This is a genomic window from Actinomadura sp. ATCC 39365 (genome assembly GCF_054392275.1).
In genome coordinates this window covers 2645226-2757411 of sequence record NZ_CP184335.1, presented here as the reverse complement: position 1 = coordinate 2757411, position 112186 = coordinate 2645226, and the positions used below count along the sequence as shown (strand labels likewise).

110 protein-coding genes, 1 tRNA gene and 1 pseudogene (2 of these 112 only partly in view) are annotated in these 112186 nt (G+C 71.4%); 57 read left to right on the top strand and 55 right to left on the bottom strand.

Features of this window, described 5'->3' with window-relative positions:
• Positions 1–1088: the 3' portion of an MFS transporter gene (locus ACNF49_RS13860; protein ID WP_482943892.1), read on the top strand. The gene continues 16 nt to the left of window position 1, outside the view; only the last 1088 of its 1104 coding nucleotides appear in the window; its start codon lies beyond the left edge, outside the window; its stop codon occupies positions 1086–1088.
• On the opposite strand, the gene ACNF49_RS13855 is transcribed toward ACNF49_RS13860, so the two are convergent.
• The gene (locus tag ACNF49_RS13855) at positions 1057–1680 is read right to left on the bottom strand and encodes a hypothetical protein (protein WP_357978671.1); all 624 of its coding nucleotides are present in this window, start codon (positions 1678–1680) and stop codon (positions 1057–1059) included. The genes ACNF49_RS13860 and ACNF49_RS13855 overlap by 32 nt on opposite strands.
• A 20-nt stretch (positions 1681–1700) precedes the next feature.
• On the opposite strand from ACNF49_RS13855, the gene ACNF49_RS13850 reads away from it, so the two are divergent.
• Positions 1701–1880, top strand: coding sequence for a hypothetical protein (locus ACNF49_RS13850; protein ID WP_482943891.1), 180 nt, complete (start codon positions 1701–1703; stop codon positions 1878–1880).
• Here ACNF49_RS13850 and ACNF49_RS13845 read toward each other — a convergent pair.
• Positions 1856–3415 (bottom strand): ABC transporter substrate-binding protein, encoded by a 1560-nt coding sequence (locus ACNF49_RS13845; protein WP_482943890.1) that lies wholly within the window; start codon positions 3413–3415, stop codon positions 1856–1858. The genes ACNF49_RS13850 and ACNF49_RS13845 overlap by 25 nt on opposite strands.
• Before the next feature lie 208 nt (positions 3416–3623).
• Here ACNF49_RS13845 and ACNF49_RS13840 point away from each other — a divergent pair, with 208 nt between their 5' ends.
• Both ACNF49_RS13840 and ACNF49_RS13835 read left to right on the top strand, forming a co-directional pair.
• Positions 3624–5468, top strand: a complete 1845-nt coding sequence (locus tag ACNF49_RS13840; protein WP_482943889.1) for a sensor histidine kinase — start codon at positions 3624–3626, stop codon at positions 5466–5468.
• Positions 5461–5817 (top strand): DUF742 domain-containing protein, encoded by a 357-nt coding sequence (locus ACNF49_RS13835; protein WP_352328721.1) that lies wholly within the window; start codon positions 5461–5463, stop codon positions 5815–5817. Before ACNF49_RS13840 ends, ACNF49_RS13835 begins: the two co-directional genes overlap by 8 nt.
• Here ACNF49_RS13835 and ACNF49_RS13830 read toward each other — a convergent pair.
• Positions 5795–7201, bottom strand: a complete 1407-nt coding sequence (locus tag ACNF49_RS13830) for an MFS transporter (RefSeq protein ID WP_357978218.1) — start codon at positions 7199–7201, stop codon at positions 5795–5797. The genes ACNF49_RS13835 and ACNF49_RS13830 overlap by 23 nt on opposite strands.
• 73 nt (positions 7202–7274) lie before the next feature.
• Here ACNF49_RS13830 and ACNF49_RS13825 point away from each other — a divergent pair, with 73 nt between their 5' ends.
• The 6 genes and pseudogenes from ACNF49_RS13825 (at position 7275) to ACNF49_RS13800 (ending at position 13557) form a co-directional block, all read left to right on the top strand.
• Positions 7275–7736 (top strand): MarR family winged helix-turn-helix transcriptional regulator, encoded by a 462-nt coding sequence (locus ACNF49_RS13825; protein WP_357978221.1) that lies wholly within the window; start codon positions 7275–7277, stop codon positions 7734–7736.
• Positions 7737–7856: 120 nt separating this feature from the next.
• Positions 7857–8286 (top strand): annotated as a pseudogene (locus ACNF49_RS13820) (RpiB/LacA/LacB family sugar-phosphate isomerase).
• Between the two features lie 10 nt (positions 8287–8296).
• Complete coding sequence (locus tag ACNF49_RS13815) at positions 8297–8521, top strand: hypothetical protein (RefSeq protein ID WP_352328727.1); 225 nt, start codon at positions 8297–8299, stop codon at positions 8519–8521.
• Positions 8522–8605: 84 nt separating this feature from the next.
• Positions 8606–9769: an amidohydrolase gene (locus ACNF49_RS13810; protein ID WP_482943888.1), complete on the top strand. Its 1164-nt coding sequence runs from the start codon at positions 8606–8608 to the stop codon at positions 9767–9769.
• 27 nt (positions 9770–9796) lie between these two features.
• The gene (locus ACNF49_RS13805) at positions 9797–12310 is read left to right on the top strand and encodes a Tex family protein (protein WP_482943887.1); all 2514 of its coding nucleotides are present in this window, start codon (positions 9797–9799) and stop codon (positions 12308–12310) included.
• A 158-nt stretch (positions 12311–12468) separates the two neighbouring features.
• Positions 12469–13557: a hypothetical protein gene (locus tag ACNF49_RS13800; protein WP_482943886.1), complete on the top strand. Its 1089-nt coding sequence runs from the start codon at positions 12469–12471 to the stop codon at positions 13555–13557.
• A gap of 995 nt (positions 13558–14552) precedes the next feature.
• On the opposite strand, the gene ACNF49_RS13795 is transcribed toward ACNF49_RS13800, so the two are convergent.
• From ACNF49_RS13795 to ACNF49_RS13760, 8 genes are all read right to left on the bottom strand, one after another.
• Positions 14553–15446 carry a sigma-70 family RNA polymerase sigma factor gene (locus tag ACNF49_RS13795; RefSeq protein WP_357978239.1) on the bottom strand — a complete coding sequence of 298 codons (894 nt, stop codon included), beginning with the start codon at positions 15444–15446 and terminating at the stop codon, positions 14553–14555.
• Between the two features lie 10 nt (positions 15447–15456).
• Complete coding sequence (locus ACNF49_RS13790) at positions 15457–15843, bottom strand: STAS domain-containing protein (RefSeq protein WP_352327166.1); 387 nt, start codon at positions 15841–15843, stop codon at positions 15457–15459.
• A gap of 52 nt (positions 15844–15895) precedes the next feature.
• Positions 15896–16873 carry a phosphotriesterase family protein gene (locus ACNF49_RS13785; protein WP_482943885.1) on the bottom strand — a complete coding sequence of 326 codons (978 nt, stop codon included), beginning with the start codon at positions 16871–16873 and terminating at the stop codon, positions 15896–15898.
• Between the two features lie 60 nt (positions 16874–16933).
• Positions 16934–18379, bottom strand: coding sequence for a methionine--tRNA ligase (metG, locus tag ACNF49_RS13780; protein ID WP_482943884.1), 1446 nt, complete (start codon positions 18377–18379; stop codon positions 16934–16936).
• A 135-nt stretch (positions 18380–18514) separates the two neighbouring features.
• Positions 18515–18916, bottom strand: coding sequence for a TrmH family RNA methyltransferase (locus ACNF49_RS13775; RefSeq protein ID WP_357978673.1), 402 nt, complete (start codon positions 18914–18916; stop codon positions 18515–18517).
• Positions 18917–19110: 194 nt separating this feature from the next.
• Positions 19111–20358: an APC family permease gene (locus tag ACNF49_RS13770; RefSeq protein ID WP_482943883.1), complete on the bottom strand. Its 1248-nt coding sequence runs from the start codon at positions 20356–20358 to the stop codon at positions 19111–19113.
• 103 nt (positions 20359–20461) lie between these two features.
• Positions 20462–20920, bottom strand: a complete 459-nt coding sequence (locus ACNF49_RS13765) for a universal stress protein (RefSeq protein WP_357699338.1) — start codon at positions 20918–20920, stop codon at positions 20462–20464.
• 110 nt (positions 20921–21030) lie between these two features.
• Positions 21031–21648 (bottom strand): DUF998 domain-containing protein, encoded by a 618-nt coding sequence (locus tag ACNF49_RS13760; protein ID WP_357978250.1) that lies wholly within the window; start codon positions 21646–21648, stop codon positions 21031–21033.
• Positions 21649–21864: 216 nt separating this feature from the next.
• Between ACNF49_RS13760 and ACNF49_RS13755 the strand changes: the two genes are divergently transcribed.
• Positions 21865–22215 carry a MerR family transcriptional regulator gene (locus ACNF49_RS13755; RefSeq protein WP_357978253.1) on the top strand — a complete coding sequence of 117 codons (351 nt, stop codon included), beginning with the start codon at positions 21865–21867 and terminating at the stop codon, positions 22213–22215.
• Positions 22212–23186: an aldo/keto reductase gene (locus ACNF49_RS13750; protein ID WP_482943882.1), complete on the top strand. Its 975-nt coding sequence runs from the start codon at positions 22212–22214 to the stop codon at positions 23184–23186. Before ACNF49_RS13755 ends, ACNF49_RS13750 begins: the two co-directional genes overlap by 4 nt.
• Here ACNF49_RS13750 and ACNF49_RS13745 read toward each other — a convergent pair.
• Together ACNF49_RS13745 and ACNF49_RS13740 are read right to left on the bottom strand one after the other, a co-directional pair.
• The gene (locus ACNF49_RS13745; RefSeq protein ID WP_482943881.1) at positions 23183–24322 is read right to left on the bottom strand and encodes a low temperature requirement protein A; all 1140 of its coding nucleotides are present in this window, start codon (positions 24320–24322) and stop codon (positions 23183–23185) included. The two genes, ACNF49_RS13750 and ACNF49_RS13745, sit on opposite strands and share 4 nt — an antisense overlap.
• A gap of 10 nt (positions 24323–24332) precedes the next feature.
• Positions 24333–25265: an anti-sigma factor RsbA family regulatory protein gene (locus ACNF49_RS13740; RefSeq protein WP_482943880.1), complete on the bottom strand. Its 933-nt coding sequence runs from the start codon at positions 25263–25265 to the stop codon at positions 24333–24335.
• Between the two features lie 179 nt (positions 25266–25444).
• On the opposite strand from ACNF49_RS13740, the gene ACNF49_RS13735 reads away from it, so the two are divergent.
• Positions 25445–25999 (top strand): DUF1707 SHOCT-like domain-containing protein, encoded by a 555-nt coding sequence (locus tag ACNF49_RS13735; RefSeq protein ID WP_482943879.1) that lies wholly within the window; start codon positions 25445–25447, stop codon positions 25997–25999.
• Here the strand turns inward: ACNF49_RS13735 and ACNF49_RS13730 are convergent.
• Complete coding sequence (locus tag ACNF49_RS13730; protein ID WP_482943878.1) at positions 25969–27081, bottom strand: aromatic ring-hydroxylating oxygenase subunit alpha; 1113 nt, start codon at positions 27079–27081, stop codon at positions 25969–25971. The genes ACNF49_RS13735 and ACNF49_RS13730 overlap by 31 nt on opposite strands.
• Before the next feature lie 63 nt (positions 27082–27144).
• Entirely contained in the window at positions 27145–28239 is a 1095-nt protein-coding gene (locus ACNF49_RS13725; protein WP_482943877.1) for an FAD-dependent oxidoreductase, read from the bottom strand.
• Between the two features lie 50 nt (positions 28240–28289).
• On the opposite strand from ACNF49_RS13725, the gene ACNF49_RS13720 reads away from it, so the two are divergent.
• From ACNF49_RS13720 to ACNF49_RS13705, 4 genes are all read left to right on the top strand, one after another.
• Positions 28290–28853, top strand: a complete 564-nt coding sequence (locus ACNF49_RS13720) for a TetR/AcrR family transcriptional regulator (RefSeq protein WP_482943876.1) — start codon at positions 28290–28292, stop codon at positions 28851–28853.
• An 89-nt stretch (positions 28854–28942) separates the two neighbouring features.
• Positions 28943–29314: a DUF8711 family protein gene (locus ACNF49_RS13715; RefSeq protein ID WP_357978278.1), complete on the top strand. Its 372-nt coding sequence runs from the start codon at positions 28943–28945 to the stop codon at positions 29312–29314.
• A gap of 114 nt (positions 29315–29428) precedes the next feature.
• Complete coding sequence (locus ACNF49_RS13710) at positions 29429–30892, top strand: DUF2079 domain-containing protein (RefSeq protein WP_482943875.1); 1464 nt, start codon at positions 29429–29431, stop codon at positions 30890–30892.
• 31 nt (positions 30893–30923) lie between these two features.
• Positions 30924–31715, top strand: coding sequence for an NAD-dependent epimerase/dehydratase family protein (locus tag ACNF49_RS13705; RefSeq protein ID WP_482943874.1), 792 nt, complete (start codon positions 30924–30926; stop codon positions 31713–31715).
• Here ACNF49_RS13705 and ACNF49_RS13700 read toward each other — a convergent pair.
• Entirely contained in the window at positions 31712–32794 is a 1083-nt protein-coding gene (locus tag ACNF49_RS13700) for a glycosyltransferase (protein WP_482943873.1), read from the bottom strand. The genes ACNF49_RS13705 and ACNF49_RS13700 overlap by 4 nt on opposite strands.
• Positions 32795–32832: 38 nt before the next feature.
• Between ACNF49_RS13700 and ACNF49_RS13695 the strand changes: the two genes are divergently transcribed.
• From ACNF49_RS13695 to ACNF49_RS13680, 4 genes are all read left to right on the top strand, one after another.
• Positions 32833–33651: a PIG-L deacetylase family protein gene (locus tag ACNF49_RS13695; protein WP_357998908.1), complete on the top strand. Its 819-nt coding sequence runs from the start codon at positions 32833–32835 to the stop codon at positions 33649–33651.
• 49 nt (positions 33652–33700) lie between these two features.
• Positions 33701–34756 (top strand): lysylphosphatidylglycerol synthase domain-containing protein, encoded by a 1056-nt coding sequence (locus ACNF49_RS13690; protein ID WP_357978292.1) that lies wholly within the window; start codon positions 33701–33703, stop codon positions 34754–34756.
• 66 nt (positions 34757–34822) lie between these two features.
• Positions 34823–36082, top strand: a complete 1260-nt coding sequence (locus ACNF49_RS13685; RefSeq protein ID WP_482943872.1) for an AfsR/SARP family transcriptional regulator — start codon at positions 34823–34825, stop codon at positions 36080–36082.
• Positions 36055–38226, top strand: coding sequence for an ATP-binding protein (locus tag ACNF49_RS13680; protein ID WP_482943871.1), 2172 nt, complete (start codon positions 36055–36057; stop codon positions 38224–38226). Before ACNF49_RS13685 ends, ACNF49_RS13680 begins: the two co-directional genes overlap by 28 nt.
• On the opposite strand, the gene ACNF49_RS13675 is transcribed toward ACNF49_RS13680, so the two are convergent.
• Entirely contained in the window at positions 38195–38710 is a 516-nt protein-coding gene (locus tag ACNF49_RS13675) for a hypothetical protein (protein WP_357978298.1), read from the bottom strand. The genes ACNF49_RS13680 and ACNF49_RS13675 overlap by 32 nt on opposite strands.
• Positions 38711–38865: 155 nt before the next feature.
• On the opposite strand from ACNF49_RS13675, the gene ACNF49_RS13670 reads away from it, so the two are divergent.
• On the top strand, positions 38866–39387 hold the full coding sequence (locus ACNF49_RS13670; protein ID WP_357978301.1) for a DedA family protein: 522 nt from the start codon (positions 38866–38868) through the stop codon (positions 39385–39387).
• Here ACNF49_RS13670 and ACNF49_RS13665 read toward each other — a convergent pair.
• Positions 39384–39575 (bottom strand): YegP family protein, encoded by a 192-nt coding sequence (locus ACNF49_RS13665; protein WP_357978304.1) that lies wholly within the window; start codon positions 39573–39575, stop codon positions 39384–39386. The two genes, ACNF49_RS13670 and ACNF49_RS13665, sit on opposite strands and share 4 nt — an antisense overlap.
• A gap of 102 nt (positions 39576–39677) precedes the next feature.
• On the opposite strand from ACNF49_RS13665, the gene ACNF49_RS13660 reads away from it, so the two are divergent.
• Entirely contained in the window at positions 39678–40532 is an 855-nt protein-coding gene (locus ACNF49_RS13660) for a D-alanyl-D-alanine carboxypeptidase family protein (protein WP_498702397.1), read from the top strand.
• A 10-nt stretch (positions 40533–40542) separates the two neighbouring features.
• Here ACNF49_RS13660 and ACNF49_RS13655 read toward each other — a convergent pair whose 3' ends face one another.
• A complete protein-coding gene (locus ACNF49_RS13655; RefSeq protein ID WP_482943869.1) occupies positions 40543–41145 on the bottom strand; it encodes a hypothetical protein in 603 nt (200 codons plus the stop codon).
• A 196-nt stretch (positions 41146–41341) separates the two neighbouring features.
• Between ACNF49_RS13655 and ACNF49_RS13650 the strand changes: the two genes are divergently transcribed.
• Positions 41342–41635: a hypothetical protein gene (locus ACNF49_RS13650; RefSeq protein ID WP_482943868.1), complete on the top strand. Its 294-nt coding sequence runs from the start codon at positions 41342–41344 to the stop codon at positions 41633–41635.
• A gap of 4 nt (positions 41636–41639) precedes the next feature.
• Here the strand turns inward: ACNF49_RS13650 and ACNF49_RS13645 are convergent, their stop codons facing one another.
• From ACNF49_RS13645 to ACNF49_RS13630, 4 genes are all read right to left on the bottom strand, one after another.
• Positions 41640–42089: a group II truncated hemoglobin gene (locus tag ACNF49_RS13645; RefSeq protein ID WP_482943867.1), complete on the bottom strand. Its 450-nt coding sequence runs from the start codon at positions 42087–42089 to the stop codon at positions 41640–41642.
• 61 nt (positions 42090–42150) lie between these two features.
• The gene (locus tag ACNF49_RS13640; RefSeq protein WP_482943866.1) at positions 42151–42966 is read right to left on the bottom strand and encodes a TrmH family RNA methyltransferase; all 816 of its coding nucleotides are present in this window, start codon (positions 42964–42966) and stop codon (positions 42151–42153) included.
• Complete coding sequence (locus ACNF49_RS13635; protein ID WP_482943865.1) at positions 42959–43417, bottom strand: DUF4184 family protein; 459 nt, start codon at positions 43415–43417, stop codon at positions 42959–42961. The genes ACNF49_RS13640 and ACNF49_RS13635 overlap by 8 nt, the downstream gene beginning before the upstream one ends.
• Complete coding sequence (locus ACNF49_RS13630; RefSeq protein WP_482943864.1) at positions 43399–43731, bottom strand: DUF4184 family protein; 333 nt, start codon at positions 43729–43731, stop codon at positions 43399–43401. Before ACNF49_RS13630 ends, ACNF49_RS13635 begins: the two co-directional genes overlap by 19 nt.
• Positions 43732–43872: 141 nt before the next feature.
• Here ACNF49_RS13630 and ACNF49_RS13625 point away from each other — a divergent pair, with 141 nt between their 5' ends.
• The 9 genes from ACNF49_RS13625 (at position 43873) to ACNF49_RS13585 (ending at position 53919) form a co-directional block, all read left to right on the top strand.
• Positions 43873–44511, top strand: a complete 639-nt coding sequence (locus ACNF49_RS13625) for a cation diffusion facilitator family transporter (RefSeq protein WP_482943863.1) — start codon at positions 43873–43875, stop codon at positions 44509–44511.
• A 224-nt stretch (positions 44512–44735) separates the two neighbouring features.
• Positions 44736–46418 carry a substrate-binding domain-containing protein gene (locus ACNF49_RS13620; RefSeq protein ID WP_357978328.1) on the top strand — a complete coding sequence of 561 codons (1683 nt, stop codon included), beginning with the start codon at positions 44736–44738 and terminating at the stop codon, positions 46416–46418.
• Positions 46419–46557: 139 nt separating this feature from the next.
• Entirely contained in the window at positions 46558–48168 is a 1611-nt protein-coding gene (locus ACNF49_RS13615; RefSeq protein WP_482943862.1) for an RNA polymerase sigma factor, read from the top strand.
• Positions 48169–48378: 210 nt separating this feature from the next.
• A complete protein-coding gene (locus ACNF49_RS13610; RefSeq protein ID WP_352327059.1) occupies positions 48379–48747 on the top strand; it encodes a hypothetical protein in 369 nt (122 codons plus the stop codon).
• A gap of 11 nt (positions 48748–48758) precedes the next feature.
• Positions 48759–49874, top strand: coding sequence for a GNAT family N-acetyltransferase (locus tag ACNF49_RS13605; protein ID WP_482943861.1), 1116 nt, complete (start codon positions 48759–48761; stop codon positions 49872–49874).
• A gap of 149 nt (positions 49875–50023) precedes the next feature.
• Positions 50024–50857 carry a glycosyltransferase family 2 protein gene (locus ACNF49_RS13600; RefSeq protein WP_357978338.1) on the top strand — a complete coding sequence of 278 codons (834 nt, stop codon included), beginning with the start codon at positions 50024–50026 and terminating at the stop codon, positions 50855–50857.
• A gap of 11 nt (positions 50858–50868) precedes the next feature.
• On the top strand, positions 50869–51810 hold the full coding sequence (locus ACNF49_RS13595; RefSeq protein WP_357978341.1) for a glycosyltransferase family 2 protein: 942 nt from the start codon (positions 50869–50871) through the stop codon (positions 51808–51810).
• The gene (locus tag ACNF49_RS13590; RefSeq protein ID WP_357978344.1) at positions 51807–52610 is read left to right on the top strand and encodes a polysaccharide deacetylase family protein; all 804 of its coding nucleotides are present in this window, start codon (positions 51807–51809) and stop codon (positions 52608–52610) included. Before ACNF49_RS13595 ends, ACNF49_RS13590 begins: the two co-directional genes overlap by 4 nt.
• The gene (locus ACNF49_RS13585) at positions 52603–53919 is read left to right on the top strand and encodes a lipopolysaccharide biosynthesis protein (RefSeq protein ID WP_482943860.1); all 1317 of its coding nucleotides are present in this window, start codon (positions 52603–52605) and stop codon (positions 53917–53919) included. Before ACNF49_RS13590 ends, ACNF49_RS13585 begins: the two co-directional genes overlap by 8 nt.
• A 148-nt stretch (positions 53920–54067) precedes the next feature.
• Here ACNF49_RS13585 and ACNF49_RS13580 read toward each other — a convergent pair whose 3' ends face one another.
• The gene (locus ACNF49_RS13580) at positions 54068–54541 is read right to left on the bottom strand and encodes a hypothetical protein (RefSeq protein WP_482943859.1); all 474 of its coding nucleotides are present in this window, start codon (positions 54539–54541) and stop codon (positions 54068–54070) included.
• Positions 54542–55064: 523 nt separating this feature from the next.
• Between ACNF49_RS13580 and ACNF49_RS13575 the strand changes: the two genes are divergently transcribed.
• The 5 genes from ACNF49_RS13575 (at position 55065) to ACNF49_RS13555 (ending at position 60179) form a co-directional block, all read left to right on the top strand.
• Complete coding sequence (locus ACNF49_RS13575; RefSeq protein ID WP_482943858.1) at positions 55065–57239, top strand: hypothetical protein; 2175 nt, start codon at positions 55065–55067, stop codon at positions 57237–57239.
• Positions 57240–57348: 109 nt separating this feature from the next.
• Positions 57349–58515 carry a DUF418 domain-containing protein gene (locus ACNF49_RS13570; RefSeq protein ID WP_482943857.1) on the top strand — a complete coding sequence of 389 codons (1167 nt, stop codon included), beginning with the start codon at positions 57349–57351 and terminating at the stop codon, positions 58513–58515.
• Positions 58516–58590: 75 nt separating this feature from the next.
• Entirely contained in the window at positions 58591–58929 is a 339-nt protein-coding gene (locus ACNF49_RS13565; RefSeq protein ID WP_482943856.1) for an ArsR/SmtB family transcription factor, read from the top strand.
• Positions 58929–59195 (top strand): hypothetical protein, encoded by a 267-nt coding sequence (locus tag ACNF49_RS13560; RefSeq protein WP_352351958.1) that lies wholly within the window; start codon positions 58929–58931, stop codon positions 59193–59195. The genes ACNF49_RS13565 and ACNF49_RS13560 overlap by 1 nt, the downstream gene beginning before the upstream one ends.
• A 9-nt stretch (positions 59196–59204) precedes the next feature.
• On the top strand, positions 59205–60179 hold the full coding sequence (locus ACNF49_RS13555; RefSeq protein WP_482943855.1) for an NAD(P)-dependent alcohol dehydrogenase: 975 nt from the start codon (positions 59205–59207) through the stop codon (positions 60177–60179).
• On the opposite strand, the gene ACNF49_RS13550 is transcribed toward ACNF49_RS13555, so the two are convergent.
• Positions 60176–60634, bottom strand: a complete 459-nt coding sequence (locus ACNF49_RS13550) for a DUF2867 domain-containing protein (RefSeq protein WP_482943854.1) — start codon at positions 60632–60634, stop codon at positions 60176–60178. The genes ACNF49_RS13555 and ACNF49_RS13550 overlap by 4 nt on opposite strands.
• 52 nt (positions 60635–60686) lie before the next feature.
• Here ACNF49_RS13550 and ACNF49_RS13545 point away from each other — a divergent pair, with 52 nt between their 5' ends.
• On the top strand, positions 60687–61262 hold the full coding sequence (locus ACNF49_RS13545; protein ID WP_482943853.1) for a TetR/AcrR family transcriptional regulator: 576 nt from the start codon (positions 60687–60689) through the stop codon (positions 61260–61262).
• A gap of 147 nt (positions 61263–61409) precedes the next feature.
• Here ACNF49_RS13545 and ACNF49_RS13540 read toward each other — a convergent pair whose 3' ends face one another.
• From ACNF49_RS13540 to ACNF49_RS13525, 4 genes are all read right to left on the bottom strand, one after another.
• A complete protein-coding gene (locus ACNF49_RS13540) occupies positions 61410–62189 on the bottom strand; it encodes a class I SAM-dependent methyltransferase (protein WP_482943852.1) in 780 nt (259 codons plus the stop codon).
• 537 nt (positions 62190–62726) lie between these two features.
• Positions 62727–64118 carry a GH39 family glycosyl hydrolase gene (locus ACNF49_RS13535; protein ID WP_482943851.1) on the bottom strand — a complete coding sequence of 464 codons (1392 nt, stop codon included), beginning with the start codon at positions 64116–64118 and terminating at the stop codon, positions 62727–62729.
• Positions 64119–64208: 90 nt separating this feature from the next.
• Positions 64209–64961 (bottom strand): SDR family oxidoreductase, encoded by a 753-nt coding sequence (locus tag ACNF49_RS13530; RefSeq protein ID WP_482943850.1) that lies wholly within the window; start codon positions 64959–64961, stop codon positions 64209–64211.
• 16 nt (positions 64962–64977) lie between these two features.
• Positions 64978–66015: a phosphotransferase family protein gene (locus tag ACNF49_RS13525; RefSeq protein ID WP_482943849.1), complete on the bottom strand. Its 1038-nt coding sequence runs from the start codon at positions 66013–66015 to the stop codon at positions 64978–64980.
• A 157-nt stretch (positions 66016–66172) separates the two neighbouring features.
• Between ACNF49_RS13525 and ACNF49_RS13520 the strand changes: the two genes are divergently transcribed.
• Together ACNF49_RS13520 and ACNF49_RS13515 are read left to right on the top strand one after the other, a co-directional pair.
• On the top strand, positions 66173–67255 hold the full coding sequence (locus tag ACNF49_RS13520; RefSeq protein WP_482943848.1) for a GNAT family N-acetyltransferase: 1083 nt from the start codon (positions 66173–66175) through the stop codon (positions 67253–67255).
• On the top strand, positions 67252–68382 hold the full coding sequence (locus tag ACNF49_RS13515; RefSeq protein ID WP_482943847.1) for a DegT/DnrJ/EryC1/StrS family aminotransferase: 1131 nt from the start codon (positions 67252–67254) through the stop codon (positions 68380–68382). Before ACNF49_RS13520 ends, ACNF49_RS13515 begins: the two co-directional genes overlap by 4 nt.
• Here ACNF49_RS13515 and ACNF49_RS13510 read toward each other — a convergent pair.
• Together ACNF49_RS13510 and pdxR are read right to left on the bottom strand one after the other, a co-directional pair.
• Positions 68354–69073, bottom strand: a complete 720-nt coding sequence (locus ACNF49_RS13510; RefSeq protein WP_357978389.1) for a hypothetical protein — start codon at positions 69071–69073, stop codon at positions 68354–68356. The genes ACNF49_RS13515 and ACNF49_RS13510 overlap by 29 nt on opposite strands.
• Positions 69074–69114: 41 nt before the next feature.
• On the bottom strand, positions 69115–70509 hold the full coding sequence (pdxR, locus tag ACNF49_RS13505) for a MocR-like pyridoxine biosynthesis transcription factor PdxR (RefSeq protein ID WP_482943846.1): 1395 nt from the start codon (positions 70507–70509) through the stop codon (positions 69115–69117).
• Between the two features lie 71 nt (positions 70510–70580).
• Here pdxR and ACNF49_RS13500 point away from each other — a divergent pair, with 71 nt between their 5' ends.
• The 8 genes from ACNF49_RS13500 (at position 70581) to ACNF49_RS13465 (ending at position 79312) form a co-directional block, all read left to right on the top strand.
• Complete coding sequence (locus tag ACNF49_RS13500; RefSeq protein ID WP_482943845.1) at positions 70581–71219, top strand: pyridoxamine 5'-phosphate oxidase family protein; 639 nt, start codon at positions 70581–70583, stop codon at positions 71217–71219.
• 85 nt (positions 71220–71304) lie between these two features.
• Entirely contained in the window at positions 71305–73677 is a 2373-nt protein-coding gene (locus ACNF49_RS13495) for a serine/threonine-protein kinase (RefSeq protein ID WP_482943844.1), read from the top strand.
• A 113-nt stretch (positions 73678–73790) separates the two neighbouring features.
• Positions 73791–75455 (top strand): serine/threonine-protein kinase, encoded by a 1665-nt coding sequence (locus ACNF49_RS13490; RefSeq protein ID WP_482943843.1) that lies wholly within the window; start codon positions 73791–73793, stop codon positions 75453–75455.
• Positions 75456–75476: 21 nt separating this feature from the next.
• Entirely contained in the window at positions 75477–76886 is a 1410-nt protein-coding gene (locus tag ACNF49_RS13485) for a protein kinase family protein (RefSeq protein ID WP_482943842.1), read from the top strand.
• 46 nt (positions 76887–76932) lie between these two features.
• Positions 76933–78117, top strand: coding sequence for a DUF2510 domain-containing protein (locus tag ACNF49_RS13480; RefSeq protein ID WP_357978407.1), 1185 nt, complete (start codon positions 76933–76935; stop codon positions 78115–78117).
• Between the two features lie 68 nt (positions 78118–78185).
• Positions 78186–78779 (top strand): oligoribonuclease, encoded by a 594-nt coding sequence (gene orn, locus ACNF49_RS13475; RefSeq protein ID WP_357978410.1) that lies wholly within the window; start codon positions 78186–78188, stop codon positions 78777–78779.
• 68 nt (positions 78780–78847) lie between these two features.
• A tRNA-His gene (locus ACNF49_RS13470) sits at positions 78848–78923 on the top strand.
• A gap of 155 nt (positions 78924–79078) precedes the next feature.
• A complete protein-coding gene (locus ACNF49_RS13465) occupies positions 79079–79312 on the top strand; it encodes a helix-turn-helix domain-containing protein (RefSeq protein ID WP_482943841.1) in 234 nt (77 codons plus the stop codon).
• Between the two features lie 12 nt (positions 79313–79324).
• Here ACNF49_RS13465 and ACNF49_RS13460 read toward each other — a convergent pair whose 3' ends face one another.
• Positions 79325–79993, bottom strand: a complete 669-nt coding sequence (locus ACNF49_RS13460; protein ID WP_482943840.1) for a pyridoxamine 5'-phosphate oxidase family protein — start codon at positions 79991–79993, stop codon at positions 79325–79327.
• A 117-nt stretch (positions 79994–80110) separates the two neighbouring features.
• On the opposite strand from ACNF49_RS13460, the gene ACNF49_RS13455 reads away from it, so the two are divergent.
• Positions 80111–81337, top strand: a complete 1227-nt coding sequence (locus ACNF49_RS13455; RefSeq protein ID WP_357978419.1) for an NAD(P)/FAD-dependent oxidoreductase — start codon at positions 80111–80113, stop codon at positions 81335–81337.
• Between the two features lie 7 nt (positions 81338–81344).
• Here ACNF49_RS13455 and lat read toward each other — a convergent pair whose 3' ends face one another.
• The 4 genes from lat to ACNF49_RS13435 all read right to left on the bottom strand — a co-directional run bounded on the left by lat (position 81345) and on the right by ACNF49_RS13435 (position 85536).
• Positions 81345–82613 carry an L-lysine 6-transaminase gene (gene lat / locus ACNF49_RS13450; protein ID WP_482943839.1) on the bottom strand — a complete coding sequence of 423 codons (1269 nt, stop codon included), beginning with the start codon at positions 82611–82613 and terminating at the stop codon, positions 81345–81347.
• 66 nt (positions 82614–82679) lie between these two features.
• Entirely contained in the window at positions 82680–83222 is a 543-nt protein-coding gene (locus tag ACNF49_RS13445) for an HdeD family acid-resistance protein (protein WP_482943838.1), read from the bottom strand.
• Between the two features lie 58 nt (positions 83223–83280).
• A complete protein-coding gene (gene trhA, locus ACNF49_RS13440) occupies positions 83281–83928 on the bottom strand; it encodes a PAQR family membrane homeostasis protein TrhA (RefSeq protein WP_357978428.1) in 648 nt (215 codons plus the stop codon).
• Positions 83929–84003: 75 nt separating this feature from the next.
• Positions 84004–85536 (bottom strand): penicillin-binding transpeptidase domain-containing protein, encoded by a 1533-nt coding sequence (locus tag ACNF49_RS13435; RefSeq protein ID WP_482943837.1) that lies wholly within the window; start codon positions 85534–85536, stop codon positions 84004–84006.
• A 49-nt stretch (positions 85537–85585) separates the two neighbouring features.
• Between ACNF49_RS13435 and ACNF49_RS13430 the strand changes: the two genes are divergently transcribed.
• Positions 85586–86407 carry a spermidine synthase gene (locus tag ACNF49_RS13430; protein ID WP_498702384.1) on the top strand — a complete coding sequence of 274 codons (822 nt, stop codon included), beginning with the start codon at positions 85586–85588 and terminating at the stop codon, positions 86405–86407.
• Positions 86408–86422: 15 nt separating this feature from the next.
• Here the strand turns inward: ACNF49_RS13430 and ACNF49_RS13425 are convergent, their stop codons facing one another.
• Both ACNF49_RS13425 and ACNF49_RS13420 read right to left on the bottom strand, forming a co-directional pair.
• Positions 86423–87100 (bottom strand): response regulator transcription factor, encoded by a 678-nt coding sequence (locus tag ACNF49_RS13425; RefSeq protein WP_357978436.1) that lies wholly within the window; start codon positions 87098–87100, stop codon positions 86423–86425.
• Positions 87093–88835: a sensor histidine kinase gene (locus ACNF49_RS13420; RefSeq protein ID WP_482943835.1), complete on the bottom strand. Its 1743-nt coding sequence runs from the start codon at positions 88833–88835 to the stop codon at positions 87093–87095. Before ACNF49_RS13420 ends, ACNF49_RS13425 begins: the two co-directional genes overlap by 8 nt.
• A gap of 133 nt (positions 88836–88968) precedes the next feature.
• Between ACNF49_RS13420 and ACNF49_RS13415 the strand changes: the two genes are divergently transcribed.
• On the top strand, positions 88969–90345 hold the full coding sequence (locus tag ACNF49_RS13415; RefSeq protein ID WP_482943834.1) for a serine hydrolase: 1377 nt from the start codon (positions 88969–88971) through the stop codon (positions 90343–90345).
• On the opposite strand, the gene ACNF49_RS13410 is transcribed toward ACNF49_RS13415, so the two are convergent.
• From ACNF49_RS13410 to ACNF49_RS13370, 9 genes are read right to left on the bottom strand one after another with little or no spacing between them, the layout of a single operon-like run.
• Entirely contained in the window at positions 90340–91878 is a 1539-nt protein-coding gene (locus ACNF49_RS13410) for an amylo-alpha-1,6-glucosidase (RefSeq protein WP_357978445.1), read from the bottom strand. The genes ACNF49_RS13415 and ACNF49_RS13410 overlap by 6 nt on opposite strands.
• Entirely contained in the window at positions 91879–92700 is an 822-nt protein-coding gene (locus ACNF49_RS13405; RefSeq protein WP_482943833.1) for a carbohydrate ABC transporter permease, read from the bottom strand.
• A gap of 10 nt (positions 92701–92710) precedes the next feature.
• On the bottom strand, positions 92711–93640 hold the full coding sequence (locus tag ACNF49_RS13400) for a carbohydrate ABC transporter permease (RefSeq protein ID WP_357978451.1): 930 nt from the start codon (positions 93638–93640) through the stop codon (positions 92711–92713).
• A gap of 3 nt (positions 93641–93643) precedes the next feature.
• A complete protein-coding gene (locus ACNF49_RS13395; RefSeq protein WP_357978454.1) occupies positions 93644–94933 on the bottom strand; it encodes an ABC transporter substrate-binding protein in 1290 nt (429 codons plus the stop codon).
• 36 nt (positions 94934–94969) lie between these two features.
• The gene (locus tag ACNF49_RS13390) at positions 94970–95725 is read right to left on the bottom strand and encodes an SDR family NAD(P)-dependent oxidoreductase (RefSeq protein ID WP_357978457.1); all 756 of its coding nucleotides are present in this window, start codon (positions 95723–95725) and stop codon (positions 94970–94972) included.
• On the bottom strand, positions 95722–96903 hold the full coding sequence (locus ACNF49_RS13385) for an ATP-NAD kinase family protein (protein ID WP_482943832.1): 1182 nt from the start codon (positions 96901–96903) through the stop codon (positions 95722–95724). The genes ACNF49_RS13390 and ACNF49_RS13385 overlap by 4 nt, the downstream gene beginning before the upstream one ends.
• Positions 96904–96927: 24 nt before the next feature.
• Positions 96928–98484, bottom strand: coding sequence for an aminomethyl-transferring glycine dehydrogenase subunit GcvPB (gcvPB, locus tag ACNF49_RS13380; RefSeq protein ID WP_482943831.1), 1557 nt, complete (start codon positions 98482–98484; stop codon positions 96928–96930).
• Entirely contained in the window at positions 98481–99812 is a 1332-nt protein-coding gene (gene gcvPA / locus ACNF49_RS13375) for an aminomethyl-transferring glycine dehydrogenase subunit GcvPA (protein WP_482943830.1), read from the bottom strand. Before gcvPA ends, gcvPB begins: the two co-directional genes overlap by 4 nt.
• Complete coding sequence (locus ACNF49_RS13370; protein WP_482943829.1) at positions 99809–101755, bottom strand: beta-galactosidase; 1947 nt, start codon at positions 101753–101755, stop codon at positions 99809–99811. Before ACNF49_RS13370 ends, gcvPA begins: the two co-directional genes overlap by 4 nt.
• Positions 101756–101867: 112 nt before the next feature.
• Between ACNF49_RS13370 and ACNF49_RS13365 the strand changes: the two genes are divergently transcribed.
• The 4 genes from ACNF49_RS13365 to ACNF49_RS13350 all read left to right on the top strand — a co-directional run bounded on the left by ACNF49_RS13365 (position 101868) and on the right by ACNF49_RS13350 (position 104518).
• On the top strand, positions 101868–102506 hold the full coding sequence (locus ACNF49_RS13365) for a GntR family transcriptional regulator (protein ID WP_357978472.1): 639 nt from the start codon (positions 101868–101870) through the stop codon (positions 102504–102506).
• A 65-nt stretch (positions 102507–102571) separates the two neighbouring features.
• Positions 102572–103543, top strand: a complete 972-nt coding sequence (locus ACNF49_RS13360; protein ID WP_482943828.1) for a pirin family protein — start codon at positions 102572–102574, stop codon at positions 103541–103543.
• 64 nt (positions 103544–103607) lie between these two features.
• Positions 103608–104156 (top strand): MarR family winged helix-turn-helix transcriptional regulator, encoded by a 549-nt coding sequence (locus ACNF49_RS13355; protein WP_357998746.1) that lies wholly within the window; start codon positions 103608–103610, stop codon positions 104154–104156.
• Positions 104153–104518 carry a nuclear transport factor 2-like protein gene (locus tag ACNF49_RS13350; protein ID WP_357978481.1) on the top strand — a complete coding sequence of 122 codons (366 nt, stop codon included), beginning with the start codon at positions 104153–104155 and terminating at the stop codon, positions 104516–104518. Before ACNF49_RS13355 ends, ACNF49_RS13350 begins: the two co-directional genes overlap by 4 nt.
• Here the strand turns inward: ACNF49_RS13350 and ACNF49_RS13345 are convergent.
• The 6 genes from ACNF49_RS13345 to ngcE form a co-directional block, all read right to left on the bottom strand.
• Positions 104511–104837 (bottom strand): nuclear transport factor 2 family protein, encoded by a 327-nt coding sequence (locus ACNF49_RS13345; RefSeq protein WP_357978484.1) that lies wholly within the window; start codon positions 104835–104837, stop codon positions 104511–104513. The two genes, ACNF49_RS13350 and ACNF49_RS13345, sit on opposite strands and share 8 nt — an antisense overlap.
• Positions 104834–105940 carry a low temperature requirement protein A gene (locus tag ACNF49_RS13340; protein ID WP_482943827.1) on the bottom strand — a complete coding sequence of 369 codons (1107 nt, stop codon included), beginning with the start codon at positions 105938–105940 and terminating at the stop codon, positions 104834–104836. The genes ACNF49_RS13345 and ACNF49_RS13340 overlap by 4 nt, the downstream gene beginning before the upstream one ends.
• 48 nt (positions 105941–105988) lie before the next feature.
• A complete protein-coding gene (locus ACNF49_RS13335) occupies positions 105989–106534 on the bottom strand; it encodes a superoxide dismutase family protein (protein WP_357978490.1) in 546 nt (181 codons plus the stop codon).
• Between the two features lie 81 nt (positions 106535–106615).
• Positions 106616–107470 carry a carbohydrate ABC transporter permease gene (locus ACNF49_RS13330; RefSeq protein ID WP_482943826.1) on the bottom strand — a complete coding sequence of 285 codons (855 nt, stop codon included), beginning with the start codon at positions 107468–107470 and terminating at the stop codon, positions 106616–106618.
• Complete coding sequence (locus ACNF49_RS13325; protein ID WP_352326100.1) at positions 107470–108387, bottom strand: carbohydrate ABC transporter permease; 918 nt, start codon at positions 108385–108387, stop codon at positions 107470–107472. The genes ACNF49_RS13330 and ACNF49_RS13325 overlap by 1 nt, the downstream gene beginning before the upstream one ends.
• 4 nt (positions 108388–108391) lie before the next feature.
• Positions 108392–109837: an N-acetylglucosamine/diacetylchitobiose ABC transporter substrate-binding protein gene (ngcE, locus tag ACNF49_RS13320; protein ID WP_482943825.1), complete on the bottom strand. Its 1446-nt coding sequence runs from the start codon at positions 109835–109837 to the stop codon at positions 108392–108394.
• A gap of 155 nt (positions 109838–109992) precedes the next feature.
• On the opposite strand from ngcE, the gene ACNF49_RS13315 reads away from it, so the two are divergent.
• Entirely contained in the window at positions 109993–111258 is a 1266-nt protein-coding gene (locus tag ACNF49_RS13315; protein WP_482943824.1) for an alkyl sulfatase dimerization domain-containing protein, read from the top strand.
• Positions 111259–111493: 235 nt separating this feature from the next.
• On the opposite strand, the gene ACNF49_RS13310 is transcribed toward ACNF49_RS13315, so the two are convergent.
• Both ACNF49_RS13310 and ACNF49_RS13305 read right to left on the bottom strand, forming a co-directional pair.
• Complete coding sequence (locus tag ACNF49_RS13310; RefSeq protein ID WP_482943823.1) at positions 111494–111952, bottom strand: hypothetical protein; 459 nt, start codon at positions 111950–111952, stop codon at positions 111494–111496.
• A gap of 198 nt (positions 111953–112150) precedes the next feature.
• On the bottom strand, positions 112151–112186 hold the final stretch of the coding sequence (locus ACNF49_RS13305) for a hypothetical protein (protein ID WP_482943822.1). It continues 870 nt past the right edge of the window; 36 of the gene's 906 nt are visible here — the last part of the coding sequence; its start codon lies beyond the right edge, outside the window; its stop codon occupies positions 112151–112153.

The window sequence follows — 112186 nt, the reverse complement described above, 5'->3', positions numbered from 1 at the left end:
TGAGCCTGATGATGGCCGCCTCGGTGACCGGGATGCTCGGTTTCTTCCTGCTGTTCTCCACCGTCCCCCTGTACGCGGCGACCGGCGGCTCCGGCGCGTCCGGCGCGGGCCTGGCGACCGGCGCGATGATGGCGTCCACCGTCCTCGCCGAGCTGGCCGTCCCCTGGCTGCTGTCGCGGCACGGCTACCGCGCGGCGATGGCGCTCGGACTGGTCCTGCTCGGCCTGCCCGCCCTGCTGCTCCCGCTGTCGGCGGAGCTGCCCGTGGTGCTGGCCGTGTCGCTGCTGCGCGGCGCGGGCCTCGGCGTGCTCGTGGTCGCCGGCACCGCGCTCACCGCCGACCTGGTGCCCGCCGAGCGCCGCGGCGAGGGGCTCGGACTGTACGGCCTGGCCGTCGGCGTGCCCTCGGTCGCCGGGCTGCCGCTGGGCCTGTGGGCGGCCGACGTGCTCGGGTTCGCGCCCGTCCTCGTGGTCGCCGGGCTGCTGCCCCTGGCCGGGCTCGTGGCGGTGACGGGCCTGCCCGCGGGCAGGCCCGTCACGGCCGGCGCGGGCGGCCGGACGGGCGGGCTGGCCGCGCCGATGCTGGTCTTCGCCTCGGTCACGGTCTCCGTCGGCGTCCTGGTGACGTTCCTGCCGCTGGCGGGCTCGCCAGGACTGGCCTCGGCGGCCCTGCTCGCCCAGTCGCTCGCCACGCCGGCGGCCCGCTGGTGGGCGGGCCGGTTCGGCGACCGGCACGGCCCGGCCGGACTGCTCGTGCCGGGCCTGCTCGCCGCCGCCGCGGGCACCGCGCTGCAGGCGTGGACGACCGCTCCCGTAGCGGTCGTGGCCGGGATGGCGCTGTTCGGGGCGGGGTTCGGGGTGCTGCAGAACGCGACGCTGACGATGATGCTCCAGCGCGGCGAGCCGGCCCGCGTCAGTGCCCTGTGGAACCTGGCCTACGACGCGGGGATGGGCGTGGGCGCGACGGGGTTCGGGCTGGTGCTCGGGCACACCGGCTACCGGCTGGGGTTCGTGCTGGTGGCCGTGCTCGTCGTGGTGACGATCCCGCTGGCCAGGGTCAGGCCCGCGTACGCGGCACTCCCACGGTGATCTCGTGGCCGAGGCGGCGGCCGGCCAGCAGCTCCAGGTCGTCGCCGCTCCAGAACCTGCCCGGGTCGTACCAGTTGGGACGCCGGCCGCCGGGCAGCAGGCCCATCTCCTCGTAGGTGACGGCCACGACCTCCGCGCAGTACGCGCTCTCCAGCGTGGCCTCCTTCCTGGCCCGCCGCGGGACCCGGCCCCTGGCCCAGCGGGCGGCCAGCCGGGCGGTGGACGGGAACGGGGTGCCGTCGAGCCGGGCGACCACCCGCAGCGCGGCGTCCTCCATCTCGGGGGTGGCCTGCGGTTCGAGCTGGCGCAGCCAGGGACGCTGGCCGTAGCGGTCGGCCCAGACGGTGACCGCGTCGCGCAGGTCGTGCAGCTGGACCCCGCGCTGGTGGGTGCCCGCCCACAGGTCGAGCAGCGACTTGCCCAGCTCGGCGTGCCACATCATGGGCGGCAGGTCCTCGATCACGATCGCCATGCCCACGTGGTTGACCGGGCTGTTGGTCATCGTCTGGATGGCCCGGTCGGGCACGGACCTCCCGCGGAAGATCCACAGATCGCCGGTTCTGGTCACCTTGACGGCCTCGTCGAGAGTCAGCACATCGCTAGCCTAGGCACATGCGCTGGTGGAAGATGCTCGGTCTGGCGGGAATCGCGGGGGTCGCGGCCACAGGGGTGGTGGTGGCGCGCGCCGAACGCCGCCGGCGGGCGTACACGCCCGAGGAGATCAGGACGCGGCTGCGTGAGCGGGTCGAGGCGGCCTCGGAGGCGGCTCAGCCGGACGGGCGCAGCTCGTAGGCGAAGACCACGTCGGGGTAGGCCGGGTTGTCGTCGTAGCCCTGGACGCCGCCCAGGTAGGCCCGCTGGTACCGCACCACCCAGGGCAGCGCCGCGGCGGCCCGCACGTCGAGCACGCGTCCGGTGGCCTGCTCGTACGCCGCCTGCGCGGCCTCCTTGTCGGTCACGCTGAGCTCGGGCAGCCCTTCGAGCAGCTCGTCCAGGGTCCTGTCACGCAGGTAGGCCAGGTTGAACACCGGCGGGTTGCCGCTGCGGAAGACGTTGCCGAACCACGAGTAGCCGTCGGGGTAGTCGGGCCACCAGTACATGACGAAGATGTCCTGGCCGCGTTTCCTGCCCTGCTGCCACTGGGCGTTCCAGGGCATGGCGCGGGCGTCGAGCGTGACGTTCAGCGGCTTCAGCTCCGCCGCCAGGCTGGTGGCCAGCAGCCGCTGGTCGTGGTCTCCCTGCGCGTAGGTGAGCCGCAGCCGCAGCGGCCGGCCCGCGGGCCCGTACCCGGCGCGGCCCAGCAGGGCCGCCGCGCCCGCCAGGTCCTGCCGGGGCGCGCGGCCGGCGACGTGGCCGGTCAGCCCCTCCGGGACGATGCCGGCGGCCGGCGCGACCGCGCCCCGCAGCGCCCTGACCAGGCCGCGGTAGTCGATGGCCTTCTGCACCGCGCGGCGCACCCGCACGTCCTTCATCGGGCCGCTCGCGGTGTTGAACAGCAGCATGGCCGTCTGGTACGAGTCCCGCTCGCTGGTGCGCACCCCGGGCGTGACCGCGGCCCTGGCGAACAGCCGGGGGCTGAGCCGGTCCACGAAGCTCACCTCGCCGCGGGCCAGCATCCGCCACGCGCGGTCGGGGTCGGGCACGACGCGGTACTTGACCGTGCTGTAGTGCGGCTTGTCCCATCCGCCCCAGTATTTGGGGTACGCCTTGAGCGTCAGCTCCTCCTCCTGGCCCGGATGCCAGGCCGCCACCGTGTACGGCCCCGACCCGGCATCCCTGCCCGCGCCGAGCCATGAACGCAGGTCGGGCGCCGCCTGCGTGTCGTAGATGTAGGCCGCGTACCCGGAGGAGGCCACCAGGTCGAGCGGCACGGCGTACTTCAGGGCGAACGTGACCGTGCTCGCGTCCTCGGCCTTGACGGAGGAGACGGCGTCCCAGATGTAGGACGCGCCCGCGCCGGTCTTCATCGTGCGCTCGATCGACGCCTTGACCGCCGCGGCGTCCACCGGCCGGCCGGTGTGGAAGGTCGCGCCCTGGCGCAGCGTGAACGTCCAGGTGCGGCCGTCGGACGTCGAGCGCCAGGAGGTGGCCAGGCGGGGGGCCGACTTCTTGGTGAAGGGGTTCCAGAGGGTCAGGGTCTCATAGACGTTCTGGAAGGCGATGAGCTCGTTGGAGTAGGAGCTCGCGGGGTCCCAGTCGGAGATGACGTCCAGGTTCTGCGCGTACACGAAGACCGACTCGGCGGCGGGGGGCCGGGGGACCTCCGTGGGCCCGGAACAGGCCGACAGAAGCGCCAGCGCGGCGGCCGCTGTGAGACGACGGCGCAACGCAGCTCCCTCTGTAACCGATTTGGGGGAAACCTACTGCAAGATCACGGACACATGTCCAAAAGTCCCGAAAAATTGGGCAATTGGGTGATCGAATTGCTATCCTCTGGGCTTGTCCCGTCCGGGGTTGCCAGCAGGGGACCGACCGGAGTGAGGTGCCATGGGTCGTAGCCGGACGATCCGCATGAAGATCATCGGACTACTACTCGTGCCTCTGACCTCCATGGTCGTGTTGTGGGGTGTGATCACCGCCGTCACCGCCGGCGAGAGCCTGGAGCTGCGTCAGTACAAGACACTCTGGACGAACCTCCGCCATCCGGCGTACAAGTTGATCAGCGAGCTCCAGCACGAGCGTCTCTCCTCGGCCAAGCTGCTGCGCCAGGCCGCCTCCCGGAAGGACGTGGCCGACCAGCGCACCCGCACCGACGCCGCCAGGGACGAGTTCAAAAGGCTCTCCAGCAACTCCAAGGACCGATCGGAAGAGATCCGTACGCAGGTGGACGCGGTGTACACGCAGCTCGGCAGGCTCGACGCGATCAGGGGTGAGATCGACGACGGCCTGTCCGACCGTCTGCTCGCCGGCGAGGCGTACAACACCGTGATCGACTCCCTCTACGGCCTGCACCGGCGCGTCGCGCTCATCGACGACATCCCGATCTACGAGCAGTCCCGCGTGATCATCGAGCTGGGCTACGCCAAGGAGCTGCTGACCAGGGAGCAGGCCATCGCGCTCGGGCCGGTCACGCCGTCCGAACGCCGGCAGTTCACCCAGATCGTCGGCAACCGGCGCTTCCTCATCGACCAGGGGCTCGGCGAGCTGGACGCGAGCCTGCGCGACACCCAGGTCTCCCTCGTCACCTCCCCCGTCTACCAGCGCATGCGGCTGATGGAGGACCGGATCATCGCCGGGGCCGTGCCGCCGCGCGGCTGGCTGAGCACCACCGAGTCGATCTCCAAGACGTACGGGGAGTCGCTCATGCGGGCCAGCAAGCTGCTCAACGCGCGCGCCGACCCCGTGGCCGACCAGGTGCTGTCGCGGGCGTTCATCCTGGCCGGCACGTGTTTCCTGCTGGTCATCGTGTCGATCGTGTTCTCCCTGCGGATGGGCAACCGGCTGTCGAAGGAGCTGGGCGCGCTCAGGCTCGCCGCGCTGGAGGTGGCCCAGGAGCGGCTGCCGCACGTGGTGGCCAAGCTGCGCAAGGGTGAGAGGGTGGAGATGCCGGAGTTGTCGGTGGCCACCAGCACGGTCGAGATCGGCGATGTCGGCCAGGCCTTCTCCACCGTCCAGCAGACCGCCGTCGAGGCCGCGATCGGCCAGGCGCAGCTCAGTGAGGGCGTCGGGCACGTCTTCCGCAACCTCGCCAGGCGTTCCCAGGCTCTGCTGCACCGCCAGCGCATCCAGCTGGAGGACATGCAGCACCGCGCCACCGACCCCGAGGCCCTGGACGACCTGTTCCGCCTGGACCACCTGACCACCCGCATGCGCCGCCACGCCGAGGGCCTGATCATCCTGTCGGGCGCCACCCCGGGCCGTGGCTGGAGCAAGCCGGTGCCGCTGCTCGACGTGGCCCGCGGCGCGACGGCCGAGGTGGAGGACTACCGCCGGGTCACCGTCGAGCCGATGTCCGGCCAGCGCCTGGCCGGGCCGGTGGTCGGCGACATGATCCACCTGGTCGCCGAGCTCATCGAGAACGCGACCGTCTACTCGCCGCCGCATACGCAGGTCATCGTGCGCGGCGAGGAGACCGCCCGCGGCTTCGCCTTCGAGGTCGAGGACCGTGGGCTCGGGCTGAGCGCCCAGGAGCTGGCCGAACTCAACGAGCGGCTGGCCAGCCCACCCGAGTTCGACCTGGCCGACAGCGACAAGCTGGGGCTTTTCGTCGTCTCCCGCCTGGCCGCCAGGCACGACATCCGCGTGACGCTACGCGGTTCACCATATGGAGGGACCACCGCGATCGTGTTGATCCCGGCTGAGCACGTCGCCGATCCGGAACCGGAGGCCGACGTGAAGGAGCCCGCCCGTCCTGTGATGCGGGTGGTGCCAAGTGAGTGACGAGCGCTGGCTGGACGAGGACGCCGGTCCGATCGTCCCGGCCTATCTGCTGACCAGGGGCCGTACGGTGCCCGCGAGCGAGGCCATCGACCTCATCGCGGTCATCGTCACCGCCGGTGGGCTGACGCCCCCGGTCGGGCTCGGGCCCGAGCACCTGATCATCATGCAGAAGTGCACCAAGCCGACCCGGCTGGTGGACGTGGCCGCCGAGCTGAACCTGCCCATCGGCGTGGTCCGGGTGCTGGTCGGCGACCTGCACGCGCGGCAGCTCGTCCAGGTCGAGCTGCCGCCCCCCGCGCCGGACGCCAAGGTGCTGCTGGAAGTGATCAGTGGGCTGAAGGCGCTGTGACGGCCCGGCTGTTCAACCTTCCGTAGACGGTGGCGAACACCGCCGCGACCAGCCCGGCCGCCGCGGCGGTGCCGAACACCCACTGGAAGCCCACGACGCCGGGGCGCGCGGCCAGGATCGCGGCGATGGCCGCGCCCGCCACGCTGCCGCCGACGATGCGCACCAGCGCGTTGACGCCCGCCGCCAGCGCGGTCCTGGACGGCTCGACGTGCTCGACGGCCATCGTGCCCAGCGCGGCGTAGCCGATGCCGAGGCCGATGCCCATGAGGGAGGAGGCCACGTACAGGGTGGCCGGGCTGCCGTGCTCGAACGCCAGCCACGCCCCCGCGAGCCCGGTCACGCCCGCGCCCGTCGCCACCATGAACGAGGCGGCGAACCGGCGCATGATCCGCCCCGCGAACAACGAGATGACCAGCATGAACAGGGTGCTCGGCAGCAGGAACAGCCCGACCTGGAGGGTGGAGGCGCCGAAGCCGAAGCCGGTCGCCTTCGGGACCTGGGCGAACTGCGACATGCCGGTCAGCATCGTGAAGAACGAGAACCCGAGCAGCATCGAGGAGACCGTCGCGCCGATCGTGCCCCTGTGCACCAGCATCGACATCTCGACCAGCGGCTCGGCCACCCTGCGCTCGACCAGCACCCACACCACGGCCAGCACGGCGGCCCCGGCGAACAGGCCGAGCACGCCGGGCGACGTCCAGCCCCACGAGCCGCCCTCGCTGATCGCCAGCAGCAGCGCGACCAGCCAGGCGGTCAGCAGCGCGGCCCCGGCGAGGTCGGGACGGCCCTTGCCGGCCGGCGCCACGTCCCGCACGAGGAAGGCCAGGATCACGACGGCCACCAGCGAGATCCCGCCGGTGATCCAGAACACCAGGTGGTAGTCACCGGCGGCCAGCCCGGCCAGGATCATGCCGCCGCCGCTGCCGAACCCCATCGTCGCGCTCAGCACGCCGATGCCGGTCGCGAGCTGCTGCCTGGGCAGCAGGTCGCGGACCACGCCGATCGACAACGGGACCAGCGCGGACACCGCCCCCTGGAGGATCCGGGCCACGATCAGCCAGGTCAGCGACGTGGCCATCGCCGCCATGACCGAGCCCACCACCAGCAGGCCCAGCGCGCCGAGGATCATCGGGCGCCGGCCGTACATGTCGCCGAAGCGTGACAGCAGCGGCGTGGAGACCGCGGCGACCAAGAGGCTGATGGTGAGCGTCCAGCTCACGGCCGAGAGGGAGGCGTGCAGCTCCCGCTGCAGCACGGGAAGCAACGGGACCACCGCGGTGTTCTGGAGGGCGGCGATGGAGGCCGCGAACGCCAGGGAGACCACCGTGGGCCAGGGGTTGCGCATCGACGTCTCACGCGCCGCGGATACGACGGCTGTCGCCATGTCGGCTCCTTTAGATAACTTAGGTAAGTAACCGAGCAACGATGATACATACGTAAGTTAGGTAAGCAAACAGATGGGCGAAGATCTCAACAGGACGGTGTCGGCCTTCCGGCGGCTGGTCGTCACGCTCAACCGCGCCAAGACCCACGAATGGCTCACCGAGGCGGCCGGCATCCGGCTCGACCGGCCCGACGTGCAGATCATCGTCTATCTGCTCGACGCGGGCGAGCCCCGCAGGATCGGCATGATCGCCGAGGGGCTGCAGGTCGAGAGCCCGCACGTGACCAGGCACGTCGCGGCCCTTGAGCAGCGCGGGCTGGTCGAGCGCGTACGCGACCCCGACGACCGGCGGGCCTGGCGCATCGCGCTCACCGAGGAGGGGGCCGAGGTGGCGAGCAGGTGCCGCCGGGTCACCACCGAGTGGTTCGAGGAGGTGCTGTCCGACTGGCCGGAGCCGGAGCGGGCCGAGCTGTCCCGGCTGATGACCAAGCTGTCGGACGACTTCTGCGAGCGCATGCGCGCCCGGTACATGTGAGGAAAACGCGTTGCGGGGCCGGGGGCGCGGGCGGCATGCTCGTGCCCATGGTCATCCAGCTGGTCATCCGGCGAATGCGCATGCCGCACCCGCCACCACAATGCTGGTAGAGATGGGCCCATGCGGATTTCGGTGGCGGCGGACAGCAACGACGGGGTGGCCGGGCGCATTGTGGCCGAGCTGCGCGGGCGTGGTCACGAGGTGCTGACCCACGGCGCACTCGACGACGGCGAGCGCGACGACTGGGCGTGGGCCTGCGAGCTGGCCGCCAGAGACGTCGCGGAGGGCCGGGCCGACCAGGCGGTGGTCTGCTGCTGGACGGGCACGGGCGCCTCCATCGCGGCCAACGCCCGGGGTGCGGGCCGCGCTGTGCGCCGACGCCTACACCGCCGACGGGGCGCGCAGGTGGAACGACGCCAACGTGTTGGCCCTCAGCCTCCGCCTGACCTCCGACGTCGTGCTCGGCGAGATCCTCGACGCCTGGTTCGGCGGGCGGCCCAGCACCGATCCGGCCGACGTGGCCAACGTGGCGCACCTCGCGGAGATCTAGGCTCTGCGGCATGGACAACTTACGGTGCACGCATTGCGGCGCGGAGGGGCTCGAACCCGGGTTCGTCGCGGACCAGGGTGAGCACTCCCGGGGGTACGCCCGCTGGGTCGAAGGGGCGCTGTCGCGCGGGATCTTCGGCGGCGCCCGGCTGATGGGCCGTCCAAAGTGGGAGATCGACGCCTACCGCTGCCGCTCCTGCCACCACCTCGAACTGTTCGCCACCCGCCCCGACTAGCCTCCTGCTGCCGTCGCGGGCGGCTCACGACCCTCACGTCCTGGGGCACGGAAATCGTCGGTGCCGCCCTTTAGGGTGCTGGGCATGACCGACGTGCTGATCCGCGGCGGGCGGCCCTGGGGGCTCGCGTTCCCGGCCGACCTGCTCGTCCGCGACGGCCGCATCCACCGCGTGGGCCCGTCCCTCGACGCGCCCGGCGCCCTCGTCCTCGACGTCTCGGGTCAGCTCGTCCTGCCCGGTCTCGTCGACGCCCACTGCCACCTCGACAAGACGCTCTACGGAGGTCCCTGGGTCCCCCACTCCGCCGACGACTCGCTGGCCGGCCGCATCGCCAACGACCTGGGCCGTCGCGCCGAGCTGGGGGTGCCGAGCGCCGAGCGCGCCGCCGCGCTGCTGGCCCGGATGAGCGAGGCCGGCACCACACATGTGCGCACCCACACCGACATCGACCCGTCCGTGGGCCTGCGGGGCGTGGAGGCCGTGCGCGAGGCCGCCGCCCGCTCCCCCGTCGACGTGCAGCAGGTCGCCTTCCCCCAACACGGCGTGCTCACCAACCCCGGCACCGCCGACCTGCTGGCCGAGGCGCTCAGAGGCGGCGTCGAGGCGATCGGCGGCCTCGACCCGGCCGGAGGCGACCGCGATCCCGTGCGCCACCTCGACCTGATCTTCGGCCTGGCCGACCGGTTCGGCGCGCGCATCGACATCCACCTCCACGACGGCGGCTCGCTGGGCGGCTGGGAGCTGGAGCTGATCACCGAGCGCACCAAGGCGCTGGGGCTCGGCGGCCGGGTGACGGTCAGCCACGCGTACGCGCTGGGCGAGCTCGGCGACGCCGCCCAGGATCGCCTGATCCAGGGCTTCGTCGACGCGGGCGTGGCCATCGCCACCGCCGCCGTCTACAGCTACCCGGTGCCGCCGGTCAAGAAGCTGCGCGCCGCGGGCGTCACCGTCGCCTGCGGCCACGACGGCATCCGCGACCTGTGGGGCCCCTACGGCTCGGGCGACATGCTGGAGCGCGCGATGCACCTGGCCTACCGCAGCACGTTCCGCCGCGACGAGGACATCGAGCTCGCCCTGGAGGCCGCGACCGTGGGCGGCGCGCTGGCCCTCGGGCTGCCCGACTACGGCCTGGCTCCGGGCGACCGGGCCGACCTCGTCGTGGTGCCCGCGAGCGGCCCCGGAGAGGCCGTGGTCGTTCACCCTCGGCGCACTCTGGTCATGAAAGACGGCGTAGTCCTGCACAATTGACCGGCGGGACCATCGAAAGGCAGGCAAGTGCTCTCTATTCACCAGCGGATCGCGGCAGAGCTCGACGTGCGCGACGGGCAGGTGCAGGCGGCGGTCGATCTGCTCGACGGCGGCGCCACCGTGCCGTTCATCGCGCGCTACCGCAAGGAGGTCACCGGCGCCCTCGACGACGCGCAGCTCCGCACGCTCGAGGAACGGCTGCGCTACCTCCGCGAGCTCGACGAGCGCAGGGCGGCGATCCTGGAGTCGATCGAGTCTCAGGGCAAGCTCGACGACGAGCTGCGCGCGCAGATCATGGCGGCCGAGACCAAGGCCAGGCTCGAAGACATCTACCTGCCCTACAAGCCCAAGCGGCGCACCAAGGCGCAGATCGCCCGCGAGCTCGGCCTGGAGCCGCTGGCCGACAAGCTGCTCGGCGACCCGACGCTCCACCCGGCCACGGTCGCCGCGGAGTTCGTCACCGAGGGCGTGGCCGACGCCGCCGCGGCCCTCGAAGGGGCCAGGGCGATCCTGATCGAGCGGTTCGCCGAAGACGCCGACCTCATCGGCGACCTGCGCGAGCGGCTGTGGAGCCGCGGCCGGCTCGTGTCGAAGGTGCGCGAGGGCAAGCAGGAGGCGGGGGCGAAGTTCTCCGACTACTTCGAGTTCACCGAGCCGTTCACCAAGCTGCCCTCCCACCGCATCCTGGCGATGTTCAGGGGCGAGAAGGAGGAGGTGCTCAACGTCGCGCTCGAGCCCGACGAGACCGCCGACTACGAGCTGCGCATCGGCGCCCGGTTCGACATCTCCGACAAGGGGCGTCCGGCCGACCAGTGGCTGACCGAGACCGTGCGCTGGGCCTGGCGCACCCGCATCCTCGTGCATCTCGGCATCGACCTGCGCATGCGCCTGTGGCAGGCCGCCGAGGACGAAGCGGTGCGCGTCTTCGCCGCCAACCTGCGCGACCTGCTGCTGGCCGCCCCGGCCGGCACCCGCGCGACCATGGGCCTCGACCCCGGCCTGCGCACCGGCGTGAAGGTGGCCGTGGTCGACGCCACGGGCAAGGTCGTCGAGACCGCCACCATCTACCCCCACGAGCCCAAGCGCCAGTGGGACCAGTCGCTGGCCGTGCTCGGCGCGCTGGCCCAGAAGCACGGCGTCGAGCTCATCGCCATCGGCAACGGCACCGCCTCGCGCGAGACCGACAAGCTGGCCGGCGACCTGGTCAAGCTCATGCCGTCGATCACCAAGATCGTGGTGTCGGAGGCGGGCGCCTCGGTCTACTCGGCCTCGGCCTACGCCTCCCAGGAGCTGCCCGACCTCGACGTGTCGCTGCGCGGCGCGGTCTCCATCGCGCGCCGGTTGCAGGACCCGCTCGCCGAGCTGGTCAAGATCGACCCCAAGTCGATCGGCGTCGGCCAGTACCAGCACGACCTGGCCGAGTCCAAGCTCTCCCGCTCGCTCGACGCCGTCGTCGAAGACTGCGTCAACGCGGTCGGGGTCGACGTCAACACGGCGTCCGCGCCCCTGCTCACGCGGGTGTCGGGCATCGGCGCGACGCTGGCCGAGGGCATCGTGCGCCACCGCGACGCCAACGGGCCGTTCCGCACCCGTACGGCGCTGAAGGAGGTCTCGCGGCTCGGGCCCAAGGCGTTCGAGCAGTGCGCCGGCTTCCTGCGCATCCCGGGCGGCGACGACCCGCTCGACGCCTCCAGCGTGCACCCTGAGGCCTACCCGGTGGTCCGGCGCATCCTGAGCTCGGTCCAGACCGACCTCAAGTCGCTGATCGGCAACACCTCGGCCCTGCACACGATCCGGGCACAAGACTTCACCGACGACACCTTCGGCCTGCCGACCGTCACCGACATCCTGCGCGAGCTGGAGAAGCCGGGGCGCGACCCGCGTCCGGCGTTCAAGACGGCGGCCTTCAAGGAGGGCGTGGAGAAGATCTCCGACCTGGTGGCGGGGATGATCCTGGAGGGCGTGGTCACCAACGTGGCCGCCTTCGGCGCGTTCGTCGACATCGGCGTCCACCAGGACGGTCTGGTCCACGTGTCGGCCATGTCCCGCACCTTCGTCAAGGACCCGCGCGACGTGGTCAAGCCGGGTGACATCGTCCGCGTCAAGGTGCTCGAGGTGGACATCCCGCGCAAGCGCATCTCCCTGACCCTCCGCCTGGAGGACGAGGTCACCCAGCCGTCCACCGAGGGCCGCCCGCCCCGCAAGTCGGGCGCCCGTTCGGACGGCTCCCGCAACGAGCCCCGCCGCGAAGGCTCCGCTCGCGACGGCAGCGCCCGCGACGGCTCCGCTCCCCGTGGCGAGGGCGGCCGCGACGGCGGCTCTCGCGGTGACGGCCGCGACGGTGGCCGGGGTGACGGTGGCCGGGGTGACGGTGCTCGTGGTGGTGGCGGTCGCGGCCAGGGCGGTCGTGGCGACGGCGGTCGTGGCCAGGGGCGCGGCGACGGACAGCGCGGCGGACAGCGCCGCCAGGACCGTCCGGCTCCCATGGGCGCGATGGCCGAAGCCCTCCGCAAGGCGGGCCTCGGCGGCGACAACCGCTGACCTCAACCCCTGACGGCGGGCCGGCCTCCACAACCGGCCCACCGTCAGGGCTGCCCCCTGCCACCAGCCCACCGTTCAGGCTGGCCCAGTTACCGGCTGGGCGGGGGGTTCTTGGTGGGGGGCGATACGGTCGGAGGGTGAGGACAACTGTGTTTTCCATGGCTGTCGGCCAAGCCCGCGACCTGCTTCGCTGGCGCTCGCCGCTGCGGACCGAGCTCTGGGCGGCCCGGCTCACCGCTGCTCTGGAGCCCGATGAGGTGAGGCCGTTCCTGCGCGAGCTGGCCGAGGACGGGAGCGCTGAGTCTCGTCTCACCCTCGCTGCCCTGGCCGCGGTCGACAGGACCGGATGGCCTGGGGCGGAATCCCATCCGGACGTTGATCAGGAGTCGGCCGAGCCAGTCGAGGCGGAACTGGGGCCGGAATCCGAGTCGGGCGCGGGGGCGGAATCCGCGGCCGCGTCGGAGGCAGGGCCAGGGGCGGGTGTGCTGCGGGTTCTGGGAGTGGAGGTTCCCGGGACGACGGAGGCCGATCTCGGGCTGCCCGGTTGGGTGCGCCGCATGGGTCAGGTGACCTGCGAAGGAGCCTGGTACGGCAAGGCCGACCCGTTCGGCGAGCAGACCCTGGCCGTCCTGTCCTTCAGGTACGCGAACGGCAAGGAGCCGCACATCCTCGTCGTCGGCATCGACCAGCCCAACGGCGGCCTCGCGGTGGACGCCGTCGTCGAGGAGGTCAAGTTCCTCGACGACCTGGGCCTGAGCCCGGCCGAGCCGGGGGTGGTGGCCGGGCGGGTGCTGGACGCGTTCGAGCTGGGCGACCGGATCATGGGGGCTCAGGTGGCCGACACGCTGGCCGCCGTCCGTCCGCTGGCCATCGCGCGGGCCCTCGCGGTGCCCGGGCTCGTACGGCAGGCGCCCGACGGCACGATGGCCGACTTCCATGATCTGCCCGATGTGCCGGGGGCGCGGGAGGCGTTCGAGAAGTTGGCGGAGTTCGTGGGTGAGCGTCCGCTTTGGTGGAGTCCGGCGCGGGTGAGCCAGTTCCTGACGTCGTGGTTGCCGAGGGAGGCCATCCTGTCGGACCCGGCGGTGGCGGCGATGCCGGAGGTCGTCCGGGCGTGGAGCCGTTTCAACGGTGCCCATCCCGCCGTACTGCACCAGATCGACGTGGACGCGCCGCGCCTGCCCGCGCTGATGGCCGACGAGTCCCTGGCGGGGCTCGGCAAACGCATCGCCCGCCAGCACCTGTGACCTGGCTGGTCCCCATCGCCCGGCGACGCCTCCTGACCGTGACGAACCCGGCCACCGACTGTGCCACTGACCGCGACGTCTCACCGGGTAAGCCCGGCCGCGCGGTGGCCATCCGCCGGATTCGGCAACAGGGTCGGTGACGTGGGGTGCACCCAGGCGACGGCTGAGCACTGACGGCGCCTGGACCGCTTGGCGACGGCGGGCGACACCGAGCCGGCACGCGACCACCGGTGCGAGGCCGACTGGCGGCTGCGTGTTGAGCGAAGTCCGTGGATGTCGCCCCTCGCCACGAACGACCAACGGGCGACTGGTGCTTGAGGCAGGCCATGGACGGCCGCGAACGACCGATGGTCGAGCTGGGGCTTGAGCGAAGGCCGTGCTGGCAGCCGTCGCAGCGAGCAATCGGCAGACGGTTGCGCCTTGAGGCGGGCCATAGACGGCAGCCGCCACCACGAACGGCCGACGAGACGACTGCGCCTTGAGGAAAATCCATGGATGGGAGCCGCCGCCGTGAACGGTGGACAGACGGTCGGGCCTTGGGGAGGGGTATCGGGGGCGTCGGCTGGGATGTGGGTGGATCGAGTCGGGGGTGGGGGCGGCTATGCTGCGCAGTGACGTATAGCGGTGCCCCACTTGGGCGTTTCGAGGGAGACTTGCGCGATGTACAAGGAGTTCGCTGTCGAGGCCGTCATGTGGCTCGTCCCGGTTGCGGTGCTGATCGGGGTCGCGCTCCTCGTCACCGCCTGACCCGAAGACCCGAGGAGAACGGGGGCCGAGCACGCGCTCGGCCCCCGTCCGCTGTCCGGGACCGACCAGGTGACTGCGCTACGACGCCCACCGTCCAAGGCCGATGGGCGACCGGGCAACGACGCCCGCCGTCCGGGGCGGCGGGTGAAAAGGCGGGGTAAGGGGCCACGGGTGACAGGGGCCCGCCGGTCGGTGACCGGAAGGTCATGAAGCCTAGGGAACAGGGGCGGCGGGCGGTGGCTGGGGGGTCAGGAGGCCCAGGCCAGGAGGGGGCTGTACTGGCGGAGGCGTTTCAGTGCCTGCTTCTCCAGCTGCCTGATGCGTTCCCTGGTGAGCCCGAGCCGGTCCGCGATCTCGCTGTAGCTCTCCGCCTTCTGCCCGGTGAGTCCGTACCGGAGCTTGATGACGAACGCCTCGCGCGGCGGCAGCGACGTGACCACGTCCCGGACGTCGGCGCTCATGGCGCGGCGTTCGGCGACCTCCTGCACCCCCACCCCGTCCTCGTCGGCGATCATGTCGGCGATGCGGCTCTCGCCGGACTCGCCGACCGGGAGGTCCAGGCTGACCACCTCCTGGCCGAGCCTGCGTAACGCGGCGACCTGGCCGGCGGTGAGCGACGCCGACGCGGCGAGCTCGCCGTCCGTCGGCTCGCGGCCCAGGTCGGTGGCGAGCTGCCGCTCGACCCTGAGCAGCCGCGACAGGTCCTCGGCCACGTGGATGGGCAGCCGTACGGTGCGGCTCTTGTCGTGGATGCCGCGTTCGATGGCCTGGCGGATCCACCACATCCCGTACGTCGAGAACTTGTACCCGCGGGTGTAGTCGAACTTCTCCACGGCCCTGATCAGCCCGAGGTTGCCCTCCTGGATGACGTCGAGCAGCGGCAGCCCGCGGAAGGCGTACCGCCTGGCGGCGGCGACGACCAGGCGGAGGTTGGACCTGATCAGCTTGTCCTTGGCCCGCCGCCCGTCGCGCACGACGGCTTCGAGCTCCGGTGTCGCGGCGCCGCGCTCGATCAGGTGGCCCGCGTACAGTCCTGCCTCGATCCGCCGGGCGAGGTCGACTTCGTCCGCGGCGGAGAGCAGGGGGTTCTTTCCGATCTGCTCCAGGTACATGCCGAGCAGGTCGGGCTCTGCGGCCGACATGTACCGGCAACTACCCGGTAAACGGCGGCGAATTCCCGGCTTCGTTGAGTTCGGCGATGGCCAGCTCGGCTGTGCTGCGGATGTCGAAGAACTTGTCCAGCGCGGTGATCGCGAACAGGTGCTTGCACCGGCCGTTCAGACCGGACAGCAGCAGCTTGCCGCCGGAGGCGGTGACGGCCTTGTGCAGGTAGACCAGCACGGACAGGCCGGAGGAGTCGCAGACGCTGACGGCCTGCATGTCGATGACGAGGAGCGGCGGCTGGGTGAGGTCGAGCGCCTTGGTGACCCGGTCGCGCACCTCGGCCGCGGACCCGAAGTCGAAATCCCCGGTCAGCCGTGCGATGACGCAGGGGCCCTGGAGTCCGAGGCTGATCGACAAAGCCTGCTCCGAAGTCACCCAGCTCCACCTACCCGCGTTGTTTCCCACTTGTCGTCACTTCTCGACCACTTTACGAGAAGTAGCGTCTCGGGTTGAACACCAGCATCTGTTCGATCTGGTCATCGGTGACACCAGAGCCGAGCAGTGCGGCCAGAACGTCATCGTGAATGTGATCGTAGCGCCAGTTCGGCGCGAGCGTGTTTCTGGCTTCGTCCCATGCGCCGCCGAAGTAGTCCATGAAGCAGGCGGTGTCGTGGCTGAGGACCATGCGGTCGGCGTAGCCGCGCCGGCACAGGGCCGCGATCGTGGCCACGCGCTGCTCGGTCGGGTTGTAGACGTCGAGACCGAACCGGTCCATGCCCAGCGTCGCGCCGGTGTCGGCCAGGCGCATCAGGTAGTCGAGGTCGTTGCTGTCGCCCGCGTGCCCGACGACCACTTTCTCCAGGTTCACCCCTTCCTTGGCGAACAGGTCCAGCGCGAGCAGCCCGCTCTGGGTGAAGGCGTTCGTGTGGACGGTGATCGGCGCCCCGGTCAGTACGTGGGCCCGCGCGACGGCCCGGCAGATGCGCTCGACGCCGGGTGTCAGCCCCTTGTGCTCCACCACGCACTTCAGCAACGCGGCCTTCACCCCGGTGTCGGCGATGCCTTCGGTGAGGTCGCGGACGAAGTCGTCGATCATCGGGTCGGGGACGTCGAGGAACAGACCGGGGCCGCGGTGCTCGTACTGGTGGGGCAGTTCCTCGAAGGCGTACAGGCCGGTGGCGACGACGATGTTCAGGCCGGGCACCTCGGCGGCCACGCGCTGGATGCGCGGGATGTGGCGGCCGAGGCCCCACACCGTCGGGTCGACGATCGTCCGCACGCCCTTGGCCGCCACCGCGCCGAGCTTGGCGATGGCGTCGGCGACCCGGAACTCCTCGTCCCACCAGGAGCCTTTGCCGTAGTTGTCCACGTGTTCGGCGGCCACCACGAACACGTGCTCGTGCATCAGCGTCTGGCCGAGCTGTTCGACGTCGATCGGGCCCCGGACGGTGTCGACGGTGGGCATGGGACCTCCATACCAACTGGTCAGTAGGTGCGCCCAACGTAGGCCGCCCCTGCCGCACCGTCAACCGTCCAGGGCGAGTCCCGATCGGCACGTCGGTACATGTCGGGATTCACCGGGCCAGCCGCGGGAACAGGGGTTCCGGCCGCGGCAGGCGCTCCCCGACACCGCCGCCGCCACCCGCGCCGCCGCCGTCGGCAGGAACGGATCGAGCTGGACGGCCAGCGTCCGGCACGCCCCCACCAGCACGCCCAGCGACGCCTCCCGATCGCCGGCGGCCTGCTGCCACGGACGGACGCGTTCGACGTACCTGTTCGCCTCCTCCACCAGCCGCCACACCGCTCCGGCGGCCCGGCGGAAGTCGAAGTCCCGCAGCGCGCCGTGCACGTCGCCAGGCCCGAACTCCTCGCGCACCTCCGGCACGTCGCCGTCCAGGAACCGGTGGACCATGGTGGCCACCCGGTTGACCAGGTTGCCCACGCCGTTGGCCAGGTCCTCGTCGGCCCTGGCGATCAGGCGTTCCTCGGTGAAGTCGGCGTCGCCCACGCGCGGCACCTCGCGCAGCAGCCACCACCGCACCGCGTCCACGCCGTACGCGTCCACCAGGGCCACCGGGTCGACGGCCGTCCCGGACGACTTGCTGATCTTGCGGCCGTTCACGGTGAGGTAGTCGTGCACGAAGATCTGCGACGGCAGCGGCTCGCCGGCGGCCAGCAGCATCGCCGGCCAGTAGACCGCGTGGAAGCGGATCACCCCCTTGCCGACCAGGTGCACCTTGTCCGGCTCGGTCACCCACCAGCGCTCGTGGTCCGCGCCCTCCAGGGCGGTGACGTAGTTGGCGAGGGCGTCCCACCACACGTACACGACCTGGGAGGGATCCCCCGGCACGGGGATGCCCCAGCCGCGGGCGCGCGCCGCCGACCGCGAGACGCTGATGTCGGCCAGCCCCGCCTCGACGAACGCCAGCACCTCGTTGCGCCGGGCGGCCGGCTCGATGCGCAGGCCGCCGCCGCGGATGAGGTCGAGCAGGGCGTCCTGGTAGCGGGAGAGCCGGAAGAACCAGTTCCGCTCCGAGACCACCTGCAAGGGCCCCTCGTGCCCTTCCGGACAAGGCTCTTCGGGGTAGAACTGCTCGCAGCCGACGCAGTAGAGCCCTTCGTAGTGCCGCTGGTAGAGGTCGCGTTCGACGGCCTTCCAGATGCGTTCGACCCCGGCGCGGTGCGCGGGGTGGCTGCTCGTCCTGACGAACGCGTCGAAGGACAGGTCCAGCGGTTCGCGCAGCCCTTCGAACGCGGCCGCGTTGCGGTCCACGAACTCCCGCACCGGCAGCCCTTCGGCCTCGGCGGCCAGCACGTTCTTCAGCGAGTTGTCGTCGGTCCCGGTCTGGAACCGCACGGGTTCGCCGCGCCGCCGGTGGTGCCTGGCCAGCACGTCCGCCTGGACGAGCTCCAGCGCGTGCCCGAGGTGCGGGCGGGCGTTGACGTAGGGGATGGTCGTCGTGATGTACATCGGTCGCCTCCCGAAAGGGGCCCCGACACGACGAGAGGCCCCTGGTCGCAGGGCCTCAACAGGACGTCGTCGGTGAAACCCCCTACGGGGTCATCATCACCGTGCTGATCGTCATGTTCGGCATCGTACCTGGCCTCAGGCCAGCCCGGCCAGCTTGTAAAGCACCAGCGACCCGGCCACCGCCACGTTGAGGCTGGCCCCGGTGCCGATCATCGGGATCTCCACGACGGCGTCGAGCAGGTCGAGCGCCTCGCCGGGGATGCCGGTGGCCTCGTGGCCGAGCACGACGACGGTCGGCTCGCGGGCCATGGGCAGGTCGGCCAGCCTGATGGCGTTCTCGGCCAGCTCGACGCCCAGCACGCGGTCGCGCCGGGAGGCCAGCCAGGGCAGCGGATCGACCCAATGGACGCATGCTCCGGCCCTGAGGGTGTTCCCTCTGGCCAGCGCCTCGGGGACCCAGGGCAGGCGGGGCACGGCCAGGCACGCCCCGGCCGCGTCGCAGGTACGCAGCAGGGTGCCGAGGTTGACGCCGTGCATGGGCCACAAAGGGGCGACGGTGAGATGGCCGAGACATCGGGGCCGCCTGCGCCGCCGCTGGGCCCGGAGCTCTCTGGGGGTGCGCACCCGGATGCCGCTCATGCGGCCGGGCGGAGGTTCCTTACGCGGACGTTCACGAGAAGGGCGCTTTCGTCGGCACGCCCGGGCCATCGTCGAGAGGAATCACGCCCAGTCTACGCCCGTGAGCCGCTCGCGCGGTGGCGTACGGCCCAGACGGCCAGCCCCACGGCGAAGACGGCCACCCCCGCGAGCACGGAGGCGAGCGGCAGCGTGAACGCCAGCACCAGGCACAACACCAGCCCGAGCACCGGCACGGCCTTGACCGGCGCCCCCTCCGCGCGGGAGAGGGTCAGCGCGCAGGCGTTGGCGATCGCGTAGTAGACCAGCACGCCGAACGAGGAGAACCCGATCGCGCCGCGCAGGTCGGCCACCAGCAGCAGCACGACCACCGCGGCCCCGACCGCCGCCTCGGCCCGGCGCGGGACGCGGCGCTCCGGGGCGACCGCGGCCAGCACGCCCGGCAGGTCACGCTCCCTGGCCATCGCGAGCACGGTACGGGAGACGCCGAGCAGCAGCGCGAGCAGCGCCCCGAGCGAGGCCACCGCCGCCCCCGCCCCGACGACCGGGACCAGCCACTCCGCCCCCGCCCGGCGCACGACGTCGGCCAGCGGCGCCGCGGACCCGGCCAGCCCGGACGCCCCGAGCGTGCGCAGCGCGGCCACCGCCACCAGCGTGTAGACGACGAGCGTGACGCCGAGGGCGATGCCGATCGCTCTCGGGATGGCACGGGCCGGATCGCGCACCTCCTCCCCCAGCGTGGCGATCCTGGCGTAGCCGGCGAACGCGAAGAACAGCAGCCCGGCTCCCTGGAGCACGCCCCACGGGCCGGCCCCGGACAGCCCCGCACCCGGCATTCCGGACGGCCGCTCCCCCGTCAGCCCGGCGACGATCACCGCGGCCAGCACGGCGAGCACGAGCACGACGATCACCCGGGCGACCGCGGCCGAACGCTGGACACCGAACAGGTTGAGCAGGGTGAGCGCGACGACCGCCGCGACGGCCAGCGGCCGGGCCGCGCCCGGGGCGACGTACGAGCCGAAGGTGAGGGCCATCGCGGCGCACGAGGCCGTCTTGCCGACGGTGAAGCCCCAGCCCGCCAGGTAGCCCCACAAGGGGCCGAGCCGCCGCCTGCCGTAGACGTAGGTGCCGCCGGACTCGGGGTGGAGGGCGGCCAGGCGGGCCGATGAGGTGGCGTTGCAGTAGGCCACGACGGCGGCGAGCGCGAGGGCGGCGAGCAGTGAGCCGCCCGCCGCGGCGGCGGCCGGGGCGAAGGCGGCGAACACGCCCGCGCCGATCATCGCGCTCAGCCCGACGACGACCGCGTCGCCGGTGCCCAGCCGCCGCGCCAGGCCCTCGGCCATGCCGCCCCCTCCCCCGGCCTACACCCTTGATCGGGTCACCGGTCAGGAGATCCCGAGGCCCCCACTCTGCCGCACGCCACCGACATCCTCGCCGCCGGGTCCGTCAGGAGGTCGCCTCGGGGCCGGGGACCACCAGCACGGGACGCCTGGCGTGGTGCAGGACGCGGTCCGAGGTGCTGCCGAGCAGCAGCGATCGCACGCCGCCCAGTCCCCGCGTCCCGGTGACGATGAGGGTGGCGTCGATCTCGTCGGCCACGTCCACGATGGTCGACCACACCGCCACCGAGTCCAGGTCGCACCGCGGCGTCGCGTCGAGGCCGGCCTCGCGGGCCAGTTCGGCGCCGTGCCCGGCCAGCTCGGTCATCGCCTGGCCGATCGCCTCGTCCTCGGCCGCGGTGTTGTCGAGGGTCATCATGAGCCCGGCCGAGGCGCGGGCCGAGGTCATCGCCAGCCGCTCCCACACGGTCAGCACGACGGCGGATCTGTCCTGCACGGCCCGCCCGGCGAACGCGATGGCGGCCTTGGAGTCGTCCGAACCGTCGTAGGCGATCAAAATGGTCATCTTCACAGCTCCTTGGGCGAGGTCAGAGCCTTACCTCTTTCCAGGAGCAGGCCGTTCTCACGCGAAAAGGGACGGGAAGATCATCCCGCCCCTCGCGAACCTGCCAGGCGTCACGCCAGCGCGGCCGACACCCGCCGCGCCGCCGGCCTGAGCATCGACAGGCCCGCCAGTGCCAGCACCCCGATCTCGGTCACGACCACGACCCGCTGGGTCAGGCCCGCCGGGATGTCGTCGTTGCTCAGGGGGATGCCGAACATGCGCACCACGTACGGGACCACGACCAGCAACAGCGCCCCGAGGGCCACGCCGCTCAGCACGCGCATCGTCCTGGCGTACCGGATCCTGGCCTTGGCCAGCAGGAATCCCGCGGCGGGCATCACCAGGAAGGCGGCGAAGGCGGCGTAGCGGTGGATGCCTCCGGACAACGAGAGCGGCACCCCGGGACGGTCGGTCGGGAAGGCACCGATCAGGAACATGCTCGCCCCCCACGCCACCAGCAGCGCGACGACCCAGCGGTTGGCGCCGGAGCGGCGCAGCGCCTCGGCGATCAGCCCGGACCCCACGGCGAACAGCGTCAGCGAGGCCGGCAGCAGCCATCCGGACGCCTGGAAGGCGTACTCGCTGATCACGCTGTGCAACGGGTCGAGACCCGATTCGGCGTGCAAGGTGAGCATCGCGCCGGCTCCGGTGCCGATGGCCGTGAACCCGCTGACAAGCAATCCCTTCATGCCTTAAAGCTCGCGTAAGGCGGCCTTGACCGACATCGGAGATGAGCCCCCAGCGGGCCCTGATCCGTCCCCTAATACCTTGGTCGGCAGAGTCCGGGGACGGGCCCGTGACCTGCGGAAAGACGACCCTGGGTAGGGCCTCCCTCCTCAGGGTGGGTGCAGTCGGCGGCACCCCCGATTTGACTTGGAGTGCACTCGAAGGGTGACTCTGGATACATGACGATCCAAGAGGCCGCCCAGCGTTCGGGTCTCAGCGCCCACACCTTGCGCTACTACGAGCGCATCGGGCTCATCCACTCGGTCGGTCGCAACGTCAGCGGGCATCGCGACTACGCGGAGGCGGATCTCCGCTGGCTGGACTTCCTCACCAAGCTGCGGACCACCGGCATGCCCATCGCCGACATGTGCCGCTACGCGGAGCTGCGCCGGATGGGCGAGCACACCTCCGCCGAGCGCCTGGCCATGCTGGAGCTGCACCGCGAGCGCGTCCGGGCCAGGATCGCCGAATTGAGCGCGGACATGAGCGTCCTCGACCACAAGATCGACACCTACCGGGAGCGGATATGAAGACACGTGTTCTCGGGACCGGCGGCCCGCGGGTGTCGGCCCTCGGCCTGGGCTGCATGGGCATGTCGGAGTTCTACGGCCAGGGCGACGAGAAGGAGTCGATTGCCGTCGTCCACTGCGCCCTCGACCTTGGCATGAATCTTCTGGACACAGCCGACATGTACGGACGCGGCCACAACGAGGAACTGGTCGGCCGGGCCGTCAGGGACCGCCGCGACGAGGTCGTCCTGGCGACCAAGTTCGGCATCAACCGCCAGGGCGGCACCCGCACGGTCGAGAACAGCCCCGAGTACATCAGGGCGGCCTGCGACGCCTCGCTCCGGCGGCTCGGCGTCGACCACATCGACGTCTACTACATGCACCGCCGTAACCCCGACGTGCCGATCGAGGAGTCGGTCGGCGCCATGGCCGAGCTGGTCCAGCAGGGCAAGGTGGGCCATCTCGGGCTGTCGGAGGTGAGCGCCGACACGCTGCGCAGGGCCGCCGCCGTGCACCCGATCGCCGCGCTGCAGAGCGAGTACTCGCTGTTCACACGGGGTCTGGAGGCCGAGATCCGGCCCGCGGCCAGGGAGCTGGGCACCGCGCTGGTGGCGTACTCGCCGATCAGCCGGGGCCTGCTCGGCGGCGCGCTGCCGAGCGCCGACCAGCTCCCCGACGACGACTTCCGCAGGCACCTGCCCCGCATGTCCGGCGAGCACGCCGAGCACAACGCCCGCCTGGTCGAGCGGGTGCGCGAGATCGCCGCGGCGGCCGGGATCACCCCCGCCCAGCTCTCGCTGGCCTGGCTGCTGGCCCAGGGCGACGACGTGGTGCCGATCCCCGGCACGAAACGCCTGACGTACCTGGAGGAGAACGCCGCCGCGGCCGACGTCACGCTGACCGCCGACCAGCTCGACGCCCTGGCCAGGGCCGTGCCCGCGGACGCCGTCCGGGGCGCCCGCTACCCGAACATGTCGGAGGTCGAGCGCTAGGCCGCGCGCCTGGTCGCGCCGGTCACGACCACCAGCGCGACCAGGATGCCCGCCGTCAGCGGGATCGGCGCCGGCGTCAGCGCCGACAGCAGCACGAGCACGGCCGCGCCCAGGAAGGCCGCGCTGTCGGCGGGACCGTAGCGGTGGGGCCGCACGTGCAGCAGCCAGACCATCGACAGGAACACCGCGACGGGCACCGACACGGCCAGCGCCGCCCCGGTGGCGGACAGGTGGGACGTGCCCGACGCGTGGTCGATGCTCACCTCGACCCCGGCGCTGAACGCCCCGACCGCCGCGAAGATCGCGTAGTGGCCGTACCCCCAGAGGAGGGCGTGCCTGGTGGAGTCGAGGATCTCGGCGGTCGGCGGGTCGAAGTAGAGCCACCACATGGCGAAGGCGATCACCAGCGCGCCCAGGGCCAGCACGATCAGCTCGGGCCGCAGGCCGGCGGTACGCGCCTCGGCCTGGAAGGCGACCGTGGCGGCCAGCACGTTCTCGCCCATCATGATGATCGTGAACAGGCCGTACCGCTCGGCGATGTGGTGCGGGTGCCAGGCGGTCGGGCTGCCCCGCTCGGCCCACACGGGCACCGCGAGCTCCAGCAGCACGCCGAGCGCGAACGCCGCCAGGTACCACTCCCCCGGCACGACCAGCAGCGGGATCCAGCCGACCTGCGCGACGCAGATGCCGGCGGCGTACCGCACGGCCGTCCGCCGGCCCGGACGGTCGCCGCAGGCCGCCCGCAGCCAGTGGGCGGCCATGGCCAGGCGCATGATCACGTATCCGGCGTAGACCACGCGGAAGTCGTGCTCCTGGAACGCCCTGGGCACCCCGGCGGCCAGCACCAGCACGCCCGACATCTGGACGAGCGTGATCACCCGGAACAGCCAGTCGTCGTTGTCGTAGGCGGAGGCGAACCACGTGTAGTTCATCCACGCCCACCAGATGGCGAAGAACGTCGTCAGGTAGCCGAGGACGCCCTCGGCCAGGTGCCCTTCGCTGAGCGCGTGGTGGAGCTGGGAGCCGGCGAACGAGACCGCGACGACGAAGCACAGGTCGAAGAAGAGTTCCAGGTTGGTGGCGACGCGGTGGGACTCGCCCGCGTCGCGCGCCCGCATGGGCCGCAGCCGGATCATCCTCCGATGTCTACACCAGAGAGACCGGCAGGTCGAAGTAGGCGCGGACCGCGGTCGCGCCGGGGCGGCTGTGGACGCGTACGAGGTCGGCGAGCAGGTTGACGATGAGCAGGCCGCGCGAGCCGGAGCGGCGTGCCTCGACGGGCAGGCGCCCGGCCAGCGGATCGGTGATGTGGCCGCCGTCGGCGACCTCGCAGACCAGCCGCGCGTCCTCGATCCAGACCCTGATCAGGCCGGCGCCGCCGCCGTAGTCGAGGCTGTTGGCGCCGAGCTCGGCCACCACGAGCCGGATGTCGTCGAGCCGGTCGTCCCCGAAGCCCGCCGCCTCGGCCTGGCCGGCCGCCAGGGTGCGGGCCGAGGCCAGGTTGGTGTGGTCGAAGCGCAGCGAGACGCACGTGGCCGGCTCGGCGAGCGGCTGGTTGTGCCGCGCGACGACCTCGTCGGGCGCGTAGCGGGGGCTGGGCCGCTCGCCGGAGGCGTCGAGCAGCACGGGGTGGGTGCGCTCGGCCTCGCGCAGCACCTCGGGCGTCAGCCCCTCCAGGTCGTACGGGCACAGGATCGTGACGCGCCGCCCCGCGAACGACAGGTTGATCAGCGCCTCGTGCTGGGCGCAGGCCGGGTACTCGGTCGCCGAGCGGCCGGGCCAGATCGGCTCGCCGATGATCCGTACGTGCTCGCCGGGATGCCGGTCGGCGAAGGCCCGCAGCACGGCCGGGATGATCCGCCCCGGATTGCGGCCCGCCACGCCCATGTCGAGCAGGGTCACCCGGGCCGCGTCGGCGCCCAGCCCCGCCTCGATCTTGGCGAGGTTCGCGGCGGGCACGGCCACCGCCACGGGCTCCCCGGCGGCCAGCCCCTCGCGCACGAAACCCGTGGTGGCAGCCACATAATCCGGGTCACCTCGGTAGAAGAGGGCCGGATGCACGAAAGGGTCCGCCGACATCAGGCACACGGTACCTCCGCATGAGGACTCTTAGACAATCAAATGGGTATTTACAGGGCGTGAAGCGACTTCAGCTCGTGCGCAGGCCCTCGCGGGGGCGCCGGTACTCCCACCTCGATCTGCGGACCCCTTCGGGGCGACGCCTCCCGTTCTGACCGCCACGAACCTATGCTCGGGTCATGTCGGAAATGCACATGCGGGTCTCCGACGAGGACCGGGAGCGCGCGGCGGAGCGGCTCCAGCACGCCTTCGTCGAGGGCCGCCTGACGCGTCCCGAGCTGGAGGACCGGCTCGGGCTGGCGCTCACCGCCAGGACCTACGGGGACCTGCTCGACCTGATCACCGATCTGCCCGCCGCGGCGGCCCCGGCCGACGACGTGGTGGAGCTGGAGTCCAAGAGCGGGCACGTGCGCCGTTCGGGTGACTGGGCCGTCCCGCGGCGGTTGCGGATCTCCTCCCAGTACGGCGGCGTCGACCTCGACCTGTCCCAGGCCGTCATCCCCCACCCTGTCGTCGACCTCGAGCTCGACCTCAGGTACGGCTCCGCCAGGATCACCGTGCCCGAGGGCGCCGCGGTGAACGTGGACGCCTTCCGCACCGACTGGGGCCAGACCGTCGTCGGCGACGTGCCGGGCAGGCAGCGGCCCGGCGTCCTCTACCTGGTGGTCGGCGGGCGGGCCAACTACGGCGGCCTGCGGGTGCGCTATCCGCGCAGGCGCTGGTTCACCCACTGATGGAAGGCCGAGATGTGGTGCTCGCTCGGCACCAGCACGCCGCCCTCCCGGTAGGCGCGTGACCCCATGCCGAGCTGGGTCCGCTCGCAGGCGTCGAAGTCCTGCTCGTTGACCCGGTGGAACAGCTCGACCGACGGCGTCAGGTCGGCCCCCGAGGCCACCACGTCGGGGTGGTAGAGCCAGTCGCACTCGACGACCGTGCGGTCGGCTGCCATGGGGAACATCCGGTGCAGGATCACGTGGTCGGGCACCAGGTTGACGAACACCTGCGGCTTGACGGTGATCGCGTAGTAGCGGCGGTCCTGCTCCGGGGCCACGTCGGGGAGCCGGCCGAAGCCCGCGCCGCCGTCCACGGTGAAGCCCTCGGCGCGCTCGGCGAACTCCGCGCCGTGGCCCACGTAGTACTGGGCGGCGTACCCGCCGGCGAACTCGGGCAGCACGGCCACCAGCTCGGGGTGGATCGTGGCGCAGTGGTAGCACTCCATGAAGTTCTCGACGACCAGCTTCCAGTTGGCCTTGACGTCGTAGACCACGCGGCGGCCCAGGGCCAGCCGGTCGACGTGGTAGTTCTCGATGGCGGCGGGGTCGCCCAGGCGCTCGGTGGCCGCGTAGGTGACGGTGTCCTCGAAGGAGGGCGGCTCGTCGGCCAGGCAGACCCAGGCGTACCCGAGCCATTCACGCAGGCCGACCGGGACCAGGCCGTACTCGACGCGGTCGACGTCGGGCATCTTCGCCAGGTTGGGGGCGGCGGCCAGCCTGCCGTCCAGGTCGTAGGACCAGGCGTGGTAGGCGCACCTGATCGTCCTTCTGACCTCCCCCCGCTCCTCCACGCACAGCCGCGCGCCGCGGTGGCGGCAGACGTTGAGGAAGGCGCGCAGCAGCCCGTCGCGCCCGCGGACCACGATCACGCTCTCCGTGCCCACCTGGACGGTCCGGAACGCGCCTGGTTTCGGCAGGTCGCCGGCGCGCACGGCGCAGAACCACATGCTCTCGAAGATCTTGGCCTGTTCCTCGGCGAACAGGTCGGGGTCGGTGTAGGAGCGGCCGGGAAGCGTGGAGATCAAGCTCGACGTGGTGGTCAACCGACACCCCTTGTTGCGTATTACGCACCGAGTTGCTCTATATGCGACATCGTCCGGCGGCCTTCACGAGGCTGTCAAGAGGTAGGTGCTGAACCGGCGCAGCGACGCCGTGTGCATCCTGGTCGCCATCCAGTCGGGGACCAGGCCGGCGAACGAGCGCTGCCTGTTGGTCACCTCGGTACCGGCGATCATGGCGGGACGCCGCGCGATCCGCGCCCTGGCCCGCTCGTACGCGCGCAGGTCGCCGCCGGCCGAGCGGGTCAGCAGCCAGGCGTCCTCCAGGGCCTGGTTGGCGCCCTGGGCCATGGTGGGCGGCATGGTGTGGGCCGCGTCCCCGGCCAGCGTGGTCGGACCCCTGCCCCAGACCCGGGGGATCGCCTGCCGGTGGTGCGGGAAGAAGCCGATGTCCTCCATCGTCTCCAGCACGGTGGGCACCGGGTCGGCCCAGCCGCCGAACCGCTCGCCTAGCCGCGGCACGATGGCGGGGTCGTCCTGCCAGAACGGCCCGCCGGGCGACGCCTGGACGTCGAACCACCACAACAACCGGCCCGCGCCCGCCGGGATCAGCCCGCACAGCTCCCGCCGTCCGGCGATCATCACGGCCCGGCGGGAGCGCGTCAACGAGGTCGGCGCGGTGGTGAAGCCCTGCCAGGTGACCCAGCCGCTCAACACGGCCGGATCCTCCCCCCACAGGGCACGGCGCACCGCCGACCTGCGGCCGTCGGCCCCCACCAGCACGTCGCCGCGCACGGTGCGGCCGCCGGCCAGCCGCGCCTGGGCCCGTTCCGGCTCGGCGTGCTCGACGCCCGCGCCGTAGACGACGGGCAGGCCCGCCGACAGCGCCTCGACCAGCTCGTGCCGGGCCACATGCACGCACGGATGCCCGTAGCGCCGCTCGGCCGCGGTGAGATCGACGGTGACCAGCCGGCGGCCGTCGTCGGCCCACGACTCCATGGTCTCCAGCCGCCATCCGAGACCGGCGTACCCGACGCCGAGCTCGTCGAGGATGGCCGTGCTGCCGGGCCAGAGGGTCACCGATCCGCCCGCCGTGCGCAGCTCGGGCGCCTGCTCGTACACCTCGACGTCGTGACCGGCGTTCAGCAGCCCGCGCGCCGCCGCGAGCCCCGCCACCCCGGCCCCCGCCACGATTACCCTCATAGAAGCCCCACTTTGAGAGACTGCCAGTATCAGATACCAGGAGTATCACAATGCCCGCGCGCGGCCGCAAGCCCGATCCCACGGTCGACCACCGCATCAGGCAGGCCGCCACCGAGCTGCTGCTCTCCCACGGCCTCGACTTCACCATGGACGACGTCGCCAGAGAGGCAGGCGTGGGCAGAGCGAGCGTGTTCCGGCGCTACGCCACCAAACGCGACATACTGCTCGAATCACTCGGCGGCCTCATGGACACGCACGTCGCCGTCCCCGACACCGGCTCGCTCCGCGGCGACCTGCACGTCGTGGTCTCCGACACCCTCGCCCTGTGGCAGCACCCCGGCGTCGCCCGCCTGACCAGGCAGATGTACGGCGAGGCCGGCCGCGACCCCGCCGTGGCCGAGATCATCCGCACCGGCATGCGCACCCGGATGCGGCGCTCGCAGGTCGTCTACGAGCGCGCGATCGACCGCGGCGAGCTGTCCCCGGACGCCGACCTGGACCTTCTCACGGACCTGTTCGCCGGCCTGGTGAGCTACCGCGGGCTGCTCGACCTGCCCATGCCCGACGCCGAGCAGGTCGTTCACGTGCTGTTGCGCGGCTTTACGCCCACCTGACGGCCGGAATGTTAGCGGCGTGCAAGCGGGGATCAACCAGAGATCGCTAATGTCCTCCTCGTACGGAAAACCAACGAAGGGCACCAAAAATGACTCCCCCTCGCCGACTCGCCCTCGCAGTCGCGACGATCTCCCTTGCCGCTCTGTCCACCGCCTGCGGTGCCGTCGGCCAGGCCGTTGACTGCAACACCGCCGTCAACGAGCTGTCGAAGATCACCACCGAGTGGAGCGGCGCCATCACGAAGAACGCCACGGACACCGCGGCGCTCGGGGACGCCTCCAAGGCCGCCGCCGCCAAGACCAAGGAGCTCGCCGGCAAGTACGACGGCGACGTCGCGGCCGCGCTGAACGACTTCGCCGCCGGCTTCGAGAGCCTGGAGAGCGGCGACATCAGCAAGGCGACCGAGTTCAGCGGCAAGATGAGCGGCTTCACCTCGAAGATCACCGCCGCCTGCTCCTGATCGGCCCGCGGTCGCCGCACCGCCTGCGGGGGCAGGCCGGCGCGGTGACCGCGTCATCCGGTCCGCCGGAACGGGGAACGGACAGGACCGGATGATCCCCTTACGCTTGCTGCCGTGACGGACGAAACGGTGATCGCACGGCCTCCGGCAGGCACCGCACTCCCCGCCAGAGTGCTCTTCCGCCACCGCGTGCGGGTCGGCGCCCTCGCGCTGCTCGCCGCGGTGGCGTACGCCGTTCTCGGGCTGGTCAAGCTGGCCACCTTCCGGGCGACCACGTTCGACCTGGTGATCGTGGACCAGGCGGTGCGCAACTACGCCCACCTCCGGCCGCCGTACGTGCCCGTGCTCGGCGTCTTCCACGAGCGCGGCACGGAGTACCTCCAGCTCGCCGACCACTTCTCGCCGATCTACGCGCTGCTCGCGCCGTTCTACTGGGTGCACGACGGGCCCGAGTCGCTGGTCGTGGCCCAGGCGCTGCTGTTCGCGGGGGCGATCCCGTTCCTGTGGCTGTTCACCCGGCGCGTGCTGGGTGTCGGGCCCGCCTACCTGGTCGCCGCGGCGTACGCGCTGTCGTGGCCGATCGCCCGGGCCGTCGCCTTCGACGCGCACGAGGTGATGTTCGTCCCGCTGCTCACCGCGATCATGATCGAGCGCTACCACGCCGGACGCGTGCTGCCGGCGTTCCTGGCGATGCTCGGGCTCCTGCTCGTCAAGGAGGACATGGGGCTCCTGGTGATCGGGGCGGGGCTGTACCTGTTCGTCGTCGGCGACCGGCTGCGCGGCGTCATTTGCGCGCTGGTCGGCGCGGGGGCCGTCGTGCTCGTCCGGGGCCTGCTGATCACCTCGTTCGGCGGCGACAGCAAGGACTTCTGGGCCTACGGCCACCTCGGCCCCGACGCGCCCGCCGCGCTGCTCGCGCTGCTGCGCGACCCGCTCGCCGCCCTGCTGCTGCCCCTCAGCGACGAGGCCAAGGTCGACACCCTGTTCCTGCTGGCCTGGCCGACGTTGCTGCTGTGCCTGCTGTCGCCGCTGTCGCTGGCGGCGCTCCCGCACGTGCTCGAACGCCTGCTGTCCGACCGTCCCCAGTGGTGGCAGGCCGACTTCCAGTACAGCGCGTTCACCGTGATGATCCTGTTCTGCGCCGGTGTGGACGGCCTGGCCAGGCTGCTGCGCTGGACCGGCCGCGCCGACCGTCAGGGACTCAAGCTGGCCTGGGCCGCCGCGGCCTGCGCCGTCGCCCTCACCCTGGTGCCCAGGTTCGCGCTCGACCAGCTCTACCATCCCGCCTTCTACAAGGAGGACAAGGCCGCCGCCGCGGCCGAGGCGGTGAGCAGGGTGCCCTCGGGGGTGACGGTCGAGGCGGTCAACTCCGTGGGCCCTGCGCTGTCCTCGCGCACCACCGTCCTGCTGTGGAGCGCGGCCCCGCGCGGCGCGCCGTGGATCGTGGCCGACACCGCCCGCTGGGAGTTCCCCTTCGGCTCCGCCGACGACCAGCGCAACCGGGTCGAGCAGCTCCAGACCGAGGGGTACACGAAGGTGTTCGAACGCGACGGGTACGTCGTGCTCCGGCGGAACTGACCGCATGGGCCCGATGCCGCACAATGTCGGCATGGAGATGATCGTGCTCACCGGCGCAGCCGGCATGGTGGGCGGGGCCGTACGCGAGCGGCTCCGCCGGTCCGCCACCAGGCTCGTCCTGGCCGACCGGGTGCCCATGGAGGCCGGGCCGGGTGAGGAGGCCGTCCGCACCGACCTGTCCGACCTGGCCGAGACCGTGGCGCTGGTCAAGGGCGCCGACGCGATCGTGCACCTGGCCGGGGTGCCGGACGAGGCGCCCCTGCCCGACCTGCTCGACGGCAACGTGCTGACCACCCACCGCGTGCTGGAGGCGGCCCGGCTGGCCGGCGTGCCGCGCGTGGTGCTGGCCGGCAGCAACCGCCTGACCGGCATGTACCCGGCCACCGCCACGATCTCCCCCGACCTGCCGCCGCGCCCCGACGGCCTGTACGGCGTCAGCAAGGCCGCCGTCGAGGCCCTCGGCCGCCTGTACGCCGACAAGTTCGGCCTCGAGGTTGTCTGCCTGCGCATCGGCAGCCTGGAGGTCGAGCCCCAGGACGTCCGCCACCTGGCGACCTGGCTGAGCCCGCGCGACTGCGCCGGGTTCGTGCACGCCGCGGTCACCACGCCCGGCCTGCGCTTCCTGGCCGCCTACGCCGTCTCGGCCAACACCCGCCGCTTCTGGCTGCTCTCCCCCGAGCTCGGCTACGAGCCCGAGGACGACGCCGAGCCGTACGCCGCCCGGGTGACCGGCACGCCTGCCGCCTTCTTCACCGACGGCACCCCGCAGGGCGGCGACTTCGCCGCGCCGGAGTACACGCTGCGCAGGGGCGGGCTGGCCTAACGCGCGATCGCCTGCTCGTAGGCCCGGTCGAACCCCTCCAGCACCCCGGCCCACGAGCCCGCGACGGGCGGCGTCGAGCGGTTGTGGGCGGCGATCTCCCGGCGCAGCCCCGCGTCGGAGCACAACCGCGCCACCGCCCCGGCGAGGTCGTCCAGGGTGCGGCCGAGCAGCCCCTCGGTGCCGTCCTTGACGAAGTCGGCGACGCCGCTCTGGGCCCTGGCCACCACCGGCACGCCGGCCGCCCGCGCCTCCAGCGCCGCGATGCCGAACGACTCCCTGGGCGCCGGGGCGACGAAGACGTCGGCCGACTCCAGCAGCTTGGCGATCTGCTCCCGCGAATAGCGGCCCGGCAGCGACACCCAGCCGGTCATGCCGTGCTCGGCCAGGAAACGTTCCATGCGAGCGCGCGCGGGGCCGTCGCCGACGATCGTGGCGCGCATCGGGATCCCGGCGGGCACCCGTGCCCGCGCGGCCCGCAGCAGCCTGAGCAGCCGTACGGGCTGCTTGCGCGGCGCCAGCCGGCCGACGGCCACCACGTGCACCTCCGCCCGCGCGGCCGGCACGCCGGGGCCGGGCGCCCAGCCCGACAGGTCGAGCCCGTTGGATACCACCCGCACCGGCACGCCGGGCCCGGCCACCGCCCTGATCGGCGCCGCCGCCGCGGTGCTCACCGTGGTGGCCACCAGCCCCCAGCGCTGCCAGCCGAACACGAGGCGCAGCAGCCGGTAGAGCGCCCGCGTGACCGGGTCCCACATGCTGTGCACGGTGACCACGCACGGCACCCCCGCCCGCCGCGCCGCCCGCACCCCCATCCAGGCGAACGGCGAGACCGCGCCGGTGTGCACGTGCACCACGTCGGGCCGGACCACGGAGATGCCCCGAGTGAGATGCCCCACTCCGAACGGATGGACCGGCAGGTCGAACGGCATCCTGGCGACGACCCTGCGCACGCCCGGCAGCGCCTCGCCCCTGGTCGCCGTGGCCACGACCACGTCGTGCCCGGCCTCGCGCTGCGCCCGCACCAGGTCGGCCACCTGGACCTCGATCCCCCCGAGTCTCGGCAGGTAACAGTCACTCACGTGAAAGATCCGCACCCCTCCCAGACTAATCTGGGCGTGTGCCTCCACGTACCGCGGTCTTCTTCCACGCCCATCCCGACGACGAGGCCCTGCTCACGGCGGGCACCATGGCGATGCTCGCGGCCGAGGGCCACCGCGTGGTGCTCGTGGTCGCGACCGCCGGCGAGCGCGGCCTGGCCGAGATCGGCCCCGGCGAGGAGCTGCGCGAGACCAGGCTCAAGGAGCTCTACGAGTCCGCCGCGCTGCTCGGCTGCGCCCGCGTCGAGTGCCTGGGCTACGGCGACTCCGGGCTCAGCCCCAAGGGCGGCGTCGCCGAGGAGCGGCCCGACAACGCCTTCATCGACGCCGACACCGAGGCGGCGGCCAGGGCCCTCGCGGCGATCCTGGAGGAGGAGAAGGCCGACCTGCTGTCGATCTACGACCCGGCCGGCGGCTACGGGCACCCCGACCACGTGCAGGTCCACCGGGTGGGCAAGCGGGCGGCGCAGATCGCGGGCACGGAGATCGTCCTGGAGGCGACGGTCAACCGCGACCCGCTGGTGCGGCTGCTGCGCATGGCGGGCCGGGTGTACAAGTTCCCGCCGGAGTTCGACGTGCGCACGTTCGAGAGCGCGTACTCGGCGAGCGACACGATCACCCACCGGGTCAACGTCCGCCGCTACGCCCGGCAGAAGCGCGCCTCGATGGCCGCGCACGCGTCCCAGGCCAGCGGCGGCGACAGCGACCGCACCCTCGCCGTCATGCTGAAGGTCCCCGGCCCGCTCTACCGCCTGGTCTTCGGCACCGAGTGGTTCGTACGCCGTGACCTGCCCCCCGGCACCCGGCTCACTCACCCTTTCGACCCATGGCCGAAGTAGCACCTGAGGGTGACGTGCCGGCTCCGGCGACCCGTCAGACTGGTGGGCGATGAAGAACAAGCCGCTCCAGATCGCCCTGTCCGTCGTGTCGCTCGGGCTGGCCGTGCTGCTCGTGGTCTACCTGCCGCAGATCGTGCGCACGCTCACCGGCAAGCCGGTCTCCTGGCACGAGATCGGCGCGGTCTTCGGGGCGCTCAGCTTCGGTCAGATCGCCCTGATGACGGCTTTGTGGCTGCTGAGCCTGCTGGCGTACACGTTCGTGCTGACCAACTCGCTGCCGGGGCTGAACAACCTCCAGGGGCTGGCGCTCAACGCGGCGGGCAGCGCGGTCAGCAACCTGCTGCCGTTCGGCGGCGCGGTCGGGGTGGCGCTGTCGTTCGCCATGACCAGGGGCTGGGGCTTCGCCAACCGGCCCATCGTGGTGATGACGCTGGTCAGCGGCATCTGGAACACGCTGTTCAGGTTCATCCTGCCGGCCGTGGGCATCATCGCGCTGCTCATGGCGGACGAGGTGCTCGACCCGGCGTTCGTCAAGGCGGGCTGGACGGGCGCGATCTCCATCCTGGTGCTCTGCGTGGTCGTGGCCGTCGCCCTCTACTGGGACCGCGCCGCCGCCGTGCTCGGCCGGGCGCTCGACGGGCTCACCCGGCTGCTGCGCCTGAAGGTGCACGCCTCCGAGGCCTTCCACCGGCTGCGCGCCGACACCGCGGAGATCGTCCGTACGCGCGCGCTCGGCCTGTCGCTCGGCATGGTGTTCTTCCTGGGCTTCCAGTGGGCGATCATGGCGGCCTGCATGACGGCCACCGGCGCCTGGCCGGGCCTGGCCCAGTCGATCGCGGTCTTCGCGCTGTCCCGCGTGCTCACCAGCGCCGTGATCACGCCGAGCGGGGCCGGCATCATGGAGAGCGGCGTCGCCGCGCTGCTGATCACGTTCGGCGTGCCCGGCACTCCGGCCGTCGCGACAGCACTACTTTTCGGCTTCTGGACTTACACTATCGAGATCCCGTTCGGCGGTCTCGCGCTCGGCGCGTGGGCGCTCCTGCGCAGGCGCAACGGCCGGAACGCCGCCGCGGAACCCCCGTCCGCGATCTCGAAGGCCCCGTAGTGACAATCCCAAAGCCGTCAAAGACCTTGTGCGTCGTTCGGAAGCCCGCATAGCGTGGCGGCTGACATGGTGGCGTTCCGGGTTCTGGGGCCAGTCGAGGCGTACGAACACGACGACGAACTCGACCTCGGCGGGTTGCGGCAGCGGGCCGTCCTCGCCCGACTTCTCGTGGCCAGAGGTCAGGTCGTGCCGGTTGACACGCTTCTTTACGATCTGTGGGACGACGACGCCGCCAAGGGCGCCCAGTCGGGCCTGCAGGTCTACATCTCCCGCCTGCGCAGGGTGCTCGAACCGGGCCGGCCGCGCGGCGGCCCCAACCGCCTGCTGGTGACCGTCGCCTCCGGCTACGCGCTGCGCGTGGCCGCCGAGCAGGTCGACGCGCTGCGCTTCGAGCAGCTGGTCAGGGCGGCGGGCGAGCACCTCGAAGAGGGCGACCCGCAGTCCGCCCGCGGCCGCCTGGAGAAGGCGCTCGGGCTGTGGCGCGGCACCCCCTACTCCGACTTCGCCGACCAGCCCTGGGCCGAGGCCGAGGTCAACCGGCTGGCCGAGCTGCGCCTGGTGGCCCGCGAGCGGCACGCCGACACCGGCCTGCGGCTGGCCCTGCACGCCGAGACCGTCCCCGACCTGGAGGCGCTGACCACCGAGCACCCGCTGCGCGAGGAGGGCTGGCGGCTGCTGGCCCTCGGCCTCTACCGCTGCGGCAGGCAGGGCGACGCGCTGGCCGCGCTGCGCAGGGCCAGGAACATGCTGGCCGACGAGCTGGGCATCGACCCCGGGCCCGCGCTGCGCAAGCTGGAGTCCGACATCCTGGCCCAGTCCCCCGAGCTGGAGCTGGCCGCGCCGCCGCGTCCCGCCCGGCCCGCCCCGGCCACCGACACCTGGCCGCCCCGACCGGCCGCCGCCCACGTCGAGCCGCCGCCGCTGGAGCCCGAGCCGTTCGTCGGCCGCGACGCCGAGCTGGCCAGGCTGACCACGGCCGCCTCGCGCACCGGCCGCTTCCAGGTCGCGATCGTGACCGGCGTCGCGGGCGCGGGCAAGACCACGCTGCTGCGCCAGCTCGACGGCAGGCTCGGCGGCGACGGCTGGATCACCGCCTCCGGCGCCTGCCCCGACTCCAGCGCGACCCCGCCAGGCTGGGCCTGGGTGGAGATCCTGCGCTCGCTGATCGACGCGACCGGCGCCGGCGAATACGCCCAGCTCCTCGCCCCCTGCTCGACGACACCGCCCCCGACCGCGACGAGGACGAGGTCTCGGGCGGCTTCCGCCTGCACCGCGCGGTCGGCGGCTACCTCGCCGGCGTGGCCCGCCGGGCGCCGGTGCTGCTGACGCTGGAAGACCTCCACTGGGCCGACGACCAGACGCTGGCCCTGCTGCGCGCGCTGCCGAGCCTGCTGGCCACCAGCCGCGTCCTGCTGGTCGTGACGTGCCGGGAGAGCGAGCTCGACGACCGCCAGTCCGACGTGCTGGCCGCCCTGGCCCGTCTCGAGCCGCTGCGCGTGGGCCTGTCCGGCCTCGACCCCAAGGCCGTGGCCGAGCTGGTCAAGGCCACCTGCGTACGCGAGATCGACGAAGACGCGGTCGAGTCCATCGTCGAGCGCACCGGCGGCAACCCGTTCTTCGTGCGCGAGACCGTCCGGCTGCTCGACGCCGAGGGCGCGGCCGACCGGGCCAGCGCCACGCAGGTGCTCTCGCGCGTGCCCTCGGGCGTGCGCGACGTGCTGCGGCGGCGCATCTCACGGCTGCCCGCGGGCGCCCAGCAGATCCTGCTCCAGGCCGCGGTGATCGGCCGCGACGTCGACCTCGACGTGCTGGTCACGGTCGCCGGCGACGAAGACGCGGTGATCGAGGCGGTCGAGGCCGCGCTGCTGGCCGGGCTGGTGACCGAGCCGGGGCCGGGGCTGCTGCGCTTCGACCACGACCTGGTGCGCGACACGATCTACTCCGACGCCTCCCGCCTGCGCCGCACCCGCCTGCACGCCGCCGTGGCCGCGGTGATCGAGCAGCGCACGTCCTCCGACGTGGCGGCGCTGGCCCACCACTACTTCCTGGCCGACGCGGCCGAGAAGGCCGTCCACTACGCGGGCCTGGCGGCCGAGCAGGCCGAGCGGCGTTTCGCCCACCGCGAGGCGGCCACCCTGTGGGAGCAGGCCATCGCGGCCTTCGACCGCGGCGGTCCGCGCAAGGACGACAAGGGCCGCGAGTCCGAGCCGGAGCGCGCGAAGGAGCGGCTGCGGCTGATGCTCCGGCAGATCAAGGCGCTGGCGTTGTGCGGCGACATGACGGCGGCCAGGCTGCTGCGCCGCCAGGCCATGGACGCCGCGCTGCCGCTCGGCGACCTGGAGATCACCGCGAAGGTGGCCGCGTCGCTGGCGGTGCCGCACAAGGGCATGGCACGCGACTTCACCCGCACCGCGTGGGAGATCGTCGACGTCACCGAGCAGGCGCTCATCGAGCTGCCCGCGGGCGAGCAGCGGCTGCGGGCGAGCCTGCTCACCACGCTGGCGCTGGAGCTGGAGGGCTCCTCCGCGCCCGAGCGCGGGCGGCAGGCGTCGCTGGAGGCGCTGGAGCTGGCCAGGCAGAGCGGCGACCCGACGCTGATCGCGGCGGCGCTGAGCGGCCGGCTGCGCCAGTCCTACGACATCCCGGCCGTCGACACCCGTGAGGGCATCGGCAGGGAGCTGCTGGAGGTCGCCCAGCGCTCGGGGCAGATGGCCACGCAGGCCCTGGCCCACCTGGTGCTGCTGGAGTGCGCGGCGGCCAGGGGCGAGTTCGCCGTCGCCGACGAGCACGCCGCCGCCGCCGACCGCCTGGCCAAGCAGTACGACCTGTCGGCCCCCGCCGCCGTCGTCGTCTGGTACGCCGGCCAGCGCCTGATGATCGCCGGCGACTACGCGGGCGCCGAACGCGCCTACCGCGAGGCCGCCAGGATGACCGCGCGGGCCGGCATGCTGGAAGGCCGCCAGGACCTCCCGCTGATCACCGCGTTCTGCCTGCAGCTCGTCGACGGCCGGGCGGCCGAGACCGTCGACCTGCTGGCGGCGGCCCACCAGCGCGGCGCCAAGTGGACGCTCGACGCCTACGCCCTCGCGCTGGCCTCGGCCGGGCACCTCAACGACGCCAGGGCCGTGGCCGCCACCCGCCCGCCCGTCCGGCCCGACTTCCTCTACGAGCTGGCGATGACCTGGCGGGCCCTGGCGGGCATGCTGCTCGACGACCGCGAGCGCATGGTCGACTGCTACGACAAGCTCAAGCCGTTCGCCGACCGGGTGGCCGGTGCGGGCACGGGCGTCGTGGCGTTGTGGCCGGTGGCGCTGACCCTGGGCGACCTGGCCATCCGGCTCGGCCAGCCCGACGCGGCGCGTGAGCACTACGAGAAGGCTCTTGAGGTGGCCCAGCGGGTGGGCGTGCCGCGCTGGGTCGAGGCGGCGCGCCGCTCGGTCAGCAGCTCACCTGGAAACGCTCGCTCGTGACGGTCCCGCCGGGCCGGGCGATCAGCTCGACCCGGTACCACCCGGCGTTGCCCGAGATCTGCGGCTGCCACTCCACGCTCTGGCTGCCGCCGGCGAACCCGGAGTGGTCCGCCAGGTAGGTGCGCCACGTCCCGGCGGCCGGGCTCCAGCGCGACAACCTCCAGCGGTACAGGACCGTCGTCCCGGGCCGCGGGTTGACCAGCAGGCTGCGGGCCAGGAACGACTTGCCGCAGCCGGGGGCGCCGTCGGTCAGGGCGCTGAGGGCGATCTCGCCCGCCCGGGCGGGGGCGCTCTGCCGGGCCGGGGCGGTGATGGGCAGCTCGCGGGCCGAGAGGGTGACCGTCCGCACCGGCTCGGCGGCCGATCCGGCGCTGCTGTAGGTGGAGAAGCCGACGTAGGCGCTGGTGAAGGCGAGCGCGGCCACGAAGAGCTTGACCGCGTTGGCGGTACCGCCTGCCAGGACCACCGCGCTTCTCGACGACATGATCAACACCCCTTTTGCTCAGTTCAGGTATAGGGCGGGATGGTTGAGGGGTGGTTGTCGGCTACTTGCAGCTGGTGGCCCGGCCTTGCAAGCTGATGTGGCGAAACGCCTCTTCCTTGACTAAGGTAAGGCTGACCTAAGGCGTTGGAGTGGGGGTGAGCGGGCTCATGTGGCATGCGGCTGCCGCCCTCCCCGATCCCGCCCGGCCGTTCTGGTTCGGGCTGCCGTACTGGCTGGTGGGGGCCGTTCTCATCCTTGCGCTGTTCGGCGCGTTCCAGGTCTACTACTGGGTCGGCCGCAAGCTCGGCGAGAAACTCTACGAGTCCAAGGTCGGCGTGCGGCTCGGCCGCGAGCGCGTCGCGCGGATCGAGGGCGTCGTCGAGAAGTGGGGCGCGCTGGCCGTCTACGGCTGCTTCTGGGTGCCCATGCTGCGGCACACGCTGCCGTGGGTGGCGGGCGCGCTGCGGGTGTCCTATCCCTGGTACGTGGTGGCGAGCGCGCTCGGCTGCCTGACCTGGGCGCCCATCTGGTGGTTCGGGCTCACGGCACTGGTGTGGGGCTGGCTGCAGCTGGCCGCCCGCTCGCCCGTCAGCGCGCTGGTCCTGCTGCTCGCGGTCGCGGCCGGCGTGGCCTGGTTCTTCGTCCGCCGTCGGCGCAAGGCCCTGGCCTCGTCCTAGATCGCGGCCGGGGTCTGGTCGTCGATGGCGGCCTCGGGAGCGTTCCTGCGCACGGTCTCGATGCCGTTGACGCAGGCGGCCTTGCTCGGATAGCCCTCGCCCACGGCCAGCGTCTGCCCGTTGTTCGCGACGAGCGCGAAACGGAACGTGCCCCGCTCGTCCTGACTGATGATGAACCTGCCTGCCACGGCCTCGTCTCCCCGCAGATGTCGGATCTATCAAGCATTTACCCCCAACTGAGGGCCACTTACGGCCGAGTTTCGCAAACCAACCCTTGATCTCCTGCGAACATGTCTGGCATGCGTATTGGGGGTTTCATCGGCTCTGCCGTACTCGCGTTGCTTGTGGGGATCTCTTACCCGGCGTCCGCCGCACGGGCCGCCGACGTCCCGACCGTGAAAGCGGGCGCGGCATATGTAGTGGACTCGGACGGAACGATCCACTTCGCGAAGCGGGAGACCCGGCGGGTGCCGGTCGCCAGCCTGGTCAAGGTGATGACGGCCTACGTCGTCCTGCGCGAGGGACGCCTGAACGAACCGATCACCGTCACCGCCGCCGACATGAAGCACGCCACCAGCAACGGCGCGACCACGGCCGGCCTGCGGACGGGCGAGCGTCTTACGGCCAGGGACCTGCTGTACGGCCTCATGCTCCCCTCGGGCGCCGACGCCGCCAACGCCCTGGCCAGGAAGTACGGGCCGGGCAAGACGGCGTTCGTGGCCAAGATGAACCGGGCCGCGCGCTCGCTCGGCCTCGGCGACACCCGCTACACCAACCCCGACGGACTGCCCACGCCGGGCAACGGCGGCTACTCGACCGCCGTGGACCAGGTCAAGCTGGCACAGCGGGCGATGGCCGACCCGGTCTTCCGCACGGTGGTCGGCAGCAAGGTGTACAAGGTCGCCAAGTCGGGCCTGCACCGGGCGCACACCTGGCGCAACTCCAACAAGCTGCTCGGCCGCTCCGCGGACGTCGTGGGCGTGAAGACCGGATACACGAACGCGGCGCAGTACTGCCTGCTGTTCGCGGGCGACCGCGGCGGCAGGCGCGTGTTCGGCGTCCTGCTGCACGACGGGGACGAGCGCCGCTTCAGCACCGCCGAGCAACTGCTGGACTTCGCGGGCGAGCAGATCGCCGGCGGCTGACCCGCGAAGGTCAGCCGAAGGTCAGCCGGCCCGCCGCGGACAGCGTGCTCAGGCCGCCGGTCGCGCAGGCCAGGAGACCCATGGCGGGCGTGATCGTGCCGCGGACGCCCTCGCGGGCCAGCGGCCCCGACACGACCGTGCCGGTCAGGAAGCTGTCGGCCGGGCTCTGGGTGGCCAGCCGGTCGGCCCGCGTACGCACCTCCGAGGTGCCGACCGGCCGCCCGTCGAGGCCGAACCAGGTGATACGGGCGGTGCCGTGGACCTGCCGGGCGCTCGCGCACGAGGCCCGGCCGACGCTCTTCAGGGCGACCCAGCCCGAGCGCAGGTAGGGGGCCGAGCCGTCGCCCGACAGGCAGCCGGTGAGCTGGAGGTTGCCGCGGGCCGACACCGGCCGCGCGGTCAGGCCGATGCGCGGGCTGAAGGTCAGCGGCCGGCCCGCCGGCGAGCTGACGGCGCAGGTCAGTGCGCTGCGGTCGGCAGAGGCGGCCCGCGGGTGCGTGGTCGCCGCCGGGCGGGCGGCCGCTCCAGCGCGCGGGGTCGTCCAGGCGTGCGGGGTCGTGAAGGCGGGCGGGGTGGCCGCGACCGCGGCCGCGATGATCCAGGTCGGCTTCACGGGACCTCCGTCGGTCGCTCTCGGTGATCGGCGGATCACATCTTGCCGCATCCTGTCGCGATTGAGGCCGCAGATCTCGGGTACCGGCTCGTCGCAACCGACGCCACCCAGGCGGACTTTCGCCACCAGAAGCCGACCCCATGGTCGATTCACGCAGATAGGGTGGTGAATGTACCCCTCCGCAATAAGGAAGATCATGGCGGAATTCCTCGAAGTCCGCACGACGATCGAAGGCCATGAGCAGGCCGCCGCGCTCGCGCACACGATCCTGCTCGCGGGGCTGGCCACCTCGATCGACATCGCGGAAGTCCCGGCCGCGCAGGCCGGGGTCTCCTGGCAGCTCACCCTCATCACACCACGCGAACAGGCCGCCGAGCTGGCGGCGCACATCGGCGCGAACGGCGGCACCGGAACCGTCGAGTCCCAGCCGGTGCTGCACGACATCGACGCCTACCCCGACTGGCTCACCGAGGACACCGACCGCCCCTGACCGGCTACTCCGGCGGCCGCTCCCAGTCCCAGCGCGGCACCTCGCGCAGCGGGTGGAGCTGGTCGTCGGTCTCGGCGTGGGAGTTCTGCAACGCCACCTGCGTGCCGAACTCCACGTGCGAGCGGAGCGAGGCCCGGAACGGCTCGTCGCCGGGCAGCCCGGCCGCGTCGGCGGCGTCCATGTACAGCTCGACGAACCGCCGCCGCTGGGCCTCCTCGATGCCCAGCCCGCGGTGCGCCTCGATGAGCAGCGGGAAGCCGCCCATCTCCGCCGAGAACGTGTCGGGGCCGCCGAACGTCTCGACGGTGAAGGCGGTCAGGTTGTCCACGTGGCTCGACTTGCCCTCGCCGAAGAGCGGCTGGAGCAGCGGGTCCGCCAGCAGGCTGCGGTAGAAGATCTCGATGAAGCGGCGTAAGCCCTCTTCGCCGCCGGCGTGCTCGAACAGGGTCTGCATGATTACAGGGTTACACCCCTGCTCGTAGCGCCACCAGACCCATTCGCGCGCCCTCGGCCGGTCAGCGCCCGGCGGAGCGCATCAGCCCGTGGCAGGCGATCGCCGCCGCGGCCACCACGTTGAGCGAGTCGACGCCGGCGTCCATCGCGGCCGGGCTCATGGGGATGCACACCGCGTGGTCGGCCTCGTGCAGCCAGTGTGAGGACAGGCCGTCGCCCTCGGCGCCGAGCAGCAGCGCCACCCGTTCGCCCATCGGGACCCGGTCGAGGGGGACCGCGCCCTGGTCGGGGGTCAGCGCGAGGCTCTGGAACCCCGCCGCCCGCAGCTCGCCGAGGCCGGTGTACCAGTCGTCGAGCCGCGCGTACGGGATCGAGAAGACCGCGCCCATGGAGACCTTCACCGCCCGGCGGTAGAGCGGGTCGGCACAGCGCGGCGAGAGCAGGATGCCGTCGACGCCGAGCGCGGCGGCGCAGCGGAAGATCGCGCCGACGTTGGAGTGGTCGACCAGGTCCTCCAGGACCAGCAGCCGGCGGGCGCCGCCCTTGATCAGGTCCTCGGCCGTGGGCAGCGGCAGGCGCCGCATGGAGGCCAGCGCGCCGCGGTGGATCGGGAAGCCCGCGATGCCGGCCATCAGCTCGTCGCTCACCTCGTAGACGGTGGCGTTGCCAATGACGTCGGACAGCGACTCGTACCAGCGCCGGGTGGTCAGGACCGAGCGGATGGGGTAGCCGGCGGCGATGGCCCGCCGGATCACCTTCTCCCCCTCGGCGAGGAACAGGCCGCGCTCCGCCTCCAGGCTCTTGCGCAGCTCGACGTCCCGCAGCCGGGTGTAGTCGGCGATTCGGGGGTCGTCGGCGTCGAATACGTAGTCAGGCACCTTCCGATACTGCCATGCGCCGCCTGACGTGCCAGACGATCGCATAGCAGGCCAGGACGGCCGAGAGCCCGACCACGGTGCCCGCGCCCGTCTTGGTGAGCACGCTCCGGTAGCCGAACGCGGGGTTGGGCTCGTCCACCAGCGGCCACAGGAGGGCGCCGGCGACCGTGCCGAGCGCGCAGGCGCCCAGCACGGCCCACCGTACGGCGGGCGCGAGCCGCAGGCGGCCCGGCACGTCGGCCGCCTCGGTCCTGGACAACGCGCGCCAGGCCCACCACACGACCACGGCCAGCCCGACGGCCGACGAGGTGTACTGCAGCACGCTGAAGAGCCTGGTCGTGCCGAAGACGGGGGTGTCCGGCCAGGCGCCCCAGCGGGCGGAGGCGTAGGAGTGGGTGAAGGAGTCCCAGAACAGATGCGTGGCCGAGCCGATCACGCCCCCGGCCGCCATCGGGAGGATCCTGAGCCGGCCCGGCGCAGGAGCACCGCTGCCGGGCCGGCCAGGGACGCCGGCAGCAGCGAGATCAGCGGATCGCGCAGCACGAGATGGAACAGCGGCAGGAGCAGCAGCACCGCGGCCAGGTCGAGGGTGAACACGCCCGGCAAGGAGTGCCAGTCGCCGTAGACCGGCAGGAACGGCAGGAAGATCGGCAGGTCGGGGACCATCGCCCCGAGCGCGAGCGCCCACGGATCGGCGAACCTCCGCACCCGTCCGGAGGCCACCAGCGGCAGCACGGCGGCGATGTGACTGGGCGTGAACGGCACGATCCCTCCCCCGGACGCGATCACCGCCATTATCCGGTGAATCTTGAACATCCTTTGCCGCACAGGGCTTAAGGTCACGTTGAGTCATGGGTACGTTACGTAACGCTGTCGACGGCCGGATAGCCGGGAGTTCGGGGGTTCATGGTGTCTGACCAGCGGATTCATGAGCATCCGGCCGCGACGGCCGACTGGCTGCGAGCCGCCCGCGCCGCGCGTGCGCTGTCGGTGGCCACGCTCGCCTGGCTGGCCGTGGAGAGCACGCTGGGCCTGGCCGCCGGGCTGTCCGCGCATTCCGTCGCGCTGATCGGGTGGGGGCTGTCGGCCTTCGCCGAGGCCGGAGCGAGTTTGATCGTGGTGTGGCGCTTCACCGGCGCCCGCACGCTCTCGCCGCACGCCGAGACCACCGCCAGGCGCGCGGTGGCGGTGAGCTTCTGGTTGCTCGCCCCCTACCTCGTCGTGCACGTCGCGCACGACCTCGACGCCGGCCACCGGGCCACGCCGACCGTGCTCGGCATCGTGGTCACGACGGTCAGCCTGGTCAGCATGCCCGCGCTGGGGCTGGTCAAGCGGCGGCTGGGGGCGCGGCTGGCGTCGGCGGCGACGTCCGGCGAGGGCACCCAGAACCTGATCTGCGCCGCCATGGCGGCCGGTGTGCTGGCCGGTCTGTGGCTGAACACGCTGGGCTGGTGGTGGGTGGATCCGGCCATGGCGGTGGCCCTCGCGGCGGTCGCGGTGCGTGAGGGAGCGCGCGCCTGGCGCGGTCACGCCTGCTGCCATTGACCGCCACTCTCCGTAATAGGCGCACCAAAAGAGCGGTTTTGCCACACAGAGCCCACCGAGTAGTGTTCCCGGAGTATTGCGGAGCAACTCCCGCTAGGGTCTCCGGAAGGTCTCAACACACCTAAGAGGACATCGTGGGGCGACACCGGACAGACGAGCTCGATGGCGGCTACCGAGCCCAGGAACCACCCTCCCGCAGGCGGTCGGTCAGCGGGCGTGGCAGGGTGCTCGTACCGCTGGCCGGGGCCGTCGCGCTGGCCGTGCTCCTCGGTGTCGCGGCGTTCGTGATCTTCAATCGGGAGCACGACTGCTCGGCCGGCAAGCTGCCGCTGCGCGTCGTGGCCACCCCCGACATCCACCCCGCGCTCAACAAGATCGCCACCAACTACACCAAGGCCCTGCACTCGATCGACAGCAAGTGCGTCGAGGTCACCGTGACCAGGGAGGCGGCGGCCAAGACCGCGAACGGGCTGGCCGCCGGCAAGTCCGGCGCGGACGTGTGGGTGGCCGACTCCAGCCTGCTGGTGGGCAACCTCCGCAACTCCCCCGCGGGCTCGGCGCTGCCCGAGCCCGCCGGCTCGGTCGCCCTGTCGCCCGTCGTGCTGGCGGCGGCCAAGTCCGCCGCGGCGAAGTTGTCCGGCAGCCTGACGCCGAGCTGGGCGGGCATGATCGCGGCGGCGAACGTGGCCAACCCCGACGGTCCCGGCAGGAAGGTCCGGGTGCTGGCGCTCGACCCGCAGAAGAACTCGGCCGGGCTGGCCGCGCTGCTGGCCGCCGCCACCTCGGCCAAGGAGGCCGGGCAGAACAAGGCGCTGGTCGGCGCGCTGAAGGAGATCTCCGGCCAGCTCGCCTCCGACCCGGCGGCGCTGCTAGCCAGCCTGACGGTGAGGTCGGGCAGCAAGGTGCCGGTCGGCGTCGCCTCCGAGCAGGCCGTCTACGCCCACAACGCCAAGAAGCCCGAGGCCCCGGTGGTCGCCCTCTATCCCAAGGAGGGCACGCTCAGCCTCGACTACCCGATCACGATCGTCACCAAGGACCCGGCGGTCCAGAAGGCGGCCGCGGACTTCAAGCAGGACCTCGGCACGGACGCGGCCAAGAAGATCCTGCGCGACGCGGGCTTCCGCAGCCCCGACGGCAAGGCCGGCGAGACGCTGACGAAGGAGAAGGGGTTCGTCCCCGCCAAGCCGGAGGCGCTGCCGAGGCCCGACGCCAAGAGCGTGGCCGCGATGGTGCAGACCTGGTCGCGGCTGAACCTCGGCACCCGGCTGCTCACCCTGCTCGACGTCTCCGGCACGATGGCGCTTCCCGTCCCCGGCACGAACATGACCCGCATGCAGGCCATCAACAAGATCGCCATGGAGGGCCTGGGGCTGTTCCCGGCCGACTCCGAGCTGGGTCTGTGGACGTTCTCCACGCACATGGACGGACAGGGCAAGGACTGGCAGGAACTCGTCTCCGTCGGCCCGCTCGCCGAGTCCACCAACGGCGTGCTCCGCAAGCAGGCCCTGGTCCGGCAGTTCGGGCAGATCCAGGCCAAGGCCACCGGCGACACCGGCCTGAACGACACCATCAAGGCCGCCTACGGCGAGCTGACGAAGACGTACCAGGAAGACAAGATCAACACGCTGCTGATCCTCACGGACGGCGCGGGCAACGACGACCCCGACGGCGGCGTCACGAACGCCCAGATCCTGCAGTACCTCAAGAAGACCTACAACCCGAAGCGGCCGATCAGCATCCTGCTCATCGCCTTCGGGCCGGAGGCCGAGGCGGGCAGGAAGCAGATGGACACGCTGGCCAAGACGACCGGCGGCGAGGCGTACATCGCCAAGGACGTGCTCCAGGTCCGCGACTTCTTCCTCCAGGGCATGGAACGCCGGCTCTGCGCTCCCGACTGCGACGGCTGAGCCACTCCCGTCACACGGATCACGAGGTCATGCCGGTTGGGCATGACCGCGGCCGCCCCGGTCAACCTGGCCGATCGAGGCGGCGTCCTCTCCCGCGTGGGGGCTTCAGCGCCCGTTCCACCCGCGGGGAGGGGAATCCGTGCCTGGATGGCCGACGGTCGGCCGCGCCGACGATCAGGAACTGGTCGCCGCTCTGCGGCGGGCCGACACCGACGCTCCCGCCGCCCTGTACGACTCCTACGGCGAACGGCTCTACGACTACGCCCTCTCGCTGATCGGCGACCGGGACTCGGCCGCCGACGCCGTGCACGACGCCCTGGTGACCGCGCAGGGCTGCGTGGACCGGCTGAAGGAGGCCGGCCGCCTGCGCGCCTGGGTGTACGCGCTGACCAGGTTCCAGGTCCGGGCCAGGATGGCGCACCGCGGCACGCCCGCCGGGGGCCTGCCGCAGGCGCCGCCGTCCACGCCGTCCGGGGAGCCGGACTCCGAGCTGGCCGGGCTGGTCCGCGAGACGCTGGGCGAGCTGAGCGGGAACGAGCGCGAGATCGTCCTGCTCTCGCTGCGTCACGGCCTGACGCCGGTCGAGGTCGCCTCGGTGCTGGGGCTGACCTCCCGTCAGGCCGCCACCCGGCTGGGCCGGGCCCGCGACCAGCTGGAGAACGCCGCCGCGGCGGTCGTCCTGGCGAAGACGGGCCGCGCGCACTGCCCGGACCTGTCGGCGATGGTGGACTCGTGGGAGGGGCCGCTCACGCCGTTGCTGCGGCGGCGGCTGTCGGGCCACATCGCCGGGTGCGAGGTGTGCACCGAGGGCAAGCACCGGCAGGTCCCGGCGTCGCGGCTGCTCGACCTGGTGCCGGTCGAGTTCCCGCCGCTCTCGCTGCGCCGCCGCGTGGTGGACACCTGCGTCGATCCCGGGCGCGACCAGACCAGGACGCTGATCACCGACCGCGGCGACAACTTCGACCGGACCGGCTTCCCGGTGGCCGCCGAACGACGCTCGCGCCGCCGCCGTCCGCGCCGCCTCGGGCCGGTGGTGCTGGCCGGCGCGTGCGTGCTGGCCGCGACCGGGGCGGTGGTCGTGCTGAACGGCGGCGACGCCGCACAGACCGCGCTCACCCTGACGCCCACGCCCACCCTCTCCTCCCCCGAGCTCACCCCGGAGCCGGCGCCGGAGGAGGACGTGACGCCCGAGCCCACGCCGAGCGCCGATGCGCCGGAGACGTCCCCCTCCGCCACGCCGACGGTCCGGCGGCCCGCCCGGCGGCCCAGCGGCGGGCCGGCCGCGCCCACGGTGAGCCGCCGCAGGCCCGTGCCGGTCGCCCGGCTCGGCACGACGTGCCCCGCCTCGATCGCGGGCGCCGCCAAGATCGGGCTGCGCGCCCGCAACGCCGCGGTCTCCTGGGTGGCGACCGCGTCACAGGGCCTGGACGTGTTCCCCGCCAGCGGCTCGGTCAAAGCGGGCGGCTCGGTGTCGATCTGGGTGACCGTCGTGGACCCGAGCGCCGGCGGCCGCGGCCGCGTCTCGTTCACCTCGAACGGCGGCGCCGCCACTTGCCCGCTGGCCTGGAACGCCGACCGCGCCCCGGAAACCGATCCCCCTCCGATCCGCCCACCCCCACCGCCGAGCCGTCCGAGACGCCCAGCGAGGCGCAGACCTCGAATGTGGACGCGGCACCCCAAGGGTGACGAACAGCTCCCCAGAGAGAGCGGACATAACGGGATAAACAGGACCCTGGCTCGAACATCATAGGCCACATAGGGCATTCTGGTTAGCTTGGGGAACACGCCCGGAAACCCGGAGTCACCATGTCGTGTGGCGGAAGTCACACGAGAAACTTCGCCATGCCGGTGAACCTCAACGGCTCACCAAGCGTCGGCATTGACGTGCCCGGACCCGGATTGGTCCCATGAAATTCGATCAACCATGTCTTGACCAGAAAGAGCAGGAGAGAAACAGGAGATGCTCAAGCACCGCAGAGCGCTGGCATGGCTGCTGGCGCTCGCCTGCATAGCGGGGGCCGTGGTCGCGCTGTTCGACCTCGACACCCCGCTGCGCCCGTTCTTGATCTCCCTGTTCCTCATGGTGGTGCCGGGGGCGGCAGTGGTGGGACTGTTGCGCGATCGTGACCCCCTTGCCGCACTATCAGTAGGAGCCGCGGCCAGCCTCGTCCTGAACGTGCTCCTCGCCGAAGCCATGCTGCTGTTCAACGCATGGTCGCCCAGAGCCGGCGTGGCGACGGTCGCCGTGCTCGGAGGGTTCATGTACGTGCTTCGCGTGTTGTACCGGGGGAAGAACATGCAGACCGAACAGGGGGCCAGGGCAAGGTGAACATCCAGGTAGTGCGCCCGAGAGACCTCGGAGACTCCGAGCGCGCCCGATGGCGCGAGCTCCAGAAGGCCGATCCGAGTCTGGACAACCCGTTCCTCTCCGTCGAGTTCGCCGTGGCGATGGACCGCTTGCGTGACTACGTGAGGGTGGCGGTCATCTCCGACGGCAACCGCATCGCCGGGTTCTTCCCGTACGAGCGGCACAGCTTCGGCATCGGCAAGCCGCTCGGCGGCTTCCTGACCACCTGCCACGGCCTGATCGCGGTCCCCGACCTGCAGCTCGACGCCAAACAGCTGCTGCGCGCCTGCAAGCTCAGCGTGTTCGACTTCGATCACCTGGTCGCCGGCCAGCCGACGTTCGCCCCGTACGAGGCCGACGTGCGCCCGGCCCCCGTGATGGATTTCACCTCCGGCTTCGACTCCTGGCTGGAGCAGGTCAAGAGCAACTCCCCCAAGAACCTCAAGACCGTCCGCTACAAGGAGCGCAAGTTCGGCCGGGAGCAGGGCGGGCTGCGTTTCGAGTGGAACGCCACCGACCCCGAGGTCCTGCGCACGCTCCTGGCCTGGAAGTCCGACCAGTACCGGCGAACCGGCCGGGTCGACCGGTTCGCCCAGCCCTGGATCGTCGAACTCATCGACATGATGCATGCCGAGAAGTCATCGGACTTCTCCGGCATCCTCACCATGCTTTATGCCGGGGACGTGCCTGTTGCCGGGCATTTCGGTCTCCGTACGGCCACGACGCTTGTAGGGTGGTTCCCCGCCTACGACACCGAGTACGCCCGCTACTCGCCCGGCATCGTCCATCACCTGCAGATGGCCGAGGCCGCCGCGAACGACGGGATGCACATGGTTGACATGGGCAAGGGCGGCAAGGAGTACAAAGACTGGCTCAAGAGCGGGGTCCTGTACGTCGCCGAGGGCCGCATCTCACGACCGTCCGCGACCGCGGCCGTCCACTGGATGGGCCGAACTCCTTTCAACAAAGCTCGAACAATCGTCTTGGATCGACCGTCTCTTTATAAGGCGGCCGACCGCGTCCTCAAGGGCTTTGGTCGGGTGCGCACCTCGATGCAGCAGCAGCAGGAGTCACCCAATGTAGTCAAAGAACCAACGGGAGCCGGCTGAACGCTCCCGGCACCACCCCCGGCACCAGCACACACCCTCACTCCACAGGACCCAACAATGCACCGTTCGTCGGCTCCGCCATTCCCGCAGCACCCGGGGATGGCTCCGTGCAGTGAGCGGGGCCGGGTCCCGGAAGGATATCCCTCGTCATGAGTCCCGAGATCACCAAGCACAACGGCAAGGTCCAGAAGTCGCCCTTGCGTTCCATGCCTCCCCCTTCCAGCTTCACGCCCGTCACCCCTCACCTGGCCATTTCCCCTACGGTGAGCGTGGTCGTCCCGGCGATGAACGAGGCCGAGAACCTGCCGCACGTCTTCGCGACGATCCCCCAGTGGGTCGACGAGATCGTGCTCGTCGACGGCAACTCCGTCGACGACACCGTCGAGGTCGCCAAGCGCCTGCGGCCCAACGTGAAGATCGTCACGCAGACCGGCAAGGGCAAGGGCGACGCCCTGTCCGCCGGCTTTGCCGCGTGCACCAGCGACATCATCGTCATGATCGACGCCGACGGCTCGACGGACGGCCGCGAGATCATCTCGTTCGTGGGCGCCCTCGTGACCGGGGCCGACTTCGTCAAGGGCTCGCGCTACGCCGCCGGCGGCGGCAGCGACGACCTGACGCTCAACCGGCGCCTGGGCAACAAGGTCCTCACCGGCATCGTCAACGTGATGTACAAGACCAGCTACACCGACCTGTGCTACGGCTACAACGCGTTCTGGGCGCGTCACCTCGACGTGCTCGACCTCGACTGCGACGGCTTCGAGGTCGAGACCCTGATGAACGTGCGGGCGGCCAAGGCCGGGCTGAAGGTGCACGAGGTGCCCAGCCACGAGCGCAACCGCATTCACGGCGAGAGCAACCTGCGTGCCGTACGAGATGGCTTCCGTGTGCTCAAGACGATCCTGAAGGAGTGGCGCCGCCAGCCCTCCGCCCCTCAGCCTGAGCCCACCGCCACTCCCGCCGCTGACCGAGGCGTCGCGTAAGAGGAACCGTTGTGAACACGTCTGTTGTCATCTGCGTCTACACAGAAGAGCGCTGGGAGGACATCAGGCAGGCAGTCGAGTCGGTCGAGAACCAGAGCCGCCCGGCACACGAGCTGATCCTGGTGGTCGACCACAATCCGGACCTGCACCTGAAGCTCAAGCGCGCCTATCCACAGGCCATCGTGGTGGAGAACACGCACGAGCAGGGGCTGTCCGGCGGCAAGAACACCGGCGTGGCCACGGCCACCGGTGAGATCGTCGCGTTTCTCGACGACGACGCGGTCGCCGACGCGGGGTGGCTGGAGGCTTTGGAGGAGGGCTTCCAGGAATCCGGTGTGGTGGGCGTGGGCGGGCGTACCGACCCCTTGTGGGCGTCGAAGCGCCGGCCCGGCTGGTTCCCGTACGAGTTCGACTGGACGGTCGGGTGCACGTACCGCGGCATGCCCGCGGTGCGCGCGCCGATCCGCAACGTCATGGGCGGCAACGCCGCCTTCCTGCGCGAGGTCGTCGCCGAGGTCGGCGGCTTCCACAGCGGCATCGGCCGCAGCGTGCAGGGCCGCAAGTCGCGCCCGCTGGGCTGCGAGGAGACCGAGTTCTGCATCAGGCTGAGCCAGCGCAAGCCGGGCTCGGTCATGCTGTTCGAGCCCCGCGCGGTCATCGGGCACAAGGTGTCCAGGCAACGCGAGGGCTTCGCCTACTTCAGGTCCAGGTGCTACGCCGAGGGCCTGTCGAAGGCCCTGGTCACGCGGGAGGTCGGCACCCAGGACGGCCTGGCCAGCGAGCGCGCCCACGCGATGAAGACGCTGCCGCTCGGCGCGCTGCGCGGCGTGGGCGACGCGCTGCGCGGTGATCTGTCCGGACTCGGCAGGGCCGCCGCGATCGTCGTCGGCCTGGCCTGGACGACCTGGGGTTACGTGGTCGGCACGGCACGGCTGAAGGTGGCACGCTCATGATCCGCATTCCGATCCTGATGTACCACTCGGTCAGCGACAGCCCCAACGACGACACGCGTCCGCACGCCGTGCGGCCGTCCGACCTGGCCGAGCAGCTCGCCTACCTGTCGGAGAGCGGGTTCACCCCGCTCACGCTGGGCGACCTGGTGGCCGCGCTGAACAAGATCGACGGCCGTACGGTGCCGGCGAAGCCGATCGTCCTGACCTTCGACGACGGCTACGCCGATTTCCACAGCCAGGCGCTGCCGCTGCTCGACCGCTACAACTTCCCGGCCACGGTCTTCCTGACCAGCGGCTGGGTGTCCGACGCCGGCAAGGACGCCGCGGGCCGTCCGCTCGACGACATGCTGTCGTGGGGGCAGGCCCGCGAGGCCGCCCAGAACGGCATCGAGATCGGCGGCCACAGCCACAGCCACCCGCAGCTCGACCAGCTCCGCACCGACGATCTGCGGCAGGAGCTGCGCAGGAACAAGGGCCTGCTGGAGGAGAAGATCGGCGCGCCGGTCGCCACCATGGCCTACCCCTATGGCTACTCCAGCGCCCGGGTCCGCCACGAGGTGCGCAAGGCCGGCTACTTCGCCGCCTGCGCCGTGAGCAACACCATCGCGGCCGACCGCCACGACATGCTCGCCATCCCCCGCCTGACGGTCGGCAAGCCGACGACCATCAGCATGTTCAAGCGCGCCGTCGAAGGCAACGCCGTACCTCTCATCTACCTGCGCGAACGCATCCTCACCAAGGGGTACGCGGTCGTCCGGCGGACGAGGTACGGGCTGCAGCGGGTGCGCGGAAATGTCTAGCCTGCGGGGAAAGATCCTGCGCGACCTCAGTAATCCGCTCTTCCGCCAGGGTTACGCCCTGATGGCCAACACGGTCGTCACGGGCACCCTCGGCATGGGCTACTGGCTGCTCGCGGCGCACTTCTACACCCCCGAGGAGTTCGGGCGCGGCCAGGCGGTGATCACCGCGATGCGGCTGTTCGCGTCGCTGACCGCGCTCGGCTTCGTGGGCGCGCTGGCCCGCTTCCTGCCGGTGGCCGGGCGGCGCACGCCCGAGCTGATCCTGCGCGGCTACGGCCTGGCCGCCGCCACGGGCGGGGTCGCGGCGCTCGGCTTCCTGCTGACGCTGCCGCTGTGGGGGAAGACGTACTCGGTGCTGGCCGGGTTCGGGCCGGGGCTGTTCTTCCTGGCCTCGGTGCTGGTGTGGGCCGTCTTCACGCTCCAGGACGTCGTGCTGACCGGGTTGCGCAAGGCCACCTGGGTGCCGGTCAACAACCTGGTGTTCGGCCTGGTCAAGATGGGCCTGCTGGTCGCGCTGGCCGGCGCGCTGCCCGACGGCGGGATCTTCGTCTCGTGGATGATCCCCACCGCGCTCGCGCTGATCCCGGTCAACTGGCTGATCTTCGGCGTCGTCGTCCCCCGGCACGTCAAGAGCCTCGGCACCGCCCACGAGCCGCCCCGCCTGCGGCAGATCGGCCGGTTCCTGGCCGGCGACTTCCCCGGCACCCTGTCGATCCTGGCGATCGTCTACCTGGTGCCCGTGGTGGTGGCGACCAAGGTGGGCGAGGCCACGTTCGGGCGCTTCTCGATGGCCCACACCCTGGCCAGCATGATCGAGCTGCTGGCCATGAACATGGCGGTGTCGCTGACGGTCGAGGGTTCGTTCGATCGTTCCAAACTGGCCCTGAACTGCCGGCGGGCGCTGCGGCGCGGCTTCATGATCGTGACTCCGATCATCGTGGTGGCCATCATCGGGGCGCCGCTGATCCTGACCGTCTTCGGCGCCGAGTTCGCCGACGAGGGGTCCACGCTGCTGCGGCTGATGGCGCTGGCCGTGCTGCCGCGAGTGCTGATCGAGGTGTACCTGAGCGCGTTGCGGGCACAGAGCCACGCGCGCACGCTGGCGCTCGTGCAGATCGGGCTGGCGGTGCTGGTGCTGGTGTCCACGGTGGCCCTCTTCCCGCGCTTCGGGGTGAACGCGGTGGGTTACGGGCTGCTCTGCAGCGAGCTGCTGGTGGCACTTCTGATCTTCGGAAATCTACGCAAAATACTCAATTTTGGTGAAACTGGGCAGCCGACTGTCACTCAGGGGTCGTCCGGGGCCGCATGATGGTCAACGTGAGGCAACGGGACGGCGATGGCATGACTAAGGGGAAGACCGGCTCCTCCGACGTTCGCAAGGACGCCGGGGAGGAGACAGAGACGCCCTTCGATCCGGAGGCCACGGGGGTGATCCCGCGGCTGACGTTCGACGACGGTCAAGGGGGCGCGCCGGCGTCCCCACCGGAGTCGGACGAGGAGGCGCCGGAGGCGTCCGACTCCTCGGCGGAGGTGAACGCCGAGACGACGACGGCCTTCCGCGTCCCCGGAGCCGTGCACATCGGCCACCCGCCCACGGCTGACGAGCCCGCTGCCGAGCCCGCTGCCGAGCCCGCTGCGGGGCCTTCGCAGGCGTTCGCGGAGCGCGAGGCGGAGGGGCAGCCCGAGTCCGCGGGGCCCAACGCGTTCACCGCCAGGGCACCCCACGCCCCGGCCCCGGCGGCCGGCCCGTCCGGCCCCGAGGGGGCGTCCACGGACGGCGCGGCTTCGAGCGGCGCGGCTTCGAGCGGCGCGGCTTCGAGCGGCGCGGCTGCGAGCGGCGCGGCTGCGGACTCCAAGGGCTTGTCGGCTGCCGGGACCATGCCGATGCCTGCGGCGGGGTCTTCCCAGGCTTCCGCCTCCGGGGCTGCCAAGGGCGGCTCCCCCACGACTGCTGACAGCGGCGACACCTCCTCGAAGAGCCCCGCGGCACCCACAAACTCGAAGGGCTCCGGATCGGCTGGGTCACCTGCGACGGGGGCCGCTCGTTCTGGGGCGTCCGACGCGAAGGGCACTTCGCCGAACGGCGGGGCGGGCGCTGGTCGTCCCGGTGTCGCCGACGCGGGCGCGTCCGGCGCGGACGCCGCCCGTACTACCGGCGCCGGTGCGTCTGGTGTGTCCGGTTCCCAGGGCGGCGGGCCCGAGGGGGCTGGTGCCGCGGGTTCCAAGGCGGGCCGTCCTGGTGGGGCTGCCGTCGAGGGCGATGGTGAGAGTGACGGCAGGACCGTAGCCTTCCGGGCGCCTGCTTCCCGGACGGCCAGTGGCGGTACGGCCGCTGCCGGTGCCGCTGGGGGTGTTGTGGCGTCGGGGGTCGGGGCTCCGGTTGTCGAGCGGGCTCCGGCGGCTTCCGGTGACGGGCAGGTCGTGGGCGGCCCGCGGGGCGGCGAAGGCGCGCCCGTGGCCGCGGGGCAGAAGGGCCGGGTCGCCGGCGGGCGGGTCGGGGCGCTGATCGCCAGCGCGCCCAAGTGGTTGCCCGTCGTCCTCGTGCTCGAGGGCCTGCTCATGTACATCCTCGCCCTGCGCGTGCCCCCGGGCCCGCTGCGGGGTGTGGACCCGGCGAACATCAACGGCCTGGGCCTGATCTCGGCGCTGCCTGCGACGGCGTTCATCGCCATCCTGATCATGATCGTGTCGTTCTTCGTCACGGTCGCCCAGAGCACCGACCGCAAGTTCCTGCTGTTGTTCCAGATCGCCGCCATCACGTTCGCCCTGCACGGCGCGGGCGCGCTGGTGGCCAGCGAGCCGCGCTTCCCCACGGCGTACATCCATGCCGGTTTCGTGGAGTTCATCTCCAGGACGGGCGAGACGGCGATCAGCATCGACGCCCGCATGGGCTGGCCGGGCTTCTTCGCGTTGTTCGCGTTCGTCACCAAGGCCGCCGGCATCACCGACATGACGACGATCCTGCAGTGGACGCCGCTCCTGTCGAACCTGCTCTACCTGCTCCCGTTCGTCCTGATCCTGCGCCAGGTGGTGGCGACGACGCGGGCCCGCTGGTTCGCGGCGCTGCTGTTCATCCTCGTGCAGTGGATCGGGCAGGACTACTTCTCGCCACAGGGGTTCACCTTCGCCCTGTATCTGGCGTTCGTGGCGATCCTGTTGCGCTGGTTCGGACGGGTGGAGCCGCGAACCAAGCCGGTCCCGCCCAAGGGGCTGCGCAAGCTGCTGGGCAAGCTCGACGCGATGACGCCCGGCGAGATCGTGAACACCGGCACCTACCGGGCCGACAAGCTGCTGATGCTGCTGATGTTGCTGGCGCTGTTCTTCGCGTCGGTGGCCTCGCACCAGATCACGCCGTTCATGATGCTCGGCGTGGTGACCGCGTTCCTGATCTTCAAGCGGACCTCGCTGACGTGGGCGCTGCCGTTCTTCCTCGGTCTCGTGACGCTGGCGTGGATCAGCTACATGACGGTCGGGTTCTGGGCGGGCCAGATCGACGCGATCTTCGGCGGCCTGGGCAAGATCCTGCAGAACATCGGCAGCGCCACCTCCGACCGCGTCGAGGGCAGCGACCCGGCGCACGCGCTGGTGTTGCAGGCGCGGCTCGGCATCCTCGGGGTCATCCTCTCGCTGGCGGCGGCCGGGCTGTTCCGGCGGCTGCGCCGCGGGGTGTTCGACCGGTCCGCCCTGATCCTGCTGTGCGTGCCGGTGCTCGCGCTGGGGCTGCAGAGCTACGGCGGCGAGATCGGGCTGCGCATCTACATGTTCGCGCTGCCGGGCTCCTGCCTGCTGGCCGCCTACGCGTTCTTCCCGAACCTGCCGGCCGACAGCGCGGACGTGCGCGAGGAGACCGTGCCGCTGCGCAGGCGTAACGTGCGCTTCAACCCCGAGCTGACCAGGAAGATCTCGGTCGTGCTCGCGGCCTGCTTCGCGGTGCTGTTCGCCTTCGCGTTCCTGCTGGCCCGGTACGGCAACGAGAAGTTCGAACGGGTCACCACCGGCGAGGTCGCCGCCCTGCACTACGTCTACGACCACGACAAGCCGAGCGCCAAGGTGCTCTACCTGGTGCCCAAGGAGGGCCCGGAGGTCACGCCGACCCTGCCGTGGGGTGAGCGGGACGTCGAGCTGGTCAACTTCGGCGTGCAGGCGCTGGTGCACAAGGACCCGACGCAGATCGCCGACGCGGTGGCCAAGCTGAAGGAGCAGCCGCGGAACTCGTACCTGATGGTGAGCCGCGGGCAGGTCAGCTACCTGCAGCTCAACGAGGGCTTCCCGGAGGACTGGGGACAGCGGTTCCGGGCCGCGCTGGACGCCTCGCCCGACCTGAAGAAGGTCTTCGCCAACGACGACGCCGCGCTCTACACCTGGAAGAAGTTCGTGAAGGGCACGGAGATCCCCGATCCCAACCCCTACAAGGGACGTGGCGACCCCACCTCGCCGTGGACGCCCGTCGGCATCGGGGCGCTGGTCGTGACGTGGGTGGCGCTGTTCGGCTACGAGGTCATCGGGCTGAACGGGCCGAACCGGGCACGACGGGCGCGCAGAGGGCTGATGTTCCTGGCCATCCCGGCGTTTTTGATCTCTATAGCAGTGATCGTGGAGAGATTTATCCACATCGCACTAAATAACTGAATTCACAGGAAACGCTAAGGTTTTGCGGGATGATGTAGGCCTGATGAGGACACAGGAGACACTTCCCGCCATGCCCGATGCACGACTCGCGGCTGCGAGGATCACTTCTGTGGACGCCCTGCGCGGCTTCTCGCTGCTGGGCATCCTCGTCGTCAACATCGCCTTCCTGGCCTCCGGTTACCGGATGGCCGGGATGGCGGAGCCCGGCTTCGACTCCTCGCTCGACTGGGTCGTGCGCTGGACCGTGACGCTGTTCATGGAGAACAAGTTCTACCTGCTGTTCTCCTTCCTGTTCGGGTACAGCTTCACGCTCCAGCTCGACTCGGCCGTCCGGCAGGGGCGGGCGTTCGTGCCGATGTTCCTGCGCCGCCTGGGCGGGCTGCTGCTGATCGGCCTGGCCCACGCGGTGCTGCTGTTCCCCGGCGACATCCTCACCACGTACGCGTTCGTCGGGATCGCGCTGCTGGTGCTGCGCAGGATCGGCCCCAAGACCGCGATCGTGCTGGCCGGGCTGCTGACCCTGATGCTCGCGTTCGGCTTCCTGATGCTGGCCCTGCTGGCGATGGTCGGCCTGGACGCGTCCGGCACGGTCGCCGAGGGCACCGCGGAGGCCGCCAGGTCCGACACCGCCCTCGGCGGGGTGTTCTGGCAGATCATCTCCGAGCACATGCGCAAGCTGTCGCTGATCGTCCTGCTGCGGGTGCTGTTCCAGGGGCCGGCGGTGCTGGCCGCGTGCCTGATCGGGCTGGCGGTCGGCAAGCTGGGCGTGCTGCGCGACCTGTCGGCGCACAAGGTGGCGCTGCGCCGGTTGCAGTGGACCGGGTTCACGGTCGGGCTGGCCGGCGCCTTCGTCTACACGCAGTCGGCCTGGAACGGCACGGTGAACAAGTTCCTGGGCGAGGCCATCGACCTGGTGACCGCGCCGCTGCTGGCCGCCGCGTACGCGGCCACGTTCCTGCGGGTGCTGCCGTACCTGCCGCGGGTGGGCCGGGCCCTGGCCGCTCCCGGGCGGATGGCCCTGTCGAACTATCTGGGCCAGTCGCTGATCTGTTCGCTGATCTTCACCGGTTACGGCCTGGCCCTGGTGGACCGGGTCAGCCCCGCCGTCGAGGTGCTGATCGCGCTGGCCATCTTCGCCGTCCAGGTGCTCTACAGCCACTGGTGGCTCAAGGACCACCGGTACGGGCCGGTGGAGTGGGTGCTGCGCTTCCTGACGTACTGGCGCAGGCCCACGGGCGAGCGGCACAAGACCCGCGACTCCGCGCGAGCCGTCTGAAATCGTCTGTCCAAAGACCCCTTGGGCGATGTACGCTCCTACGTGTAAGGAAAATCTTTCACGTGACGGGAAACCATGACCGATGCCGGGCCGACCGGTGACGAGCTGGTCGAGATGCTGGCGGCGCTGGGCAACCCCCTGCGGGTGCGCATCGTCGCGACCCTGGCCGCCGGCCGCGACTATGTGAGCCACCTGGCCCGCGAGATCGGCGTCAGCCGTCCGCTCCTCCACATGCACCTGCGGCGGCTGGAGGCGGCCGGCCTGATCGTCGGCACGCTGGAGCTCTCCGAGGACGGCAAGGCCATGAAGTACTACGAGGTCACCGACTTCGACGTCCACCTCACCGCAGCGGCGCTGGCCGAGGCGGCCAAGACCATCACCGCGCCCGACCCGGAGCCCAAGGAGCACCCCTGATGCCCACCGCCTGGCCCGAGGTGATCTTCATCCTCGGCGTGCTGCTCGTGACCGGCTTCCTGATCTGCCTGGTCATCGTCGGCCTCTTCGACTTCCGCAAGGCGAAGCTGGAAGCCCTGCAGAAGGACGACCTGCGCCGGCTCGTGCAGAGGTTCGAGCAGCTTGCCGAGAACACCCTTGACGCCCAGCAGCGCTCGGCCGCCGACCTGGCCGAGCTGCGCGCCCGTACGGCGTCGATCGAGCAGATCCTCAGAACCGTCGAATAGGAGCGTGCCATGAAGGCCATCCGTTACGCCGCCTACGGGCCGCCCGAGGCCGTCATCGAACTGCGTGAGGTCGAGCCGCCGCCGGTCGGCGACGACGACGTGCTGGTCCGGGTGCGGGCCGCGTCCGTCAACCCGGGTGACTGGCACTTCGTGCGCGGTCTGCCGTACGTGATGCGGGCCGTCTGCGGGCTGCGCCGGCCCAGGTTCGACGGGCTCGGCATGGACCTGGCCGGACAGGTCGAGGCGACGGGCCGCAACGTCACCCGGCTGAAGCCCGGCGACGAGGTGTTCGGCCAGTTCCGGGGCGCCTTCGCCGAGTACGTCGCCGTCCCCCAGGACAAGGTGCTGCTGGAGAAGCCGTCCGGTTCGACGTACGAGCAGGCGGCGGCCGTGCCGCTGGCGGCGCTGACCGCCTACGAGGCCCTGGCCACCAGAGGCGAGGTCAAACCGGGGCAGAAGGTCCTGGTCATCGGCGCGGCGGGCGGAGTGGGGACGTTCGCCGTGCAGATCGCCAAGGCGCTGGGCGCCGAGGTGACCGGCGTGTGCAGCGGCGGCAAGGCTGACCTGGTCGCGTCCTTGGGGGCCGACGAGGTCATCGACTACACCAGACAGGACTTCACTCACCACGCCGGCCGGTACGACGTCATCCTCGACAATGTCGGCGACCGGCGTCTCGCGGACTACCGGCGCGCCCTGACCCCCGTCGGCACCTACGTCCCCAACTCGGGCTCCAACGGCGGGTCGCTCCTCGGGCCGACCGGTCGCATCCTGCGCGTCGTCGCGACGAAGCCGTTCGTCCGTCAGCGCCTGGTCAACTTCGTCACGGCCGGGAACCGGGACGCGCTGGCCGCCGTACGCGGGCTCATCGAGGCGGGCGAGGTCGTCCCGGTCGTCAGCCGGACGTACCGGCTGGACCAGGTGCCCGAGGCCATCGCCCACGTCGAGGAGGGCCACGCCACGGGCAAGGTCGTCGTCACCCTCTAGGGCGCTGCCAGGCGGCGCTGGGCGGAGCGGAGCATGGCCCGGACGACGATCGGGTGCACGAGGCGTACCGGCCAGAAGTAGAGCCGGCCGCGCCGGCCCTTCAGCCGGACGGTGGTCGTGACCCGCACGAGCCGGGCCTCGCGATCGACCCCCACCCCGCAGCGGAAGTCCAGGTGCCGGTCGTCGGCCACGATCAGCGCCTCCTCCCCCTCGACCCGGGCGACCCGGAAGACGTCGCGCGGCGCGCGCGGGATGCCGACCAGCGGCACGACCGCCTGGCGCAGCCACAGGGCCGCGGTGATCCAGCGGGGCATCGACCTGATCGAGAAGACGGCCTTCGCCCAGGCCCGCGGGTCGTCGGTCGCGCGCGGCGGCAGCACGCCGACGATCACGTCGGCGTAGTCGGGCGCGGGCATGTCGTCCAGGGCGGACGACCAGTAGACGGGTGTTCTCATGACGCCTCCATACGGTGCCGTATGGAGAGGACTATACGGTACCGTATGGCGAATGGCGCAAGGGGGCCGGATCACGGCGGAACAGTGGGTGGACGCGGCGTACGCGCGGTTCACCAAGATCGGGCTGGACTCGGTGCGGGTCGAGGCCGTCGCCCGCGACCTCGGCACCACCAAGGGCTCCTTCTACTGGCACCACGCCGACCGCGGCGCGCTCGTCCGGGCGGTCATGGTGCGCTGGGAGGCCGAGGAGACCGAGCACATCATCGCGGCCGCCTCCGCAGAGACCGAGCCGCGCGCCCGGCTGCGCGCCCTGTTCGGCACGGTCGCGGCCCGCGCGGGGCGGCGCGGCGGCGAGAGCCGCCTCTACCTCGACGCCGAACGCGAGGGCGTCGCCGACATCGTCACCCGGGTCACCCGCCGCCGCGTCGACTTCGTCGCCGGGCTTCTGGTGGGGCTGGGCTTCGACGAGGAGGAGGCGGAACGGCGCGCGCTGCTCGCGCTGGCGGTGGTGCTCGGCCTCCAGCAGCTCGAACGCGGCACACGACCGCACATCCCGCTCGACCACACACTCCTCACGGAGACCGCCTTCACGATGGCCGTCACGCCACCGCGCGCCCAGGGGGAATGAGAGGCGATCGCGGAGGTCCGTCGGGGCCGCGCCGGGACCTTCGGGGGATGTCGGGCCGCCGCTGAGCCGTTCACACGTGCGGCCCCCTCACACGTGCGACCCCTCAGACGTGCGACCCCTCAGGCCAGCCCGTTCGGGCGGTGGTTGTCAGGCGTCTGAGCCGTTGCGCTGGAGTTCCAGGAAGTCCTGGTCGCAGCTCAGGCGGTAGCCGTCCGGGGTGCGGAAGTGCTCCTGGAGGTAGGCGGCCACCTCGTCCATGGCGGGCGGCTGCGACAGCGGGACGACGTTCAGCATGAACTGCGCGACGGCCAGGGCGGTTTCCAGGTCGGGCATGGTGACGGAGGCCGGGTCGGTGCTGATGCCGATCTCCCACTCGGTGCCGGCGGTGGCGGCGAAGGCGCGTCCGAGGGCGTCCAGGTCGTAGCGGTGGCCGGTGAAGCGGCGCAGCAGGCGCATGCAGTCGCTGTCCGGGTTCTGCATGACGACCACGACGAAGCCGCCCTCGGCCGTCCAGGAGGCCAGCCTCTGGAGCTGGCGCAGCCACGACTGCTGCGGCAGGTAGTACAGGACGTGCGCGCACAACACCAGGTCGGCCGTCTCCGCCGGATCGGCGGTGGCGATGTCCTGGCTGAGGAGCGTGGCCTCGGGACACCGGCGGGCCAGCTCCGCCCGCAGGTGCTCGTTCGGCTCGATGGCGATCGTCCGGTCGAACCTGGGGGCCAGCCACGCGGTGGTCTCGCCCGTCCCCGCGCCGGCGTCGACGAACGTACGGCGGTGGGGCAGCCGTCCCACGATCCGGGCCAGTTCTTCGCGGGCCCGGATCTTCTGGTCGGTGTGGGCCAGGAAGGTGGCGAAGGCGGCGTCGTAGGCCGCGCTCATCGGGTCGAGGATGTGCACGATGGGCGGCTCGGCGTTGCTGTCGGTCATCACGGTCCCCGGCATCACAAGTCGGTCACTTTCAGCTTATGGAGCACCACTCTACGTTCACGGGTGTCCGGATCGGTGAAGCGGTGGACCGTGCCGGGCGGCTGCCCCTGGATGGGCTCCAGGGGCGAGACGCCGGGCTCAGGTGTCGAGATGCCTGGGCGCGGGCTCTGGCGTCGAGAGGGGCCGGGGGTGAGGCGAGGCGGGTTTGGGGGCAGGCCGGTGGGGGTGGTGAGGGGATGCCGCGGGACCTCCCATGGGGGTTCGACGGGGGGTGACGGTGCTGCGGTGGCAGCAGGTCGGCCGGCGAACCCCAGCAGTCGAGGCGCGGGCTGAACGCAGCACTTCGCCGGTAACCGAGCAACGGCACGCCAACCAGGGGGTGCCGAAGCCGCCGAGAGCGGCAACCTGAGGGCCGAAGGCGCCTCTCCAAGGTGGGCTCCAGCAAGCCCACCCGGTAACCAGGCAACGGGACGGGTGGACCATAGTGCCGAAGGGGCCCGGGGTTGGGGACCATGGGCGCCGAAGGCGCCGGGGGCGTCAGGCGCCGCCTCGTCCCGCCCACTTGATCTCGTACGCCCCCAGCGTCACCGCCTTGCCGTCCACCGTGGCCGTCACCTCCCGGTCGGACGTGTTCACCATGACGACCTGCTGCTCCTGCGCCAGCACCTTCACCTTCGGGTCGGACGACGTCACCGCGCTGTCGAGCCGCGCCCCCGCCGGGAACCACCGGGTGAACCCGCTCAGCAGCCCCGCCATCGGCATCTCGTCCCCCCGCCCGGGTACCCAGAGGCAGCCGTCACACTGGCCCGTCCCCTTCACCTGCGGGTTCCAGTACAGGGCGGTGGTGACGCCGCTCCTGGCGAACTCCATCAGCGCCGCCGCCTGCACGGCCGTGCGCCGCTCCTCGCTCCAGCCGGAGTTCTCCGGCTCGACGTACCATTCGGCCCACCAGACGGGCAGGTCGTCGCTCTTCTCCCGCAGCCACTTCGTGATCGCGCCGAACTTGCCGAGCGCGCCGAAGTCGTCGGGAACGTTCCCCTTGTCGGTCGTCATCGAGGCGCCGTCCACGACGATGAAGTCGGCGCCCTTCTTGTTCTGGATCCAGTACTCGATGGCGTCGAGCGCCCGCTGGTCGACGGTCCCCCACGGGCCCTTGAGCTCGGAGGGCCCGCCGCCCGAGCCGCTCTCGATCGGCATGTACGGGCCGCCCACCTTGATCTGCGGGTCGACCTTCTTCAACGCCGTGTAGACCTTGTTGTAGAGCTGGGTGTACCCCTCGGCGTCCCAGCGGTTGGTCGAGGGGTCCCAGAAGCCCTTGAACTCGTTCCACACCATGTAGTACTTGACGGTCGGGTACTGCCGGGCCACCCGCGCGGCCAGCTTGGCGTAGTCGTCGAAGTGCTCCGGCTTGGGGGCGACGGTGTGGTTCTTGCTCCAGTCGGTACGCCCGGGCTGCCCGCCCTTCATCCAGTCGGGCGCGCAGCACAGGGTGATCACCGGCACCGCCCGTGACGACGCCATGAACGTCAGCCGCCGGTCGAGGTCGCGGAAGCTGAACTGGCCGGGGCTCGGCTCGGGGTTGCCCACGCCCCAGCCCATGATGTGCTGGTTCTGCAGCATCGGGACCCGGCCGAGCATGCCCCTGGCCTGTTCGACGACCTGTCGCGGCTCGGTCTCGGTGCTGTACTGCGTGTGCGTGATGCCCCACCGGGGCCAGTCGTGGAGCACGGGCGGCTGTTCGAGCCGCGGCGGCGCCTGGGTGGGCCCGACCTCGGCCACCTCGCCGCCCCGAAAGCCCTCGCGCGAGCTCGACCGCATGCCCGCGTAGACCATGATGCCGACGACGAGCACGACCGCGAGGACGCCGGCCCCCAGGGCGATCGGCCATGGCGACCGTTTGCGCGCGTGTCTGCCCTCGGTGGGAATCACGGAACGCTCCTTACCATCACGCAACGTACAAAGGCCAGGCAGTGCCCGGCCCTTATGACGGTAATCGTTCCGCTTGCAGCAGACTTGCCATCAATCGGAAGCGGGTGGGCGCTGACCGCCCGCGGGTCCGGGAACCCCGGAGTAACGGTACGGCACCGGCTGCCTACCCGGCTGCACGATGAGCAGGGTGCCCGGCGTCTCGGCGTAGAAGGCGGACTCGACGGCGGCGGCGACGTCCTCGGCCGTGAGCAGCGGGAATCCGGCATCGACGAACATCTCCCGCGCGGCGGCCACCAGCGGAGTGTCGGTGAATCCGGGGCAGACGGCGTTGATCCGGATGTTCTGCTGGGACAGCGGCTCGGCCAGCGCCCGGACCAGGCCGACGACGGCGTGCTTGGTCATGGTGTAGATCGGGTCGCCGGCGAAGGCCACCAGCCCGGCCAGCGAGGACGTGGCCACGATCGCGCCGCCGCCCGACCTGGCCAGCAGCGGCACGCTGGCGCGCACGCCGAAGACGACGCCGTCCACGTTCACGCCGACGACCGCGCGGTAACGCTCCAGGTCGAAGGCCGCCAGGTTGACGCCCCCCGAGATGCCGGCGTTGAGGTGCACCAGGTCGAGGCGGCCGTACCGCCGCTCGGCGAGCGCGACGGCCTCCAGCGAGGCTTCCTCGGTGCTGACGTCGGCGGCCAGCCACGCGCCGTCGACCTCCTTGGCCACCCGCTCGACGCCCTCGCCGTCGCGGTCGACGAGGACGCACTTCGCGCCGCCCGACGACAGCCGCCGGGCCACCGCGGCGCCGATGCCGCTGGCCGCTCCGGTGATGAGTGCAACTGTGCTCATGGGGCTCCTTGCGGGGTCAGGGCTGATCGAGCATGCGATGGGCGCGGGAGATCAGCGTCGGCACGGCCGCGCCGATGCGGTCGAACCCCTCCCCCACGGTCTTACCCTGCTTGAACCTGGCGTGGATACCCTCCACGATCACCGCGAGCTTGAAATTGCCGAAAGCCGCATAGAACCCAAGGTCTGAAATATCGCGACCTGACACCTTTGTGTAGTGGGCGGCGAACTCGGCGGCGTTCATGAACCCCGGCGCCACCGTCACGTCCCCCGCCACGGGGATGCGGGCCCGCTCGTCGTCCCCGCGGTCGTGCCAGTACGTCAGCGTCAGCCCCAGGTCGGCCAGCGGGTCGCCGAGCGTGGACATCTCCCAGTCGACCACGGCCATGATCTCGATCTCGGCCGGCGGCGGCGCCAGGCGCACCAGCGTGTTGTCCAGCCGGTAGTCGCCGTGCACCAGGGTGCTGTCGGAGGTGGCGGGCAGCCGCTCGCGCAGCCGCCGTACCAGGCTGTCGTAGTCGGGCCGGTCGGCGGTCTTCGACCGTTCCCACTGCTGGCACCACCGGTCGAGCTGCCGGGCCAGGTACCCCTCGGGGCGGCCGAAGTCGCCGAGCCCCACCTCGCGGTAGTCCACGGCGTGGATGGCGGCCAGCACCTCGGCCAGCCGCTCCGACAGCCGCCGCGTCTGGGCCGGCGTCGGCTCGCCCAGCTCGTCCCTGGTCTGGACGGCGGCGCCGGGGACGTACCCCATGAGATAGAACGGCGCCCCGACCACGTCCTCGTCGGCGCAGAAGGCGACGGGCTCGGGCACCGGTACGGGCGTCGGCGCCAGCGCGGAGATGACCCGCCACTCCCGCCGCATGTCGTGGGCGGTGGGCAGCACGTGACCCAGCGGCGGCCTGCGCAGCACCAGCCGGCGCTCGCGCGCCTCCACCAGGTAGGTCAGGTTCGACCTGCCTCCGGAGATCAGCGAGACGGACAGCGGCTCCCCTGCGTCCGGCACGTTCCTGCCCAGCCACGACACCAGTCGCGGCCAGTCGATCCCTGGTACGGTCATGGACACACATTAGAACGCCACTCGGTCCTGAAAGCCAGCTGAGAGTTGCATAACAGTAGGCCCGGCACATCCCAGGCATGGATGCTCATCCTTTAACCTGGCCATACACCTCTGACCGCACGCTGGTCAGGTTGTGGTAAGCCGACAGTAGGAGCCCATGCGCGTCACCGTTGCCCACCCTCGCGATCTGGGACAGCCCGAACTCAGCCGATGGCGCGCCCTGCAGGAGTCCGACGCCGCCTTCGACAACCCCTTCCTGTCCCCGGAGTTCACGGTCACGGTGGGCGAGCTCCGCGATGTGGTCCGGGTGGCCGTCCTGTACGACGGGCCGGACATCGTCGGCTTCCTCCCCTTCGAACGCCATCCGCTGGGCATCGGCAAGCCGGTCGCCGCGGGGCTGACCGACGCGCAGGGCCTGGTCCACGCCAAGGGCCTCGACCTCGACCCACGCCGGCTGATCAAGGCCTGCGGGCTGTCGGTCTACGAGTTCGACCACCTGGTCTCGGGCCAGCCGCTGCTCGACGGGCGGCACACCACGCACCCCTCGCCGATCATCGACCTGCGCGACGGCTACGGCGCCTACACCGAGACGTTGCGGACGCGGTCCGGCAAGACGTACAAGTCGACCCTGGCCAAGTCGCGCAAGCTGCAGCGCGAGTCGGGGACGGTGCGCCACGACTACGCGATCACCGACACCGGGCCGCTGCACACGCTGCTCGGCTGGAAGACCGACCAGTACCGGCGTACCGGGCGCACCGACCGGTTCGCCCAGCGGTGGATCGTCGAGCTGGTCGAGCGGCTGCTCGCGACCCGGTCCGACAGCTTCGCCGGCGTCCTCGACATGGTCTACGTCGACGACGTGCCGGTGGCCGGGCACTTCGGGGTGCGCACCCGCACGACGCTGGCCGGCTGGTTCCCGGCCTACGACACCTCCTACGCCAAGTACTCCCCCGGGCTCATCCACCACCTGGCGATGGCCGAGGCGGCCGCCGCGTCGGGCGTCCAGGTCATCGACATGGGCCGGGGCGAGAAGGAGTACAAGGAGAAGCTCAAGAACGGCGAGCTGGAGGTCGCCGAGGGCCGGGTGGCCAGGGCCGGTGTGGCGGCCGGGGTCCACTGGATGATGCGGGTGCCGGTGCGCAAGACGCGGGCCACGGTGATGGCCAATCCGCTGCTGCTCAAGACCGCGGACAAGGCGTTGAAAACCTTTGGGCGATTGCGTACCGTCCTACAAGGGTGAGACTCATCGCGGAGCGCACCGGGCGGCACTGCCTGTGGCTCCCATCCAACCGCCTCGGCCTCTACCTCGCGCTGCGCCACTGGTGCCTGCCGGGTCAGCGGCTGCTCATATCTCCGGTCTCGGCCGACGAGATCCTCTTCCTCGTGCTGGCCGCCGGTCTGCGCCCGGTGATCGCGCCGCTGTCCCCGCGTGACGGCAACATCGACGTCTCCCGTGTCGACCTGTCCACGGTGGACGCCGTCCTGACGACGAACCTGTACGGCCTGCCCGACCAGGTGTCCGCCTTCACGGGAAAGATCCTGATCGAGGACGTGGCGCACGCCCTGGAGACCGCGCCCGGCGGGCGCCCGCTGGGCACGTTCGGCCAGGCGGGGGTCTTCAGCCTGTCCAAACATCCGGGCGCGGGCTCGGGGGGCGTGCTCGCGGTGACCGACCGCGCCGACCTCGAAGCGCTCGAACGCGCCCGCGACGAACTGCTCGTCCCCGGCGCGCTGCGCGCCGACCTGTTCAGCGTGGCCACCTCCATGGCCCGGCAGGCGGCGCTCAGGCTCGACCTCGTCCGCCCCGCGCTCGCGCTCATGCGCGCCCTCGGCATGCAGGAGGAACGCGAGGGCTACCGCATCGCCCTGGAGCCCGACGCGCTGGAGCTGGCGCTCAAGCAGGTGCCCGCGCTGCCGCCGTTCGACCCGTGGGTACGCGCCGACCTGGCGGCCTACCGCGCCCGGCGTGGGCGGCTGGTCCGCTGGTACCAGTCCAGGCGTCTGGCCAAGGTGCCCGGCGAGCGGGCGCGGCGGCTGGCCGGGATCGCCCGGCTGGCCGAGCTGCCCACGGTGGCGCCCGCCGTGCGGGACCACCTGGACCAGCCGCTGTTCCGCGTCCCGCTGCTGGTGCGCGACAGGGACGCGGCCATCGCCGCGCTGGAGCGCCGCGGGGTGGCCACCGGCTACCTGTACGACCCGCCGTACGACGAGTACGCCCTCGGCTTCACCGACGCCTCGCCGGACCCGGGCCCCGCGCGCTGGTGGGCCCGGCACGTGCTGCCCGTGGACCCGCTGTACGCGGCCCGCTCGCTGCCCGTCCTGCGTGGTCTGGAGCCGCCTATGTGGGGTCCGCGCGAAGCAGCCTGAGGAACGCGCGCAGCCCGGTGATGATCTCCTGGTTGTCGTTGAGGCCGTCCACGGTCTCCTCGAAGCGGCGGGCCATCAGCGTGATCCGGCGGTCCAGGTCGTGGTCGGCCCGTTCCAGTCCGGCCCTGGCGGCCGCGAGCTCGCCGCCGATCTCCTCGACCTGCCGGGTGAGCCGTTCCGAGGCGGCGGACAGCTCCTCGACCTGGTCGCGCAGCGCGATCACGTCGAGGCGAGGGTAGTGGACCTCGCGTCCCAGCGTCCTGACCCGTTCCCGGAGGTGCCCGACGTAGGCCCCGGCCGGCCGGAACGCGGTGGCCAGCAGGTAGAACCCGGCGAAGTAGTAGCCGATCTGCCGCCCGGAGAAGAACGTGACCACCGCGACCACGACGGCCGAGACCACGTGCCCGGCGATCGCGAGGACGAGCATGCGGCGGGCGATCGTCCTGGCCTCCTCCTCACCGCGGGCCGGGACCTCGATGCCGGACTCGCGGGAGACCGCGATGTCGCGCACCACCTGCCGGGCGGCGAAGGACAGGTTCCACGGGAAGGTCAGCAGGACGACCAGCCAGATCAGGCAGATCGCGCCCAGGCCCAGCGACAGGAGGGTGGACAGGGGCACGCCCGCGTACAGGACGAGCCACGCGGTGACCGCCGTGACGATCAGCGAGGCCGGCAGGAGCCAGGGTTTCATGCCCGCAACCCTGCCGATGGCGACCCGGCGGCCACCAGCGCTCAGATACTCAATCCGTTCTGAGCATCCCGGATCAGGCCGGCCAGCACCGCGCAACCGCGGCGGACGTCCCTGAGCGAGGCCGAGCCGTAGCCGAGGACCAGGCCGTGCAGGCGGGCGCGGTCGTGGTGGTGGCGGTCGGCGGGGTCGAGCAGCACGCCGCGCTCCCTGGCCCGTTCCACGACCTCCTGGACGTCGCCCGCCGGCAGCTCGGCCAGCACGTGCAGGCCGGCGGTGTCGCCGCGCAGGCGGCAGACCGGGCCGAGGATCTCCACGACGGCGGCCCGGCGGCGGGCGTACTCCAGGCGCATCCTGCGCAGGTGGCGGTCGAGGTCGCCGCGTTCCAGGAGGGTGGCGACGGCCTGCTGGACCGGTCCGCTGGTGCGGTCGGAGACCATGCCGCGGAGGGCGGCGATCCGGCTCACCAGGTCGGGCGTGCCGACCAGCCAGCCGACGCCGACGTCGGGGGCCAGGGTCTTGGACAGCGAGCCGAGCAGCACGACGCGGGTGGGGTCGAGGCCGTAGAGGGCGGGCAGGGGGGCGACGTCGTAGCGGAACTCGGCGTCGTAGTCGTCCTCGACGATCGTGGCGCCGGTGCTCCTGGCCCAGGACAGCAGACGTTCCCTGCGCGGGATCGGCAGCCGGCCGCCCAGCGGGTACTGGTGAGCGGGGGTGGTGTAGAGGACGCGCAGGTCGCGCGGGAGGTCGTCGACGATCACGCCGTCCTCGTCCACCGGGCAGGGCACGACCTCGGCGCCCCTGGCCGCGAACACCGTGCGGGCCACGTGGTAGCCCGGGTCCTCGACGCCCGCCCGTCCGCCGCCGGTCAGCAGGGCCAGCGCGCACAGGTCGAGCCCGTTGCCGGTGCCCCTGGTGACCAGGACGTTCTCCGGGCCGACGGCCATGCCCCCGGCCCTGCGCAGGTGGTCGGCGAGCAGCTCGCGCAGGCGCGGCAGGCCGTGCAGGTCGGGCGAGTCGCCGGGCGGCAGCTCGCCGGCCCGGCGCCAGGCCCGCTTCCAGGCGGCCCGGTCGTAGTCGCGCACCCACGGGTCCCCGGGGCGCAGGTCGATCCACTCGCCCTCGGGGCGGCGGGCGGGCGGCGCCGGTTCGTACGGGCTCTCGCGCGGCGGGACGTGCGACTCCATGGCCGCCACGAACGTGCCGGACCCGTGGCGGCCCTCCAGCCAGCCCTCGGCGTAGAGCTGCTGGTACGCCTCGGTGACGACCGTCCGGCTCACCTTGAGCTGGTCCGCCAGCGCCCGCGTGGACGGCAGCCGCTCGCCCGGCGCGAGCGCGCCGCCCATCATGGCGTGCCGCAGCCAGCCGGCGAGCTGGGTGGTCAGCGGGACGGCCGAGTCGCGGGACAGGGATACCGGCAGGTCAATGTGGGTGCGCACGAAAGTGGTCTCTAGGAAGGGTCGGTTAGTGGCCCTACAGGATAGGTCCACTTCGCGACTAGCGTCGAATCATGCTCTCCTCCACCCCGCGCACGACTCTCGGCCGAGAGAAGCACCGCGGCAGCACCGACCGGAACGATCTCTACGCCGTGCTCGACGCCGGGCTCGTCTGCCACCTGGGCGTGGTGGCCGACGGCCATCCCATGGTCGTGCCCACCGGCTACGGCCGGATCGGCGACACCCTCTACCTGCACGGCTCCACCGGCGCGCGCTCGCTGCGGGCCGGCGACGGCACCGAGGTGTGCGTCACCGTCACCCACGTGGACGGCATCGTGCTGGCCCGCTCGGTCTTCAACCACTCCGTCAACTACCGTTCGGCGATCGTCTACGGCCGTGCCAGGCTGGTGAGCGACCCCGACGAGCGGCTGGCGGCCCTGCGGGCGCTCACCGAGCAGCTCGCCCCCGGCCAGTGGGACTACGTCCGGCCGCCCACGCGCAAGGAGCTGGCCGCCACCGCCGTGCTGGCCCTGTCCCTGGCGGAGGCGTCGGTCAAGATCCGCGGCGGGGCGCCGGACGACGACGAGGAGGACTACGCGCTGCCGGTCTGGGCCGGGGTGCATCCGCTGGTCACGACCTGGGGCGAACCGCAACCGGATCCGGCACTTCCAGAAGGTATCGATATACCGGTTCACATCCTCCGTCGGGAGTAGTTCCATGAATCCGGAACCACCTGGCAAACCCGACTCCTTGATCACGCGTCTCATCAGGTGGGCCGGCTCCTGATGGGAGAGGGCGATGGAGTGGAGTGCTCCCGGTTACACGGAGATCAGACAGCTCGGCGCGGGCGCGAGCGGGCGCGTCGTGCTGGGCGTGCACGACGAGACGGGCGTGAAGGTCGCGATCAAGTACCTCGCCGAGGCGCTGTTGCGCGACCCCGCCGCCCTGTCCCGCTTCCAGGCCGAGGCGCGGGTGCTGACCTCGCTGCGCGACCCGAACATCGCCACGATGTGGGAGTACATCCAGGAGCCGAACGGCGCCTGCATCGTGATGGAGCTGGTCAACGGCGTCTCGCTGCGCGCCCTGCTGCGTGAGAACGGCACGACCGAGCCCGAGGCGGCGCTGGTCGTGCTGAAGGGCTCGTTACTGGGCCTGGCCAGGGCCCACGGGTCCGGGGTCGTGCACAAGGACTACAAGCCGGAGAACGTGCTCGTCCGCGACGACGGGACGAGCAAGCTGGTGGACTTCGGCGTCGCGGTGCCGCAGGGCACGGCCACGCATCCGGAGGGGACGCCGCCGTACATGGCGCCGGAGTTGTGGGCCGGCCGGCCCGCCTCGCCGGCGACGGACGTGTACGCGGCCACCGCGGTCTTCTTCGAGTGCCTGACCGGGCACCGGCCGTACCGGTCCACCGAGCCCAGCGTGCTCGGCTACCAGCACGTGCACGCGCCGGTGCCCTTCCACGACGCGCCCGAGCCGGTCCAGGAGCTCGTCCGGCGCGGCCTGGCCAAGGAGCCGCGGGACCGGCCGCCGAGCGCCCTGGCCTTCGTCGAGGAGCTGGAGGCCACGGCGCGGGCCGCGTACGGCGAGGACTGGGAGGAGCGGGGCAGGCGGCGCCTGGCCGCGCTGGTGGCCCTGCTGGCGCTGCTCCTGCCGGCCCCGCCGCAGCCCACCCCCGAGGTCACCACGTCCCTGGCCAGGACGGTCTTCCGCGGGCTGCGTTCCAACGCGGTGCGGGTGGGCATGGGCACCGCGCTGGTGGCGGTGGTGACGGTGGCGGTGGTGGTCGCGCTCGCCGCCCGGCGACAGCCGTCCGAGCAGCCGGTCGGCGCGGCCGTCGCGGTGCCGCCGGCCACGACCGAGGCGGTGACCGCGCCGCCGAGCACGGCCGAGGCCGTGGTCGCGCCGCCGACCACGCCCGAGGCGACGCCGCGGACCTCTCCCGAGGGGCCGCCGTCGCCGGCGTCCTCGCCCGAGCTGCTGCCGCCCCCGACGACGACCTCCAGGCCGCCCGCCACCACCCCGGCGCCGCGCACGCCGACGGCCGGGCCGACGAGGAAGCCGACCAGGACCGCCACGCCGAAGCCCCCGGTGACGCCCACCCGGACCCCGACGCCGACCCCCGAACCGACCCCCACCCCGACGCCCACGCCGACCCTCACCACGACGCCGACGCCTGTCGCGACCGTTCTCGGGGTGAGCGTGGGTGACGTCACGGTCGACGGCGACGGCGTCGCGCGCGCCTCCGTCACCGTCCGGACCGCCGGAGGCGCCCCCGTCACCGCCACCGGGACGTGGACCGCGCCGGGCGGCGACGGCCACGTCCAGCGCCTGCGGCTGAGCGGCGCGACGTCCTACACCCGCGCCTTCACCTGGGACATCGGCGAACGGCCGTGCGGCAGGACCGTCACGCTGACCGTCGTCACCTCCCCCGCCGCGCCGGGCGGCGCCCGGTCGTCCTCGGTGTCGGTGCCGGCCTGCCCGACGCGGGTGAGCGGGCTGCGCGTCTGGCTGGCGATGCCCGCCGCGCCGGGACTGACCGCGCGTGCCCAGGTCGGCGTGACCGCCGACGGCACCGGCGCGATCCCGGTCGAGGCCGCGTTCGCGGTGGACGGCGAGACCGTCGGCACCCGTACGGCGAGCCTGTCCGGCCGGACCTCCTACTCCCGCGTCCTCACCCACGCCTTCCGCGCGCGCCCCTGCGGCTCCACCCTGTCGGTACGGGTCCGCGCCGGCGACCGCGTCCGGACCGCCCGCGCCGAGGTCACCTGCCCGCCCGCCGTGCGGCGGGTCTCGATCGTCAGGGCCGGGCTGGGCGAGAGCGGCCTGGTGGCGACCGTCTCGGTGGTCACCGCCGACGACCGGCCGGTGACGCTGGACGTGGGGTTCCTGCTCGGCGGCGAGCCGGCCGGCTCGGAGCGGGTCACGCTGTCCGGCGACACCACGTACACCAGGACGGTGAGCCGGGCGCTCAGGGCCGTCCCGTGCGGCACCACCTGGACCGTCACGGCGAGCACGACGCCGGAGGCGGCCAACGGCTCGGACCGGGTGAGCGGAAAGACCCCAGAGTGCCCCAGAGAGACACCGAAGCCCGAAGAAACCCCAAAACCACAGGAAACACCCAAACCGCAAGAATCCCCACAACCCGATAAGCCCGGCACGGTGGACTAACCTCGCAAATTCGGCCATATCGGCATATCGGTGGCGGGAAAGCCCTTCCCTCTGGTTAAGCTACGCAGCGTTTGATGCGGGTGGGGGCCCGAATGACTCCAGAGGAGACCGTTATGTACGGCGAAGGGCAGTGGGGGGTCCCCGGCTACACCGAAGTCCGGGAACTGGGCAGCGGTGCCGCCGGTCGGGTGGTCCTGGCCACGCGCGACCACGACGGCGTGGAAGTCGCCATCAAATATCTCAATGACGAGCTCAGGTCCGACATGGGCTTCGTGGCCAGGTTCCGGCACGAGGCCCGGCTGCTCGGCACCCTGCAGAGCTCGCACCACGCGCGCCTGATCGACTACGTCGAGTCCGGGCAGGGCGCGGCGATCATCATGGAGCTGATCAACGGCGTCTCGCTGCGCGAGATCCTCCGCTCCGAGGGGCCGACCGGGGCCGAGGCCGCGCTGGTCGTGCTCAAGGGCTCGCTCCAGGGGCTGGCCGCCGCGCACGCGATCGGCGTCGTCCACCGCGACTTCAAGCCCGAGAACGTGATGGTCCAGGGCGACGGCGTCAGCAAGCTGGTGGACTTCGGCATCGCGGTCCGCGCCGGCGAGGGGGCCGGCGCCGCGGGCACGCCGCCGTACATGGCGCCCGAGCAGTGGGCGGGCGGGGCCGCCGGGCCGGCGACCGACGTCTACGCCGCCACCGTCGTGTTCTTCGAGTGCCTGACCGGCACCCGGCCCTACCGGGCGCCCAACATCGCCGCGCTCGCCCGCCAGCACCAGAGCGCGCCGCCGCCCGTCGAGGAGGTGCCCTCGGCGCTCCAGAGCCTGGTCGAACGCGGCCTGGCCAAGCAGCCGGGCGAACGGCCACCGTCCGCCGAGGCGTTCCTGACGGAGCTGGAGGCCATCGCGGCCGAGGCGTACGGCGCCGACTGGGAGGAGCGCGGACGCCGCCGCCTGGCCGCGCTCGCGGGCCTGCTGATCCTGCTGTTCCCGAGCCCCCTGCACGATCCCGCCGAGACGCAGACCGCGCTCACCGAGAGCCGTTTCCCCGACCCCGCCCGCCTGCTGAGCAAGCTCTCGGCCAAGGTCGCGATCGGCGCGGTCGCCGTGGGCGTGGTGGTGGCCGTGGGCGTGATCCTGGTCAACTCCTCCTCCGACGAGCCGGTGCTGCGGGCCCAGACGAGCGAGGTCACGCCCAGCGCGACCGACCCGGTGATCGACGAGGAGCCCACGGAGGAGGAGCCGACCGCGACGCCCGAGGAGAGCACCCCGGAGCCGGACCCGACGCCGACCTCCGCGGACCCGGCCGTCTCGACCCCGCCGCCCGTCCTGCCGACGGCGACGGCGAGGGCGACGGCCTCGCCGTCCAGGACGCCGAAGGCGACCCCGACGCGGAAGCCGACCAGGAGGCCGGTCAGGACGCCGAAGCCGACCCCGACCGACTCCTCCGAGCCGGACATCACCGGCAGGAGCAGCACGAGCAGCGACGGCAGCAGGCCCACCTCGGCCGCTCCCACGCCCACCAGGACCTCCGCCCCGCCCACCAGGACGCCCCCGACCAGGACGCCCCCGACCAGCCCGGCGCCCTCGGAGACATCGCAGACGCCGACAAGGACCTCGACCGACGACGACGGCGGCGGAGGCGGCGGCACCGAGACGCCCACTCTGGACACGGTGGGCAAGGCGCAGGCCGGACTCCTCGCGCTCGGCCTGATGACGTCCGGCGCGGTTCCGGTCACACTTGCGGTGAAACGTCGCATGGCAGGACGCCACAGAAAGCGTCGCTAGACGCGCCGGGGGGCAAGGGGGATGGACAACCACAGGAACGGTATCGCCGGGTTCCGGCTGACCGAGCACACGTGGATGACCGAGCTCGGCAACTGGATCGACGCCATCTCGCCGGACGGCCGCAGGGCCGGGGCGCTGCTGTTCGACCCGCGGGTCATCGGCCTGCCCGGCGTCCGGGAACGCGTGGTGAACACGGTCATGACCGACCAGCACCTCGTGCTGGGCGGCATGGGCGGGCTGATCCCGGTGGCCGACGTGGTCGCGGCGGGCGACCAGGTGTGGCTGCTCACCGCGCAGGCGGTCAGCCCCACGCTGGCCGACCTGCTCGCCGGCGCGCCCGTCGACCCGGCCGGGGCGGCGTCGGTGCTGATGGAGACCGCGCAGACGCTGCTCGCGCTGCACGCCGCCGGGGTCACGCACGGCTCGGTGCACCCGGGCACGGTGGTGATCACCGCCGAGGGGGCCGCGCTGCTGTCGGAGCGCGGCCTGTCCGACGCGATCCGCGGCCAGGTCTCGCCGCGCGAGCGGGACGCGGCGGGCTGGGCGTCGCTGGCCCGCGGGCTGGCCGCCTCCTTCACGCAGACCGCGCCGCGGGCCGCGGGCCTGTTCGAACGGGCCGCGGGCACGGCCACCACGCTCGGCCTCGAACCGGCCCGCGCCATGCTGAGCCAGGAACGCGCGGCGCTGCCCGGCGGCCTGATCAGCCGGGACGCGCTGGCGCGGGCGGCGCGCGGCAGGTCGGCGTTCGCGCAGCCGCCGTCGTTCGCCGCTCAGCCGCCGCCGGCGCCCCAGGACGAGGGCGACATCGTCACGCTGCTGCACGTGCCGGCGTCGGGGTCGCCGCCGCGCCTGCAGTTCGGCCCGGGGGTGGGCGGTCCGGGAGCCGGCCCAGGAGCCGGCGCCGGGACCGTGCGGCAGCCCCACCAGGAGACGACGGCCGAACGGATCTGGCGCGAGGGACGCGACGGCGCCGCGACCGTCCATCAGCCGGACAAGCGCTCCCAAGGCCGGGTGGCCAGGGTGTCGCGGCGACGGCGACGGCGCACGATCCTGTCCACGGCGCTCTTCGCGGTCGTCATGGCAGGCGCGATCGTGGCCTGGTTCAGGCTGACGGACGCCCCCGAGCTGGCGGTTCAGTCGATCGACGTGGTGGCGCCGAAGAAGACGCTGGGCTGCGGCGGCGCGATCGTCCTGACCGGGACGCTGGTCACCAACGGGGGCGTGGGCGAGATCCGCTACGAGTGGCGCAAGAACCTGGACAAGGAGGTCGTCAAGGGCAGCCTGCGCACGAGCGCCGACAAGACGTCCTACTCGGTGCCGCTGCGCTGGACGTTGTCGGGCAAGAGCAACGTCAAGGCCACGGCCACGCTGAAGGTGCTCTCGCCGGGCCCGGCGCGTACGGACAAGGCGAGCTTCACCTACAAGTGCTGACCTTCCCTGAATGCGCAACAAAGCGGTTCTTACTAATCTGACGGGCATGACCACGCAGACCCCCGCGGGCTGGTACCCCGACCCGTACGGAGAGCCGCAGCTCCGCTGGTGGGACGGCAACCAATGGACGGACGCCACCCACGCGCAGGAGCCGCAGCCTCAGCCGCAGCAGCCGTCCTCCGGGCCGCAGCCGGGCCCGGGGCCGCAGCCCCAGTCGTCCCCCGACTGGTCGGCCACCCCGGCGAACCCCACGCTCCAGTACGGCCGGCCCTCCTTCGGCCAGCCGCCCTACGGGCAGCCCGCCGACCAGCAGCCCACGCAGGGTCAACCTCCCTACGGCGGGCAGCCCGCCCAGGGCCTGCCCGCCTACGGGCCGCCCACCCAGCAGCAGCCCGCCTACGGGCCGCAGCCCGGCCGGCAGCCCACGCAGTGGGCCGGCGGTCCGCTGCCCGGCCCCGGGCAGGCGCCGCCGCCCAAGCAGGGCAACCCGCTGCCGTGGGTGTTCGGCGGTCTGGCCGCGCTGGTCGTGGTCGCGCTGATCGTGGTCGCCGGGATCTTCTTCCTCAACCGGGGCAGCAGCACCCCGGTGGCCTCGCCCTCCACCGAGGAGCCGCAGCCGTTCCCGACGGCCGAGCCGCCCTCCGCCGGGCCGCCGACCGAGCTGCCCCCGCAGGGCGGCGAGCTGCCGCAGCCGCAGGACGGCCGCATCACCGACCCGCGGAGCGGCCTGTCCTACCAGGCGCCCGACGGCTGGAAGGTGCCCGCGTACGGCGACGTCAACGGCGCGGACCCGTCCCAGCAGATGTGGACGAGCGGCGTGCAGGCCAGCTCGCAGGAGAACTACGAGGGCGACAAGGACTGGATCGGCAACGCCTACGCCGGTCCGCTGGCCGCGCTCATCCCCTACGCCGGCGCCTCGGGGCTGGAGGAGACGGCCAAGGCGCTGTTCATGCAGTTCAGCACCCAGTTCTACGAGCCGCAGCACACCACCAAGCTGATCGAGAACAAGGCGACGAAGATCGGCGACCGGCAGGCGTGGGTGATGCAGTTCCAGCTCGACTTCACCGCCGTCGCGGAGAAGAACGGCTACAAGTGGAAGAAGGAGAACGCCGCGATCGTGCTCATGGACCGCGGGGCGGGGCAGCGTCCGACCTTGTTGTACATCTCCGTGCCCGACAATCTGGGCACCGACGTGGTCGCCAAGGTTCTCGGCTCGCTCAAGCCCGCGTAAGCGGGGGCACTAGGCTGGTGGGGTAACAAGCGGGCGGATTGCTCCGAGCCGCTGGGCGAGGAGATCGAATGAGTGACGTGCTGGTCTGGATCGACTGCGAGATGACCGGGCTCGACCTGGGGCGCGACGCGCTGGTCGAGGTGGCCTGTGTCATCACCGACAGCGAGCTCAATCAGCTCGACGAAGGCGTCGACGTGGTCATCAAGCCGCCGCCGGAGTCGCTGGAGCAGATGTCGCAGGTGGTGCGCGAGATGCACACCGCCTCCGGCCTGCTGCCCGAGCTGCCGGGCGGCGTCACGCTGGCCGAGGCGGAGTCGCTCGTGCTCGACTACATCCGGCGGCACGTGCCGGAGCCGAAGAAGGCGCCGCTGTGCGGCAACTCGATCGGCACCGACCGCACGTTCATCGCCAGGGACATGCCCGGGGTCGACGCCTGGCTCCACTACCGCATGGTCGACGTGTCGTCGATCAAGGAGCTGGTCCGCCGCTGGTACCCGCGGGTCTACTTCGCGGCCCCCGAGAAGCAGGGCGGCCACCGCGCGCTCGCCGACATCAAGGAGAGCATCAGGGAGCTGCGCTACTACCGCGCGGCGATCTTCGTGGCGCAGCCCGGCCCCGACTCGGCGACCGCCCGGCAACTCGCCGAGCGGGTCAGCGGCTAATTGGATGGCGTAAAGACTCCCGAACCCCGCTACACTTTTCCTGTGCCGTCACGGAGCGGGCGGCCATGGTGGGTGTAGCTCAGTTGGCAGAGCGCCAGGTTGTGGTCCTGGATGTCGAGGGTTCAAGTCCCTTCACTCACCCCAAGCGCACAGCCGGTCCCTCGGGACCGGCTGTTGTCGTTTTCTCCCGACAACGCCCCCAAATCAGGACAATGCGAGTTATGCTCGCTGTCTACCGCTAACGCCGGAAGCACGGGGGCCATCGGCGATCAGACCGTCTGCGCGCCCCCGGAGGCCGGATGAGAGTCGACGACGCAGCGTTCGACAGCGTGATCACGTCCTTGAGCAAACGCGAGGCCGAGGTCATGGATCTGATCGCATCGGGCCAGTCCAACGGCCAGATCGCCCAGTGCCTGTTCCTCAGCGAGAAGACCGTGAAGAACCACGTCAACCGGATCTACGCCAAGCTCGGCGTCGACTCCCGGGTCACGGCCATCGGACTGTGGTTGTCGCTCAGGAAGGACGGCTCCTGACCCGGCGGGGGTTCAGCCGGTCGTGATCCGGCGGCCGGTCAGGCGGGTGGGCCTGATCTTCAGGTAGTGCTGGCGCCGCCCGCCGGCCCACGGCTCGACGCCCGTGCTCTCCGCCTCGGCCCGCTCGTCCTCGGTCGTGACGTGGTGCAGAGAGCCGTGGACGAGCACGCTCCAGCCGCCCCGCGTCAGCTCCTCGATGCGGTCGACCTCGAACGCGACCTCGTACTCGACGTCCTCCACACCCGTGCTCAGGTCCTCGTCGGTGCTGCCGCCCGCCGCCGTGCGGAACACGATCGACCCCTCCGACATCCGGAAGTTCACCGGCAGCACGGTCAGGCCGTAGCGGCCCTCGAAGGCGATCCGGCCCACTCCCCCGGGCCGCAGCAGGCTCAGGCACTCCTCCTCCGCCAGCGGCACCAGCGTGGGGTGCGCCGCGGCCGGCCCCGCGCCGGCGGGCTCGGCCACCTCCCCGAGCAGGCCCTCCACGGTGGTCTCCAGCGCCTCGGCCAGGCGGGCCAGGGCCTCGCGCACCGAGATGCCGGACTGGTCCTCCAGATAGGCGACGTAGCCGACCGCCACGCCGGACCTCTCGGCCAGGTCCTGCCGGCTCAGGTTCAGCGATTCGCGACGTTCGGCTATCCGGCGGCCCAGGCGTTCCATCGTGGTCACTTGCTCAGACATACCGGTGCCCTACCCCGGATCTCCCCACTTCCCGGTGGTGTCTATGGCAGAAATGGTTTAACCGATGCTCTGGGTGCCATATGGACCATGGAACGGAATCCGGGAAGGAACGTGGTCATGGTGCGGAGAGCGCGCGTCGTCGTCGTGGGAGCGGGCTTCGCCGGCCTGGCCGCGACGCGGGAACTGGCCAAGGGCGGCGCCCTGGTCACGCTCGTGGACCGGAACCCCTACTCGACCTTCCAGCCGCTGCTCTACCAGGTGGCCACGGCGGGGATGGGCACGTCCGACGTCTCCTACCCGATCCGTACGTTCGCCGCCAAGTGGCCGAACGTCCGCGCCCACCGGGCCGCGCTGAGCAAGGTGCACCCGTCCGACCGGCGGGTGGAGTTCGAGGACGGCTCCACCCTCGACTACGACTACCTGGTGATCGCCACAGGCGTCACCACCAACTGGATCCACGTGACCGGCGCCGAGGAGAACGCGCTGCCGATCTACTCGCTGCGCGACGCGGCCGACCTGCGGCGGCGGCTCCAGCACTGTCTGGAGGACACCGCGGCGGGCCGGCGCGAGAGCGCCCACGTCGTGGTGGTGGGCGGCGGCGCGACCGGCGTGGAGACCGCGGGCACGCTGGCCGAGCTGCGCCGCCGCACGATGCCGCTGACGCATCCCGAGATCCGGCCCGACCAGACGAGCGTCACCCTGGTCGAGCGGTTCGACTACGTGCTGGCGCCGTACAAGCCGCGGCTGCGGGACGCGGCGGCCGCGGCGCTGCGCAGGAGAGGCGTCCGGATGCGCCTGGGAGCCACGGTGGCGGGCGTGCAGCCGGACGCCGTCATCCTGGAGGACGGGACGCGCCTGCCGAGCGACGTGACCGTCTGGGCCCTCGGCGTCACCGCGCCCAAGGAGGTGACCGACTGGGGGCTGCCGCAGGGCAAGGGCGGCCGGATCACGCTCACCGACGCGCTCAACGTGCCCGACCATCCCGAGATCTTCGTGGCCGGCGACCTGGCCGGGCAGCCGGACGCGCTGCCGCAGCTCGCCCAGCCGGCCATCCAGATGGGCAAGCACGTGGGCAGGCAGATCCTGGCCGCGGCGCACGGGCGGCCGCTCAGCCGCTTCTCCTACCGCGACCCGGGGATCATGGCCACGGTCGGCAAGGCCGAGGCGGTGCTCCAGCTGCGCAACGGGCTGACCATGCGCGGCCTGCCCGCCTGGCTGGCCTGGATCTTCATCCACGTGGCGTACCTGCTGGGCGGGCGCAACCGGGTCAGCGTGCTGCTGAACTTCTTCTGGCGCTACGGCGGGCCGCGCCGCAGCGCCACCAGCATCGCCTCGACCGAGTGAGCGGCGCTCAGAGCGCGGCCGACAGCGCGCCCAGGCCGTGTTCGAGGTCGGCCTCGGGGATGTTCAGCGCCGGGCGCAGGCGGACCGACCGGGGCCCGCAGGGCAGCGCCAGCACGCCGTGCTCCTCCCTGAGCCGGGTCACGTAACCGTCCCTGGCGGCCTGGTCGGGCAGGTCGAAGGCGCACATCAGGCCCCTGCCGCGCACGCCCGAGACCGTGTCGGGGTGCTCGGCCTCCAGCTTGGTGAGCCGTTCGAGCAGGACGCCGCCGAGCGTGCCGGCCCGGGAGATCAGGCCGTCGCGCTCGATGATCTCCAGGAGGCCGCGGCTGCGGACCATGTCCACCAGGCCGCCGCCCCACGTGGAGTTGATCCGGCCGCTGAGCTGGAAGACGTTGTCGGCCACCAGGTCGACCCTGCGGCCGGCCATGATCCCGCCGACCTGCACCTTCTTGGCGAAGGCCACCACGTCGGGGGCCAGGCCGAGCTGCTGGTAGGCCCACGGCGTGCCGGTGGTGCCGCCGCCGGTCTGGACCTCGTCCAGGACGAACAGGGCGTCGTGCTCGTGGCACAGGGCCTGCATGGCGCGCAGGAACTCGCCGCGCATGTGGTTGTCGCCGCCCTCGCCCTGGATCGGCTCGGCGATGAAGCAGGCGATGTCGTGCGGGTGACGTTCGAAGGCCGCCCTGGCCTGGGCCAGCGCGCGTTCCTCGGCGGCCTCGACGTCGCCGAGGTGGACGGCCGGCACGTCGATGCGCGGCCAGTCGAACTTGGGGAAGCGGTCGGTCTTGCCCGGCTCGGTGTTGGTCAGGCTCAGTGTGTAACCGCTGCGGCCGTGGAAGGCGCGGGTCAGGTGCATGACCTTGGTGCCCAGGTCGCGGGGGCGGCCGGCGGCCTCGTTGCGCCGGCTCTTCCAGTCGAAGGCGGTCTTGAGCGCGTTCTCCACGGCCAGGGCGCCGCCCTCGACGAAGAACAGGTGGGGCAGCTCCGGGTCGCCGAGCACGCGGACGAACGTGTCGACGAAGTCGGCCAGGTGCTCGGTGTAGATGTCGGGGTTGGCGGGCTTGTTCCGCGCGACCTGGCCGAGCAGGGCGGCGAAGTCGGAGTCGAAGGGCGGGTTCACACCGAGCGGGGCGGACGCGAAGAAGGTGTAGAAGTCCAGGTAGCGGCGGCCGTTGCGGGCGTCCACCAACCAGGAGCCACGGCTGAGTTCGAGATCGAGGACGAGACGGTAGCCATCGACGAGCAGGTGACGGGCAAGGCGGGTGTGTACGTCCATGCCTTCTCCAATGTCGTGAGACAGGCCGGAGGTTCCATAGAGGGAACCCGGTCGTATCCGTAAAATTTACGGTATTCCTGCCCCGCGAGTGAACTTCTTCAAACGAAGTGACAGCACAATCATCGCGATTCCATAGAGGATCGCGAAAATGCCGAGCAGCCAGACGAGGCTCAGCATTCCGGCGCCGGGCCGGATGATGAGCAGGACGCCGAAGATCACCGACAGGACGCCGGCGATGATGAACATCCACTCGTTGTCGATGGACTTGCGCAGCCGCACGCCCGCCACGATCTCGGAGACGCCGGAGACGATGGCCCAGAAGGCGATGAGGTAGAGCAGCGCGAGCGAGGTGATCCCGGGCCAGGCGAAGGTCACGACGCCGGCCACGATGCCGACGATGCCGGAGAAGATCAGCCAGGCCCGTGACCGGGCGCCGTGCCGGAAGGCGGCGAAGAGCTCGAAGACGCCGGAGACGATGGCGTACGCACCGAAGAAGATCACCAGCACCCACAGAGTGATACCCGGCCACTTCCACGCCAGCACACCGAAGATGATCGCGGCAATGCCACGGATGAGCAGCAGCCACCACGAACGCGAAAGTTCCTGCATACTGGTCTGCTTTCCGTGATTCGTGCGAAAAGAGACCAGCTTTGGGTCAAATGTCGACCTACATGTGGGAATAGACCACGATCGACACCGCGATGTACTGCACCAGGTACGCGGCGATCGTGAAGGCGTGGAAGACCTCGTGGAAGCCGAACCAGCGCGGCGACGGATCGGGACGGCGCAACCCGTAGACGATCGCGCCGGCCGAGTAGAAGACCCCGCCCACGGCCACCAGCACGACGGCGGCCACCCCGGCCCCTTCGAGCAGCTGCGGCATCACGAAGATCGCCGTCCAGCCCAGCGCCAGGTACAGGACGGTGTAGAGCCAGCGCGGCGCGTTCATCCAGCACACCCGGAACAGCACCCCGGCCAGCGCGCCGCCCCACACGACCGAGAGCACGGCGACCCTGGCCGCGCCGTCGAGTGCCAGCAGCCCGAACGGCGTGTACGTGCCCGCGATGATCAGGTAGATGTTGGCGTGGTCGAACCTGCGCAGCACCTCGGCCAGGCGCGGCCCCAGCGTGCCCCGGTGGTAGGTCGCCGAGATGCCGAACAGCAGCCCCGAGGTGATCGCGTAGACGCCGGCCGCCAGCCGGGCCTGCAGGGTCGGGCCGAGCGCCACGAGCACGAACCCGGCCACCAGCGTCACCGGCAACGCCCCGGTGTGCAACCAGCCACGCAGCCTCGGCTTCACGGTGATGGTCGTCATGTAACCTACGGTACCGTAGGTTACGGATTGAGCTGAAGTGCCAATGGTCACAAGCCCTCCGAGCGGGCCCGGCCGTCACAGGCCGTTCAGGAAGCGCACGGCGATCGGCACCGCCGCCGAGCGGCCCGATCCGCCGTTCCTGACGAACACGCAGAAGGCCAGGTCGTCCCGGTAGCCGATGAACCAGCCGTGCGAGGTCTGGTCCTGCACCTCGGCGGTGCCCGTCTTGCCCGCCACGCCCTCCGGCAGACCGGCCTGGCTCGCCGTCCCGTGGTCCACGACGGCGGCCATCATCTCCCGCAACGCCCCGACCACCCCCTCGTCCAGCTTGACGTCGGGGAACGGCTCGCCGTCCACGCGGCGCACGTCGTCCTCCGACAGCAGGCGGGGCGAGCGCCACGTGCCGCTCTGCACGGCGGCGGCCACGGTGGCCATGCACAGCGGGGTGGCCACCACCGTGCCCTGGCCGATGACGTCGAGGGAGAACATGTCCGTGTCGTCGGTCTGCTGCATCGTGCCGCACCGGCCGCCCACGCCGGTCGCCATCGGCCGGTCGAACCCCCATCGGGCGGCGGTCCTGCGCAGGTCCTCCATGGACAGCCGGCTGGTGGCCTGCTCGACGAACGTGGTGTTGCAGGAGTAGGCGTAGGCGTCGGCGAAGGTCACCGTCCCCCGGTCCACGTCGCCGTCGTTGCTGATCGCCGCCGAGAAGTCCGGCGCGTACGACGCCGGGCACCCCATCTCGTCGCCCGTGGTGACCCCCTTCTCCAGCAGCGCGGCGGCGACGATCGTCTTGAACGTGGAGCCGGGCGGGAAGGCGTCGCGCACCGCGCTGAAGTTGTCCTCCAGCCGGTCGGCCAGGGCCAGGATCTCGCCCGTGCTCGGCCTGAGCACCACGATCGAGGAGTTCGCCACGCCGTCCAGGGCCCGCGCGGCGGCGGCCTGGACCGGCTGCGACAGGGTGGTGCGCTCGACGTTCGCCTTCGGCAGGCGGGTCAGCAGCGCCTTGTCGGGCTGTCCCGGCACCCTCGACACCAGCTCCAGCCCGTGATTGGCCTTGGCGAACTCGGGCTTGAGCGGGTCGAGGTAGGCGTCGGCGTAGCTGTCGTTGGGGATCTTGGCGCCCTCGCTGGTCACCAGTTCGGCCGCCGAGGCCTCGACCTCCTCGACCTCCAGCGTGCCGCCGTCCTTGAGCAGCGGGTGCAGCGTCTCGGGCGTCCACAACACCCGCCAGGCCCGATCGCGCACGCCCAGCCGCAACGTGCTGTCGAACGGCCACGGCCCGAGTCCCGTCAGCTCCCGCACGCCCGCGAAAGGCACCTCGGCCGACTCCTCCCCCGTGCCGCGCACCGGCCCCGGGGTGAGCCGGATCGACTGGACGTGCAGGTTCTCCGACAGTTCGCGGTGCCGGTCGAAGAAGTCGGCCGGCGGCCGGTCGACCAGCAGGGCCATGCCCGCGATGTCCCCCTTCCGCCAGGCGTCGAAGTACGCGGCGGCGGTCTTGGCGGCGCTGCCCTTGACGTGCCCGGCGGCCAGAACGGCGAAGGCGCCCGCCCCCAATACCGCGACAACCGCGATGACGAGCACAATCAACCTCTTGCGTCGCATACGGTTCTCCCAGGGAGGGATCAGCGTGGCACGTGGACAGCGGGAACCGATGCCTGGCCTTTATCCGGTGACGTTCGGCGAGGTCGAGCTTCTCCGGGACCTGGACAGGCAGGACGGCTGGGTGCTGTCCAAGGATGGCGTACCTCAGTCGTACGTTGACCTACAAGACCCGACATTTCTGGATTTCGAGTACGTCCGGCTCATGGCCGACGTCATCGACCTCCTGCCGGAGGGGCCGCTGAGCTGCGTCCACGTGGGGGGCGGCGCGTGCACGATCCCGCGTTACGTCGCGGCCACCCGCCCCGGCTCCCGGCACATCGTGATCGAGCCCGACGGCCTGCTGGTCAACCTGGTCCGCGAGCAGCTCGACCTGCGCTCGGTCCCCCGGCTGAAGGTCATCGTGGCCGGCGGCCGCGAGGGCACGGCCAAGGTGTGGGACGACTCGGCCGACCTGGTCGTGCTCGACGCGTTCACCGGCGCCACGATGCCGGTGGAGCTGGCCACCGCGGAGTACATGGGCGACCTGGCCCGCGTGCTGCGCCCCGACGGCACGCTGCTGATCAACATGGCCGACGGCAAGGGCCTGGCGTTCGCCAAGCGGCTGCTGGCCACGGTGTGCGACGCGTTCCGGCACGTGGCGCTGCTGGCCGAGCCGGGGATCATGCGGGGGCGCCGGTTCGGCAACCTGATCGTCGCGGCCTCGCGCACGGAGCTGCCGCTCGACCTGCTGTCCCGCCGCGCGGCCGGCGGCCTCACCCAGGCGCGCTGCGTGCACGGGGAGACGCTGAAGAACTTCATCGGCGGCGCCTACCCCATCAGGGACGGCGACGCCGTGCTCGCCCCGGTCCCGCCCCCGGCCGTCTTCGGCTGAGCCGGGGTAGCGGGGTCAGCGGTCGGACGGGCCCAGGTAGGCCAGGACGGCCGCCACCCTCCTGTGCACGTCGCCGCTGTTCTCCAGCCCCAGCTTGGTGAAGATGGCGTTCACGTTCTTCTCCACCGACGAGATCGACAGGTGCAGGGCCCGGGCGATGCCGGCGTTGGAGCGGCCGTGGGCCATCTCGCGCAGCACGTCCCGCTCCCTCGGGGTCAGCGACTCCCCCTGCCCGCGGACCTCGCGCCTGGCCAGCAGGCCCTCGACCACCTTGGGGTCGATGACCGAGCCGCCCCCGGCGACCGCCCGGATCGCGCCGAGCAGCTCGTCGAGGTCGCCCACGCGGTCCTTCAGCAGGTAGGCGAACCCGGCCGTCCCGTGCTTGAACAGCTCGAAGGCGAACAGGGCGTCGGAGAACTGCGACAGCACCACCACGCCGGTGTCCGGGTGGCCGGCCCTGATGCGGTGGGCGGCGTCGATGCCCTCGAAGCCCGGCCGCCAGTCGCCGCCGGGCATGCGGATGTCGGTGACGACGACCTGCGGCTCCAGCCTGCGTACGGCGTCCAGCAGCTCGTCGGCGTCGCCGACCGCGCCGACGACGGTCACCTCGCCCGACAGTTCGAGGAGCTGCCGGGTGCCCTCGCGCACCAGGTAGTGGTCGTCGGCGACGACCGTGCGGACGGGCTCAGGCATCGGTCGGCACCCAGGTGTGCATCCTTGTCCCCTTTCCGGGTTCGCTGTCGAGTTCCATGCCGCCGCCCAGCGCGTCCAGGCGGTCGGCGAGCGTGGCCAGGCCGCGGCGGGCGGCGGCGGCCGGGTCGAAGCCCCTGCCGTCGTCGGCGACGGTGGCCCGTACGCGGCCCGGCGCCAGGGTCAGGCGCACCTCGATCCTGGCGGCGGCGGCGTGCTTGAGCGCGTTGGCGACGGCCTCGCTGACGGTGAAGTACATCGCGCCCTCGACCTCGTCGGCGAAGCGGCGGGCCCGCAGCCCGGGGTCGGCGGTGACGGTCGTGGGCACGGGCAGCCCGGAGCAGCGTTCCTCGACGGCCTCCACCAGGCCGCCCTGGCTGAGGGCCGACGGGTGGATGCCGGCGGCCAGCTCGCGCAGGTCGGTGAGCGTCTGGCGGGCCTGCTCGCGCAGGCGGGCCAGCGAGTCGGGGCCGGCGCCGGTGACGCGGGCCAGCTCCAGCCCGGCGATGAGCGCGACGAGCTGCTGCTGCACGCCGTCGTGGATGTTGCGCTCGATCCGCCGCCGCTCGGCCTCCTGGGCGTTGACCAGGCGGGCGACCAGCCCGGCGCTCTGGATCGCCAGCCCGGCGGGCACGGCCAGGGCCTCCAGGAAGCGCCGGTCCTCCCGGTCGTACCGGCCGGCTCGGCGCGGGCCGAGCTCGATGCGGCCGAGGCCGCCGCGCACCGGCACGGTCAGCGCCGTCCCGCCCTCCTCCTCGCCCGCGGCCACCCGGGTCCCGTCGGCCAGCTCCACGGCCGCCCACCTGGCCTCCAGGCCGTCGCGGACGGCGGCGGCGAGCCTGCCGAGCTGCTCGACCGGCTCGGGCGTGGCCGCCAGCGCGGTGCCGAGGCCGGACAGCACCTCGTCCACGGTGGGCCGCAGATCGAAGATCAGGTGGAGGCGGGAGCCCCGCAGGCCGAGCCGGATGTCGAGCAGCCGGTGCCGCACGATCCCCACCAGGACGGCGACCGGCAGCGCCGCCATCACCGTGAGCAGGCCAACGACTGCGGCGCCCCACAACCGCGCGTCCAGCAGGAACAGGAGCAGCACGCCCGCGAAGAGCTGGACGGCGGTGCCGGCGACCATCCAGGCGTACTGTCCGCGCTCGGCAGGCACGCTGCGCCGCCAGCGGACCACGAGCCCGGCGAGGACGACGACGGCCGTCAGGAAGACGAGAAGCTGGCCCAGCGCGCTGGCCAGGGCCGCCCAGATCGACCCGGTCGTCAGCTCGGCCGGCAGCTCGCCGGGCCGAGCCGGGTTGACGCCGAACAGCCCGTTTCCCACCGTGTGCATGGCGATCGCGACCCCGCCGATCCAGGCCACAGGGCGCCAGCGCCGGGACGGCAGGCGGCCGTCGGGGAAGAGCAGCGGGACGAAGATCCAGGTCAGGCCGTAGAACGTGGCATAGAGCGCGGACAGCCAGACGACGATCGGCCCGCTGTAGTGGAACCTGACGGCCACGCCGGTGCCCAGCGCGCCGAGCCCGAGGCAGGCGGCCGCGGTCAGGAACAGCCAGCCGTACCGCAGGTCGGGGCGGCGGACGGTGAGCAGCCAGCCCAGACCGGGCAGCGCCAGGCCGAGGACGCCGAACGCCCACTCCTGCAGCGGCGCGGGCAGGCCGGACCCCAGCATCGCGCCCGCGAGGGCGCCCCCGGCGCCGATGGTCGCCAGCGACCCGGCGAGCAGCCTGGAACTCATGAACCACCATCGTCAGGGGGAACCGAAAGGGCGTCTATGAGGTTAACCGCACATTCGGTACGGACAGCCCCACCTGCGAGAACGGCGGCCCATATGGTGGGCGCGGGCCCGGCCGCGGCTGTTGGCTGGGCACATGTCTCACTACAGGTTCCCCGCGCTGGCCACGGCCCTCATGGCCGTGGCGGTGACGGCCTGCGCGACGCAGCCCGTGCCCGCCCTGGCCACCATCACCGGGTCCGCCACCGGGTCCGCCAACGGGTCCGCCACCGCCACGCCGACGGCGAGCGCCGCGGTCGAGATCCCCGACACCCCCGTCGGCGGGCAGCTCCGCTGGTTGCTGGAGGCGGTCACCCGGCTGCCCGTCGGCGACGCCGAGCTGGCCGGGCACTTCGCGCCGAGCTTCCTCGAACACATCCCGCCGGCGCAGCTCAACCAGGCGCTGGCCGGGTTCGAGGACATGCGGCTGGACCGGCTGGACCAGGCCCAGGAACGGTCGTTGTCGGCGACCGTCACGGCGGCCGGCAAGGCGTTCACCCTCGCGCTCGGGGTGGACGGCACCGGGAAGGTCGACTACATCCAGTTCACGGGCGTCGCCCCGGCCAGTTGGTCGGAGCTGGACCAGCGGCTGCGCCAGGTGGCGCCGCGGGCCGGCTTCCTGGCCGCCGAGCTGACCGGCGACGGCCGCTGCCGCCCGGTCCACGCGGTGGCCGGCGAGAAGACGTTCCCGCTCGGCTCGATGTTCAAGTTGTACGTGCTGGGCGCGGTGGCCGAGCGGATCAGGAGCGGCGCGTTCGGCTGGGACACCGAGCTCACGATCAGGCCCGAGCTGAAGAGCCTGCCGAGCGGCGAGCTCCAGGACCGCCCGGACAACAGCAAGGTGACGGTGCTGGAGGCGGCCCGGCTGATGATCTCCATCAGCGACAACACCGCCACCGACCTGCTGATCCACAAGGCCGGGCGCAAGGCGGTCGAGCGGGTCGTGCGCTCGTGGGGCGGCGACCGGCGCAACGTGCCGTTCCTGACGACCCGGGAGCTGTTCGTGCTCAAGGCCGCCGACTATCCCCGGCACGCCGAGCGGTACCTGTCGCTCAACACGTCCGCGCGCCGGGCCTACCTCGCCGGGGTCGTGGACAAGGTGCCGCTGTCGAAGGTGCGGCCGTGGGCCGAGCCGCGCGAGCTGGACCGGCTGGAGTGGTTCGCCACGCCCGCCCAGGTCTGCCGCGCCTACGGCGGGCTGGCCCGGCTGAAGGACGCCCGCGTCGGCGAGGTGTTGTCGATCACCGACGCGGGGCTGCGGCTGGACAAGGCGCAGTGGCCCGTGGTGTGGCACAAGGGCGGCTCGGAGCCGGGCCTGCTGGCCATGAGCTTCCTCGCCCGTACGGCCGCCGGCCGGACGTACGTGGTGTCCACCACGGCCGTGAACCCGGACGCCCCCTTCCAGCAGGGCCCGGTGGGCCAGGAACTGCTGGTGCTGACGCGGGGGGCGTTCGCGCTCGTCAAGTCCTCATAGGGCGGCGTGGGCGAGGTCGACGAACAGGGCCGAGGACCAGCCGAAGCCGGTCGTGGCGCGGCCCGCCCGCCGTCCCGTGAGGGGGTTCCAGTACTCGTAGAGGCCGCCGCCGTCGCGCACCATGGCCAGGGTGCGGGCGGCGAGCTCGGCGGCGACGTCCGGGTGGCCCGAGCGGCGCAGGCCGTCGATCAGCAGGTAGTTGACGTTCAGCCAGACCGGGCCGCGCCACATGGCGTCGGGGTCGAAGCGGGGGTCGTCGAAGGCCACCGTGGGGACCGGCCGCTCGGCCCAGAAGGCGGGCGAGGTCAGGTCCTGGACCAGCCGGTCGGCGATCTCGTCCGGGAGGCGGCCGGTGAGCAGCGGCATGAGGTCGAGCGGCGTCCGCACGTCGGCGTCGGCCGCGCCGGCGACCTTGGTGACGAAGCGGCGGCCGTTCCAGCGGCGTTCGACCATGCGGTCCACGAGCGCCTGGGCCCTGGACCGCCACTCGCCGGCGTCCTTGCCGAGCGCCGCGGCGATGTCGCCCAGGCGGTCGTACTGGAGGGCCAGGTAGGAGTTGAGGTCCGGGGGCTCGGCGCGCGGGCCGCCGTCCCAGATGGGGCTGTCGTCCAGGCCCGACGAGTACGGGTGCAGGTACTCGGCCAGGCCGTCGCCGTCCGGGTCGGAGTGGGCGAACCACCACTGCTGCGACCGGACCAGCGGCTCGTAGACCTCGGCCAGGAAGCCCGGGTCGGGGTCCACCTCGTGGATCTTCCACACCGCCCAGGCGGTGAGCGGCGGCTTGGTGACGGGCACGACGTGCCGGATCGGCTCGCCGCCGACGTGCTGGGCCAACCGGGCCAGGTCGGAGCGGGGCAGGTCGGTGGTCTCGGCGAGCACGCCGTGGTCGTGCACCACATCGGGGATCAGGCCGTCGGGACGCTGGTTGTCCAGCAGGATGCGGATCTGCTCCCTGGCCAGGGCGGGGTCGGCGTGCCGCAGGGCGATGGCGTGGAAGTAGGAGTCCCAGTTCCACAGGCCGACGTAGCCGTACTTGGAGGGGATGAGGGATTCCCTGCCCTGGATGCGTACCAGGTTGACGGCCAGCGTCCACCAGGCCTGCTCGGCGCGTTCGCGCAGCTCGGCGGGGACGGCGGGCATCCGGGCGAACCAGGCGGCCCAGCGTTCGGCGGCCTCGGCCAGCACCTTCGCGCCGTCGGTGACGGTCCGCTCGCCGGCGAGGGTGACGCAGCCGTCGATGGCGGCCTCGCCGCCGTCCCAGACGGCCCTGGCGCCCTCGCCGACCGCGACGAGGGTGTCGGGGTCGGCGAAGGCCAGGGTCACGTCACCGTCGAACTCCACCCGGTGGGGCAGGGCCCGGCGCACGCGCAGTTCCCGGGAACCGGCGTAGAACCGCAGACCGGCGCGGACGATCGTGTCGTCGAGCCGGGTCTCGTAGAGCGCCTCGGCGACGCGCAGCGAGCCGTCGTCGGCCGCCATGACGAGCAGCCGCGAGCCGCGCTCGGTGAAGGGGCGTTCGCGCAGGTCCAGCACTTACTTTCCTCCCAGGCCGGAGGCGGCCATCGAGTTGATGATCTTCCGCTGGCCGATCAGGAACGCGATCAGCGTCGGCACCACGGCGATCGCCGAGGCCGCCAGGATCTGCCCGTAGTCGGTCGCGCCGTGCTGCTGGGCGAACTGGCTGAGCAGCAGCGGGACGGTGAACAGCTCCGGCGTGTTCAGGAAGATCAGCGGGAACAGGAACGAGTTCCAGGACGCCAGGAACACGATGATGCCGAGCGCGCCGAGACCGGGCCGGATGTTGGGCAGGACGATGCTCCAGAAGCACCGCCACCGGCCCGCGCCGTCGATCCTGGCCGCCTCCTCCAGCTCGATCGGCACCGCCCTGATGAACTGGCGCAGCAGGAACACCGCGAACGGGTTCGCGATCGTCGGGACGATCAGCGACAGGTGCGAGTCGATCCAGCCGAACTGGGCCAGCATCAGGTAGAGCGGCACGATCGTCACCTGTGACGGCACCATCTGCGTGGCCAGGAACAGCACGAACAGCACGCCCGAGCCTCTGAACCTGATCCGGGCGAAGGCGTAGGCGGCCATGGCCGAGGTGAGCAGGGTGAGCACCACGTTGAGCGCGGCGATGTAGAAGCTGTTCCAGTACGCCAGCCCGAACGGCATGGTCGACAGCGCGTCCGGATAGTTCTGCCAGGTCCAGGGGGCGGGCAGCCAGGCCGTCGGATCGTTGATCATCTGCCGCACGCCCTTGGCGGAGGTGAGCAACATCCACACGAACGGGAACAGCATCAGCAGCCCGCCGACCGTGAGCGCGGCGTGCAGACCGATCTGCCGTGATCTCATGCGTACCGCCTCACGAGTCGTAGTGGACGAAGCGCTTCTGCGCGGCGAACTGGACCAGCGTCACGAGCAGCGTCAGCACCAGCAGGATCAGGGCGGCCGCGCTGCTCGGCCCGAACTCGAACTTCTTGAAGCCGAGATCGAAGATGTGGTACACGATCGTGCGCGCGCCCTCGTTGTCCTTCGGGTCCACCAGCACGTAGATCTGGTCGAACGCCTGGAACGAGCTGATCACCGCGACCACGGTCGAGAAGAAGATCGTGGGCGACAGCAGCGGCAGCGTCACCGACCGGAAGATCCGGAAGGAGCTCGCGCCGTCGATCCTGGCGGCCTCGACGACCTGCGGCGGGATGGTCTGCAGCCCGGCCAGGAAGATCACCACGTTGAGGCCGAGCGAGGACCAGATCGTCACCACGGCGATCGCCACGATGACCCAGCCGGGGTCGAGCAGCCAGTCGGGGCCGCCGACGCCGAACCAGCGCTGGAGCGAGGTGTTCAGCACGCCGTTCTCGTCGCCGGCCAGGATGACCTGCCACATCAGGGCGACGGCCACCGAGCTGGTGACGACCGGCATGAAGTACACGACCCGGTAGATGTTGCTGCCCTTGATGCTGTTCAGTGCCACCGCGATCAGCACCGCGAGGGCGAGCCCGAACGGCACGGTCAGCAGCGCCAGCTTGATCGTGTTCCACACCGCGCGGCCGAACAGCGGGTCGGTGAGCTGGGCGGCGAAGTTGGACAGCCCGGCCCACGACTTCTCGCCGAGCCCGTCCCAGTTCATGAAGGCCAGCACCACGGCGAACCCGAGCGGGATCACCAGGAACACCACCAGCGCGCCGACCTGCGGCGCGAGAAAGATCGCGGCCCACCAGCCGTCGCGGTCGCGCAGCTTCTTGGCGGGCCGCGCGGCGGTCTTGCCGCGCGGCCCGGCGAGCACGGCCATCCGCTAGCCCAGCTTGCCGTCGACGAGGGTCTGCAGCTCGGTCATGCCCTGCTCGAAGCCGAGCTTGCCCTGCCAGACCTTCATCAGGTGCTCGTTGATCGAGGCGGTCAGGCCGGGCACCGAGACCTCTTCGGCGTAGTTCGCGAAGCCGGTGTCACGCACGTCGAGGAACGTCTGGGCGTGCGCGGGGTAGTTGCCGGCCAGCACGACCTGCTCGGCACCCTTGATCGAGGGCACCGCGCCGCCGTCCTTGAGCCGCAGGAGCTGGCCCTCCTTGCTGACGAACTCCGTCAGGAAGGTGAAGGCCTCCTTGGGCTGCTTGGTGCCCTTGTTGAGCGACAGGTAGGAAGCCGCCACGGCGCCGGGCATCGGCTCGCCGGTCTCGGACGGGAACGGGACGATGTCGTAGGACTCCAGGTCGCCGCCCTTCTTGATGGTGTCGATCACCCACCGGCCGCCGGCGTAGAAGCCGACCTTGTGCTTCATGAACTGGGTGCCCGCGGTGTTGCTGGCGGGCAGCAGGTCGGCGCTCAGGAACGTCTTGTCCTGGTAGCCCTTGGCCAGGGTCTCCAGCGCCTTGCGGGACTTGGGGTCGGTGGTAGCGACGAACTTGCCGCCGTCCCACACCTTGCCGCCGAAGCCGCTGACGACCGAGTACGTCGAGCCGTACCAGTTCCAGAAGATGGACCCGCCCATGCCCGCGGCCTTGAGCTTGGCGTTCATGTCCAGGTACTTGGCCATGGTCCACTGCTTGGACGCGTTGAGTGCGGCCGGGTCCTCGGTGATGCCGGCGGCCTTCAGTGCCTTCTTGTCGTACCAGAGCACCTCGGGGTTGGTGTCGTTCGGGACGCCGTAGATCTGGCCGTCCTTCTTGGCGCCGCCGTACACGCCCTCGAAGAAGTCCTCGGGCTTGCTCTTGGAGTCCGGGCCCGCGAGGTGGTCGTTGAGCGGCGAGACGACACCGGCGGAGACGAACTTGCCGATGTTGTCGTCACCCACGAAGAACACGTCGGGAGCCGTGCCGCTGGTGAGCTGGGCGAGCAGTTTGGGGTGGTAGTCCTCGTACTTGGCGACGGACTCCAGCTTGAGCTTGATGTTGGGGTGACGCTGCTCGAAGTCCTTGGTGAAGGACTCGTAGAGCTTGACGTCCTCCGCCGATCCCCACGTGGACCAGCGGATGGTGACCTGCCCTGCGGCGGCGTTCCCGCTCACGCCTGGAACATTCCCGCCTCCGCCGCTGCAGGCGGTGGCGGCGGTGGCGAGCAGACCCAGTACGGCCAGCGCACGCTTCATGATGGGCTCCTTCGGGGGGGGTGGTGCTGTTGTGGGCTACGCGAGCCCGCCGCCGTCGACGACGAGAGCGGAACCGGTGATGTAACTGGCGGCGTCGCTCGCCAGGAAGAGGACGGCCTGGGCGATCTCCTCGGGGCTGCCCGAGCGGCCCATCGGCCGGTCGGCGGCGTCGGCCTCGAAGGCGGCCCAGTCCTCGTTGAGCTGACGGGCCTCGTCCCGCAGCATCGGGGTGTTCGTGTCGCCGGGGTTGACGGAGTTCACCCGGATCCCGGCCTTGGCGTGGTCGATCGCCAGCGCCCTGGTCATGTTGACGACGGCCGCCTTGGAGGCGCAGTAGGAGATCGCGTTCCCACCGCCCTTGAGGCCCCAGCCGGAGCCCGTGTTGACGATCGAGCCGCCCTCGGTCATGAGCGGGATGGCGTGCTTGCACATCAGGAACACCGAGCGCACGTTGACCGCCATCACGCGGTCCCACTCGTCGGCTTCGAGGTCGAGCGCGGTGGTGCGGCGGATGATGCCCGCGTTGTTGAACAGGACGTGCAGGCCGCCGTAGGTGTCCACGGCCGTGCGGGTGATGCGCCGGCAGTCCTCCTCCGCGGACACGTCCCCCTGGACGGCGACCGCGGCCGCCCCCGCCCGCGTGATCTCCTTGGCCGTCTCCTCGGCCCCGGCGCCGTCGATGTCGGCGACGACGACCTGGGCGCCCGCCTCGGCGAAGAGCAACGCCGTCGCCCGGCCGATGCCGGAGGCACCGCCGGTGACGATCGCGACCTTGCCATCGAGCCTGTTCATCCGTAGAACTCCTCACTTGCCGCACAAATGCGATAAATCGTGCTTTCGCGGTATCCGGTGATCACCCGTACGTGCCCGGCCAGCTTCCGGTCCAGTTCCTGGTCCCCGCTGTCGGACAGCAGCGGCCGTCCCCCGAGCCCGGCCAGTTTCTGCTGGGTGGCCAGCACGACCAGGCGATCGCCGGACCCGTCACCGAGCACCTCGTCGAGCACCCGGGGCGAGACCTGCTGGTTGCCGCGGCCGAGCACGAAGCCCTGGCCGCCGATCACCGACAGCACGATGACCGCCTCCCGGCCGCGTACCAGCTCGAACAGCTCCCCCTCGGTCACGTCGGCGGCCACCAGGTCGGCGCCACCGCCCGCGCGGGCCTCGACCACGTCCACGCCGAGCAGCGTGGTGGCGAGCCCGAGCTCCCTGCCCACGGCCGCCGTGGTGGCGCCGGGACCGAGCACGTAGCGCGCCCCCGGCCGCAGCCGGGCCGCGACCTCCCGGGCGATGCCCTCGACCGTGGCCGGAGCCGCTTCCGAGGAGCCCGCCTTGCGTCCCGACAGGGCCGCGCGACCTGCCGGGACGCGCAGGCTACCGTAGAGCCGGGGGCTGACGAGCCCGCGGCGGTAGCGCTCCTCGTCCAGGTCCACCACCTCGGCCTCGGCGCTCTCCGGCCGGGCCAGGAAGTCGGCGGCCACGAACCCGGCGGTGGCCGGGCTGAGCGCGAAGCACCCCGAGTACACCTTGACCCCCGCCGGGATCCCCAGCACGGGCGGCGCCTGGCCGCCCAGCTCCCGCACGGCGTCGAGCACGTCGCGCGCCGTGCCGTCGCCGCCGGCGAACAGCAGCAGGTCCACATCGGCGAGCGCGGCGACGGCCGCCCGGGTGTCCGCGGCGGTGCTCACGTCGGTGCTCACGTCGGTGCTCATCTCCTGGACGCCGGAGGGCGCCAGCTCGTACGGGACCGCGGCGGCGCGGGCGCTGTCCTCGCCCATCGCCCCCGCCACGGTCACCAGCCGGGCCCCGGGACGGCGGGCGAGCAGCGTGGCGACGGCCTGCGCGGCCCGCCGCCCGGCCTTGGGCTCGGCGCCCTTGGCCAGGGCCGCGCGCTGCACGTCGGCGCCGTCGCTGCCCTTGAGCCCCACGGACCCGCCCAGCCCGGCGACCGGGTTGACGATCAGCCCGATCACGCCGTTCCCTCCGGACGCCATGGCTCAGCCGCCCGCGGCCAGGTGCTTGCGCACGTACGCCCGCCAGGTCGGCGCCCACTGCTTGGGGTCCTCGAGCGGCGTCGGGTCGATCTTGTGGATCGTCTGGTTGTACGGCGCGCCCTTGACGAACTCCGGATCCCGCCGCGCCTCCGAGGCGACGTGCTCCAGGATCGCCGCGTACTCGTCCAGGTCCTCCCGCGAGTACGACTCCGTCGGCTCCAGCGTGAACGGCTCCGGCACCAGGTACGGGTGGTGGCTGGTCCAGTAGTGGACGCCGAAGTCGGCGGCGCGCACGCCGATCTCCTCCGAGTGCACCCCCGTCTCCTCCGACAGCTCCTGCCAGGAGTAGCGGACCTGCTCGATCCGGCGCTGGTTCCACGGCGCCGAGGCCCCGGGGATCTGCAGCACCTTGTGCATCAGGTAGTTGTTGTTCAGCGCCGCCGTCTCGGCCACCTCGCGCAGCCCCTGCGCGCCCAGGGCCATGATCCAGGCGTAGGCGCGCACGATGTTCGGGGTGACGCCGAGGAACGGCCGGATCTTGCCGACGCTCCGCGCGGGCGTCTCCAGCCCGTAGGAGTCGCCGTCGAAGGAGACCACCGGGCCGGGCAGGAACGGCTCCAGCTCCGGCGAGACGCCGCAGGCGCCGGCCGCCGGACCGCCGCAGGCGTGCGGCGTGGAGAACGTCTTGTGCAGGTTGAAGTGGCACAGGTCGAACCCGGCGTCGCGGGCCCTGGTGATGCCGAGGATGCCGTTGGCGTTGGCCTGGTCGTAGCAGGCCAGGCCGCCGACCTCGTGCACCAGGTCCACGAACTCCTTGATCCGGGAGTTGTAGATACCGGTGTCCTCGGGGTTGGTGATCATCAGGGCGGCCGTGCGCGGGCCGACGGCGGCGCGCAGCGCCTCGATGTCGGGCAGGCCGTTGGCGTCCGGCATGAGGGTGATGACCTCGTACCCGGCGACCTTGGCGCAGGCCGCGTTCGAGGGGTGCGAGAACATCGTGGTGATGACCTGGTCCCGGTGGCCCTCGCCGCGGGCGGCGTGGTAGGCCCTGATCATGGCGATGTTGGCGTAGATCGCCGCCGAGCCCGAGCCGGGCTGGAGCGACACGCGCGACATGCCGGAGATCTCGGCCAGCATGCGCTCCAGCCGCCAGTAGATCTCCAGCACGCCCTGCACGGTGTCCTCGTGCTGCAGCGGGTGCAGCTCGGCGATCGCGTTGGCGAACTGGTCGTTGACCTTCGGGCTGTACTTCATCGTGCAGGTGCCCTGGCCGACGTCGATGTTGAGGTCGACGCCCAGGTTCTCCTGCGACAGCCGCAGGTAGTGCCGCACCACGTGCGGCTGCGACATCTCGGGCAGCTTCGGCGGGGTGGCCCGCCCGACGCCCTCGGGCAGCTCGACCTTCGCCGCGCCCGGCTCGGGCACGGCCAGGCCGCGGCGGCCGGGGCGCGACAGCTCGAAGATGATCGGCTCGTCCCAGCGTGCCTGGTGGAAGCGGCGCAGCGGCGGCTTGGGCGCCACCGGCAACTGCGCGAAGGACTCGGCTCCGTGCCCGCTCATGCCTGCACAACCTCCTGTACGGCTGCCGCGAGCCGGTCGATGTCGTCGATGGTGTGGCGTTCGGTCACGCAGACCAGCACCGTGCGCTCGTCCAGCGGGACGCCGCCGTAGATGCCGCGCTCGCGCAGCCCGGCGAGCAGCGACGCGGAGTCGGCCACCTCGATCGCGAACTCGCGGAAGTGCACCGAGCCCGCGTGCCGGACGGTGACCGACCGGCCCAGGGCGTCCATCGCGTACCGGGTGCGGGCCAGGACGGTCTCGCCGAGCTCCTTCATGCCCTGCGGGCCCATGAGCGCGAGGTAGACCCCGGCCGTGATGCCCCACAGGGCAGCGGCCGTGCCCACCCATTCCTTGCCCTCTTCGCGCAGGGCGAAGGAGGTGCGGTCGTAGAAGACGTCGCCGAAGCCGTACTCGCCGGGGACCTTCGTCGGCGCGATGCCGAACAGGCGCGAGGGGAACTCGGCGACCAGCGGCTCGTGGTCCTGGGTGGCGATGTAGCCGGCCTGGCCGCCGCCGTAGTTCTGGTGGATGCCGAGCGACTGGATGTCGCCGCAGACGATGTCGGCGCCGTAGGAGGCCGGCGGGGCCAGCACGCCCAGGGAGATGGGGTCGGCGCTGACGACCAGCAGCGCGCCGGCGGCGTGCGCGTGGTCGGCCAGCTCCCGGCCACGGGTCTCGACGACGCCGTAGACGTTCGGGGTCTCCAGGTACAGGGCGGCGTAGGAGTCGTCGAGCGCGACCTCGCCGATCTGCCCGTCCTTGGCCACCGGGGCGAGCTCGACGGTGATGTCGGGGGCCAGGAAGTCACGCAGCTTGCTCAGCTTGTCGGCGCTCACCGCCCCGGTGACCAGCACCTTCGACCGCTTGGTGTAGCGGCAGGCCATGCGCAGCGCGGTGCCCGAGGCCTGGAAGCCGTCGTAGGTGGGGACGTTGACGACGTCCATCTCCAGCAGCTCGCCCATCATGCTGACGTACTCGAACAGGGCCTGGAAGCGGCCGTGGTCCTCGTACGGCTCGCCCGCGTACGCGGTCAGGAACTCGCTCCTGGAGTTGACCTCGTCGCAGACGGCGGGCACGTGGTGCGGGTAGCAGCCGTGGCCGAGGAAGCTGAGCGCCTCCTCGGTGTCGGTGTTCCGGGCGAACAGCCCCTTCATGTGGCGCACCAGGTCGCGCTCGGCGGTGAACGGCGCCGGCAGGTCGAGGGGCCGGTCGAGCCGCAGCTCCGCGGGGATGTCGGCGTAGAACTCCTCGACGCTCGACGCGCCGACCGCCGCGAGCATCTCGGCTCGTACGCCCGGCTCGGCGTTGGGTATGTACGGGTGCGTCACTTCTCTCCTTCGATCCTGAGCACGACGGCGTCGCGCGGGGCCAGCTCGATGCCGCCCCGCAGTTCGGCCCCGGTGAGCAGGTCCGTCCCCGGGTACGGGAGCGTGACCGGCTGCGGGGCGGTGGTGTGGTTGAGGAGGAACAGGTGGCCGCCCCTCCTGACGGCCTCCACGCCCTCCGGCACGTCGATGCGGTCGATGCCGTCCAGCAGCGGCTCCAGCACCGGCGTCACGTCGTCGAGCAGGCAGCCGACGTAGGTGACCGTGCCCTTGCGGGTGACGGCCGGCAGGCCGTCCAGGTCGCCGCCCTCGAACAGGGCGACGGGCTCGGCGCCTTCCAGCCTGATCCACTCGGCCCAGGTGCGGGCGTCGCCCAGGCCGGTCCGCTGGACGTCCCCGTCGGCGAGCGGCCAGAACTCCTCCACGGCGATGCCGAGCAGGTCGGCCAGCGGGCCGGGCGCGCCGCCCTCGTGCACCTGGTCGCTCTCGTCCACGACGCCGCTGAACGGGCCCACGACGAGCCTGCCCTCGTACGCCTCCAGCGCCTTGGCCTGCTCGGCGGTGCACATGTACAGGTTCGGGGCGATGACCAGCTCGTACGGCGACAGGTCCCGGCCCGGCGGCACGAGGTCGACCGCGATGCCCCTGGCGTGCAGCGGGGCGTACCAGGCGAGCAGCAGCTCCTTGAGCCTGAGCCGGTTGGACGGCATGGACTCGGGGGCCTCCAGGGCCCACCAGCTCGGCCAGTCGAGCACCAGCGCGACCTGGGCGCGGGTCTCACTGCCCGCGACCTCCGACAACCGCCGCAGGTCGGCGCCGAGCGCCAGGGTGTCCCGCCAGCCGCGGGTGCGCGTGCCGCCATGCGGCAACATCGCCGAGTGGAACTTCTCGGGGCCGTACTTGGCCTGCCGCCACTGGAAGAACATCACGCCGTCGGAGCCGTGGGCGAGCGCCTGAAGGCTGTGCAGGCGCATCATGCCGGGCGGCTTGGGGACGTTCACCTCGCGCCAGGACACCGCGGACGGCGCGGACTCCAGCAGCAGCCAGGGCGCCTGCCGCAGCGAGCGCATGAGGTCGTAGCTGAGCGCCACCTGCACGTGCGAGGTCGGGTCGGCCGGGTCGGGGTAGGCGTCGTCGCTCACCACGTCCTCGGCCGCGGCCCACTTCCAGTAGTCGAGGCCGTGCAGGATGCTCATGAAGTTCGTGGTGACCGGGACGCCCGGCGTGATCGCGCGCAGCGCCGCCTTCTCGGCCAGGAACAGCTCCAGGAGGGCGTCGCTGCAGAAGCGCCGCCAGTCGAGGAGCTGGGCGGGGTTGACCGGGCCCGGCGCCGTCCTGGGCGGCTCGACCTGGCCGAAGGACGTGTAGTGCTGGCCCCAGCAGGAGGTGCCCCAGGCGGCGTTGAGGCCGCCGACGGTCGCGTACCGCTCTTCCAGCCAGCGGCGGAAGTGGGCGGCGGACTCGGGGCAGAAGCACTCCAGCGTGTGGTCGGCGTACTCGTTGCCGATGTGCCACATGGCCAGCGCCGGGTGGTCGCCGTAGCGCTCGGCCATCGCGGTGGCCAGCCGTACGGCGTGCTCGCGGTAGACCGGCGAGCTCGGGCAGTAGCCCTGCCGGGAGCCGAACTCCAGCCGCACGCCGTCGGCGTTGACCGGCATCATCTCGGGGTGCTCGCGCACCAGCCACGGCGGCGGCGTCGCGGTCGCGGTGGCCAGGTCGGCGGCGATGCCGTGCTCGTGCAGCAGGTCGATGACCCGGTCGAGCCACCCGAAGTCGTAGACCCCGCGCTCGGGCTCCAGGCGCGACCAGGAGAACACCGCGACGGTCGCCATGTTGACCCCGGCCTCGGCCATGAGCCGCGCGTCCTCGGCCCACACCTCCTCCGGCCACTGCTCGGGGTTGTAGTCCCCGCCGAACAGCAGCCCCGGCATCCGGGTCAGCCCCACTCGAACTCCTCGATCATGCAATGTAATATTTTGTATGCCGAATTCATAGTGCAGTATTTTGCATCACGTCAAGGGTTAAGATTCGGTTGTCCTGAACGAGAGGGAGTCCCCCATGCCGATCGAGCGGCGACCGTTGCGTGAGCAGATCAGGGAAGAGCTGCTGAGCCGGCTCGACCGAGGCGACTTCGCCGCCGGCACCGACATCAACGAGGCCTCCCTCGCCGCCGACCTGGGCGTCAGCCGCACTCCCCTGCGCGAGGCGCTGATCACGCTGGCGGGCGAGGGCGTGCTGGAGAGCACCCAGGGGCGCGGCTTCCGGTTCGCCCCGGTGAGCCGGCGCGAGTTCCGCGAGCTGTGCGAGATCGTGGCCGCCCTGGAGTCGCTGGCCCTCGACTGCTCCGACCCGGCCCACCTGCACTCGATCGCCCCCGACCTGCTCAAGCTGGCCCAGGACTTCCCCGACAACGTGGCCGAGCAGCAGGTCATCGAGCGCCACGACGACGAGTGGCATGACCTGCTGCTGAGCGGCTGCCGCAACGAGCGCCTGCTCGACCTCATCACCAGCGTCAAGGCCGGCATGCGCCGCTACGCGCACCTGATCGCCGGTGACGACGCCCCCTTGGAGCGCGAGGCCGCCGAGCACCGCCGCATCGCCGAGTTCCTGCTGGCCGACGAGCCGGCCAAGGCCGTCCAGGCGCTGCGCGACAACTGGATCAACGGCATGGAACGGATGATGTCCCGCATCCCGTGACCCGATGGAATAGTTGAAATCTCAACTTGGTTGCATGGGGCAGATCCCGCTGGAAGGAGCGCGACATGCCCGCCGTTACCGTTGAGAACCCGCTCACCCTCCCCCGCGTGCCCGCGCCCGTGGCGGGGGTCCCCGAGCGGAAGGTGCTCGCCGTCGAGACCGCGCCCAGCGGGTTCGAGGGCGAGGGCTTCCCCGTTCGCCGCGCCCTGGCGGCGATCAAGCTCGAATACCTCGACCCGTTCGTGATGATGGACCAGATGGGCGAGGTCGACTACGCCGCCGGCGAGCCCAAGGGCACGCCCTGGCACCCGCACCGCGGCTTCGAGACCGTCACGTACATGATCGACGGCGTCATGGAGCACCTCGACTCCAACGGCGGCGGCGGCACGATCACCAACGGCGACACCCAGTGGATGACGGCCGCCTCCGGCATCCTGCACAAGGAGGCGCCGCCGGAGTGGCTCGTGCAGAAGGGCGGGCTGTTCCACGGCATCCAGCTCTGGGTCAACCTGCCGGGCGCCAAGAAGATGATCGCGCCGAAGTACCAGGACATCGGGCGTTCCAGCGTCGCGCTGCTGAGCAGCCACGACGGCGGCGCGCTGGTCCGGCTGATCGCCGGCGAGCTGGCCGGGAACACCGGTCCGGGCAGCACGCAGACGCCGATCACGCTGCTGCACGCCACCATCACCCCGGGCGCGCGGCTGACCCTGCCCTGGCGCAAGGACTACAACGCCCTGGTGTACGCCCTCTCCGGCCGCGGCACGGTCGGCGCCGAGCGGCGTCCGCTGCACGGCGGCCAGCTCGCGGTCTTCGACGGCTTCGGCAACCGGCCGGGCCTGACCACCGTGGGCGAGACCGTCACGATCGAGGCCAAGGACACGCTCGACGTGATCGTGCTGGGCGGCGAGCCGATCGGTGAGCCGGTGGCCCACCACGGCCCGTTCGTCATGAACACCCGCGCCGAGCTGGTCCAGGCGTTCGAGGACTTCCAGGCGGGCCGCCTCGGCACGATCCCGGCCGAGCACGCCCATTCCTGACCGTCCCACTCGTGAAGGCCCGTGCGTTCCGCACGGGCCTTCACGTTTCTGGTAGACATTCATTGTGAAGGACGTACATAAATTTGACCAGGAGCCGGACGGCTCCCTCTTCGACCCGCGGGCCAGGGCGGCCATGAGCGAGTTCGTCGGCGGCGGCGACACCGCGCCCTTCGAGGCGGCCGCCGCCGTGCGGACGGCGTACCAGGCGGTCGAGCGCATGCGCGCGCACGGCAGCGAGGGCCGCGGGCTCAGCTCGGGCGCGATGGACGTCCTGCTGCGCCTCGGCGCGGCGGGCGCCGGCGACGGCATCAGCATCGGCGACCTGGCCCAGGCCGCCGGGGTCAGCTCGCGCAACGTCACCGGCCTGGTGGACACCCTGGAGCGCGACGGCCTGGCGCGACGGGTCCAGGACAGCCGCGACCGGCGCTCGGTGCTGGCCGTGATCACCGACGAGGGCCGGGCGTGGATCGAGGCGTTCCGCACGCCGTCCCGGATGGCGATGCGTGCCATGTTCCAGGGCTTCTCGGCCGCGGACCTGACCGCGCTGCGGCACCTGTGCCTGCGGCTGGCCGACAACCAGCAGCGGCTCTCGGCGCACCTGGAGGGGCGATGACGGGCACCCGCGAGGTGGTCAGGGCCTACCACGAGGCCAGGCTCCGCGGCGACGTGCCGGCCGCGGCGGCGTTGATCGGCGAGGGCTTCTCGTTCAGGAGCCCGTTCGTCTCCTCCGCCGACGCCGCCGGTCACCTGGCCGGCATCGAGGCCCTGGTGAGCGTGGTGACCGGCGTCGACCTGATCAGCGAGCTGTACGGCGAGTCGGAGGCGACCCTCGTCTACGACCTGCACACCGCCACACCGGCCGGCACGCAGCGCACGGCCGAGCACTTCAGGCTCGGCCCGGACGGGAGGATCCGGACCATCATGTTGATCTTCGACGCCGCGCCCTGGCAGCCGATGGCGGCGGCGATCAGGTGAGCGGCAGGGCGGCGGCGGTCTGGCGCCAGATCCTGCCGTCCCTGACGACCAGCGTCCCGAACGTGGTGACCCGGTTCCCGCCCACGGCCATGACCGCGTTGTAGAAGATCACGTCGTCCTCGATGCGCAGCGACGTGATCTCCTCCACCCGTGGCCCGGCCGCCAGGTAGGCGGTGAACAGCTCGCGGATCTCGGCGGCGCCCCTGGCCACCCGGTCGAACCGGACGACCACCGCCTCGTCGTGGTACTGGGCGAGCAGCGCCGCCAGGTCCCCGTCGGCGATGGCGGCGAGCTGGCGGTCGAACACTTCCTGGGTCACGATGTGCCTTCCGGGGAGGGGCGCAGCAGGTCGTGGCCCACCTGCGCGGCGCCGTACAACAGCAGGAGCGGGAGCGCCGCCGCGACAGGCAGCGCGGAGGTCGCGAGGGCGAGCACGGCGGCGGCCAGCCGGACGGCCCCCGCCCGGCGGTCGGCCGAGCACAGGTGCTGAAGGCCGAGCACGGCGAAGACCAGGGCGGCCGGCACCCCGACGGCCCAGCTCGCCCCCGACGGGTGCATGATCGCGTGCTCGATCCCGATGCCGAACGCCACCAGGCCCATCGACAGCGGCAGGTGCGAGTACACCCACACCTGCCCGGCCAGCTTGGTGCGCAGCACGACGGACTCGTCGACGTGGTCGAAGTACAACCACCAGAAGGCCATCGCGATGGCCACCCCGGCCAGCGCGACCAGCAGCACGGACGGGGTGACCTCGTGCCCCTTGAGCCCGGTGACCACGGCGGCGACCACCTCACCGAGCACGATCACGACGAACAGCCCGAACCGCTCCGGCAGGTGCTCGCTCTGCGGCGGGAGCCGGCTCTGGTGGCCGCGGCTGAGCAGCGGGGTGGCCAGGTCGATCACCAGCGCCACGGCCCACAACGCGTACCGCTGCGGCGGATCGACGGCAAGGGAGGCCAGCCAGATGACCGCGGCGACGGTGAACCCGGCCGCGTACCGCACGGTGAGCGGCCTGGCCTCCGGGACGTGCCGGCCGGCTCTGAGGTAGGCGACGACCAGCAGGACCCGGGCCGCGACGTAGGAGATCGCGAACAGGGCCGAGCGTTCCTGGATGTCGCTGACGCTGGCCGCCATCGTGGCCACCGCGAGGATCTGCGGCAGCGCGAGCAGGCGGTGGCTGACGTCGTCGGTGTCGAACCGGTTGGCGTAGAAGACGTAACCCGCCCAGGACCACCAGACCGGCACGAACAGGCCGACATAGGTGAGGACGCGACCGGCGTCGGCCCCGCCGGCCAGCACGTCGGCCAGCTCGGCGACCGCGACGACGAAGACGAGGTCGTAGAGTAGCTCCAGCCAGGTGGCCCGGCGGTGCACCTGCTCGAACAACCGTAAACGGGGCGGCTGCCACTGGCGGCTAGTCAACGCGGGACCTCCACAATATGTAATTGTGTAATTATGCACGCCTTTCGGCTAGTGCAGCGTCAGGCAGGCCACCCGAGGGCCCGCCTCGCCCGCGTGGGGGCCGCTCTTCTTCGTGGCCTTGGCATGGATGACCAGCGACTTCGGCAGGGCGGCGGGGTCGAGGCTCCAGGGATGGCGGGCCGTCGAACGACCCGCGCCCGACCCGTCGGTGGTGACGTCGAGCCAGATCTCGCTGGCCGGGTCGGCATGGCCGGGGTTGTGCTGGTAGTGGCCGCCCGCGTCGTCGGGGTCGGCGCCGCAGGGCGCGGTGTGCAGGTGGGCGCCGTAGTGATGGCGGGGCAGGAAGCCCTCCACGACCAGCGAGGTGCGGGTCGCGCCGCCGGTGGACTCGGCCGTGAGGCTGGCCTGCGCGCCCTCGGGGGCCAGGCGGCGGTCGTAGGCGATCGCCGCGGTGTCGCCGGAGGTGAACTCACCGCCGCCGCTCAGCTCCGGCACGCCCGGCGGGCTCGGCTTGGTGACCTCCTGCAGCGGCGCCGGCGGCCCGGCGCAGGCGGCGGCCGTGAACAGGACGAGCAGGAGTGCGGGCACGCGCATGAGGGACCCTCCGGGTCTGCTGACGAAAGGCCCCTCACTCTAATGAGTAGCCGTACGGCTACACGCCGTGTTCGGCGAAACTCACTTCAGCGCCCCCGAGCTGAGCCCGGACTGGATCTGCCGCTGGAAGATGATGTAGACGACCATCACCGGCAGGATCGTCATGCTCAGGGCGGCGAACAGGCCCGGCCAGTCCGCCTCGTAGCCGGCCCTGGTGGAGATCCTGGCGATGCCGAGCGTGAGCGGCCACTTGTCCGGGGCGCCGCCCATGAGCGCCAGGGGCAGCAGGTACTGGTTCCACTGCCCCAGGACGTTGAAGATCGTGATGCTGACCAGGCCGGGCTTGGCCATCGGCACCATGATCTGGAAGAACGTCCTGGTGTGCGAGGCGCCGTCGATCAGCGCCGCCTCGGCGACCGCCTCGGGCAGGGTGCGGAAGAACGCGGCCAGGAAGAAGATCGTGAACGGCAGCGAGTACGCGATGTAGACGATGATCAGGCCGATGTGCGAGTCGAGCAGCCCGAACTGCTTGACGACGAAGAACAGCGGCCCGAGCGCCAGGAAGATGGGGAAGGCGAGCCCGGCGACGAAGTAGTAGTAGATCAGCTTGCCGCCGAGGAACTTGTAGCGAGCCAGCACGTACGCCGCCATCGAGCCGAACAACATCGTGCCCGCCGTGCCGAAGAACACGACGATGACCGTGTTGAGCATGTACTGCCCGACGTGCGCCTTGTCCCAGGCCCGGCCCCAGGCGTCCAGCCGCAGCGCCCCGGGGAGCTGGAGCGGGTCGCCGAAGATCTCGGTGTTGCTCTTGAACGAGGCCAGGAACGTCCACAACAGCGGCAGGACGATCAGCAGGGCCCAGACGGCCAGGGCGACATGGGAGAGCCCGCTCAGCACGCCGGGCCGCGGCCTGCCCGCTCCACGCGAAGCCATCAGAGCTCAACCCTTTCACGCCTGGTCGTGCGGAGCGTCAGCACGGCGAACGTCACGGTCAGGAAGAACAGCACCACGCCCATCGCCGAGGCGTAGCCGACCTTGTGGTAGTCGAAGGCGGTCTTGTAGATGGTGATGGGCAGGATGGTGGTGGCGCCGTCGGGCTCGCCCCGGTCGCCCGCCAGCACCTGGATCAGCGCGAAGCCGTCGAAGGCGGCGATCCCCAGGTAGATCCAGCCGACCTGGAGGGTGTCGCGCAGCAGCGGCAGCGTGATGGAGAAGAACAGCCGCACGCGGCCGGCCCCGTCGATCGAGGCGGCCTCGAAGTAGTCCTTGGGGATGGCGGCCATGCCCGCGGAGAAGAGCACCACGTAGAAGCCGACCGCCTGCCAGACCATCACCGCGATGATCGACCAGAGCGCGAGGCCCGGCTCGGTGAGCCAGCCGATCGGCTCGGACAGCCCGAGCCTGGCCAGCGTGCCGTTGATCACACCGTCCTCGTCGGGACGGTAGATGGCCTGGAACAGCACGCCGACCACGGCCACGGCGAGAACCTGGGGGAAGAAGAACACCACCCGGTAGAAATTCGACCCCCACACCCCGCGCATTCCCGCGCCGCGGGTGCCGCCGCCGAGATTCAGCAGGAACGACAGGAACAACGCGATGACGATCGTCAGGAGCGGCAGCACCAGCAGGAGAATTCCGTGGTTGCGCAGGGCCTGCCAGAAATTGTCGTCCTCGAACAACCGGCCGAAATTGTCCAGCCCCACGTATCGGACGACCGAGCTGACGCCGTTCCAGCTCGTCAGCGAGAGCTGGAAAGCCTGCACATATGGGCTGATCACGAAGACCGTGTAAAGCGCGACCGGGACGGCCAGGAACCCGATGACGAATCCGTACTTGCGCAACCGCTCCATGTGCTCAGGCGCTCCGCGTCTGCTTGGTGACGGAGTCGTCCTTCTTGACGTCGTCGGCCTTCTTCTGCATGCGCTCGCAGAACTCGTCGGGGGTGATGCGCCCGGCCATCAGGACGTTGGTCTGCTCCCAGCCGTAGTCGAACAGCTCCTTGTACCAGCCCTCGAACCGGGCGTCGGTGATGATGCTCTCGCCGGCCGCCTCCTGCGCCTTGGCGGCGCTGACCAGGCCGGGCGGGAACTCGGAGCTGTCGGCGGCGCCGGTCACCACCGTGAGGTTGTTGGTCTTCTTGGTGAAGCCCGCCGCACCCTCCTTCGACAACATGATCCGCAGGTACTCCAGGCCGCCCTGCGGATTCTTGCCCTTCGCCGCGACGACGAAGTTCTCGCCCACGCCGACCTGGATCGCGCCGTACGGCATCTTGTCGGAGGCGGTGACGTCGGGGATGGGGGCCAGGGCGTACTCGAAGTCGAGCGGGATGTCCTTGGTCATCTCGTTCTCGAGCCAGGAGCCGCACGGGTAGAACAGCACCTTGTTCTGGAGCTGCTTGACCTGGGTCTGGGTGTGGTCGAGGCCCAGGTACGCCTTGTCGCCGTACTTCTGCTGGATGTCCAGCCAGGCGGTGACCGCCTGCTTGACCGCCTCGCTCTTCCAGGCGTTGTCGACGAGGTTGTCGATGTCGATGATGACCTGGTTGCCGCCGATCTTGGCGGCCGTGTAGAGGACGTTCCAGAGCTGGTAGTACGGGCCCTTCTTGCCGGGATAGGCGAAGAGCGCGATGCCTTCCTTCTTGGCCGCCTCGCCGAGCGCGGTGAACTCGGCCCACGTCTTCGGCACGCTCCAGCCCTTGGAGGCGAACAGCTTGGCGTTGTACCACAGCGCCCGGTGGGAGACGGTGTAGTTGAGCACCAGGTCCTTGCCGTCGAGCTTGCCGTTCTGCAGCACGAGGGGCGTGATCGTGTCGCGGACCTTCTTGGACGGGTCGTCGAAGGAGGGCGCGTCGTAGAGCGGGGTCAGGTCGGCCAGGTGGCCCTCGGTGGCCAGCGCGGCCAGGTCGAGCGCCTCGGGGCCGGAGTTGTTGATCACGTCGGGCATGTCGTTGCCGACGATGCGCGGCCGGAGCTGGGTGCCGATCTGCTGGGTGGCGGTGTGCTTGACCGTGACGCCGGCGTGGGCCTTCTTGTACAGCTCTTCGTGCAGGTCCTTGGCGTAGGAGTCGCCGTAGCCGCCGCTGAAGATGACCACTTCGAGCGGCTTCTTGACGTCGACGCCGAAGGGATTCTTGGGGTCCGCCGACGCCGCGATCGTCGTGGCGGGCGCCGCCGAGGGCTGGTCGCCGCCACCGCTGGTCGCGCAGGCGCTCAGCAGGCTCGCGCCGGGCCCGGCCACGAGCGCGGTCAGGCCGATGCGGCGGAGCAGCTGACGCCGAGTGATCTCGCCCGGGTGGGTCATGGGGGGCTCCCGAAGAGGATTCAGTTAGGAAAGTTTCCTAAACGTTTGCCCGAACGTACGAACGCCCGCCGACACGCGTCAAGGGGGCGCAATCGAGACGTGACCTTGCCGTGATCCCTTGCCTAGAATGCCGTTCTAGAAGCAGGGTGGGTCACATGATTATCGAGTACGCGGACCGGGTGTGGCGCGGCGAGTCTGACGACAGCATCGTGGACACCGGCATGGAGGGCAAGGGCGTCCAGACCGTGACCGAAGGTGTGGGCTGGTGGGCGGGGTTCGGCAACGCGATCGCCTTCGAGACCGAGGGCGAGCTGCTGCTCTTCGACACCGGCGGGCCGTGGGCCGCCGGCCGCCTGCACGAGGACGTCCGCCGCTGGTCCAGGGCGCCGCTGACCACCGCGTTCTACTCCCACGGGCACATCGACCACGTCTTCGGCACGGGACCGTTCGAGGAGTCGGGCCCTCGGGCCACGGTTTACGCCCATCAGGCGGTGGTCGATCGGTTCGACCGCTACCTGCTGACAAATGGTTACAACACGGTGATCAACCAGCGGCAGTTCCAGAACACCCGCCTGCGCTGGCCCGCCGACTACCGGCGGCCCGACGTCACCTACACCGACGCGCTGACCGTACGGCGCGGCGGGCTGACCTTCGACCTGCTGCACGCCAAGGGCGAGACCGACGACGCCACCATCGGCTACGTGCGCGAGCATCGGCTGCTGCTGCCCGGCGACCTGTTCATCTGGGTGACCCCCAACTGCGGCAACCCCCAGAAGGTGCAGCGCTACCCGCGCGAATGGGTGCACGCGCTGCGCCGGATGGCGGCCCTCGACGCCGAGATCATGCTGCCCAGCCACGGCGCGCCCGTCTTCGGCGCCGACCGCGTGCGGCAGGCGCTGCTGGAGACGGCCGAATGGCTGGAGTCGATCATCACGCAGACCCTCGACCTGCTCAACGCGGGCGCCAGGCTCGACGAGATCGTGCATGCGGTGAAACCTGCCGAGCGCCATTCCGACCGGCCCTATCTGCGGGCCCGTTATGACGAGCCGGAATTCGTCGTACGCAATCTCTGGCGCCTTTACGGCGGCTGGTACGACGGCAATCCGGCCAATCTCAAACCGGCCCCGGAAGCGGTGCTGGCCAAATCCGTGGCGGAACTCGCGGGCGGGCCGCACGCGCTCGCCGACGCGGCGCTCAAAGCCCTTTCCGAGGGCGACGAGCGGCTCGCCGGACATCTCGCGGAAATGGCCGCGCTGGCCGCTCCTGACGATGCGGGTGTGCATCGGGTCAGAGCCCAGGTTTTCGCCGCGCGGGCGGCCGGTGAACAGTCATTGATGGCGAAGGGGATTTTCACCTGGGCCGCCGCGGAATCCTCGGCCCGGACGGACCGGGAGACCCCGGCTCCCCTCGAAGGCGCCTAGCACTCCAGTGACACATCGCGCCGGGCAGGCGCGGGGCAGCGGTAGAAGGCCGGCTCGTTGAGGATGACCATCCAGCCGTCAGGGTCTGTGCCGTGGCTCGCGGCCACCGCATGATCTTCGGCTGTCTTACCAACTCCGAATGATCATGCGATGGCCGTCTCCATGCGACCCCGACGCCTCAAGATCTCCAAGCGTCACTGGAGTGCTGGATGGTCACCCCACAAGGTGGCGGGCGTCACGGGCACTTCGCGCGCATCGTGGGGCTCCAGCCGTTGTGGACGACGTACTTGCTCCCCGCGTAGTAGCTGACCTGGCCCTGCAGGCGGTAGGTGAAGGTGTCCCCTCGCTTGCAGCCCTTGTACAAGGTCTTCTTGCCGGCTCCGTACCAGGAGGCGCTGGAGATGTTCTGCCAGCCCCACCAGCGCTTGCGCTGAAGCATGATCTTGACGCGCTGGTTGCTGGAGCAGCCTATCGCCCAGCCCGTCGCGGCCACGTGTCCCTTGCGCATCTCCGGACGGTACACACGCACCTCACGGCAGGACATCGTCATCGAGCCGGCCCTCGCGGCGGCCGTGGTGACGGTGGCGAGGGAGGTCTGGGCGCCGGTCTGGACGGAGGCCTGCGCGGGGGCGCCCGCGGTCAGAGCCGCGGCGGCGACCGCCGCACCGAGGACCATCGTGTTGAGCGTTCGCATCGGATTCTCCTTGGTGCTCGTCGTACTGGACACCGCGAAGGTAGCCAGGCCGATGTTGAGACCCTGTGGAGCTCCTGTTGAGCGGACGATCGGCCAGGTGTACTCCGGAGACGCATCGCGATCATGATGGGGACCTGCGCCGGTACCGGCGGTGTCGGGCGCTGGACGCCACCCGGGCCGGTGCCGGGGTTCGCGGGCTCAGGGACGGGTCCAGCTTTCCTGTGGCCGGTCGGC

Coding starts and splice junctions, on each gene's coding strand:
- ACNF49_RS13745 (WP_482943881.1), bottom strand. CDS start 24,322: ATGATCCGGCTGCGGCCCATGCGGGCGCGCGACGCGGGCGAGTCCCAC.
- ACNF49_RS13455 (WP_357978419.1), top strand. CDS start 80,111: ATGGTGCGGAGAGCGCGCGTCGTCGTCGTGGGAGCGGGCTTCGCCGGC.
- ACNF49_RS13635 (WP_482943865.1), bottom strand. CDS start 43,417: ATGGCGGCCGGGGGCGTGATCGGCTCGGCCACGCATCTGTTCTGGGAC.
- ACNF49_RS13485 (WP_482943842.1), top strand. CDS start 75,477: ATGGACAACCACAGGAACGGTATCGCCGGGTTCCGGCTGACCGAGCAC.
- metG (WP_482943884.1), bottom strand. CDS start 18,379: ATGTACATCACGACGACCATCCCCTACGTCAACGCCCGCCCGCACCTC.
- ACNF49_RS13830 (WP_357978218.1), bottom strand. CDS start 7,201: ATGGCGACAGCCGTCGTATCCGCGGCGCGTGAGACGTCGATGCGCAAC.
- ACNF49_RS13425 (WP_357978436.1), bottom strand. CDS start 87,100: ATGCCTGAGCCCGTCCGCACGGTCGTCGCCGACGACCACTACCTGGTG.
- ACNF49_RS13460 (WP_482943840.1), bottom strand. CDS start 79,993: ATGTCTGAGCAAGTGACCACGATGGAACGCCTGGGCCGCCGGATAGCC.
- ACNF49_RS13555 (WP_482943855.1), top strand. CDS start 59,205: ATGAAGGCCATCCGTTACGCCGCCTACGGGCCGCCCGAGGCCGTCATC.
- ACNF49_RS13705 (WP_482943874.1), top strand. CDS start 30,924: ATGGAGATGATCGTGCTCACCGGCGCAGCCGGCATGGTGGGCGGGGCC.
- ngcE (WP_482943825.1), bottom strand. CDS start 109,837: ATGACCCACCCGGGCGAGATCACTCGGCGTCAGCTGCTCCGCCGCATC.
- ACNF49_RS13565 (WP_482943856.1), top strand. CDS start 58,591: ATGACCGATGCCGGGCCGACCGGTGACGAGCTGGTCGAGATGCTGGCG.
- ACNF49_RS13520 (WP_482943848.1), top strand. CDS start 66,173: ATGCGCGTCACCGTTGCCCACCCTCGCGATCTGGGACAGCCCGAACTC.
- ACNF49_RS13335 (WP_357978490.1), bottom strand. CDS start 106,534: ATGCGCGTGCCCGCACTCCTGCTCGTCCTGTTCACGGCCGCCGCCTGC.
- ACNF49_RS13750 (WP_482943882.1), top strand. CDS start 22,212: ATGAAGACACGTGTTCTCGGGACCGGCGGCCCGCGGGTGTCGGCCCTC.
- ACNF49_RS13420 (WP_482943835.1), bottom strand. CDS start 88,835: ATGAGTTCCAGGCTGCTCGCCGGGTCGCTGGCGACCATCGGCGCCGGG.
- ACNF49_RS13735 (WP_482943879.1), top strand. CDS start 25,445: ATGTCGGAAATGCACATGCGGGTCTCCGACGAGGACCGGGAGCGCGCG.
- lat (WP_482943839.1), bottom strand. CDS start 82,613: ATGGACGTACACACCCGCCTTGCCCGTCACCTGCTCGTCGATGGCTAC.
- ACNF49_RS13465 (WP_482943841.1), top strand. CDS start 79,079: ATGAGAGTCGACGACGCAGCGTTCGACAGCGTGATCACGTCCTTGAGC.
- ACNF49_RS13645 (WP_482943867.1), bottom strand. CDS start 42,089: ATGCAGACCCTGTTCGAGCACGCCGGCGGCGAAGAGGGCTTACGCCGC.
- ACNF49_RS13495 (WP_482943844.1), top strand. CDS start 71,305: ATGGAGTGGAGTGCTCCCGGTTACACGGAGATCAGACAGCTCGGCGCG.
- orn (WP_357978410.1), top strand. CDS start 78,186: ATGAGTGACGTGCTGGTCTGGATCGACTGCGAGATGACCGGGCTCGAC.
- ACNF49_RS13315 (WP_482943824.1), top strand. CDS start 109,993: ATGATTATCGAGTACGCGGACCGGGTGTGGCGCGGCGAGTCTGACGAC.
- ACNF49_RS13720 (WP_482943876.1), top strand. CDS start 28,290: ATGCCCGCGCGCGGCCGCAAGCCCGATCCCACGGTCGACCACCGCATC.
- ACNF49_RS13415 (WP_482943834.1), top strand. CDS start 88,969: ATGTCTCACTACAGGTTCCCCGCGCTGGCCACGGCCCTCATGGCCGTG.
- ACNF49_RS13675 (WP_357978298.1), bottom strand. CDS start 38,710: ATGTCGTCGAGAAGCGCGGTGGTCCTGGCAGGCGGTACCGCCAACGCG.
- ACNF49_RS13395 (WP_357978454.1), bottom strand. CDS start 94,933: ATGAAGCGTGCGCTGGCCGTACTGGGTCTGCTCGCCACCGCCGCCACC.
- ACNF49_RS13325 (WP_352326100.1), bottom strand. CDS start 108,387: ATGGAGCGGTTGCGCAAGTACGGATTCGTCATCGGGTTCCTGGCCGTC.
- ACNF49_RS13725 (WP_482943877.1), bottom strand. CDS start 28,239: ATGAGGGTAATCGTGGCGGGGGCCGGGGTGGCGGGGCTCGCGGCGGCG.
- ACNF49_RS13525 (WP_482943849.1), bottom strand. CDS start 66,015: ATGACCGTACCAGGGATCGACTGGCCGCGACTGGTGTCGTGGCTGGGC.
- ACNF49_RS13740 (WP_482943880.1), bottom strand. CDS start 25,265: ATGTCGGCGGACCCTTTCGTGCATCCGGCCCTCTTCTACCGAGGTGAC.
- ACNF49_RS13650 (WP_482943868.1), top strand. CDS start 41,342: ATGGCGGAATTCCTCGAAGTCCGCACGACGATCGAAGGCCATGAGCAG.
- ACNF49_RS13815 (WP_352328727.1), top strand. CDS start 8,297: ATGGACAACTTACGGTGCACGCATTGCGGCGCGGAGGGGCTCGAACCC.
- ACNF49_RS13390 (WP_357978457.1), bottom strand. CDS start 95,725: ATGAACAGGCTCGATGGCAAGGTCGCGATCGTCACCGGCGGTGCCTCC.
- ACNF49_RS13530 (WP_482943850.1), bottom strand. CDS start 64,961: ATGAGCACAGTTGCACTCATCACCGGAGCGGCCAGCGGCATCGGCGCC.
- ACNF49_RS13600 (WP_357978338.1), top strand. CDS start 50,024: ATGAGTCCCGAGATCACCAAGCACAACGGCAAGGTCCAGAAGTCGCCC.
- ACNF49_RS13540 (WP_482943852.1), bottom strand. CDS start 62,189: ATGACCGACAGCAACGCCGAGCCGCCCATCGTGCACATCCTCGACCCG.
- ACNF49_RS13550 (WP_482943854.1), bottom strand. CDS start 60,634: ATGAGAACACCCGTCTACTGGTCGTCCGCCCTGGACGACATGCCCGCG.
- ACNF49_RS13360 (WP_482943828.1), top strand. CDS start 102,572: ATGCCCGCCGTTACCGTTGAGAACCCGCTCACCCTCCCCCGCGTGCCC.
- ACNF49_RS13785 (WP_482943885.1), bottom strand. CDS start 16,873: ATGCCCACCGTCGACACCGTCCGGGGCCCGATCGACGTCGAACAGCTC.
- ACNF49_RS13365 (WP_357978472.1), top strand. CDS start 101,868: ATGCCGATCGAGCGGCGACCGTTGCGTGAGCAGATCAGGGAAGAGCTG.
- ACNF49_RS13590 (WP_357978344.1), top strand. CDS start 51,807: ATGATCCGCATTCCGATCCTGATGTACCACTCGGTCAGCGACAGCCCC.
- ACNF49_RS13755 (WP_357978253.1), top strand. CDS start 21,865: ATGACGATCCAAGAGGCCGCCCAGCGTTCGGGTCTCAGCGCCCACACC.
- ACNF49_RS13610 (WP_352327059.1), top strand. CDS start 48,379: ATGCTCAAGCACCGCAGAGCGCTGGCATGGCTGCTGGCGCTCGCCTGC.
- ACNF49_RS13350 (WP_357978481.1), top strand. CDS start 104,153: ATGACGGGCACCCGCGAGGTGGTCAGGGCCTACCACGAGGCCAGGCTC.
- ACNF49_RS13770 (WP_482943883.1), bottom strand. CDS start 20,358: ATGGCCGAGGGCCTGGCGCGGCGGCTGGGCACCGGCGACGCGGTCGTC.
- ACNF49_RS13760 (WP_357978250.1), bottom strand. CDS start 21,648: ATGAAGGGATTGCTTGTCAGCGGGTTCACGGCCATCGGCACCGGAGCC.
- ACNF49_RS13545 (WP_482943853.1), top strand. CDS start 60,687: ATGGCGCAAGGGGGCCGGATCACGGCGGAACAGTGGGTGGACGCGGCG.
- ACNF49_RS13560 (WP_352351958.1), top strand. CDS start 58,929: ATGCCCACCGCCTGGCCCGAGGTGATCTTCATCCTCGGCGTGCTGCTC.
- ACNF49_RS13310 (WP_482943823.1), bottom strand. CDS start 111,952: ATGCGAACGCTCAACACGATGGTCCTCGGTGCGGCGGTCGCCGCCGCG.
- ACNF49_RS13405 (WP_482943833.1), bottom strand. CDS start 92,700: ATGAGATCACGGCAGATCGGTCTGCACGCCGCGCTCACGGTCGGCGGG.
- trhA (WP_357978428.1), bottom strand. CDS start 83,928: ATGACGACCATCACCGTGAAGCCGAGGCTGCGTGGCTGGTTGCACACC.
- ACNF49_RS13330 (WP_482943826.1), bottom strand. CDS start 107,470: ATGGCTTCGCGTGGAGCGGGCAGGCCGCGGCCCGGCGTGCTGAGCGGG.
- ACNF49_RS13510 (WP_357978389.1), bottom strand. CDS start 69,073: ATGAAACCCTGGCTCCTGCCGGCCTCGCTGATCGTCACGGCGGTCACC.
- ACNF49_RS13800 (WP_482943886.1), top strand. CDS start 12,469: ATGGCTGTCGGCCAAGCCCGCGACCTGCTTCGCTGGCGCTCGCCGCTG.
- ACNF49_RS13625 (WP_482943863.1), top strand. CDS start 43,873: ATGGTGTCTGACCAGCGGATTCATGAGCATCCGGCCGCGACGGCCGAC.
- ACNF49_RS13490 (WP_482943843.1), top strand. CDS start 73,791: ATGTACGGCGAAGGGCAGTGGGGGGTCCCCGGCTACACCGAAGTCCGG.
- ACNF49_RS13765 (WP_357699338.1), bottom strand. CDS start 20,920: ATGACCATTTTGATCGCCTACGACGGTTCGGACGACTCCAAGGCCGCC.
- ACNF49_RS13435 (WP_482943837.1), bottom strand. CDS start 85,536: ATGCGACGCAAGAGGTTGATTGTGCTCGTCATCGCGGTTGTCGCGGTA.
- ACNF49_RS13775 (WP_357978673.1), bottom strand. CDS start 18,916: ATGCACGGCGTCAACCTCGGCACCCTGCTGCGTACCTGCGACGCGGCC.
- ACNF49_RS13400 (WP_357978451.1), bottom strand. CDS start 93,640: ATGGCCGTGCTCGCCGGGCCGCGCGGCAAGACCGCCGCGCGGCCCGCC.
- ACNF49_RS13660 (WP_498702397.1), top strand. CDS start 39,678: ATGTCTGGCATGCGTATTGGGGGTTTCATCGGCTCTGCCGTACTCGCG.
- ACNF49_RS13685 (WP_482943872.1), top strand. CDS start 34,823: ATGGTGGCGTTCCGGGTTCTGGGGCCAGTCGAGGCGTACGAACACGAC.
- ACNF49_RS13480 (WP_357978407.1), top strand. CDS start 76,933: ATGACCACGCAGACCCCCGCGGGCTGGTACCCCGACCCGTACGGAGAG.
- ACNF49_RS13445 (WP_482943838.1), bottom strand. CDS start 83,222: ATGCAGGAACTTTCGCGTTCGTGGTGGCTGCTGCTCATCCGTGGCATT.
- gcvPB (WP_482943831.1), bottom strand. CDS start 98,484: ATGAGCGGGCACGGAGCCGAGTCCTTCGCGCAGTTGCCGGTGGCGCCC.
- ACNF49_RS13810 (WP_482943888.1), top strand. CDS start 8,606: ATGACCGACGTGCTGATCCGCGGCGGGCGGCCCTGGGGGCTCGCGTTC.
- ACNF49_RS13690 (WP_357978292.1), top strand. CDS start 33,701: ATGAAGAACAAGCCGCTCCAGATCGCCCTGTCCGTCGTGTCGCTCGGG.
- ACNF49_RS13795 (WP_357978239.1), bottom strand. CDS start 15,446: ATGTCGGCCGCAGAGCCCGACCTGCTCGGCATGTACCTGGAGCAGATC.
- ACNF49_RS13430 (WP_498702384.1), top strand. CDS start 85,586: ATGCCTGGCCTTTATCCGGTGACGTTCGGCGAGGTCGAGCTTCTCCGG.
- ACNF49_RS13585 (WP_482943860.1), top strand. CDS start 52,603: ATGTCTAGCCTGCGGGGAAAGATCCTGCGCGACCTCAGTAATCCGCTC.
- ACNF49_RS13500 (WP_482943845.1), top strand. CDS start 70,581: ATGCTCTCCTCCACCCCGCGCACGACTCTCGGCCGAGAGAAGCACCGC.
- ACNF49_RS13850 (WP_482943891.1), top strand. CDS start 1,701: ATGCGCTGGTGGAAGATGCTCGGTCTGGCGGGAATCGCGGGGGTCGCG.
- ACNF49_RS13825 (WP_357978221.1), top strand. CDS start 7,275: ATGGGCGAAGATCTCAACAGGACGGTGTCGGCCTTCCGGCGGCTGGTC.
- ACNF49_RS13715 (WP_357978278.1), top strand. CDS start 28,943: ATGACTCCCCCTCGCCGACTCGCCCTCGCAGTCGCGACGATCTCCCTT.